General features: G+C 53.7%; 102 protein-coding genes and 1 pseudogene (1 of these 103 cut by a window edge). 72 read left to right on the top strand and 31 right to left on the bottom strand.

Going from position 1 to position 115,343, the window contains the following annotated elements:
- Together SOJ49_RS18310 and SOJ49_RS18305 are read right to left on the bottom strand one after the other, a co-directional pair.
- Nucleotides 1-1,041, bottom strand: partial view of a FecR family protein gene (locus SOJ49_RS18310; protein ID WP_369855923.1) — the 5' portion only. It extends 15 nt beyond the left edge of the window; 1,041 of the gene's 1,056 nt are visible here — the first part of the coding sequence; it begins with the start codon at nucleotides 1,039-1,041; the stop codon falls past the left edge of the window.
- Complete coding sequence (locus SOJ49_RS18305; RefSeq protein WP_369855922.1) at nucleotides 1,041-1,592, bottom strand: RNA polymerase sigma factor; 552 nt, start codon at nucleotides 1,590-1,592, stop codon at nucleotides 1,041-1,043. The genes SOJ49_RS18310 and SOJ49_RS18305 overlap by 1 nt, the downstream gene beginning before the upstream one ends.
- A gap of 776 nt (nucleotides 1,593-2,368) precedes the next feature.
- Between SOJ49_RS18305 and SOJ49_RS18300 the strand changes: the two are divergent.
- The 4 genes and pseudogenes from SOJ49_RS18300 (at nucleotide 2,369) to SOJ49_RS18285 (ending at nucleotide 4,317) form a co-directional block, all read left to right on the top strand.
- Nucleotides 2,369-2,634: pseudogene (locus tag SOJ49_RS18300) on the top strand (helix-turn-helix domain-containing protein).
- The gene (locus SOJ49_RS18295) at nucleotides 2,570-2,899 is read left to right on the top strand and encodes a hypothetical protein (protein WP_369858100.1); all 330 of its coding nucleotides are present in this window, start codon (nucleotides 2,570-2,572) and stop codon (nucleotides 2,897-2,899) included. Before SOJ49_RS18300 ends, SOJ49_RS18295 begins: the two are co-directional and overlap by 65 nt.
- Before the next feature lie 132 nt (nucleotides 2,900-3,031).
- A complete protein-coding gene (locus SOJ49_RS18290; RefSeq protein WP_369855921.1) occupies nucleotides 3,032-4,036 on the top strand; it encodes a YecA family protein in 1,005 nt (334 codons plus the stop codon).
- Nucleotides 4,037-4,173: 137 nt separating this feature from the next.
- Nucleotides 4,174-4,317: a hypothetical protein gene (locus SOJ49_RS18285; RefSeq protein WP_369855920.1), complete on the top strand. Its 144-nt coding sequence runs from the start codon at nucleotides 4,174-4,176 to the stop codon at nucleotides 4,315-4,317.
- A gap of 253 nt (nucleotides 4,318-4,570) precedes the next feature.
- Here the strand turns inward: SOJ49_RS18285 and SOJ49_RS18280 are convergent, their stop codons facing one another.
- The gene (locus SOJ49_RS18280) at nucleotides 4,571-5,011 is read right to left on the bottom strand and encodes a transposase (protein ID WP_369855919.1); all 441 of its coding nucleotides are present in this window, start codon (nucleotides 5,009-5,011) and stop codon (nucleotides 4,571-4,573) included.
- Nucleotides 5,012-5,208: 197 nt separating this feature from the next.
- On the opposite strand from SOJ49_RS18280, the gene SOJ49_RS18275 reads away from it, so the two are divergent.
- Nucleotides 5,209-6,522 carry an ATP-binding protein gene (locus tag SOJ49_RS18275; protein ID WP_369855918.1) on the top strand — a complete coding sequence of 438 codons (1,314 nt, stop codon included), beginning with the start codon at nucleotides 5,209-5,211 and terminating at the stop codon, nucleotides 6,520-6,522.
- A gap of 479 nt (nucleotides 6,523-7,001) precedes the next feature.
- Here SOJ49_RS18275 and SOJ49_RS18270 read toward each other — a convergent pair whose 3' ends face one another.
- Nucleotides 7,002-7,139, bottom strand: a complete 138-nt coding sequence (locus tag SOJ49_RS18270; protein ID WP_369855917.1) for a transposase — start codon at nucleotides 7,137-7,139, stop codon at nucleotides 7,002-7,004.
- Between the two features lie 614 nt (nucleotides 7,140-7,753).
- Nucleotides 7,754-8,629, bottom strand: coding sequence for a YicC/YloC family endoribonuclease (locus SOJ49_RS18265; protein WP_369855916.1), 876 nt, complete (start codon nucleotides 8,627-8,629; stop codon nucleotides 7,754-7,756).
- Nucleotides 8,630-8,740: 111 nt separating this feature from the next.
- Between SOJ49_RS18265 and rph the strand changes: the two genes are divergently transcribed.
- Nucleotides 8,741-9,457, top strand: a complete 717-nt coding sequence (gene rph, locus SOJ49_RS18260; RefSeq protein WP_369855915.1) for a ribonuclease PH — start codon at nucleotides 8,741-8,743, stop codon at nucleotides 9,455-9,457.
- 93 nt (nucleotides 9,458-9,550) lie between these two features.
- Here the strand turns inward: rph and SOJ49_RS18255 are convergent, their stop codons facing one another.
- The gene (locus SOJ49_RS18255; protein WP_369855914.1) at nucleotides 9,551-10,324 is read right to left on the bottom strand and encodes an exodeoxyribonuclease III; all 774 of its coding nucleotides are present in this window, start codon (nucleotides 10,322-10,324) and stop codon (nucleotides 9,551-9,553) included.
- Between the two features lie 235 nt (nucleotides 10,325-10,559).
- Between SOJ49_RS18255 and pyrE the strand changes: the two genes are divergently transcribed.
- On the top strand, nucleotides 10,560-11,207 hold the full coding sequence (pyrE, locus tag SOJ49_RS18250; RefSeq protein ID WP_369855913.1) for an orotate phosphoribosyltransferase: 648 nt from the start codon (nucleotides 10,560-10,562) through the stop codon (nucleotides 11,205-11,207).
- The gene (locus SOJ49_RS18245; protein WP_369855912.1) at nucleotides 11,207-11,917 is read left to right on the top strand and encodes a hypothetical protein; all 711 of its coding nucleotides are present in this window, start codon (nucleotides 11,207-11,209) and stop codon (nucleotides 11,915-11,917) included. Before pyrE ends, SOJ49_RS18245 begins: the two co-directional genes overlap by 1 nt.
- Before the next feature lie 78 nt (nucleotides 11,918-11,995).
- Here SOJ49_RS18245 and slmA read toward each other — a convergent pair whose 3' ends face one another.
- From slmA to coaBC, 4 genes are all read right to left on the bottom strand, one after another.
- Nucleotides 11,996-12,610, bottom strand: coding sequence for a nucleoid occlusion factor SlmA (gene slmA, locus SOJ49_RS18240; RefSeq protein WP_369855911.1), 615 nt, complete (start codon nucleotides 12,608-12,610; stop codon nucleotides 11,996-11,998).
- 11 nt (nucleotides 12,611-12,621) lie between these two features.
- Nucleotides 12,622-13,524, bottom strand: coding sequence for an acetylglutamate kinase (gene argB / locus SOJ49_RS18235; protein ID WP_369855910.1), 903 nt, complete (start codon nucleotides 13,522-13,524; stop codon nucleotides 12,622-12,624).
- Between the two features lie 122 nt (nucleotides 13,525-13,646).
- The gene (gene dut / locus SOJ49_RS18230) at nucleotides 13,647-14,105 is read right to left on the bottom strand and encodes a dUTP diphosphatase (RefSeq protein ID WP_369855909.1); all 459 of its coding nucleotides are present in this window, start codon (nucleotides 14,103-14,105) and stop codon (nucleotides 13,647-13,649) included.
- Nucleotides 14,106-14,152: 47 nt separating this feature from the next.
- Complete coding sequence (gene coaBC / locus SOJ49_RS18225; protein WP_369855908.1) at nucleotides 14,153-15,361, bottom strand: bifunctional phosphopantothenoylcysteine decarboxylase/phosphopantothenate--cysteine ligase CoaBC; 1,209 nt, start codon at nucleotides 15,359-15,361, stop codon at nucleotides 14,153-14,155.
- 144 nt (nucleotides 15,362-15,505) lie between these two features.
- On the opposite strand from coaBC, the gene radC reads away from it, so the two are divergent.
- On the top strand, nucleotides 15,506-16,180 hold the full coding sequence (radC, locus tag SOJ49_RS18220) for a DNA repair protein RadC (RefSeq protein ID WP_369855907.1): 675 nt from the start codon (nucleotides 15,506-15,508) through the stop codon (nucleotides 16,178-16,180).
- Between the two features lie 42 nt (nucleotides 16,181-16,222).
- Here the strand turns inward: radC and SOJ49_RS18215 are convergent, their stop codons facing one another.
- Entirely contained in the window at nucleotides 16,223-17,329 is a 1,107-nt protein-coding gene (locus SOJ49_RS18215) for an alkene reductase (RefSeq protein ID WP_369855906.1), read from the bottom strand.
- A 1-nt stretch (nucleotide 17,330) separates the two neighbouring features.
- The gene (locus SOJ49_RS18210) at nucleotides 17,331-18,635 is read right to left on the bottom strand and encodes an SGNH/GDSL hydrolase family protein (protein WP_369855905.1); all 1,305 of its coding nucleotides are present in this window, start codon (nucleotides 18,633-18,635) and stop codon (nucleotides 17,331-17,333) included.
- Nucleotides 18,636-18,747: 112 nt separating this feature from the next.
- Here SOJ49_RS18210 and SOJ49_RS18205 point away from each other — a divergent pair, with 112 nt between their 5' ends.
- From SOJ49_RS18205 to SOJ49_RS18185, 5 genes are all read left to right on the top strand, one after another.
- Entirely contained in the window at nucleotides 18,748-19,677 is a 930-nt protein-coding gene (locus SOJ49_RS18205) for a LysR family transcriptional regulator (RefSeq protein ID WP_369855904.1), read from the top strand.
- Between the two features lie 169 nt (nucleotides 19,678-19,846).
- Complete coding sequence (gene rpmB, locus SOJ49_RS18200) at nucleotides 19,847-20,083, top strand: 50S ribosomal protein L28 (protein WP_303432752.1); 237 nt, start codon at nucleotides 19,847-19,849, stop codon at nucleotides 20,081-20,083.
- Nucleotides 20,084-20,094: 11 nt separating this feature from the next.
- Nucleotides 20,095-20,253 (top strand): 50S ribosomal protein L33, encoded by a 159-nt coding sequence (gene rpmG, locus SOJ49_RS18195; RefSeq protein WP_369855903.1) that lies wholly within the window; start codon nucleotides 20,095-20,097, stop codon nucleotides 20,251-20,253.
- Nucleotides 20,254-20,374: 121 nt separating this feature from the next.
- Nucleotides 20,375-21,184: a bifunctional DNA-formamidopyrimidine glycosylase/DNA-(apurinic or apyrimidinic site) lyase gene (mutM, locus tag SOJ49_RS18190; protein WP_369855902.1), complete on the top strand. Its 810-nt coding sequence runs from the start codon at nucleotides 20,375-20,377 to the stop codon at nucleotides 21,182-21,184.
- Between the two features lie 162 nt (nucleotides 21,185-21,346).
- Nucleotides 21,347-22,174 carry an outer membrane beta-barrel protein gene (locus SOJ49_RS18185; RefSeq protein WP_369855901.1) on the top strand — a complete coding sequence of 276 codons (828 nt, stop codon included), beginning with the start codon at nucleotides 21,347-21,349 and terminating at the stop codon, nucleotides 22,172-22,174.
- 117 nt (nucleotides 22,175-22,291) lie between these two features.
- Here SOJ49_RS18185 and pgi read toward each other — a convergent pair whose 3' ends face one another.
- Nucleotides 22,292-23,950 carry a glucose-6-phosphate isomerase gene (gene pgi, locus SOJ49_RS18180; protein ID WP_369855900.1) on the bottom strand — a complete coding sequence of 553 codons (1,659 nt, stop codon included), beginning with the start codon at nucleotides 23,948-23,950 and terminating at the stop codon, nucleotides 22,292-22,294.
- A 154-nt stretch (nucleotides 23,951-24,104) separates the two neighbouring features.
- A complete protein-coding gene (locus SOJ49_RS18175; RefSeq protein WP_369855899.1) occupies nucleotides 24,105-24,761 on the bottom strand; it encodes a bifunctional 4-hydroxy-2-oxoglutarate aldolase/2-dehydro-3-deoxy-phosphogluconate aldolase in 657 nt (218 codons plus the stop codon).
- Between the two features lie 441 nt (nucleotides 24,762-25,202).
- Here SOJ49_RS18175 and SOJ49_RS18170 point away from each other — a divergent pair, with 441 nt between their 5' ends.
- The 3 genes from SOJ49_RS18170 to SOJ49_RS18160 all read left to right on the top strand — a co-directional run bounded on the left by SOJ49_RS18170 (nucleotide 25,203) and on the right by SOJ49_RS18160 (nucleotide 27,611).
- Nucleotides 25,203-26,453 (top strand): ABC transporter substrate-binding protein, encoded by a 1,251-nt coding sequence (locus tag SOJ49_RS18170; RefSeq protein ID WP_369855898.1) that lies wholly within the window; start codon nucleotides 25,203-25,205, stop codon nucleotides 26,451-26,453.
- Nucleotides 26,454-26,517: 64 nt separating this feature from the next.
- Entirely contained in the window at nucleotides 26,518-27,150 is a 633-nt protein-coding gene (locus tag SOJ49_RS18165; RefSeq protein ID WP_369855897.1) for a MarC family protein, read from the top strand.
- Between the two features lie 83 nt (nucleotides 27,151-27,233).
- Nucleotides 27,234-27,611 (top strand): DUF3127 domain-containing protein, encoded by a 378-nt coding sequence (locus SOJ49_RS18160; RefSeq protein WP_369855896.1) that lies wholly within the window; start codon nucleotides 27,234-27,236, stop codon nucleotides 27,609-27,611.
- Between the two features lie 251 nt (nucleotides 27,612-27,862).
- Here SOJ49_RS18160 and SOJ49_RS18155 read toward each other — a convergent pair whose 3' ends face one another.
- The gene (locus tag SOJ49_RS18155) at nucleotides 27,863-28,036 is read right to left on the bottom strand and encodes an RSP_7527 family protein (protein WP_369855895.1); all 174 of its coding nucleotides are present in this window, start codon (nucleotides 28,034-28,036) and stop codon (nucleotides 27,863-27,865) included.
- Nucleotides 28,037-29,083: 1,047 nt separating this feature from the next.
- On the opposite strand from SOJ49_RS18155, the gene doeB2 reads away from it, so the two are divergent.
- From doeB2 to SOJ49_RS18135, 4 genes are all read left to right on the top strand, one after another.
- Complete coding sequence (gene doeB2 / locus SOJ49_RS18150; RefSeq protein WP_369855894.1) at nucleotides 29,084-30,265, top strand: N(2)-acetyl-L-2,4-diaminobutanoate deacetylase DoeB2; 1,182 nt, start codon at nucleotides 29,084-29,086, stop codon at nucleotides 30,263-30,265.
- Nucleotides 30,266-30,321: 56 nt separating this feature from the next.
- Entirely contained in the window at nucleotides 30,322-31,560 is a 1,239-nt protein-coding gene (locus SOJ49_RS18145) for an aspartate aminotransferase family protein (RefSeq protein WP_369855893.1), read from the top strand.
- The gene (gene doeA / locus SOJ49_RS18140) at nucleotides 31,557-32,834 is read left to right on the top strand and encodes an ectoine hydrolase (RefSeq protein WP_369855892.1); all 1,278 of its coding nucleotides are present in this window, start codon (nucleotides 31,557-31,559) and stop codon (nucleotides 32,832-32,834) included. The genes SOJ49_RS18145 and doeA overlap by 4 nt, the downstream gene beginning before the upstream one ends.
- Before the next feature lie 96 nt (nucleotides 32,835-32,930).
- On the top strand, nucleotides 32,931-34,304 hold the full coding sequence (locus SOJ49_RS18135; RefSeq protein WP_369855891.1) for an NAD-dependent succinate-semialdehyde dehydrogenase: 1,374 nt from the start codon (nucleotides 32,931-32,933) through the stop codon (nucleotides 34,302-34,304).
- A 227-nt stretch (nucleotides 34,305-34,531) separates the two neighbouring features.
- Here the strand turns inward: SOJ49_RS18135 and SOJ49_RS18130 are convergent, their stop codons facing one another.
- Nucleotides 34,532-35,608, bottom strand: a complete 1,077-nt coding sequence (locus tag SOJ49_RS18130) for an aldo/keto reductase (protein WP_369855890.1) — start codon at nucleotides 35,606-35,608, stop codon at nucleotides 34,532-34,534.
- Nucleotides 35,609-35,859: 251 nt separating this feature from the next.
- Between SOJ49_RS18130 and SOJ49_RS18125 the strand changes: the two genes are divergently transcribed.
- Genes SOJ49_RS18125 through SOJ49_RS18115 form a run of 3 tightly spaced genes read left to right on the top strand, consistent with a single transcriptional unit; the run spans nucleotide 35,860 to nucleotide 37,583 of the window.
- The gene (locus SOJ49_RS18125; protein ID WP_369855889.1) at nucleotides 35,860-36,864 is read left to right on the top strand and encodes an AraC family transcriptional regulator N-terminal domain-containing protein; all 1,005 of its coding nucleotides are present in this window, start codon (nucleotides 35,860-35,862) and stop codon (nucleotides 36,862-36,864) included.
- A 33-nt stretch (nucleotides 36,865-36,897) separates the two neighbouring features.
- The gene (locus tag SOJ49_RS18120; protein WP_369855888.1) at nucleotides 36,898-37,389 is read left to right on the top strand and encodes an NYN domain-containing protein; all 492 of its coding nucleotides are present in this window, start codon (nucleotides 36,898-36,900) and stop codon (nucleotides 37,387-37,389) included.
- A gap of 38 nt (nucleotides 37,390-37,427) precedes the next feature.
- Entirely contained in the window at nucleotides 37,428-37,583 is a 156-nt protein-coding gene (locus tag SOJ49_RS18115) for a hypothetical protein (protein WP_369855887.1), read from the top strand.
- 17 nt (nucleotides 37,584-37,600) lie between these two features.
- Here SOJ49_RS18115 and SOJ49_RS18110 read toward each other — a convergent pair whose 3' ends face one another.
- Genes SOJ49_RS18110 through SOJ49_RS18100 form a run of 3 tightly spaced genes read right to left on the bottom strand, consistent with a single transcriptional unit; the run spans nucleotide 37,601 to nucleotide 40,391 of the window.
- A complete protein-coding gene (locus tag SOJ49_RS18110) occupies nucleotides 37,601-38,401 on the bottom strand; it encodes a PAS domain-containing protein (RefSeq protein ID WP_369855886.1) in 801 nt (266 codons plus the stop codon).
- Nucleotides 38,398-39,150, bottom strand: coding sequence for a response regulator (locus SOJ49_RS18105; protein ID WP_369855885.1), 753 nt, complete (start codon nucleotides 39,148-39,150; stop codon nucleotides 38,398-38,400). Before SOJ49_RS18105 ends, SOJ49_RS18110 begins: the two co-directional genes overlap by 4 nt.
- Nucleotides 39,147-40,391: a sensor histidine kinase gene (locus tag SOJ49_RS18100; RefSeq protein ID WP_369855884.1), complete on the bottom strand. Its 1,245-nt coding sequence runs from the start codon at nucleotides 40,389-40,391 to the stop codon at nucleotides 39,147-39,149. The genes SOJ49_RS18105 and SOJ49_RS18100 overlap by 4 nt, the downstream gene beginning before the upstream one ends.
- 357 nt (nucleotides 40,392-40,748) lie before the next feature.
- Between SOJ49_RS18100 and SOJ49_RS18095 the strand changes: the two genes are divergently transcribed.
- The 8 genes from SOJ49_RS18095 to SOJ49_RS18060 all read left to right on the top strand — a co-directional run bounded on the left by SOJ49_RS18095 (nucleotide 40,749) and on the right by SOJ49_RS18060 (nucleotide 50,420).
- A complete protein-coding gene (locus SOJ49_RS18095; protein ID WP_369855883.1) occupies nucleotides 40,749-43,106 on the top strand; it encodes a DUF1989 domain-containing protein in 2,358 nt (785 codons plus the stop codon).
- A 49-nt stretch (nucleotides 43,107-43,155) separates the two neighbouring features.
- Nucleotides 43,156-43,509 carry a cupin domain-containing protein gene (locus SOJ49_RS18090; protein ID WP_369855882.1) on the top strand — a complete coding sequence of 118 codons (354 nt, stop codon included), beginning with the start codon at nucleotides 43,156-43,158 and terminating at the stop codon, nucleotides 43,507-43,509.
- A 90-nt stretch (nucleotides 43,510-43,599) separates the two neighbouring features.
- Complete coding sequence (locus tag SOJ49_RS18085) at nucleotides 43,600-44,148, top strand: dimethylamine monooxygenase subunit DmmA family protein (protein ID WP_369855881.1); 549 nt, start codon at nucleotides 43,600-43,602, stop codon at nucleotides 44,146-44,148.
- Nucleotides 44,148-45,119, top strand: a complete 972-nt coding sequence (locus tag SOJ49_RS18080) for a 2Fe-2S iron-sulfur cluster-binding protein (RefSeq protein WP_369855880.1) — start codon at nucleotides 44,148-44,150, stop codon at nucleotides 45,117-45,119. The genes SOJ49_RS18085 and SOJ49_RS18080 overlap by 1 nt, the downstream gene beginning before the upstream one ends.
- Before the next feature lie 118 nt (nucleotides 45,120-45,237).
- On the top strand, nucleotides 45,238-46,257 hold the full coding sequence (locus SOJ49_RS18075) for a DUF3445 domain-containing protein (RefSeq protein WP_369855879.1): 1,020 nt from the start codon (nucleotides 45,238-45,240) through the stop codon (nucleotides 46,255-46,257).
- 469 nt (nucleotides 46,258-46,726) lie between these two features.
- Nucleotides 46,727-47,827 carry a malate dehydrogenase gene (locus SOJ49_RS18070; protein ID WP_369855878.1) on the top strand — a complete coding sequence of 367 codons (1,101 nt, stop codon included), beginning with the start codon at nucleotides 46,727-46,729 and terminating at the stop codon, nucleotides 47,825-47,827.
- Between the two features lie 290 nt (nucleotides 47,828-48,117).
- Nucleotides 48,118-49,407 carry an amidase gene (locus SOJ49_RS18065; protein WP_369855877.1) on the top strand — a complete coding sequence of 430 codons (1,290 nt, stop codon included), beginning with the start codon at nucleotides 48,118-48,120 and terminating at the stop codon, nucleotides 49,405-49,407.
- Nucleotides 49,408-49,523: 116 nt separating this feature from the next.
- Entirely contained in the window at nucleotides 49,524-50,420 is an 897-nt protein-coding gene (locus SOJ49_RS18060; RefSeq protein WP_369855876.1) for a LysR substrate-binding domain-containing protein, read from the top strand.
- A 276-nt stretch (nucleotides 50,421-50,696) separates the two neighbouring features.
- Here the strand turns inward: SOJ49_RS18060 and SOJ49_RS18055 are convergent, their stop codons facing one another.
- Nucleotides 50,697-53,435, bottom strand: coding sequence for a LuxR C-terminal-related transcriptional regulator (locus SOJ49_RS18055; protein WP_369855875.1), 2,739 nt, complete (start codon nucleotides 53,433-53,435; stop codon nucleotides 50,697-50,699).
- Nucleotides 53,436-53,582: 147 nt separating this feature from the next.
- Between SOJ49_RS18055 and SOJ49_RS18050 the strand changes: the two genes are divergently transcribed.
- The 17 genes from SOJ49_RS18050 (at nucleotide 53,583) to SOJ49_RS17970 (ending at nucleotide 75,489) form a co-directional block, all read left to right on the top strand.
- Complete coding sequence (locus SOJ49_RS18050) at nucleotides 53,583-55,031, top strand: acyl-CoA dehydrogenase family protein (RefSeq protein ID WP_369855874.1); 1,449 nt, start codon at nucleotides 53,583-53,585, stop codon at nucleotides 55,029-55,031.
- 33 nt (nucleotides 55,032-55,064) lie between these two features.
- The gene (locus tag SOJ49_RS18045) at nucleotides 55,065-56,294 is read left to right on the top strand and encodes a thiolase family protein (RefSeq protein WP_369855873.1); all 1,230 of its coding nucleotides are present in this window, start codon (nucleotides 55,065-55,067) and stop codon (nucleotides 56,292-56,294) included.
- 11 nt (nucleotides 56,295-56,305) lie between these two features.
- The gene (locus SOJ49_RS18040; RefSeq protein WP_369855872.1) at nucleotides 56,306-57,904 is read left to right on the top strand and encodes a class I adenylate-forming enzyme family protein; all 1,599 of its coding nucleotides are present in this window, start codon (nucleotides 56,306-56,308) and stop codon (nucleotides 57,902-57,904) included.
- 54 nt (nucleotides 57,905-57,958) lie between these two features.
- Complete coding sequence (locus tag SOJ49_RS18035) at nucleotides 57,959-59,077, top strand: trans-acting enoyl reductase family protein (protein ID WP_369855871.1); 1,119 nt, start codon at nucleotides 57,959-57,961, stop codon at nucleotides 59,075-59,077.
- 68 nt (nucleotides 59,078-59,145) lie between these two features.
- A complete protein-coding gene (locus tag SOJ49_RS18030) occupies nucleotides 59,146-59,916 on the top strand; it encodes an SDR family NAD(P)-dependent oxidoreductase (RefSeq protein ID WP_369855870.1) in 771 nt (256 codons plus the stop codon).
- A gap of 23 nt (nucleotides 59,917-59,939) precedes the next feature.
- Nucleotides 59,940-60,716 (top strand): SDR family NAD(P)-dependent oxidoreductase, encoded by a 777-nt coding sequence (locus SOJ49_RS18025; RefSeq protein WP_369855869.1) that lies wholly within the window; start codon nucleotides 59,940-59,942, stop codon nucleotides 60,714-60,716.
- A gap of 604 nt (nucleotides 60,717-61,320) precedes the next feature.
- The gene (locus SOJ49_RS18020) at nucleotides 61,321-63,021 is read left to right on the top strand and encodes a DUF1302 domain-containing protein (RefSeq protein WP_369855868.1); all 1,701 of its coding nucleotides are present in this window, start codon (nucleotides 61,321-61,323) and stop codon (nucleotides 63,019-63,021) included.
- 98 nt (nucleotides 63,022-63,119) lie between these two features.
- Nucleotides 63,120-64,391, top strand: coding sequence for a DUF1329 domain-containing protein (locus SOJ49_RS18015; protein ID WP_369855867.1), 1,272 nt, complete (start codon nucleotides 63,120-63,122; stop codon nucleotides 64,389-64,391).
- Nucleotides 64,392-64,469: 78 nt separating this feature from the next.
- Nucleotides 64,470-65,522 (top strand): WD40/YVTN/BNR-like repeat-containing protein, encoded by a 1,053-nt coding sequence (locus tag SOJ49_RS18010; RefSeq protein ID WP_369855866.1) that lies wholly within the window; start codon nucleotides 64,470-64,472, stop codon nucleotides 65,520-65,522.
- 45 nt (nucleotides 65,523-65,567) lie between these two features.
- Complete coding sequence (locus SOJ49_RS18005; protein ID WP_369858086.1) at nucleotides 65,568-67,979, top strand: RND family transporter; 2,412 nt, start codon at nucleotides 65,568-65,570, stop codon at nucleotides 67,977-67,979.
- The gene (locus SOJ49_RS18000; RefSeq protein ID WP_369855865.1) at nucleotides 67,961-68,416 is read left to right on the top strand and encodes a universal stress protein; all 456 of its coding nucleotides are present in this window, start codon (nucleotides 67,961-67,963) and stop codon (nucleotides 68,414-68,416) included. Before SOJ49_RS18005 ends, SOJ49_RS18000 begins: the two co-directional genes overlap by 19 nt.
- Before the next feature lie 205 nt (nucleotides 68,417-68,621).
- On the top strand, nucleotides 68,622-68,951 hold the full coding sequence (locus SOJ49_RS17995) for an EthD family reductase (RefSeq protein ID WP_369855864.1): 330 nt from the start codon (nucleotides 68,622-68,624) through the stop codon (nucleotides 68,949-68,951).
- A complete protein-coding gene (locus SOJ49_RS17990; RefSeq protein ID WP_369855863.1) occupies nucleotides 68,948-69,697 on the top strand; it encodes an electron transfer flavoprotein subunit beta/FixA family protein in 750 nt (249 codons plus the stop codon). Before SOJ49_RS17995 ends, SOJ49_RS17990 begins: the two co-directional genes overlap by 4 nt.
- Nucleotides 69,698-69,707: 10 nt before the next feature.
- Nucleotides 69,708-70,637 carry an electron transfer flavoprotein subunit alpha/FixB family protein gene (locus SOJ49_RS17985; protein WP_369855862.1) on the top strand — a complete coding sequence of 310 codons (930 nt, stop codon included), beginning with the start codon at nucleotides 69,708-69,710 and terminating at the stop codon, nucleotides 70,635-70,637.
- A 27-nt stretch (nucleotides 70,638-70,664) separates the two neighbouring features.
- Nucleotides 70,665-72,311, top strand: a complete 1,647-nt coding sequence (locus tag SOJ49_RS17980; protein WP_369855861.1) for an electron transfer flavoprotein-ubiquinone oxidoreductase — start codon at nucleotides 70,665-70,667, stop codon at nucleotides 72,309-72,311.
- 335 nt (nucleotides 72,312-72,646) lie between these two features.
- Nucleotides 72,647-73,873 (top strand): MFS transporter, encoded by a 1,227-nt coding sequence (locus tag SOJ49_RS17975; RefSeq protein WP_369855860.1) that lies wholly within the window; start codon nucleotides 72,647-72,649, stop codon nucleotides 73,871-73,873.
- 206 nt (nucleotides 73,874-74,079) lie between these two features.
- Complete coding sequence (locus tag SOJ49_RS17970) at nucleotides 74,080-75,489, top strand: aldehyde dehydrogenase family protein (protein ID WP_369855859.1); 1,410 nt, start codon at nucleotides 74,080-74,082, stop codon at nucleotides 75,487-75,489.
- A 572-nt stretch (nucleotides 75,490-76,061) separates the two neighbouring features.
- On the opposite strand, the gene SOJ49_RS17965 is transcribed toward SOJ49_RS17970, so the two are convergent.
- A complete protein-coding gene (locus tag SOJ49_RS17965) occupies nucleotides 76,062-76,652 on the bottom strand; it encodes a helix-turn-helix domain-containing protein (RefSeq protein WP_369855858.1) in 591 nt (196 codons plus the stop codon).
- Between the two features lie 297 nt (nucleotides 76,653-76,949).
- Between SOJ49_RS17965 and glnT the strand changes: the two genes are divergently transcribed.
- The 11 genes from glnT to SOJ49_RS17910 all read left to right on the top strand — a co-directional run bounded on the left by glnT (nucleotide 76,950) and on the right by SOJ49_RS17910 (nucleotide 89,641).
- Nucleotides 76,950-78,299, top strand: coding sequence for a type III glutamate--ammonia ligase (glnT, locus tag SOJ49_RS17960; RefSeq protein WP_369855857.1), 1,350 nt, complete (start codon nucleotides 76,950-76,952; stop codon nucleotides 78,297-78,299).
- 215 nt (nucleotides 78,300-78,514) lie between these two features.
- The gene (locus tag SOJ49_RS17955) at nucleotides 78,515-79,411 is read left to right on the top strand and encodes a glutamine amidotransferase family protein (RefSeq protein ID WP_369855856.1); all 897 of its coding nucleotides are present in this window, start codon (nucleotides 78,515-78,517) and stop codon (nucleotides 79,409-79,411) included.
- Between the two features lie 38 nt (nucleotides 79,412-79,449).
- Nucleotides 79,450-80,133, top strand: coding sequence for a protein glxC (locus tag SOJ49_RS17950; RefSeq protein WP_369855855.1), 684 nt, complete (start codon nucleotides 79,450-79,452; stop codon nucleotides 80,131-80,133).
- Nucleotides 80,134-80,156: 23 nt separating this feature from the next.
- Nucleotides 80,157-81,491 (top strand): FMN-binding glutamate synthase family protein, encoded by a 1,335-nt coding sequence (locus tag SOJ49_RS17945; RefSeq protein WP_369855854.1) that lies wholly within the window; start codon nucleotides 80,157-80,159, stop codon nucleotides 81,489-81,491.
- A 313-nt stretch (nucleotides 81,492-81,804) separates the two neighbouring features.
- A complete protein-coding gene (gene purU / locus SOJ49_RS17940) occupies nucleotides 81,805-82,671 on the top strand; it encodes a formyltetrahydrofolate deformylase (RefSeq protein ID WP_369855853.1) in 867 nt (288 codons plus the stop codon).
- 9 nt (nucleotides 82,672-82,680) lie between these two features.
- Nucleotides 82,681-83,568, top strand: coding sequence for a bifunctional 5,10-methylenetetrahydrofolate dehydrogenase/5,10-methenyltetrahydrofolate cyclohydrolase (locus SOJ49_RS17935; RefSeq protein ID WP_369855852.1), 888 nt, complete (start codon nucleotides 82,681-82,683; stop codon nucleotides 83,566-83,568).
- A 21-nt stretch (nucleotides 83,569-83,589) separates the two neighbouring features.
- Entirely contained in the window at nucleotides 83,590-84,849 is a 1,260-nt protein-coding gene (locus tag SOJ49_RS17930; RefSeq protein ID WP_369855851.1) for an FAD-dependent oxidoreductase, read from the top strand.
- An 88-nt stretch (nucleotides 84,850-84,937) separates the two neighbouring features.
- Nucleotides 84,938-85,228, top strand: a complete 291-nt coding sequence (locus SOJ49_RS17925) for a sarcosine oxidase subunit delta (protein WP_369855850.1) — start codon at nucleotides 84,938-84,940, stop codon at nucleotides 85,226-85,228.
- Nucleotides 85,228-88,281: a 2Fe-2S iron-sulfur cluster-binding protein gene (locus tag SOJ49_RS17920; protein ID WP_369855849.1), complete on the top strand. Its 3,054-nt coding sequence runs from the start codon at nucleotides 85,228-85,230 to the stop codon at nucleotides 88,279-88,281. The genes SOJ49_RS17925 and SOJ49_RS17920 overlap by 1 nt, the downstream gene beginning before the upstream one ends.
- A 193-nt stretch (nucleotides 88,282-88,474) precedes the next feature.
- Nucleotides 88,475-89,200 carry a hypothetical protein gene (locus SOJ49_RS17915; RefSeq protein WP_369855848.1) on the top strand — a complete coding sequence of 242 codons (726 nt, stop codon included), beginning with the start codon at nucleotides 88,475-88,477 and terminating at the stop codon, nucleotides 89,198-89,200.
- A 114-nt stretch (nucleotides 89,201-89,314) separates the two neighbouring features.
- Nucleotides 89,315-89,641: a multidrug efflux SMR transporter gene (locus SOJ49_RS17910; RefSeq protein ID WP_369855847.1), complete on the top strand. Its 327-nt coding sequence runs from the start codon at nucleotides 89,315-89,317 to the stop codon at nucleotides 89,639-89,641.
- Between the two features lie 235 nt (nucleotides 89,642-89,876).
- Here the strand turns inward: SOJ49_RS17910 and SOJ49_RS17905 are convergent, their stop codons facing one another.
- Nucleotides 89,877-90,524 (bottom strand): TetR/AcrR family transcriptional regulator, encoded by a 648-nt coding sequence (locus SOJ49_RS17905; protein ID WP_369855846.1) that lies wholly within the window; start codon nucleotides 90,522-90,524, stop codon nucleotides 89,877-89,879.
- Nucleotides 90,525-90,652: 128 nt separating this feature from the next.
- Nucleotides 90,653-92,047, bottom strand: coding sequence for a uracil-xanthine permease family protein (locus SOJ49_RS17900; protein ID WP_369855845.1), 1,395 nt, complete (start codon nucleotides 92,045-92,047; stop codon nucleotides 90,653-90,655).
- Nucleotides 92,048-92,478: 431 nt separating this feature from the next.
- Between SOJ49_RS17900 and pip the strand changes: the two genes are divergently transcribed.
- Entirely contained in the window at nucleotides 92,479-93,438 is a 960-nt protein-coding gene (gene pip, locus SOJ49_RS17895; RefSeq protein WP_369855844.1) for a prolyl aminopeptidase, read from the top strand.
- Nucleotides 93,439-93,520: 82 nt separating this feature from the next.
- On the opposite strand, the gene SOJ49_RS17890 is transcribed toward pip, so the two are convergent.
- The 7 genes from SOJ49_RS17890 to SOJ49_RS17860 form a co-directional block, all read right to left on the bottom strand.
- Nucleotides 93,521-94,249 carry a hypothetical protein gene (locus tag SOJ49_RS17890; RefSeq protein WP_369855843.1) on the bottom strand — a complete coding sequence of 243 codons (729 nt, stop codon included), beginning with the start codon at nucleotides 94,247-94,249 and terminating at the stop codon, nucleotides 93,521-93,523.
- Nucleotides 94,250-94,641: 392 nt separating this feature from the next.
- Nucleotides 94,642-95,139, bottom strand: a complete 498-nt coding sequence (gene gpt / locus SOJ49_RS17885) for a xanthine phosphoribosyltransferase (protein WP_369855842.1) — start codon at nucleotides 95,137-95,139, stop codon at nucleotides 94,642-94,644.
- Between the two features lie 1,751 nt (nucleotides 95,140-96,890).
- Entirely contained in the window at nucleotides 96,891-97,673 is a 783-nt protein-coding gene (locus SOJ49_RS17880) for a carbon-nitrogen hydrolase family protein (RefSeq protein ID WP_369855841.1), read from the bottom strand.
- A 50-nt stretch (nucleotides 97,674-97,723) separates the two neighbouring features.
- Nucleotides 97,724-98,785: an extracellular solute-binding protein gene (locus SOJ49_RS17875; protein ID WP_369855840.1), complete on the bottom strand. Its 1,062-nt coding sequence runs from the start codon at nucleotides 98,783-98,785 to the stop codon at nucleotides 97,724-97,726.
- Nucleotides 98,786-98,842: 57 nt separating this feature from the next.
- Nucleotides 98,843-99,652 carry an ABC transporter permease gene (locus tag SOJ49_RS17870; protein ID WP_369855839.1) on the bottom strand — a complete coding sequence of 270 codons (810 nt, stop codon included), beginning with the start codon at nucleotides 99,650-99,652 and terminating at the stop codon, nucleotides 98,843-98,845.
- A gap of 24 nt (nucleotides 99,653-99,676) precedes the next feature.
- Nucleotides 99,677-100,573: an ABC transporter permease gene (locus SOJ49_RS17865; protein ID WP_369855838.1), complete on the bottom strand. Its 897-nt coding sequence runs from the start codon at nucleotides 100,571-100,573 to the stop codon at nucleotides 99,677-99,679.
- A gap of 3 nt (nucleotides 100,574-100,576) precedes the next feature.
- Nucleotides 100,577-101,695, bottom strand: coding sequence for an ABC transporter ATP-binding protein (locus tag SOJ49_RS17860; RefSeq protein WP_369855837.1), 1,119 nt, complete (start codon nucleotides 101,693-101,695; stop codon nucleotides 100,577-100,579).
- 232 nt (nucleotides 101,696-101,927) lie between these two features.
- Here SOJ49_RS17860 and SOJ49_RS17855 point away from each other — a divergent pair, with 232 nt between their 5' ends.
- Together SOJ49_RS17855 and SOJ49_RS17850 are read left to right on the top strand one after the other, a co-directional pair.
- Nucleotides 101,928-102,734 (top strand): helix-turn-helix transcriptional regulator, encoded by an 807-nt coding sequence (locus SOJ49_RS17855; protein WP_369855836.1) that lies wholly within the window; start codon nucleotides 101,928-101,930, stop codon nucleotides 102,732-102,734.
- A gap of 305 nt (nucleotides 102,735-103,039) precedes the next feature.
- Nucleotides 103,040-103,459 (top strand): hypothetical protein, encoded by a 420-nt coding sequence (locus tag SOJ49_RS17850; RefSeq protein ID WP_369855835.1) that lies wholly within the window; start codon nucleotides 103,040-103,042, stop codon nucleotides 103,457-103,459.
- A gap of 637 nt (nucleotides 103,460-104,096) precedes the next feature.
- Here SOJ49_RS17850 and SOJ49_RS17845 read toward each other — a convergent pair.
- Nucleotides 104,097-105,020 (bottom strand): LysR substrate-binding domain-containing protein, encoded by a 924-nt coding sequence (locus SOJ49_RS17845; protein WP_369855834.1) that lies wholly within the window; start codon nucleotides 105,018-105,020, stop codon nucleotides 104,097-104,099.
- Between the two features lie 183 nt (nucleotides 105,021-105,203).
- Here SOJ49_RS17845 and speB point away from each other — a divergent pair, with 183 nt between their 5' ends.
- The 9 genes from speB (at nucleotide 105,204) to SOJ49_RS17800 (ending at nucleotide 115,282) form a co-directional block, all read left to right on the top strand.
- The gene (speB, locus tag SOJ49_RS17840) at nucleotides 105,204-106,169 is read left to right on the top strand and encodes an agmatinase (protein ID WP_369855833.1); all 966 of its coding nucleotides are present in this window, start codon (nucleotides 105,204-105,206) and stop codon (nucleotides 106,167-106,169) included.
- Nucleotides 106,170-106,566: 397 nt separating this feature from the next.
- Nucleotides 106,567-107,322 (top strand): SDR family oxidoreductase, encoded by a 756-nt coding sequence (locus SOJ49_RS17835; protein WP_369855832.1) that lies wholly within the window; start codon nucleotides 106,567-106,569, stop codon nucleotides 107,320-107,322.
- 79 nt (nucleotides 107,323-107,401) lie between these two features.
- Complete coding sequence (locus tag SOJ49_RS17830; RefSeq protein ID WP_369855831.1) at nucleotides 107,402-107,824, top strand: 4-oxalocrotonate tautomerase family protein; 423 nt, start codon at nucleotides 107,402-107,404, stop codon at nucleotides 107,822-107,824.
- 279 nt (nucleotides 107,825-108,103) lie between these two features.
- The gene (locus SOJ49_RS17825) at nucleotides 108,104-108,262 is read left to right on the top strand and encodes a hypothetical protein (RefSeq protein ID WP_369855830.1); all 159 of its coding nucleotides are present in this window, start codon (nucleotides 108,104-108,106) and stop codon (nucleotides 108,260-108,262) included.
- A 151-nt stretch (nucleotides 108,263-108,413) separates the two neighbouring features.
- A complete protein-coding gene (locus SOJ49_RS17820; protein ID WP_369855829.1) occupies nucleotides 108,414-108,722 on the top strand; it encodes a 2Fe-2S iron-sulfur cluster-binding protein in 309 nt (102 codons plus the stop codon).
- Nucleotides 108,723-108,812: 90 nt separating this feature from the next.
- On the top strand, nucleotides 108,813-109,757 hold the full coding sequence (locus SOJ49_RS17815; protein ID WP_369855828.1) for a YCF48-related protein: 945 nt from the start codon (nucleotides 108,813-108,815) through the stop codon (nucleotides 109,755-109,757).
- Between the two features lie 36 nt (nucleotides 109,758-109,793).
- On the top strand, nucleotides 109,794-112,211 hold the full coding sequence (locus tag SOJ49_RS17810; protein WP_369855827.1) for an RND family transporter: 2,418 nt from the start codon (nucleotides 109,794-109,796) through the stop codon (nucleotides 112,209-112,211).
- Between the two features lie 122 nt (nucleotides 112,212-112,333).
- Entirely contained in the window at nucleotides 112,334-113,947 is a 1,614-nt protein-coding gene (locus SOJ49_RS17805; protein ID WP_369855826.1) for a DUF1302 family protein, read from the top strand.
- A 21-nt stretch (nucleotides 113,948-113,968) separates the two neighbouring features.
- Nucleotides 113,969-115,282 (top strand): DUF1329 domain-containing protein, encoded by a 1,314-nt coding sequence (locus SOJ49_RS17800; RefSeq protein ID WP_369855825.1) that lies wholly within the window; start codon nucleotides 113,969-113,971, stop codon nucleotides 115,280-115,282.
- The last annotated feature ends 61 nt before the right edge of the window (nucleotides 115,283-115,343 follow it).

The raw sequence follows: 115,343 nt of genomic DNA, 5'->3' as shown, positions 1-115,343 counted from the left end.
CCCTTTATCCGTCTCTTGATTCGCTTTTTGATCTATATCGGGGAGGGTCAGGTAAATGGTCTGGATATCGGTGTTTATAACGGCTCGTGGATGATTTTCAAGACCATATAATGCCTGCAGGATCACCAGATTTTTATTGGTGTCGCGTAAATTGAAACGGCCGTTCACGGTCAGTTCGTTGACGTTGTCGGCGGCTGCCCAGTGTCGGTTGGAATAGCGGTTGAGTTCGATGATCAGTTCCGCCAGTGGCAGGTTTTCGGCGACCAGCAGACCATGTTCCCAGTCACTGGTTGCGTCAGTGTCCAGGTGACTGATGACGCCTAACGCGCGTTGGCTGACCCGAATGCGTTGACCCGCTGTTAACACGGTCTTTTGACCCTGACCGCTCATGGGGCTGATTTCGACCCGACCTTCCAGCACAGTGAGCTCTGTAATCGAGCCGCGCTGGTCGACGTTAAAGACCGTCCCCAGCGCTTTCATGGCTGCCTGCCGGGTTTGGACAATAAATGGTCGTTGCGGATTTTTGGCGACGGAAAACTTGGCTTCGCCCTGGGTCAGGTCGATGTGGCGCTCGGCACGCTCATAGCGAACCAGCAGCTCAGTGTTGCTGCTCATATCCACAATTGATCCATCTTCAAGTGGGTGCTGGCTGGTTTGTAAACGCTCAGTCTGGAGCCTGAGCAGGCGGCTGCCACTGGGTGCGAGGTGCATAACGATGGCTGTTGCCAGCACCAAGCAGGCGGCAATGGTCGCTGGCCAACGGTAGCGGTTGCTTGAGGCATAAGAGCTCTGAGGGCTTGGTTGTTCATCGGCGAATGTGTTGGTGTCGAAGGCCGCCAGCGCGGCACTGAATTCGGGATCGTTCCAGATGCCGGAAATAGCGTCGGCCTTATGCTGGCGGGCTTCACTTTCTGCCAGCCAGTGGTCAAATTCCAGCCGCTGCTGGTCGTTTGCCTGCTCCAGACCGCCGTGTAAAAACCAGTGGCAGATGCGCTCTTCTTCGTGATGTGTCAGCGTGGGAAGTGGTGTTGCCCTGTTCATTATTTGACCTTGTTGCGAATGCTGGATGGACGGTATTCGATACTTTGTTCCATTCGTCCTTCTATGGATTTCATCGCCCGATTGATGCGTTTTTCGATGGTCTTGCCGGAAACCCCCAGTCGCGCGGCTATCTGGCTGTTGGTGAGGCCATGCACCTTGCGCAGTATGATGAGGTTGCGGGTTTCCTCCGGCAGGCTGGCAACGCAGGTCATGAACATTTCTAGCCTCTGCTTGGCAGCAATCACACGTTCGGGTTGTGGGGCTTCGCTGGCAAATGTGTTTTCTGGCAACTCGTGCAGTGACTGTACTTCTTCCTGGTTGCGGTAAAAGTCATTGATGATGTTCATCACGACCCGATAGGTGTAGCCCACCGGATCGGAGGTGCTGTGGCCTTCCTTAAAGCGTCCCAACGAGCGTGCCACGGCCTCCTGAAAAATGTCTTCCGGTTCCTGGTTGGAAGGGACTCTGTTTTTTATGAAACGCAGCAGCCTTGGCTTTTCTTCTTGCAGCAGCCGGGCTGGTAGTACTAGGGCATCCTGATACAGATTCATTGCGACACCTGGGTTCTTGAAGCTTTTGCTGCCTGTCAAACCATCGGGTTCAAGGGTGGGTATGGTGCAGGCCGGGATAGTGATTCTTCCGCAGTTTTATGACGTATGGATGAATATTGCGTTGTTAATGTCAATAAATCATATGTGAATTCGGGCTTTTAAATCAATAGATTGAAATTTTCCTTGCTATGTTACCGTTGGATGAATTATTTATTTATAGTTCGAATGGGTCTGACGTGTTTGTTTTATACTATTTATTGATATTAGATTGATATTGATGTTTTGATGCAGTTTATATAATATTTCTTGTGCTCGGTTGATGAAAATTTTGGTCAGCCGAGTTGCTTGTCGAATGCTCGGATCGATTCTGTTTTTATTACACGATTTTATGACACCTTCGTTATCAGTTGTTATGTGAGTCGTGTGTGGTAAAAGCAACTCTCATCGGGTTTGTCCCGGTATTCCATAGGCAGAACGCTGAAAGTAAGTTCCAATCTTCCTCGTTTTATATCTTTGCCAGTCTCTGACTGGCTTTTTTATTATTCTATATTTTGGATTTGCCCACCAGTTACCTTTGACTTTTGCTGAATCGTAGTGGTAGGTAATGGAAAAACAGTGCCGTTTTTATGCTGCTGTCAGGGTTAAAAAAATAGCAGTTTTGAAAGGCTTATCGAGTGAATTTTCAACACCTTTTCTTTTTATGGATACAATGGTGGCCATTTTTGGTTTTTTTTACCGCTACAATGGATATAACTGTGTCCAGTGAGTCGTTGCTGATGAATTTCACCTTACTTGATGATACCGATGTTAGCCAAGCGTATGCTGCTTATTTGCGTGAGTTACGCCAACGCGCAAAACTGTCACGCACGCGCTTGCGGAGCGTAGCTGCGTACCGGCCGCAACCATTAAGAAGTTTGAGCTGACAGGGAAAATTTCATTTCGTCAATTACTGTTGCTTTGGCAGTCACTCGACTCGCTTGATCGGCTTTATCAGCTCACTCAACCTACCAATAATCGCGCTGCTGTCCCAAGTAGCTTATAGCCCGCCCCCGTTTAACGAACACGCCACCGCCTTTGGTGGTTATGGTAAAGCGCCTCCAATGAAAGTCATGCAGAAGCTCGCCGCGAGTGCTGGCTTTACCAATTGGACCGAAGCTCAGCAAGTCGTTGAAGAGGTGTCTGAAGTACTCAGCCAATTCGCTCATCTCGCACGCCAACAAGGGATCAGTAACGCGACAGTGTCCGCGCTCAATAAGACATTGAATCAGCGCAGACAGGAAAACGCGGCGTTTTTTTCACAAGGATAATGCTTTAAGATGGCCTGCGCGTGCTACATAGCCGGAATGAGGTTGTACTGGTATACACGAAAGGTAGTTGGCTCTTTGCAAAGAGCGATTCAATTTTTGATAAAGGCTCTGAAAGAATAAGAGAACTCAATAATGAAACTCGGTCGTAACGATCCTTGCCACTGTGGCAGTGGTAAAAAATATAAGCGTTGCTGTATGGACAACGTATCCAAGCAGCATGCGCAAGTATTTGATGCTGTCGAAGCTATGCTGGCTATGAACCCGGATTTGACCCCCGATGAACTCGACGTCGCTTTGCAGCACAAAGTGCAGGATCGCAATAATCAACCTCATCCAGATTTTTGTGGTGTGACTCCGACGCAAATGGCCAATTGGCTCTATGCGTCTTTTGATGAATTACAGTGGGTGACAATCAGTACGCCAGACGATCTTTCTGTAAGCCCTGTGATGCGCTATTTAGCACTCATTCTCGATGAATCCATGGAGAATGGTGGTTCATTTAAAGCAACCAGCAAAGGCAACTTACCAGCTAAATTAGTCAAGCAGGCCAGTGAGTTATTACCTGGGTTTGCCGTCTCTCAGTTTCCAATAAATATCAGCATCAGCGAGTTTGCTGGCAGTAATGAAGATAAGTTCAATGCGTTGCACTACACACGAGTTTTGGCCGAAATTAGCGGCATTATTTACCGACGCAGCGGCCGTTATCATGTTAAAAAGTCAGCTCAAAAACAGTATCAGGCCCAAGGTATACAGGCATTCTTCAAACTTATGCTAGAAGCCGCAATCAGAAAATATAACTGGGGATATTTAGACGGTTTTGAGCAAGATGTCGATTTGCGTACCTTTTGGCTGTTTATGTTGTGGCGCATACAAAGCCACAAGAACGTGGGTGAGCTTATTGAAGAGGTGGTGACGGCTTTCCCCGATTTGTTATTGGCATTCTCTTCAGACGATTACGTCTCACCTGAAAGAAATTTGAGTGCGTTAATCGAATCAAGATTTATTGAGCGATTTTTACAGTTTTGGGGATTTATCATCATCGATCCGAGACGTTATTTAAACGATGAATCTGTCGCCAGAATGGTTCAGGTACAGCCTTTGTTAAAACAAACTTTTCAATTCACCATTAACACATAGCAAGGTCACCGTGAGCGAATATCAATACTATAAATTCGAGCGTCTGGATGAGTGTTTAGACAGTAAAGCGCGCCAAGCACCCGCTGTGTCAGCATAGTTGATGAGATGGACGCTCCCCAAATATGAGGAGCGTCCACATGACTGATATTAGTATCATCGCTATCGACCTGGCAAAGTCCGTTTTCCAGATTTGCATCGTCTCCGGGCAGAACAAGGTATTGAAGCAACTGCGCCTCAGTCGTGAGAAATTCAGGTACTGTTACTCAGCTGAACGCCTATGAAACATTATTCAATATTCTGGATCTGCTTGTGGAGTAGTGGCCTAGACCACAATAAAATTAATAAGTTATCGAAAAGAAACCGTTCAAAAATGCCTGTTTGCCCACCAAACTGCCCACCACTAGCCTATGGCTTTTACTGAATCTTAGTGGTGAGCAATGGAAAAACAGTGCCGCTTACACGCTGCCGTTAGGGTTAAAAAGTAGCAGTTTTGAAAAGTTTTATCGAGCAGAGCTTGGCATTTTTTCGCTTATTCTATGCGATAGGTATTAGCTGGCAGAAGATAACTGATTCATGACGCGTCCTCGTCGAGCATGTCCAGCAGATCCAAGGCTTTTTTTGGAGCGTCAGGCAGCCATTCTGAATCTCGATCTGCTTGCGTAGCCGCTCGTTCTCTTTTTTGAGCTGTTCGATACGTTTTTGCTCAGCGGTCTTCTTCGGCGCGGGACCTGGGGCGGATTTTTTCAGACCATCCAGCCCTTGTTCAGCCCGTTCCCGACGCCATTGAGACAGTTGATTGGAATACAATTTTTCACGGCGCAGCAGTTCCCCTAACTCACCATGCTGGCAGGCCTCGGCTTGCTGGATGATGGATAACTTGTATTCGGTACTGAAGGCTCTGCGCACCCGCTTTTCCAGTGCGGGACTGGGTTCAACTTTGGGATTAGCAGTGGTAGCAGGTTTTGGCGTGGTCATTCTCCTGAGCGCCCTGATTTGGATGTTATCTCAAAATCCACTGGCTCAGGCTTAGGTTGACATACAGGGTACTCGACTAGATCGAAACTACACTTTTACGCGCTTAAAAGTGTAAAATTAAACACTTTAATGCGCGTAAAAGTGTAAATTGGGTTATGGTATAGGCAGTTAACAATCTGAATTGCTGGGAAATGACAATGCAGCGCAACTTACTCAACGCCATAATTGCATGGAAAAACCAACCTATGCGCAAGCCATTATTGATCGATGGTGCGAGGCAAACGGGTAAAACGTATCTGCTCCAAGAGTTGTTTGGTAACACCTTTACCAACATCCTTCGTATCGACTTTCTTGAAAATCCCGCCTACAAAGAAGCGTTCGATGGCTCACTGTCACCTGATGAGCTATTAATGAACATTGAGCTTTTGACCAATCAGGCGTTCAACCCAGAAACCGATCTGCTGATATTAGATGAAATTGGCGAATGTGAACGTGCCGTTACTTCGCTTAAGTATTTTGCCGAAAAAGCACCGTCTTATTTTGTCGCAGCCAGCGGCTCGAATATTGGTTTACTCAACACCTTCCCTGTGGGCAAGGTAGAACAATACAATTTACGACCACTGACCTTCCAAGAATTTATTTACGCATCAAACGAGCAAGCACTGATCAAAGCGTTTGATAGTCAAGCAAGCACATCGGCTGTGCACACTAAATTGATGGATAAACTAACAGACTATTTTTTTACCGGTGGTATGCCGGAAGCCATTTCTGCTTGGTATCGGTTTAAAGATTCAAGCATTTTAGAGCGTGTTGAAAAAGTCACTAAAATTCATGCCGATTTAGTTGAAGGTTATCGCCGCGATTTTGGCAAGTACGCTGGCAAGGTCGATGCCACACTGATTGAATCGGTATTTAATAGCATTCCAGCACAGCTATCAATTGTCAGCGATGAGTCCGTTAAACGCTTTAAATTTAAGCATGTGCATGAACGTAAGTCTCGTTATAGCGATTTTGAAACCGCGATCCATTGGCTTAACTGTTGCCGCTTAGCCTTGCCAAACTACCCTATTGAAGGGATGCCGAAACCGCCTCTGGCGGCCTATAAAAAAGAGAATATGGTTAAGCTGTTTATGTTTGATGTGGGCCTGCTCAATCATATGCTAGGTAGTAGTTATAAAGAGATTAAGCAACAAAAATATGAATACAAAGGCTATGTGGCAGAAAACTTTGTGCAACAAGAGCTCACTGCCATTGGTGTTGACCCAAGTTATTCATGGAATGACGCACGCGCCGAAATCGAATTTATTTTGGCAACAGATGAAGGTGATATCATCCCTGTTGAAGTCAAAAGTGGCAAACGTACAAGAGCAAAATCGTTGGCATCCTACGTTGAAAAATGTGCTCCAAGTAAAACCTTTAAGTTAACTGGCACACAAGGCTCATCAGCGTTAGAACAAACCAATATCGTGATGCCTTTGTATTTCACGCAATATTTATCACAGAGATGGTAAAAGCGCTTTGCCTAGAATCCCGAGGTCTACACAAAGTTACTTTAAGAGTAACAATCTGTAGACTTTGAGGGAACATATATAGACGCTTCCCCAATATCAAGGATGACTTGGCCCTGACACCTGCCATATGCCCTTGATTTATTTCCTGTTAACCATCACTTGTTCGTTGCGATGACCGTGGCAGTTCTGACATCCCGTCCATGAATGAATAGCGGCTTCTGTTCGGGATCAGCCGGTAGTTTTCAACCCAGTTGTCCAAAATACTGCGTTTAAGCCGCACATTTATTCCGTTCAATCTCCTGCAGTTTTGCAGGATTGAGTGATACCGCTCCTGCAACGTTGCAGTTTCGGGTATCGCCAGACCAGCGTCTGGGATTTTGTTGCTTAGCGTGCTCGTACACCACTTTCCGGTGAGCCAGAAGTGCATGGTCTTCGTTTCGCTTGGCCCAGCGCAGTGTGTGACGTGCAGCCTGCACCAGTCATTTTCTCAAGTAGGCATCCCCACGCTTGGTAATCCCTGACATCACCGATTTATGACCACTGGCCTTTTGTCTCGGCGTTAACCCCGTCCACGCCGCAAAATCCCGGCTGTTATGAAAGACCTCCGCATTGCCCACCGTACTCTTGATGGCCGTCGCGATATGAGCCCCGATTCCAGGGAGCGCATTTGACGCTGGATCCTATGGGGAGCGTCCATCTCATCATCTATTTAATCCGGCAGCCTCCGCAGGGCGCGGGTTGCCGCCGTCCAGTGCAGTGTTGACGAATATGAAAAGGACGCGTCATTTCGCTGCATTCGCCGCCTTGCCCTGAACAACGGCAACACTCGCGCAGAGCCGTGCAGGATTAAATAGATGGCCATTGACATGCTGTATGAATAACCTGTTTTGCTGTGAGTTTTACCATGTTTACTTCATAGTTGCTGAAATAATGGCGGGTGCAAAAATGGCTGCCCACCACCGATTTGCTTATTGAATCAGCAGCTAACCTGTTGTGGTGGCGAGTTAAATGCGAAAATTGGGTAACTTACTGCCCACCAATTTGCTCACCGCAAAACGCTTATTGAGCCAAAATGAGGGGGCTGCCCACCACTAAACAGGTAGTTGGTAACGGACATCTGCAAACCGATTTGGACGAGGAAAATAAAAAAGCCCTGTATTTACAAGGCTCTTCACCAGGAAATACAGGGCATTTAAGACATTCTTGGACGGGTAACTTTCTACCCAAGAACCTATTCGATGTTTTGGATCTGCTCGCGCATTTGCTCGATTTGTACTTTCATTTCGACAGCCGCTTGTGTGGTGACTGTGGTCAGCGATTTTGAGGACAGGGTATTTGCCTCACGATTCAGCTCTTGCATCATAAAGTCGAGCCGACGGCCAATCGGTTCCGGGCGTTTTATAATGGCTTTGACTTCCTGGATATGAGTACGCAAGCGGTCGAGTTCTTCGGCGACATCGGCTTTTTGTGCCAGTATCACCATTTCCTGTTCCAGCCGCTCCGGATTGGCAGCGTTTTCCCGTTCCCCCAGCATATCGGCAAGGCGATGTTGTAATTGTTGTCGTTGGGCGGCCAGCGCTTCTGGCAGGTGAGCTTCCACCTTGGCCACCAGGCTGCCCATATTATCCAGGCGTTGGAGAATTAAGTCCGCCAGACTCTGACCTTCACGAGCGCGACGGTGGCTGACGGTTTTCAGGCAGTCTTCAAAGGCTTGCAAGGTGGCCTGCTGAACGACCTTGGCGTCGACAGTTTCGTTTTCCATCACTCCGGGCCATTGCAGAATATCGAGCACATTGGCAGCGGCGGCTGTCGGGACACTGGCTGTGGCGGCGGTTATGGCTTGGTTGAGTTGCTTCAGCAGCGGCTGATTCAGATTCAATGCCTGAACTTGCTGGCCGGATTGTAGCCGCAATGCACATTCCACCTTGCCGCGATTGAGATGTTTTTTCATCAGTTCACGCAGTGCCGGTTCCAGTTCGCGGAAGCTGTCGGGCAAGCGGAAATGCGGTTCCAGATAGCGATGGTTTACCGACCGCAGCTCCCAGATAACCTGGCCGGCGGGTGTGTCGGCCTGCTGACGGGCAAAGGCTGTCATGCTGTAAACCATGGTGTTTCTCCGTTCGTTTATCGTGTTGGGCATTGTAGCGGTGGCCAGACACCCCTGCCATGTCGTTATAATGCCGCCCCAATATGTTTGAAGCACAGAAAAGGAAATTGTATGAGACCCAGTGGTCGCGCCCTTGATCAACTCCGCGAAGTTCGCATTACCCGTCACTACACTAAACACGCGGAAGGTTCTGTGTTGGTAGAATTTGGTGACACCAAGGTAATTTGTACCGCCAGTGTGGAGACCAGTGTGCCACCTTTTCTGCGTGGCAAGGGCCAGGGTTGGGTCACGGCAGAATACGGTATGCTGCCACGCTCAACCGGCTCGCGCATGATTCGTGAAGCCGCCAAAGGCAAACAGCAGGGTCGGACGGTGGAAATTTCCCGTCTGATTGGCCGCAGCCTGCGCGCAGCGGTGGATCTGAAAGCGTTGGGTGAAAACACCATTGCCATTGATTGCGATGTGATTCAGGCCGATGGCGGTACTCGCACGGCGGCGATTACCGGCGCTTGTGTCGCGCTGGTGGATGCGATGAGCTGGTTGAAGAAAAACGGCAAGGTGAAGGGAGAGCCGTTGAAGCAGATGATTGCCGCAGTCTCTGTTGGTATTTACAAGGGTGAGCCGGTGCTGGATCTGGATTACCTGGAAGACTCCGACGCCGAAACCGATATGAATGTGATCATGACGGCCAATGGCGGTTTTGTCGAAGTGCAGGGCACCGCCGAGGGTAATACCTTCACCCGTGACGAGCTGAATGCCATGCTGGCGCTGGCGGAGAAAGGCATTAATGAGTTGTCTCAGAAGCAAATCGACGCATTGAACAGCTGATTCGTCGTTTCTCGGTTGAGTACCCAAGCCCGCCGGCGTTTGGCCTGGCGGGCTTTTTTATGGCTGGTGTTTGTGTGGCTGTCGCCTCAGGACTTACTCGTCGTCGAATTCGTACTCAATCATGACGGCGGAGTGATCACCAAATTGCAGGCTGTTTTCTATTTTGGCATCAACAACGTATTGGCGAATGCCGGGGCTGCAAATCTGATAGTCCTTGCGCCAGCCATTCTGGTTGCGGCGTGCGCTTTCGGCATCTGGCCACCAGGTGAACTGGTTTTCGCCAAAGTTGGCTTCGCGGAAGGCATCGACATAGCCTGCCGGGCCAAAGATCTGATCAAACCAGGCGCGTTCTTCCGGCAAAAAGCCTGGTGAGTTCTGGTTGGCTTGCCAGTCGGCCAGGTCAACCGTTTTGTGGGCGGCTTCAAAATTGCCGCAGATAATAAATTCACGGCGCTTGCGGCGATTTTTTTGCAGGTGTTCCAGAAACGATTTCTGGAAGGCCAACTTGTCGTCCAGGTTGTTAAAGGCGTCAACGGCAGGGAACAGGATTGAGCCAACACTGACATGAGGGAAGTCGGCCTGAATGTAGCGGCCTTGCATATCGCACTGGGAAAACGCCAGGCCGGTCATGATGGCCTTGGGAACCTCCCGGGTGAGGATGGCAACACCGGAGTAGTCGTCGGCTTCTGCGTCGAAAAAGTATGCGTTAAAATCTCGCGGGTAGACGACATCGTCAGACAGCTGATATTCCTTGGCGCGCAGATTCTGAATGGCAACGACATCGGCGTCTGCCATTGTCAGCCATGTATACAGGCCTTTATCTACCGCCTGTTGCAGTCCGTCTACCTGTAAAGTGATAACTCGCATACGTGGTTCCCAACTAGTGAAGCGTGTATCATAACCCATCAATCTAAGTGCGGGTAAACTGAGGCCATATTTGGTTGTGAGTTGTCTCACTTATCGTGCTTGTCTGGCACCCGGGAAGGTGGTTTTGAGTCAGCGACCCGCCGCTGGCGTGTCTGCTTCCCGGTCTGCTACTGACCAGTTCCTGCCTTTGTGTTATCCGTTCTGTTTATTATTGGCTCCCTTTTCAGGATACGATATGAAAGCCTATCAACAAGAATTTATCGAATTTGCTATTCGGCAGGGTGTCCTGAAGTTTGGTGAGTTTACGCTAAAGTCCGGTCGAATCAGCCCTTATTTTTTTAATGCCGGATTGTTTAACAGTGGTCTGGCGCTGGCCAGACTGGGCCGTTTTTACGCCGCTGCGCTGGAAGATTCCGGTCTGCAGTACGATGTTGTTTTTGGCCCGGCCTATAAAGGCATCCCCCTGGCTGCGACCATGACGGTGGCGCTGGCCAATGACTATCAAAAAGATGTTCCCTACGTTTTTAACCGCAAGGAAGCCAAGACCCACGGTGAAGGGGGCAATCTGGTGGGTGCTCCATTGGCGGGCCGTGTTGTGATTGTAGACGATGTTATCACGGCAGGGACGGCAATCCGGGAAGTCATGGGGCTGATTGCCGATACGGCCGGGGCGACAGCGGTTGCGGCGCTGATTGCGCTGGATCGTCAGGAGAAAGGCCAGGGTTCGCTGTCGGCGATTCAGGAGGTAGAACGTGATTTTGGTATCCGGGTGGCCAGTATCGTGAATCTGAACCAGGTGCTGGATTATGTCGCGACTCAGGATGCTTTAAAAAACCATGCGTCAGCCATTGAGGCCTATCGGGCGCAGTACGGGGTGTGCTGATGCGAATGTGCTGGAGTGGTAGGCTGGCCAGCGGTCGGTTATTGATCTTTCTGCTGGGGTCGTTACTGGCGACCGAAGCCATGGCTGCAAAGCTGTACCGTTTTCAGGTCGATGGTCGCACGGTGCTGCGGGATCGTATTCCGGCAGAGCTGCTCGGCCAGGGGTATGAGGTGCTGGGCAGCAACGGCATGGTCATTGATGTTGTGCCACCAGCCCCCACGGCGGAAGAGCTGGTGGTGCGGCGCACCAAAGAGGCCGCAGAGCAGCAGCGCCAGGAAAAAATGGCACAGCAAAAAGAAGCGGATATTAATCTTCTGCGTTTGTATGAGCAGCCATCCGATGTTGAACGGGCACGGTTGCGCAAGGCAGAGGAAGTGGGTACTTACATTTCTCTGCAGGAACGTCGCCAGGAGGCGCTGGAGCAAAAGCTGGCGCAGGCGCAGCGTCAGGCAGAGGGTTTTACCAGCCGAGGTGTGGAAGTCCCTGGGGATATTCAGCAGGAGCTGAATGAAGTGTCGGGAGTGCTCGCTGATAGCAAGCGGGATATCCGCGATCGACGCACCGAGTTGGGGCGTATTACCCGAGAGTACGCAGAACAATATGAACGGGTGCGAATATTACAGGTATATCCCCCCGGTACCTTGTATGACGAGGTGGATTTTGAGCGGGTTGACCGTTTCTCCAAAGCCAAGCCTCCTGTCAGTCGATAAACCAACCGGAATCTTGCACCACAGCCTGTCGCGACATCCAACGACAGCTTGTGGCGCAGTCTGAATCGGGCCTGTCCGTTAGTTGGTCGGGATTTGTTTTGTTCTTAACAGCTGGCTTTGCAGCACGAGCCATTGTTCATCCCAGTAGGCGGTTGGCTTCAGTGCAAACTCGGTACGCACAAACTGGCGTATTTTGCCTTCTACCACAGCAGTCAACAAATTGGCCAATGCACTGGCGGTATGTTGCGGCAGTTTGTCTTCGCGTAATTCGGCTTCCCGAATAATCTGTCTGAACTGGGTTTCCAGCCGTTCAAAAAATTGCTGGATGCGCTGGCGCAGGCGTTCCGTTTCACCCGACAGTGCATCTCCAGATAACAGGCGACACATGCCAGGGTTACGTTCGGCGAAGGTGAGTACCAGCATCAATGTATGCTGGCAACGCGCTTCGGCGCTGTCGATATCCTGCAGGATCAGGTTGATGCGGCTGAAGATGGTTTCTTCGATAAAGCTGATCAGCCCTTCAAACATCTTTGCCTTGCTGGGGAAGTGGCGGTACAGCGCCGCTTCTGATACGCCGACTTCCTTTGCCAGGTTGGCCGTGGTAATTCGGGCACCGGGCTGGGTTTCCAGCATATGTACCAGAGCCTGAAGTATCTGGTCTCTGCGGGACAGCTTGTCTTCCGCCTGTGCCATGGGTTCTCCTGTCAGCCTTTGCGGTTGGTAATCAGGGTGCCCACACCTTCATCGGTGAACAGTTCCAGCAGGGTGGAGTGTGCAACTCGACCGTCGATAATGTGGGCGCTGGTGACGCCAGCGTGCACGGCATCGAGGGCACACTGAATTTTGGGTAACATGCCACCGTAGATGGTGCCATCCGCAATCAGGTCGTCTACTTGCTGGGTGGTCAGGCCGGTGAGAATGTTGCCCTGTTTGTCCATCAGTCCGGCGATATTGGTCAGCAGGATCAGCTTTTCGGCTTTCAGCACCTCGGCGACCTTGCCGGCGACCAGGTCGGCGTTGATATTGTAGGAGTGGCCTTCGGAGTCTACGCCGATGGGGGCAATGACGGGGATAAAGTCGCTATCGTTAAGCATATCCAGCACCTTGGTGTTGATGCTGGCAACTTCGCCGACGTGGCCAATGTCGATGATTTCCGGTTTTTCCAGATCGGGTGTTGCCTTGGTGACGTGCAACTTGCGCGCGTGCAGCAGCTGGCCGTCTTTGCCGGTCAGGCCAATGGCGTTACCGCCGTTCTGGTTGATCAGATTGACGATGTCCTTGTTAACCAGACCACCCAGTACCATTTCGACCACGTCCATGGTTTCGCTGGTGGTGACCCGCATGCCGTTAACGAAGTGGCTTTCGATGTTGAGTTTGTTCAGCAACTCACCGATTTGCGGCCCGCCGCCGTGAACCACAATGGGATTGATGCCAATCAGCTTCAGCATCACCATGTCGCGAGCAAAGCTGTTTTTCAGCTCGTCGTCGATCATGGCATTACCGCCATATTTGACGACAATGGTTTTGCCTACAAAGCGTTGCAGGTAGGGCAGGGCCTGGCTCAGAACGTTGACGGTATTGATGGCGTCATCGCGGTTCAGCGGCATGGTGGTGCTCCATCGGGTACAGGGCAAGGCCGTTCGCTCGATTGGCCTTGCGGTATGGTTCAAGTTATTGGTGGCAAGCGCGGCAGTATAGCCTGACGCGGCGACGGCTCGCTACGGGCCGATCAGTGACGGCCAGAGTGGCCAAAACCACCGGTGCCACGTTCGGTTTCGGTAAATTCTGCAACCTGACGGAACTGGGCCTGCACTACCGGCACCAGCACCAGTTGCGCCAGGCGTTCGCCAACATTCAGCGTGAAGGCTTCAGCGCTTCGATTCCAGCACGATACCATGAGCGGCCCCTGGTAGTCGGAGTCGATCAGGCCGACCAGGTTGCCCAGCACGATGCCGTGTTTGTGGCCGAGGCCAGAGCGGGGCAACAGCATGGCGGCGAGGCCAGGATCTTCAATATAAATCGCCATACCGGTAGGGATCAGTACGGTCTGGCCCGGCTCAATGGTGAGGCTGTCTTCTTCAATACAGGCTCGCAGATCCAGCCCTGCCGAGCCGGGAGTGGCGTATTCTGGCAGCGGGATGGTATCTCCCAGGCGTTGGTCGAGAATCTTGAATTGCAGTGTATTCACGGTAACGGGTTCCTGTTTTTTATGAGCGGTGGATGCACCGAGGCGGTTTATAGCGCCGCGAGCTGGATAGCAATGGCGGCGAGTAGTTGCCGTGCCAGCAAGGCTTTGTTCATGACCGTAAATTCGGTCGAGCCGTGTTTGCTGTAGAGCGTGACGGCATTATCGTCGGCACCAAAGCCGATATCCTGGCGCGAGACGTCGTTGGCGATAATCATATCGAGGTTTTTGCGTTCGAGTTTGGCGCGGGCGTAGGCATCGACATCGTTGGTTTCGGCAGCAAAGCCAACGGTAAACGGTCGATTTTTATGTTGGGCAATGGTGGCGACGATGTCGGGGTTCTTGACCAGCGTGAGCTGGATTTCATCTCCCGCCTTTTTGATCTTCTGTTCGGCAATCGTTGCCGGGCGGTAGTCGGCGACAGCGGCACTGGCGATAAACAGGTCGCAGTGCTCCAGTGTTGCTAATGCGGCGGCCAGCATATCGGTGGCAGAAACCACCGATACCAGCGTAACCCTGTCCGGTGCTGGCAGGTGGACGGGGCCGGAAATCAGCGTTACCTCAGCACCGGCTTCCTGTGCTGCCCGAGCCAAGGCATAACCCATTTTGCCGGAGCTGTGATTGCTGATGTAACGCACCGGGTCGAGGGCTTCGCGGGTTGGGCCTGCGGTAATCACCACGCGCTTACCGGCCAATGCACCGGTTGTGAAACGATTGGCCAGCAGGCGGGCAATGGCTTCCGGTTCCAACATGCGGCCGGGGCCAATATCGCCACAGGCCTGGGCGCCGGAGTCGGGGCCAAACAGGGCCAGCTTTTCTCCGAGCAGTTGTGCCAGGGTTGCGAGGTTGTTCTGGGTGGTCGGTGCGGCCCACATTTGCTGATTCATGGCGGGTGCCAGGCAGAGCGGCGCGGCGCTGGCGAGACAAACCGTGGTTAACAGATCGTTGCCCATGCCAGCGGCAAGGCGGGCGATGACGTCGGCAGTGGCTGGCGCAATCAGTATGGTGTCGGCCCAGCGAGCCAGCTCGATATGGCCCATGCCGGCTTCTGCGGTTTCATCCAGCAGGGCATGATGTACCGGATTTCCCGACAAGGCTTGTAGTGTTAACGGCGTGATAAATTCCAGTGCGCCTGACGTCATGATCACGCGAACGTCGGCACCGGCCTTGGTCAGGGTACGCACCAATTCGGCCGATTTGTAAGCAGCAATGCCGCCACTTATACCGAGTAAAATACGTTTATTGGCTAGTTGCAGCATGGCAGGACTCGTCAGTACCGGGGTAAAATGGCGTCAGTATAACGCAGCGGCGGATTGAAGGCGTCTTTCATGGCGCAGGCACTGTCGGCACACACGTACAGCGCAGATATAACGGATGCCCACATCACTGCAAGGAGGCAGCTTATGGCAATCACCGATTGGCCAGCCCAGGAACGTCCCCGAGAAAAATTATTGGCCCAAGGAGCCGAGGCATTGTCTGACGCGGAGTTGCTGGCGATCTTCCTGCGCACCGGCGTCAAGGGCAAGAGTGCGGTGGATCTGGCACGCGAGCTATTGGCAGACTTCGGCGGTCTGCGACCGTTGCTGATGGCCAGTGAAACGCGTTTTTGTCAGCCGTTGGGGTTAGGGTCAGCCAAGTTTGCCCAGTTACAGGCGGTGCTGGAAATGGCCCGGCGTCATTTGGCCGAGCAGTTGCAAAAAGGTGATGCCCTGACCAGCCCGGAACTGACCCGGCGTTATCTGGCATCGCAGATTCGGGATCGCGACCACGAAGTGTTCGTCTGCCTGTTTCTGGATAACCAGAACCGGGTTATCAAGTACAAGGAGCTGTTTCAGGGCACGATTGACGGTGCGGCGGTTTATCCGCGTGAGGTGGCTAAGCAGGCGCTGGCCTGCGGCGCAGCCGCTGTGATCTTTGCCCATAATCACCCCTCCGGAGTGGCGGAGCCAAGCCGGGCGGATCGGCATATTACCGATAAGCTGCAACAAGCACTGGGGTTGATGGATATCCGGGTGCTTGATCATATTGTTGTTGGTGATGGCGAAGAAGTGTCCTTTGCCGAGCGGGGCTGGGTGTAACACTTGCCGCCAGACCCGGAACGTTTTCTGGTTAGCTTCTGGTTAGTTGGCTGTGTATGGCAGGTAGTCGGTATAGCCTGCCGAGTCTCCTCCAAACAAATGGGCGTGGTTTAACGATGACAGAGGGTAGCCAGAGCGTAATCGTTCAGGCAGATCCGGGTTGGCAATAAATGGTCGGCCAAATCCGATCAGGTCGGCCCAGCCGGTCGAGATTGCCTGATTGGCTTTATCCAGATTGTAGTTCCCGGAATAGATCAGGGTGCCATGAAAAATAAGCCGTATGGCCTGTTTGAACGGTATCGGCATGATGGGCGCATCACTCCAGTCGGCCTCGGCAATATGCAGGTAACCCACGTTCAGTTCCTGCAAACGGGAAGCGGCAGCAAGGTAAGTAGCTTCTGGCGTATCGTCAATGGTGCCCTGTTGTGTGGTCAGGGGAGACAGTCTTACGCCTACCTGGGCTGGTGGATATACCTGCGTGGTGGCCGTTACCACTTCGGACAAAAACCTTAACCGGTTTTCCAGTGATCCGCCGTATTTATCCTCGCGGGTGTTCGCCCGGGAGTCCAGAAACTGATTGATCAGATAGCCATTGGCCGCGTGCAGCTCGATACCATCGAAGCCTGCTCTGAGCGCATTTTCGGCGGCCTGACGGAAGTCGTTGATAATGTCCCCGATTTCACCCGGCTCCAGCGCCCTGGGCATGGAGTGCTGGACCATTTCGCCTGAGCCGAGTGCCGGACCTCGTTTTTCCGGGTCAATAAACACCTGCACCCCTTTGGCTTGTAGTGCTGATGATGAAACCGGCGACTGCCCATCAGCTTGCAATGACGTATGTGAGAGCCTGCCAACGTGCCACAGTTGGGCATAGATTCTGCCACCTTGCTGATGAATAGCATGGGTAACGTGTTGCCATGCTGCCACTTGGGCAGGTGTGTATATCCCCGGAGTCCAGGCGTAGCCCTGGCCTTGCTGGCTAATTTGGGTGCCTTCCGAAATAATCAGGCCAGCCGATGCTCTCTGGGCGTAATAGTCTGCCATTAGCCGGGTTGCAAGCCCGCCGCTGGTCGCTCTGGCTCGGGTCATGGGGGGCATGATGATGCGATTGGGCAGGAGCAGGTGTCCCAGCTGATAAGGAGAAAACAACATGTCACTCTCCTGCGCCGGTTTGCGTGAGCGTGGCTGAACTGTGTGGTGAGGCCGAAGGTTTCAGCAATGAAAGACTGATACTCTCTGCCATTGCCTGGTTGCCGCGATCTCCCGGGTGTAAATGATCCCCTGAATCATAAACTGGATTCAGGTGACCAGTGTTGTGTGGATCTTCAAGGATCGCTGCCATATCGATAACACCAGCGAAAATGTCAGACGTTCTAAACCAGTGGTTAAGTGTTAAACGGAGCTGGTCTTTTTCAGGCTGGTAATAATTGTCCAGCGGCGTATCGGGAAGAGCACCCTTGAATGGCGGGAGTGTGGCGACCAATACACGGATGCCCTGACGTTTTGCCAAACGAACGAGTTGACGATACCCCTCGGTCAATTGATCAAGTGACGGCATCTGGCTGTCCGGGGCAAAGGCAGTGCCTGGCCAGGCAATGTCATTGATGCCCATCAGGACGATCAGTGTTTTGACACCGGGTTGTGACAGTACGTCCTGCTCCAGCCTGGCCAGTGCGTTTTCACCCATGCCATCAACCAGTAATCTGGCTCCGGAAATGCCGGCATTGATCACGGCCTGATTTTCCCGGATAAGACGTTGTGCCAGAAAGTCAGTCCAGCGGCTGTTGGTGTCCAGAGAGGCCGTCGCCCCATCGGTTATAGAGTCGCCCAGAACCGCAACGGTACTGGCCTGTTGGTTGGTATTGACCTCAATGCCACTGAGGATGGCTCGGGCTGTACTGCTCAATGCGTCTCCGAGTTGTGACGGTGCTGTCACCGACGCTGTTTGATCACCGGCAACAAGCCAGCTGGTTTGTCTGGCATCCCAGTGGAACGTTTGGACTGGCGTTGGCTCGGGAAGATAAAGCGCGACGGTCACTTGGGAGAGATCGGGAATCGGCAATGCAATCGGATCGCTGATAAGTCGCGCCCCCGGCATGATCCGGGCAACTGTCTGGCCATGAAAGGTCACTGCGGTCGGCTGGACAGTTGTGTTTTTGCTACCCTGCTCCAGTCTCACACTGGCATGACCAATAACCATTGGCGTGTTGCCGTATTCGTTGCCCAACACCAGCCGAAAGCGGTTTCCTCCCAGGCTGATGCGTGCATTCTGAATAATGGATTGATCCTTCAATGTGGCTGGCAGGTTGGTCGGAAAAATAAAAGATTCATCCCAAACGGGTTGTGGGCTGGCTGTCCAGCTGGTTATCCAGTGGTCCGTCTGGGCGGCAGTGCTCACGGGTATGTTGACCAAGGCTGTTAGCAGAGTCGTGGCCCAAAGCGAAAGGTGGCGTTTCATTGTCTGATTTCCTCTGTCATGGATTGAGCGACAGAATCCGTCAAAAAAGTACTTGGAAACAGATATTCAGAATGCCTACCATATATGAAATAGATTCATAGAGTGTGGCTTTATGGCTCGTCAGGAAATCAATCGATCCGCTGAACTCGAAGTGTTTGTTCGGGTGGTTGATGCGGGTAATTTTTCAGCCGCCGCCAGAGCTCTGGATATGACGCCGTCTGCGGTCAGCAAGTTGGTTGCTCGTCTGGAAGTGCGTTTGGGGACACGCCTACTGGTTCGTTCCAGTCGCCAATTGCGTTTGACCACAGAAGGCTGCGTCTTTTATGAACGGGGTGTTCGTATCCTGGCCGATCTGGATGATGCTGAGTGCAGTGCTGCGGCCAGCAGTGTGCCAAAGGGACGCCTGAGAGTGAATGTCAATGTCCCTTATGGGCAGCATCTTTTACTTCCTATGGTGCCTGCTTTTTACACACGTTATCCGCAGGTGCAATTGGACATCGTGCTCGCAGATGAAGTGATGGATTTGTATGAGCACCGAACCGATGTTGCGGTCAGAGCTGGACCAATGCGAGACTCGGGCTTGATTGCTCGTCACCTGGGGAGTACTGCAAAAGTTATTGTCGGTGCTCCCCGGTATTTTGAGGAGCGGGGGCTGGTGCAGACTCCGGGCGAGCTGGCGGGTCACCTATTGCTGGATGTGAATTATCGGCGTGCCGATTCTGGCTGGCGGCTACAGGATGGCACGTCGGAAGAAACGGTGATTTATCCTGGGAATCATCTTCGGGTCAGTAATGGCGAGGCATTACGGCAGTTGGTGCTGGCGGGGGCGGGGCTTGCACGACTCTCCCGCTTTCAGGTTGAAAATGATATTCGCACCGGCCGTTTGTTACCCGTATTGGAGCCATGGAACCCTGGTGACCAAGAGACTTTTTACGCGGTATACGTGGGTCAGGGAGCGTTGATGCCACAGCGGATCCGGGTGTTTCTGGACTTTCTGGCGGAGCACGTTCGGCTGCCGGAAACCCCCTCTGGTTTCGAGTGAATTTCGTACAAAAAACAAACTTCAGCTTGCGTGGCGCTTGTCGTTTTGGTATAAAGCGCAACTCTTTTCAGCCAGGGCCTCTCTGGTGTCGCTTGAAAAAGCGCTCCATGCCCACGGTTGCTAACGAAATTCAGATTGATCGATACAGTTAAGAATCGGGGCTAGATCCATGTCTAAGGTTTGTCAGGTAACAGGAAAAGGTCCTGTTTCCGGGAATAACGTTTCCCACTCAAATACCAAAACCAAGCGCCGTTTTTTACCCAACTTGCAATACCACCGTTTTTGGGTAGAAAGCGAAAGCCGTTTTGTTCGTCTGCGTGTATCAACTAAAGGTATGCGTATTATCGACAAGAAAGGCATCGATCCGGTGCTGGCCGAGCTGCGTGCTCGCGGCGAAAAATTCTAAGGAGACTGATTATGCCACGCGACAAAATCCGTCTGGTGTCCAGTGCCGGTACCGGTCACTTCTACACTACAGACAAGAACAAGCGCACCATGCCTGAGAAAATGGAAATCAAGAAATTTGATCCCGTTATCCGCAAGCATGTGATGTACAAGGAAGCCAAGATCAAGTAATTGATCCTTCCTGTGCAGGCTTGAAAAACCCGGATAGCTCCTGAGCTATAACCGGGTTTTTTCGTATCTGGCGCTCGCCGCCAGGCTCTTCCTGTTATCAACATCCGATACAATCCAAACCATGCCAGAGCTTCCTGAAGTAGAAACGACCCTGCGCGGTATTGAACCGTACCTGCTGAACCAGACTATTCAGGGCGTCGTTGTGCGTCAGCCGCGCTTACGCTGGCCGGTTGCTGAAGAGGTGTCTGCGCTGGCGGGCCAACGGGTGACGGGCCTGAGCCGTCGGGGCAAGTATTTGCTGGTGCAGTTTGCTACCGGTACGGCGGTCTGGCATCTGGGCATGTCGGGGTCTCTACGATTGGTGAAAGAAGAGGAAGATCCTCGTATTCATGACCATATTGACTGGGTGTTAGAGAGTGGCTGGATTTTGCGCTATCACGACCCCAGACGCTTTGGTGCGTTGCTGTGGCAGCCGCCGGGAGAGCAGCTGAGTCAGATTGCCTCGCTGGGGCCAGAGCCGTTATTAGCCGGCTTGTCGGCCGAGTCGTTGTATCAGCGCAGTCGTGGCAAGAAGCAGGCAATCAAGCTGTTTATCATGGATAACCACACCATGGTTGGGGTCGGTAATATCTACGCCAATGAGAGTCTGTTTATGGCCGGTATTCGGCCAACGACAGCAGCTGGCAAAATCAGTAAACCCAGATTTGCCCGCTTGTTGGCTTGTATCCGTCAGGTACTGGCGCAGGCAATTGAGCAGGGAGGCACGACGTTACGTGATTTCGTCAACAGCGATGGTAATCCCGGTTATTTTGCCCAGCAGTTGCAGGTGTATGGGCGTGGCGGCAAGCCGTGTCGGGTCTGCGAGGCGGTATTGTATGAGATTCGGCAAGGCCAGCGAGCGACGGTGTACTGCCCGACCTGTCAAAAGTAGACGTTCGTTGCGAGGTATAGACCGGGCCTGTTGAGTGCCTGTGGCTCTCAGAATATTGAGAATAACCTCTATGTCACAGCTCGGAAGTTGCGTCAGTGACGTGATCGCAGAGTGCTGCTATAGTCCGCGACATTCTCATGTGGAGCTAAACGAGGAACCACGATGCAACTGACGGCCCTGAGAACCTCCTTACGTATCGGACTTGCAGCCTGTGTGCTGACGATGTCGGCTATGGCGCAGGCGGAAGATTTTGAAGAGACACCAAGTGTGGGTGCCATGGTGGCAGACACCTTGCTGGTGCGCCCGCTCTATTTCATCATCTCGCAGGCGGGTGCGGTGCTTTATTCTGTGACGCTGCCGTTTACGCTGATGGGTGGTAATTCGGATGAAGCAGCAGAAGCCATGGTGGTGACCCCGTTGCAGGCGGCTTTTGTTCGCTGTCTGGGCTGTGGCAAAACCAATTACGCTGTGAGCGAAGTCAAAGAAGGTGCTGGCAAGACCATTGATCACTTTGTTGAAGCAACGGTGGGTACGGCAGGTGTTACGAGCGAATCCGAGTCGGTTGGTGTAACGACACTGGGGGTGTTCTTCGGTACCCGTTTTGAGCTGGTTGATCGTAGTCGCTTCGATGTGTTGCTGGGTTATCAAAGCCTGGGTGAAGCCAAGGTAAAAAGCTCAGCCTCGCTGGGTGCTTTTAATGACACGACGTCTTCCATTCAGGTAGCCACCCGCTTTGGTCGCCATATATTCAAACATACGGATCTGATGTTCAAGCTGGGCTTGCATCGCTGGTCGACCGAGCGTGAAACCGCGTCTGGCTCTACCAGTATGGATGGTTTTGGCTTGCTGTATGGCGTGGGTCTGGATGTCCGCCTGGATGATGCTTTTGGTGCCGGGTTGGGTTACACACGCTATGACCTGAGCAGTGATGGCGATGGTTATGATTCAGGTATCAATAGCGTGGATCTGGGTTTGCGGGTGTATTTCTGAGGCTGATAGTCGTCCTCTAATATCTTGCTTTCGTCGCGTCTCTGCAATGATGGCTGCCTGAATCGTTTTCCGGCAGCCCAAATACTTTCCCTCTTTCCGTTTATTCCCTCTTCCCGTTTATTCCATATTTCCGATACTTTTGCGTTGGTCGACAAAGTACTGCATCAGGTTGCGGGTGGAGTCATCGTGATCGTCACGAACGTCGCCGCTTTGCAGTTCGGGCAGGATGTTTTGCGCCAGGGTTTTGCCCAGCTCGACGCCCCATTGGTCGAATGAGCAGATGTCCCAGATCGTGCCAAGGATAAAAATCTTGTGCTCATACAGCGCAATCAGGGCACCCAGAGTGCGTGGACTCAGGTGATCCAGAATCAGACTGTTGGTTGGCCGATTCCCCTGGTGGATCTTGTGCGGGATCAGGCGTTCGATATTGGCGCTCGACATGCCCTTGGCGGTCAGGTCACGACGTACGTCGTCGGCGTTGATGCCACACATCAGGGCTTCGGTCTGGGCGAAGAAGTTGGCCATCAGTTTTTCATGGTGGCCCGCTACTGGGGTGCTGCTTTCTACCGAACCAATAAAGTCAGCGGGTACGATGGTGTTGCCCTGATGCAGGTACTGATAAAAGGCATGCTGGCCGTCGATACCCAGCTGTCCCCAGATAATCGAACCGGTGGTGTAAGGAACGATGTCGCCGTTGCGATCAACGGATTTACCGTTGCTTTCCATTTCGGCCTGTTGCAAGTAAGCAGAGAATTTTTTTAGCGGCCAATCGTACGGTAGGATGGCCTGACTATGACGACCCAGGAAAGTGCTGTTCCACAGGGTGGTCAGTGCCAGCCACATCGGGGCGTTACGCTCCAGTGGCTCGTTACGAAAGTGCAAATCCATATCGTGGGCACCCTGCAACAATTCTTCAAACTGCTTGAAGCCCAGGTATAAGGCAATTGGGAGACCAATGGCAGACCACAGCGAGAAGCGGCCACCGACCCAGTCCGACATTTGGAAAGTATTCTCCAGTTTGATACCGAAGGCTTTTACCGCTACCGCATTGCTGGATACGGCAACAAAGTGCTGGGCGACGGCACGGCTGTCGAACGAGGAAGCCATCAGCCAGTTGCGGGCAGTCTGGGCGTTGGTCATGGTTTCGGAGGTGGTAAAGGTTTTGGACGCGACAACAAACAACACCCGCTCCGGGTTCAGCCCTTTCAGGACGTTGGCGATTTCCATGCCGTCGACGTTGGAAACAAAATGGATATTGATCTGGTCGTCGGCGTAGGGCTTGAGCGCCTGAGTCACCATCCGGGGGCCGAGATCAGAGCCACCAATACCGATATTGACCACATCAGTAATCCGCTTGCCGGAATGTCCTCGCCAGCGGCCCTTGCGTACGGCATTGACAAACACTCGCATACGTTTGAGTTCGTGTTCAATGATGGGCATGACATCTTCGCCATCCACGTAAACCGGTGAATGACCACGGTTACGCAAGGCGGTATGTAATACTGCCCTGTCTTCAGTCACATTGATGTGCTCACCGTTAAACATGGCGTCGCGACGTTTTTCCAGATCACACTGGCGTGCCAGTTCCAGCAGTTGCTGGAAGGTGTCATCGTCAATCGGGTTTTTGGAGATATCCAACAAGATGTTCTGAACCTTAAGCGAATATTTGTCAAACCGCTCCGGGTCATCGAACAGCGACAGTATGGGGGTTTCAAGTGCCGTTTCGATGCGTTGCTGCAAAGCTTGCCAGGCGGGTAATTGGGTAACGGCGGACATGACGTATTCCTTATCTGTCTTACGGTAAGCGGATTGTTATTGTTCGTTGTTACAGCAAGAGGACGGGTGAGACAACGCTTGCTGTGCCCACATCCCGTTGGCCCCTGCTGACGTTTCGTCGTGCATCTGTTTCTCAGCCGCTGGTTGTTCTGGTTCAGCCGCGCAGGGATCTGGCCGCCCTGGCCAGCTCGCGAATGCCATCCCAGTCTTTGGCTTCGAGCAGATCATCCGGGGTTAGCCAGGTGCCGCCGACACACATGACATTGCTGAGGCACAGGTATTCGTTGGCATTGGCCGGGCGAATACCGCCGGTAGGGCAGAAACGCACTTCAGGGAAGGGGCCGGCAATGGATTTCAGGATGGCGGTGCCACCGGCGGCAGCGGCCGGAAAAAACTTGAAGCGACGGTAGCCAAAATCCATCGCGGTCATCATTTCGGATACGGTCTGTATGCCGGGCACCATTGGAATGTTGGCGGCGATAGCGCCAGCCAGCAGCGCTGGTGTAGCGCCAGGGGTAAAGATAAATTCACTGCCGGCGTCGATAGCGGCCTGCAGGTTGGTGACATTGGTAACGGTGCCAGCGCCGACGCGAGCGCCTTTGACTTCCTTGCAGATGGCGCGGATGGCATCCAGTGCAGCATCGCTGCGCAGGGTGATTTCCAGCACTGGCAAGCCCCCGTCGACCAGTGCCTGGGCCAGTGGTACGGCGTCTTCCAGATGTTCGATTTTTAATACCGGAATCACCGGTGCCAAAGCGACCAGATCATCAATTTGCTGGATAAAGGTGTCTGGATAATTGCTTGCTGTCATAACAACTCCTTGCGCGCGGCTTATGGATCAGACTGCCCGGATAATCCGGCTTGTGTATTACAGGGCATGGCAAACGGGGATAAATCGGTACTTATCACCAGTGGCCAAGAACCCGCAGGCTTCGAGCGTGTTGATGCTATTCAGATGCAAGATCCGCTCCTGTCTGGTTGGCGGCGGATAATGAGCTGTCTGGCTAGCAAACGCCTGCTATCGTGTCGAGCCGGAGAGGGCGCTGCACAGATTTGAGACACCATGGTGCCCTCTTTTGTTGATGCCGTGTAGTTATTTAGTTATCCACACAGCCGCCAGATTTTCTTCGTAGCGCTTTGCAAGTTTTCCGTACTGAATCATACTGTCTTGCTGCATGGAACTTGATACCTTGAACTGGCCGACAGGGGTTCCTCGTCTGTCGTGTATCAAAATAAGAAAAGGACTGCTCACATGGCGACGATCAAGCTGTTCGTTAGCGCTATCACCTTGATTCTTCTGTCCACCGCTGTTCTGGCGAGTGATGTGGAGGTGCTCCATTACATGACCTCTACCGGAGAGGCTGCTGCAATTGAGGTTCTGAAAGAGGAGCTGCGAGCCAGCGGCCACTCCTGGAAAGAGGTTGCTGTTGCCGGTGGCGGTGGTGAAACCGCCATGACCGTGCTGAAATTCAGGGCACTTTCTGGCAATCCACCGGCTGCTGCTCAGATCAAGGGGCCGCAGATTCAGGAATGGGGCGAACAGGGCTTACTGACATCGCTGGATAGCATTGCCAGCGCTGGCCACTGGGATGAGCTACTGCCTCCGGTGGTCAGCAATATGATGAAATATCAGGGTGAGTATGTTGCGGTGCCGGTGAATGTCCATCGAGTGAATTGGTTGTGGGCTAATCCCGACGTGTTCCGCAAGGCCGGAGTTGCCATACCGACAACCTGGGATCAGTTTTTTGAAGTGGCCAACGTATTAAAATCCAAGGGTATTCTGCCACTGGCTTATGGTGGCCAGACTTGGCAGGACGCCACTTTCTTTGAAACCGTGGCGCTGGGGGTTGGCGGCGCGGAGTTCTACTCCAGCGCTTTTGTTGATCTGAACCAGAAAACCCTGACCAGCGCGACCATGGTCAAGGTGTTTGAAACCTTCAGGAAAACCCGCGAATACACCGATGCCGATGCACCTGGCCGGGACTGGCACCTTGCCACCCGCATGGTGAGTAATGGTGAAGCTGCGATGCAAATCATGGGTGACTGGGCGAAAGGCGAATTCACCGCCGCTGGTCAGCATGCCGATGTCGATTATGTGTGTCTGGCCGCACCGGATACCAGCGGTGCCTTTATTTTTAATATCGACAGTTTTGCCATGTTCGAGCTACGCGATAGCGATGCCAGAGAAGCCCAGGCGGATTTGGCGCGGCTGGTAATGGAACCGATGTTTCAGCAGGCATTTAATGTCAACAAGGGTTCCATTCCGGCGCGGTTAGGGATGGATCGTGCGGTATTCGACAGCTGCGCGCATGCTTCAATGGATGCTTTTGTTGCCAGCGCGGCGACTGCTCAACTGGTACCGAGTATGGCGCATGGTATGGCAACGAGTTCGCAGGTACAGAGCGCCATTTATGACGTCGTGACGGCTTTTTATAACAGCAAGAACCTGTCCGCCAAAGAGGCGGTCGACAAGCTGGCGCATGCGATTGATGCGGCGCGCTGACCCCCTGCTTGGCATTTGTTATTCCATACCTTGTCGCTAATCTCCATTCTGAAATGAAGGCACGATGAATCCATTACTTGAGCATGCCCTGGCGGTTTTTATGGCCTTTTTTGCCATCATGAACCCAATCGCCAATACCACGGTTTTTTTTGGACTGGCTGGTGAAAAAAGCGCCAGCGAGCAGCGTAAAATCGCTAAAAAAGCACTGACCATTACCTTTGTGATTGTGTTGTTGTTTGCTGTGCTGGGAAAATCAATTTTCCACCTGTTTGGCATCACTTTACCTGCCCTGCGCATAACCGGCGGTGTGCTGGTGTTTATCATCGGCTATCACATGTTGCAGGGGGCAAATTCAAAGCTACACACGGCCGAAGAAGATTCTGATACTGACATTGCGGTCTCACCGATGGCAGTGCCACTGCTTGCCGGGCCAGGCACCATCGCCACCGCCATGAATTATTCGGCAGCGGGTGGGTGGCTGGAAATTGTCCTGACCGTTTTTGCGTTCACCGTACTGTGTTTTATTACTTTTTACTGTTTTGTTTTCAGCGCCAGAATTCTCTCGGTCATCGGTGAAAACGGGCTTGGCATCATTACTCGGCTGATGGGACTGATTCTGGCCGTTATTGGTGTGCAAATGCTGGTTGAAGGCATAAATTCAGCCATTATCATCACCACAGCAGTACAAGCCAGTTGAGATAAGGACGCAGTATTGACTGATCGGAAACCCACGGCGGGATTCGATGTTATGATATTGCCATCAATATTCAGGGGGTAATCATGTCCAAAGCGTTTGAATTGCAGGGAATCGTGCATTCCATTGACGAGACCAAAGCCTACGGTCAGAACGGCTTCACCAAGCGTGAATTTGTGATCAAGCTGACGGGGGAGGGTGAGAAAGCCGAATACCCGAATTATGTTGCGCTGGAACTGATCAAAGACAAATGTGCCTTGATGGACAGCTACAATCTTGGTGATGAAATCCAGGTGAGTTTCAATTTCTCTGGTCGCCTGTGGAATGCACCAGGTAAGCCGGAGAAATGTTTTACCAGTCTGCAGGCCTGGCGTGTTGAGCGGGCGGGCGAGTCAGTGCAGTCTGGAGGTGGCGATCCGTTCGCCCAGAGTATGCCGAACTATGACGATGACGTACCCTTCTGAATATCTTCAGGCCGCTGGACGCTCTCTGGTCGCGGGGGGCCTTCACCTTTTGCCAGTCAGTAATCAAGTGGTTGTTTGGATATGCAGGGAATGCAGGGAGAAGAGTGGTTCAGGGTAGGTCGGAGACAATTGGGTAGCCATGTGGCCCCCATTACGTCTTCGAATAGTGTGAAGCAAAAATCGTTGCCAGACTCAGGCTGGGTGCCGACGACTTATTATTGTGTCGGTGGTGCCTGAAAGACGTCTGGAACTTAGTGGCCGGAAATCATTTTGTGAGATTTGATGTGGAATGCATGTTTGATGCTGGTCATCAGGTCGCTGAAAAAAGCCGCCATATAATCAGAACGCATTTGTTTGGCTTGGGCAATGTGCATATCAATTTCGTCTTTGCTGCAGACGTTGACTGAGAGGTCGTTGTTGTTCATAAGATGAACTCCTTGGTTGGGTTAGCTTGCAGAATCATAGTAGTGATCTTTGTACCGGCAAAAAAGCGAAGCTTTCTAATCAGAATGCTGAAATAAACTAACCATTTGAATGCCGTCTCCAGGTTGTGATCGCTCGGATCATTTCCCCATTTATTCTATAAGCCCCCATAAAAAGCCGGTTTGAAGCATTTTTGCTATATCCATGAGTGTGGATTTGGATCTTTTTTACTTTAAAAAACGTGAGTAATATTTAGGGGACATATATAGACGCTTCCCCAAGATCAAGGATGACTTGGCCCTGACACCTGCCATATGCCCTTGATTTATTTCCTGTTAACCATCACTTGTTCGTTGCGATATGTGTATAGGCAGCGCGGTAATGTCCGCAGGTGGTCGCGGTACATGAGCGGACGATGTCGGTGAGAAAGTCCTGTCTGGCAGCTCAGAGACGGTACGCCATAAAACAGACTGGCCAATTGGTGATTATTTGAACAAATATTCCTCGAATCCCGGCGCATGCTGTCCTGGCTGCTACTTTTAAAAGAACAACCACCGGTTTACGGCATCGGCGGATCTTTCGGGAATCTGCAAATGCCTGGCAAGGCCCTTGTTTTGACACCCCCCGACCTTCTACCCGCCAAGTGCGGGTTTTTTTTGCACCAAAAAAGATCTAAAGGCATTATTTTTGTGCGCTATTACCATTCTATCGATCGTTAGTTTCTTGTCTCTTGTTTGTATAGTTTTTTCTGGTCTTTATAGCTATTTATTTATTCTCTATGGTTGTTAAAACTCGCCGTTCTGGCTAAACCCTCTTTATTTTGTCAACTTTGTTGATAGTGTGATTGTTTTAAATTAACTATTTATATAGCTTTAATATATTTTAAAAATATTTTCACACTCTACCGTGTCACTTTTTTGTGCGCTATAACTCATTGTTTTTAAAGGATTAAAATTTTTAGCGTATGGCAAAGTAGACAATTGAATCAAGCCAACACGTTAATCGGAACGCCCTGTGCTGAAGCCTGTGTATGAACCGGAGGATGTGTGATGGCGAATAACTGGTCTGAAGTAATCACCCAAGCCACGGTGTTGAGGCGGCAGTTGCATCAGCAGCCGGAGTTGAGTTGGGAGGAAGAGCACACGGCCCTGGTTGTGCGTCAACGACTGGATCATCTGGGTATTCGCTGGCGTCCTTGTGCTCGTACCGGTACGGTCGCCTGGCTTGGCGGTGCGCATGCGAGTATTCGTTCCAGTGATACTCTCTCCCCGCATATTGCCCTGCGTGGCGATATGGACGCGTTGCCGATTCAGGAACAAACCGGCGTTGCCTGGCAGTCGCGTCAGGATGGCTGTATGCATGCCTGTGGTCACGATGGCCACAGCGCTACCTTGCTGGCGACGGCGCACTGGCTGAAGCTCAACGAAACAGCGTTGCCAGCGCCGGTGACGCTGGTGTTTCAGCCTGCCGAAGAAGGCGGACATGGTGCCAAGGCCATGATCGACGACGGTGCGCTGGAAGGGGTAGACGCCATCTTCGGTTGGCACAACTGGCCCGCGATTCCGTTTGGTCATCTGGCCTGTCCCAATGGCATTGTGATGTGTGGCAACGGCACCTTCCAGATTCGGGTGAGTGGTCGTGGCGGCCATGCCAGTCAACCGGAGTTGTGTCGGGATCCGGTATTGGCGGCCAGTGCGCTGGTGATGGCGTTGCAGCAGATTGTCAGTCGTCGTCTGGCACCGCAGCAGGCCGCCGTGGTCAGTGTAACCTCGATCGAAGCGGTCAGCGCTCCGACGGTGATCGCCCAGAACGCCGTCATATCCGGCAGCATCCGGGTACCCGACAGTGCTACCCGGTTGCAGGTAAATGCCCTGATTAATGAGATTTGCCAGCACACTGCCGCGGGTTATGGCGTGGTCGCGGAAGTGGAGCATCAGCCCCGTTACGAAGCCACCATCAATCACCCGGAGCAGGCGCGTCAGATGCGTCAGGGGTGGGAACAACTGTTTGGTGCTCAGGCGCTAGAGCATGGCGTGCGCTTGCCCATTATGGCGTCGGAAGACTTCAGCTATTACCTCAATGAGATTCCCGGCGCATTTGCGCTGGTCGGTTCCGATGACGGCTCGGCACCCGCCTGGCCCTGTCACAGTCCCCATTACGATTTTAACGATCGCCTGATTGAACAGGTGACCCGTTTGTATGCCCGGCTGGTGCATGCCCCCCAACCCTGAGCAGACCGATGTTACCCAACCGGTTCCGCCAGTTTTGTTTGATGAAGGAGTAATTGATGAGCATTTTTACGCAACGTGAGTCCGATATTCGTGCCTACTGTCGTGTTTATCCCGTGGTGTTCGATAAAGCCTCCAACGCCCGTCAGATTGATGAGCAGGGCAATGAATATATCGATTTTTTTGCCGGGGCCGGGGTACTGAATTTTGGCCACAATAACGAACGCATGAAAGCGGCGGTGATCGACTACATCCAGCAAGACGGTGTGCTGCACAGTCTGGATATGCACACCACCGCCAAGCGTCGCTATATGGAAGTGTTTGAAAGCGTGATTCTGGAACCACGCGCCATGGAGCACCGGATGCAGTTTATGGGGCCAACCGGCACCAATGCTGTTGAAGCCGCTTTGAAACTGGCGCGGCGGGTTACCGGACGGCGGCAGGTCGTGGCCTTCTCGAAAGGCTTCCATGGCATGACACTGGGTGCGCTGGCTTGTACCGCCAACAGTTACTTCCGGGGTGCGGCAGGCGTTGCGCTCGATAACGTCACGCATCAGCCGTTTGCAGAAATCACGCATCTGGACAAACTGCGTGAACAATACGCCGATGCGTCCAGCGGCGTTGAGCCACCGGCTGCCTTTATTGTCGAAACCATTCAGGCCGAAGGCGGCGTCAATGTCGCCAGCAAAGAATGGTTGCAGGCACTGCAAGCCCTCGCCCATGACCATGGTGCCTTATTGATTGTTGATGAAATCCAGGTGGGCTGTGGCCGCACCGGGTCGTTTTTCAGCTTTGATGATGTTGGCATCGACCCAGACATTATCTGTCTGGCCAAGGGCATTGGTGGTATGGGCACACCGATGGCGATGAACCTGGTCAAACCGGAGCACGACAAACATTGGTCACCGGGTGAGCATACCGGCACCTTCCGGGGCCAGAACCTGTCCTTTGTGGCGGGTGTCGAGGCGCTGAACTACTTCCGCGACAGTGAACTGATGGATCAGGTGGCGAACTACACCGAGGTGATGAACACCGCTCTGGCACCGTTGGCGCGCAAATATTCACAGGTTGCCATTCGTGGCAAGGGCATGATCATTGGCCTCGATGTGGCGGATACCGAACACGCCAAAGCTATCGTGGCCGAGTGCTTTGACAACGGTCTGCTGATCGCCAGTTGCGGCACCGGTGGTCGGGTGCTGAAGCTGATTCCACCGTTAACCATTCCTGAAAGTGACCTCAGGGCCGGACTGGCCATTCTGGTTCGTGCCACCGACAACGCACTGGAGGCAGCCCGATGAGACAGCGTGATGATATGACTTTCCCGCACGAAGAATACGTACGCCGGATGGACGCCCTGCGAGAGCGTATTGCCTACCGCCGGCTCGACGCCGTGGTGATTTCCGACCCGGAAAACATCATGTACCTGACCGATTACCAGACCACCGGCTACAGTTTCTTTCAGGCGCTGGTAGTACCGCTGGAAGCCGAACCATTCATGATCACGCGGGCGATGGAAGAATCCAATGTGATTCATCGCACCTGGGTGGAAGTGACCCGTCCTTACCCGGATACCGGCGATGCCATCCAGATGCTGGTGGATGCGCTGACTGAATTTGGCTTGGCCAACAAACGTATTGGTTACGAACGTAACTCCTACTTTTTCCCGGCCTACCACCAGGACTTTATCCACACCCGGATGCGTAATGCCAAGCTGCTGGACTGCTTTGGCATTGTTGAGCAGGGGAGGATTTGTAAATCCGTACACGAAATCGGGATTATGCAACGGGCCGCTACTGCCACCGAAGCGGGTATGGCCGCAGGTATTGAGGCTTGCATGGCGGGTGCCAGTGAGAACGAAATTGGTGCCGCCATCAGCTCCGGCATGTTCCGCGCTGGTGGCGAAACCCCGGCGGTGATGCCCTATGTCACCTCCGGCCCTCGCTCAATGATTGGTCATGCGACCTGGGAAGGACGGGTGGTGCAGCCGAACGAACATATCTTCCTGGAAGTCGGCGGTTGTTATCGGCGTTACCACACCGCCATGATGCGCACCGTGGTACTTGGCGAGCTGAGTGATTCCATGTACAAAGCGCAGGAAAAGATGAAGCAGGCGTTAGATGCCGTGCACGAGTTTGTGCAGCCGGGCATGACCGTCTCGGATGTGGATAACATGATCCGTAATATCATTTCCGACAACGATGTGGGTGCCCGGCTGGCGACCCGCTCCGGGTACTCGATCGGCATCGCCTTTCCACCGAGCTGGGATGAAGGCTACATTGTCAGCCTCAATCAGGGCGATTCGGCGATTCTGGAAGAGGGCATGACCTTCCATATTATTCCCTGGATGTGGGGCGTCGACGGCGACAAGACCTGCGGCATCTCCGATACCATTTACATCACTGACCAGGGCTGCAAGTCCTTCTTCAGTATGGAGCGGGATTTTGTGGTGAAGCCGGAGCCGAGCAGCAATCTGGTGGATCTGGGTGCCGTTGCCCGCAAGCCAGAATCTGCCCCCGCCGAGCTGGCACTGGCAGACAAGCCCGCAGCCAAAAAGAAAACCGCCGATGCCTGATGCGATAAGCCATCGATAGACTCGATGGCTGACCAGACCCTTGAATTAACCGAGCTGCCCTGTTGGATATCCGCAGCGGCAGCCGCAGGAGATAGTATGCTGACGGTAACAAACCCGACCACCGGGATGGTGCTGGAAACTTACCCCACACTGTCTGTGGATGACATAAATCAGCGCATAACACAGGCCACCAACGCCTATCAAGACTGGGGCAGTGCCCGATTGAGCTTGCGTTGCAAAGTAATGCTGGGGGTTGCGGCCAAGCTGCGTGAACGCAAGCAGGCGCTGGCCGAGATGATGGCACTGGAAATGGGCAAGCCAATCCGGGAAGGATTGGCAGAAGTGGAAAAAGCCGCCTGGTGCACCGAACATTACGCTGAACAGGCAGCGGTGTATCTCGACAGTGAATCGATTGAATCGGACGCTGTGCAAAGCTATGTCACCTATCAACCATTAGGTGCGGTGTTGGGTATTTTGCCCTGGAATGCGCCGCTGTGGCTGGCATTCCGGTTTCTCGCTCCGGCGCTGATGGCCGGTAACACCTGCGTGATGAAACACGATCCGAATGTGCAGGGCTGTGCACAGCTGATTGAGACGGTCTTTGATGACGTATGTGCGGTCAACAAAGTACCAGCCCACATTATGGTCAATCTGACCGTGGCGACGGAACAGATCGAAGCGGCTATTCGGCATCCGGCAATTCAGGCGGTGTCATTTACCGGCTCCAGTGCCGCTGGTGCCAAAGTTGCCAGCATTGCTGCTGCCGAAATCAAACATGCTGTACTGGAGCTGGGTGGCTCAGACCCCTGCATCGTGATGGCCGATGCCGACCTCGACAAGGCTGCAGACATCGTCGTGTTGTCGCGCATGATCAATGCCGGTCAATCCTGTATTGCCGCCAAACGGATACTGGTCGAAGCACCAGTGTACGACGACTTTGTCGACAAGCTGGCCAGCCGGATGGAACAATTGGTGATTGGCGACCCGTTGCTGGACGACACCCAGATAGGCCCGATCGCCCGTCAGGATTTAATGAACAACCTGCATCGCCAGGTCGCCGACACCATTAACGCCGGTGCTCGCTGCCTGTTGGGTGGTGAACCACTACATCGTCCGGGATTTTATTACCCGCCGACCTTGCTGGTAGACGTCGAACCGGGCATGGCCGCCTTTGAAGAAGAAACCTTCGGGCCTGTGATGGCGGTGATGAAAGTCGACGATTTTGAGCACGCTATCACGGTCGCCAACGCCACAGAATACGGCCTTGGTGCCAGCATCTGGACCAATACCCCACGGCAGAAACGTCAGGCCATCCTGCGCCTGCAAGCCGGACAAGTGGCGGTGAACGGCATCGTCAAAACCGATCCACGGCTGCCATCCGGTGGTATCAAAAAATCCGGCTACGGTCGCGAACTGGGGCCGCAAGGAATTCGGGAGTTCACCAACGCCAAACAGGTGTGGATAGGCTAAACGAGGCACCCATGCTGCTGTCTGCATGGGTGTTTTACCCCAGCGAGATAATCAATTAAGTATCATTGATGCGATGATTGGCAAACAATAATCTAACCCGGTGACGCTACTGCCATTGCCTTAAAGCCCTCCCAAGACCACCCGAACGTCCACTCTGGAGTCACGGCTAATAAACTCGGCTAAGACGAAGACGGACGGGTGATTAACCCGCCCTTGCTGCGTTTGGCTCAGCCTTGCATATGCGCCCGATATTCCAGCTGACGTTCCAGCATCCAGCCCGGATATTCGTCTGGCAAGCGGCTGACTTCATCCAACATTGCTCGCTCCTCAAGCGTCAGTTGCACCTGGGTTGCCGCGATATTGTCCTGCAGTTGATCGATGCGTTTGGCACCGATAATCACGCTGGTGACGGCTTGCTGGTGAAGCAGCCAGGCCAGTGCAATCCGCGCTACGCTGGTTTGTTTTTTGGCGGCAATGCCTCGCATCACGTCAATGACCTGACTGCCGCGCTCGCGGTTGACCGGTGGGAAGTCGAACTTGGCGCGACGGTTTTCTTCCGATGCTTCCGGGCCTTCGTATTTACCCGACAGGTAGCCACCGGCCAGAGGACTCCAGACCATCAAGCCGATGTTTTCCGCTTCGAGCATGGGGATGACTTCCCGTTCGAGATCGCGGCCGACAAGGGTGTAATAGGCCTGCAGCGAGATAATCGGGCACAGTCGACGGGCTTCGGCGATGCCGACCGCTTTGATCACTTGCCAGGCAGCCCAGTTCGATAGCCCGATGTAGTTCACCAACCCGTGTTGTACCAGAGTGTTGAGGGCTTCGAGGGTTTCTGCGATTGGCGTTGCCTTGTCGAAACCGTGAATCTGGTAAAGATCAATGTAGTCGAGTTGCAGGCGCTGCAAGCTGGCCTTGCACTGGCTCATAATGTGGCCACGTGATGCCCCCCGAGTATTGGGGCTGGCACCCATGGGGCCGAGCACCTTGGTCGCAATCACGACCTCGCTGCGGTTAACGCCCAGGTTCTTTAATGACTGGCCCAGCAAGCGTTCGCTGGCGCCACCACCGTAGACGTTGGCGGTATCGATAAAATTGATGCCTGCCGCCAGTGCGGTCGTCACCAGTTCATCGACTTGTTGCTGTTGTAGCTGGCCGATCATGCCCCAGATGCCATCACTGCCACCAAAAGTCATGGTGCCAAGGCACAGTTCAGACACAAACAAGCCGGAATTGCCCAGCTGACGCATACGCATCCCGCCTGAATTGGTGGCCGGGGGAGTAATATTGGGTGTGGTTGGCATAACAAGTCACCTTGGTTGGTTTGTGATTGCCTGTGCGACTGTGGCAAAGGCATGGGGTTATGCTATCGCCAGAAGCTGTCAGAACCGCTGGCAGAAACTCGCAGACTCTTGCCTGATCCTGTCAAACTGTTTGCCGGGGCCTTCTTTTTGACGGACGTCAGAGTAAGGTGGTTCCAGGTGATAGTCGGTGCTGGTGAGAGACGGTTAGAGACTGGTGGCCGCTGTAGCAGAACGAACGGGAGAGCATCAATATGAGTACACAATCCGGGGTGATACCATTCAAACGGCCAGAACCGACAGGTGCTGCTGTTGATGACCGACAGGATACGGCGCTCGACCAACTGCGAGTGTTGGCAGAACGGCAGTGGCATACCCATGGCCATAACAATGCCATTGATGGCTTGCGGCTGACCCTCGCCACCGAGCCCAGCGGCACTATTCGGGCGATTTACCCGACCTCATTTTGTGTGGTGCTGCAAGGCAGCAAGATCAGTGAACTGAGCGACTCCCGGTTTCACTATCAGCGTGGCCAATGCCTGTTTGCGTCGGTGAATGTGCCGGTGAACTCCCGTATTGTCGACGCCAGCAGCCAGCAGCCCTACGTGGCGTTCAGTTTGGCCATCGACCCGGCGATGGTGTCGGAATTGCTGCTGCAACACCCGGACATTCAGACTGCTGTAACGCCGGTCACTGCGCTTGCCAGCGCTATGTCTGGTACCACCAGACAACCGGCGTTATCGACGGGTGAGATCCCCGCCGACCTGTACGATCCGCTGATGCGCCTGCTGTACTTGCTGGATCAACCGCAACACCTCGATATTCTTGAACCGCTGATCCGACGGGAAATTTGTTGGCGATTATTACGTTCACCGATGGGCGCTGCGCTGCTGCAAACAGGCCTGGAAGACAGCGATACTGCCCGTATTGGTCGGGTCACGGCCTGGATACGTACCCATTTTCAGCAAGCCTTCAAAGTGGCCGATCTGGCCGCGATGGCCAGCATGAGTGCCGCCTCGTTTCACCGCCATTTCAAGGCGATTACCCAGCTCACGCCGGTACAGTTCCAAAAACAGATACGCTTGCAAGAAGCCCGGCGATTACTGCTTACCGAGCACGAAGTGGCCAGCGTTGGCTATCAGGTCGGTTACGAAAGCCCATCGCAATTCAGCCGTGACTACCGCAAATTATTCGGCGCCCCACCGGGGAAAGACAAGGCAGTAATGCGCTCGGAAATAGCGATTGAGAGCCGGGTGTGATTTGATCGGAGTTTCTTGCTTCGGAATCCCGTTATGACTGCTGCTACCCCTGAAAAGGTCGCCATTTTTGTCGACGTACAAAATGTCTATTACACCACTCGCAGTGCCTTTAAACGCAACTTCGACTACAACCGCTTCTGGGCACAAGCCACAGAAGGGCGTGACCTTGTCAAAGCCGTTGCCTATGCCACCGACCGTGGTGATCAGAAACAGCGGGAATTCCAGAATATCCTGCGGGCGATTGGTTTCGATGTGCGGTTAAAACCTTTTATTCAGCGTGCCGATGGCTCCGCCAAGGGCGACTGGGATGTGGGTATTACCATTGATGCGCTGGAATTTGGTCAGCAGGCAGACGTGGTGGTGCTGGTCTCTGGTGATGGCGATTTTGATTTACTGGCCAATAAACTGAGGGTCGGTGAGGGTAAGCGGGTGGAAGTGTATGGCGTAGCCAAACTGACGGCGGCTGCGTTGATTAACGCTGCCAGCGAGTATTTCCCGATTGATGGGGACTTGTTGTTGGGTTAACCGGTTCGGTTTTAAACGGTACGGAGCGGCGAGTTTCCATGCTGGCCAGCTATACCGGCAGCCTGTGGGTCAATCCGGATGTCAGCCGGGTGCTGATTGAGTCCGAACAACACGCCAGTAGCCTGTTCGCTCGCAAACGGGCAAACCATACAGGCTCATGCTCAGATGATTTCACGGGATGGGAAGGCTGGTAGCGCATTCATCAGGCCGATCAGGCCGATTTCACCTGTGCTCTCCAGTCTACCCGCGCAAAAATAACGCCTTCCACCGCCAGCACATTGCCGTTGCTACTGTAAACGCCGCAGCCTTTCTCTGTGACATGGTGCATCTGGCCATTGGTATGAAACAGCCGATAGTTGAGTTCGAAGCTGCGATGCTGCGCCAGTGCCTCCTGTACTTGTTGCCATACATAGTCGGCGTCGGCCGGGTGTATCAGTTTGCCGTAACTTTTGTGGGTCATTCTGACCAGGTCGTCGGCGCTATAGCCGGTCAGTGCCAGGCAGCCTTCGCTGACGTATTCCATCGTCCAGTCGCGGTCGTTGCGGGAGCGATAAATCATGGCCGGTAGCCGCGACATCAGGGCATTCAGACCACGTTGGGTGGCCTTGTTTTGCTGGTCGGTCTGAACCTGACGGGTGATATCGCAGAGGGTGGCGGAGAGATATTGCTTATCCAGCGTTTGCAGGCGCAGCTCACACCAGACCAGGGGATGCTCATGACTGGCCAATCGCAGTTGGAGTGGCTCAGGGGATTGGCCGTCGGTGACGTTGCCATTGAGTTGCTGAAGCCAGCCGGAGCGATCCTGCGGGTGCAGAAAGTCTGCCAATGGTCGGCCGATACTGGCGTCGAGAGTATGGCCGGTCAGACGATGCCAGGCCTGGTTGGCATAGGTCAGTCGTCCCTGGCGATCAAGCTGTAAGACCGCATCACTCAGGCTGTCGAGCAGGTGTTGCAGGTCAGCCGCTGCTAGCTGGGTTGAAGGCTGCCGGGGCTTGCGGCGTAACCAACTCAAAGACTCAGGCTCACGGCATCGGGGTGCTGGTGTACCCAGGCGGCCAGTTCCAGCCGTGAATGCAAATTCAGTTTGCGCAGCAGGCTTTTGACGTAGACCTTGACCGTACCATCACTGATGCCCAGTTCGCGGGCAATCAGTTTGTTGTTCAAGCCTTGGGCAATCAGAGTCAGGGTCTGGCGTTCGCGAGCGGTCAGGTCGATGCCGCCGGGCAAGCTGGGCTCCGATTCGGCTAGCGGGTGGCTGGCGCTATGATCACTCAGGCCGGGTTGCCGGAACGCCTGGGCCAACAGGGTCACGCTGTGATTGTTGAGGGCCACCTCACCAGACAATACACCATCCAGCTGGGCCAGCATGTCGTCGGGCGCGGTGTCTTTCATCAGGTAGCCATTAGCGCCGCTGCTGAGAGCTTCAAACAGGTCGCTGTCGTGCTCGGAAGCGGTAATCACCACCACTTTGATGTCCAGTTCCTGCTGACGAATCTGGCGCAGCAGATCAAGGCCGCTGATTTCCGGCATATTCAGGTCGAGTAACACCAGATGCGGCTGATGCTGCTCCAGTGTCGCTAACAAATCACCACCATGTTCGAGGTCGGCGGCGACGCTGAAGTGTTCGCTATCGTTCAGCAGCTGCACCACTCCCCGGCGAAACAGCGGGTGATCATCGACCACCACGACGCGGGCCGGTGTTGCTGGTATGGATGGATGGCCGTGTGTGCTGTTGGGCGTTATGTTGGATGACAAGGTCATGGTTTTCCCCCCGGATGAGTGGCTGCCGGGCTGTCGTGCCGGACGGTTGCGGGTGAAGAGACTAACGGCAACTGCAGTCGGACGCGGGTGCCGCTGGGCTGGCGTGGGCCAATGGTCAGTCTGGCGCCAATACGTTGTGCCCGTTCTTGCATGATTTGCAGCCCGAAGCTGCCGCTGTTGGCGGTTGCCTGTATACCTCGGCCGTTATCTTCAATGTCGCAGACCAGCTGATCGTCGGCCTCGCGGCAGAGACGAATACGGGCGTGGCTGGCATGGGCATGACGCACCAGATTACACACCGATTCCCGCACAATGTAGAGCAACTGGGTAGCCTGATGATCGTCGATTGGCAGGTTTTCGCAGCGATTGTCCAGCTCAAACACCAGTGCCGAGCGTTCTTCAAATTCCTCAACCAGCTGATTGAGTCCGCTGCCCAGTTCACTGGCCAGAGTCGACAGGCGTGAGGTGGCAATCAGTTCGCGGGTTTGACGGTAGGCAAACAGGCACTGTTCGGAGAGATCAAGGACATCTGGTAACAGCGGCGCCAATTCTGCGTTGTTATCACAGCGCTTGGCCAGCCGGGCACTGCTCATACGCAGATACCCGAGTACCTGGGCCACCGAATCGTGTAACTCGGCGGCGTGCCATTGGCGCTCTTCCTGCAATGCTTGTTGCAGTCGTTGCTGCTGTTGATACCAGCCGTTGAGGCCACGTCGCAGTACGGCAGTGAATAGTGTCAGGCACTGTTCGAGCTGTTCTTGATCGTGGGCCTTGAGTGGTTGTCCGTTTACCAGTAACCAGCCACAACCCTGACTCAGTGCCAGTGGTTGCATCCAGCTGCCAGCGGGCAGTGGTTGATGGGCCGGATCGTTACCCGTACCCGTACCCGTTTCCGTGAGGCTGGATAGAGCGATACAGCGATAGCCTGCGCCTTTGATGTCGGGCAGCCATAAGGTTTTCAGGACGCCGTCATGCGCGCTGGCACGGGTCGATTTGAACTGTTGTTGTAGCCAGGACTGTACTGGAGCCAACAGCGGTACCAGATCGGTTGCCGGGTGTTGGCAGCTGGCGATATCACAGGCCAGATCCGGCAATAATCGCTGCATGACGACCTGAGCATTATCTGCGACCGCCCGGGATCGGCTGTATCGGTTTGGTGGCGTCGATATTAGCCATTCCAGCAGGCGCTGCAGTCGGCCAGCGACTGGCCGGGTTATGCCATTCGATTGCATTACTGTCATCGAATTTCCCTCCGTTTATGGCCCTGGAAGCGAGGGTGGTCGCCGACCAGTTAAGACCTTTGGGCATGACAGGTAGCAGATGCTGTGCCAGTTCCTCTTTTTTGTTGTTTTTTTGGCCAATTCCCTTGCCTTTGAGAGGAATATTCTCAAGTGAGTATCCCTTCCTGAGTATTGAGGAGAACAATCCCTTGAGTAAATATTTTTAACCGAAGGGAAACAGCCACAAGTCATCTGTTTCCACCATTTGTTAACCAGGCTTTGCGTTTGTCGGTCGGCGAATATGCACCAGAGTGACTCCCGTCTCGGAGAATTGCACTGGGGTGACGCACAGAACAGCGCGAGCCAGCAGGAGTTGTTATGGCGTTTGCTTTGCAACCACAGTCTGAATCCCGGATTCCAGTCCATTGTCGGCGTTACCGGCTATGTGGCCAGGAGGTTTTGCGGTTGCTGTTACGGCCAGGTGATCACTTGACGCTGACGGGCAGTGACGCCCTGCAGGGCGTCGAGATTATCCGCTGCGATGCCGTGCTAGCCCCTGCGCTGGAGCTTGAGAATAATGCCCTGTCGCTGATCCCCGGTGTGGCCAGCGGCACGCTGAATTTGCTGGAACAGAGTGACCGTCGTTCGCGTTTGTCATGCCAGCAGTTACAGCACTGGCAGGTTGCCGGACATCTGACGGAGGCATTGGCGATTCCGGCTGCGGCGATCATGGCGGAGTGCACGCTGATTGCCCGACAAGAGCAGACGCTGGTGATTGTGGCTCCCGCCGAGGCGATGGCCGTGGATAGCCAGATAGCGCCGGGGGAGGTGGACATTGGCCACCGCAGTGCGCGTTTCGCCGATAACCTGCCCGAACCGCTGGCACCGCCTGTACTGGATTTGCATATCCCCCATAGCAGCGCCCGCGCCTATACCGTCAAGGCCGGACAATGGATTCAGGTGATGGATGTCGAGGGCAAGCAGTGCTCCGACTTTATCGCCTTTGACCTGAACGCCGTAGAAGCGTCCAGACGTGGTGATATATCCCCCCAAGAGATAGCCACTCTGGACGCAGCGGCGACCCGCACCATGATGGGCCATAGCCTGCCAACGCCGGGTCTGCATTCGCGTTTTTATGATCAGAATATGGCAGCGATGCTGGAAGTGGTGCAAGACACCGTCGGCCGTCACGACAGTTTTCTGATGGCCTGTACGCCCCGTTTTTATGAAGACGCTGGCTACTTTGGTCATATCAGCTGTACCGCTAATTTCAACAACCAGCTGTGCGACTGGAATATTCCACCTCGCGCTGGCTGGCCAGCGATCAATTTCTTTTTTAACACCGCCATCAGCGACTGTGGGGCAGTGACCGGAGACGAACCCTGGTCGCGTCCGGGTGATTACGTCTTGATGCGTGCCCAGCGCGATCTGTTGTGTCTCAGTTCCGCCTGTCCTGACGATATTGATTCAGCCAACGGCTGGTGCCCGACCGCGATACACGTCCGGGTTTACGATGCCGAGCAGTCTTTTCCACGATCCGTCGCCTGGCGGGATATTCCCGAGGAGCTTCCACGCATGACCCAGCAAACCGGTTTCCATAGCCGTACCTCCGCCCTGACCAGTCACTTCAGTGAGTACAAGGGTTTCTGGCTGGCAGATGAATTTTCAGGCTGGGGTGCCACGGCCGAATACCTTGCCTGTCGCGAGCGGGTAGCGATGATCGACCTGACGCCATTACGCAAGTTTGAAGTGGTTGGCCCGGATGCCGAACGACTGTTACAGCTGGCGCTGACCCGTAATGTCCGTCGCCTGGCCGTCGGCGAAATCACCTATACCGCGCTGTGTCATGTTACCGGTGGCATGATCGACGATGGCACCCTGTTTCGCATGGGGCCGCAGTCTTTCCGCCTGATTACCGGTGATTCCTTTGTCTGCACCTGGCTGAAACAGCTGGCCAGTGAGCATCAGTTTGAAGTGCGGGTACAGGAATCCACTCGCCAAATACACAACGTCGCCGTACAAGGGCCTAACAGCCGTGAGCTGCTTGGCCAGCTGATCTGGACACCCGAGCACCAGCCGGACGTGGCAGAACTGGCCTGGTTCCACTTCACCATCGGTCGTTTGGGTGGCCCCAGCGGACAACCGGTGATGGTATCGCGTACCGGTTATACCGGCGAGCTGGGCTTTGAAGTCTGGACTCACCCGGACGATGCCCCGGCCATCTGGGATGCCATCTGGGATGCTGGACAAGCGTTTGATATTGCCCCGATGGGATTGCTGGCACTGGATATGTTGCGCATTGAAGCCGGGCTTATCTTTGCCGGTTACGAGTTCTGTCCGCAAACCAGCCCCTACGAAGCCGGGATCGGTTTTACCGTACCGATGAAAACCAAGGACGACGACTTTATTGGTCGCGCCGCACTGGCCCGCCAAGCCCCGGAAAGCCGCCAGAAACTGGTCGGACTTATCATCAACAGCACTCAAACCGTCAGCCATGGCGATGAGGTGTTTTTTCCGCTGGCCGGAGGAGGTCGCTTCCCGGTTGGCGTCGTCACCAGCGCGACCTTCTCGCCCTTGCTGAAACAACAGATTGCGCTGTGCCGGGTGGCCCCAGACGCCGCAAGCCCAGGCACGGCACTGGAAGTTGGCCAGCTCGACGGGGTGCAAAAGCGCCTTCCGGCGACCGTCACGACCACACCGTTTTATGACCCGGAACGCACCCGAGTGCGCTCCTGAGCTGCCCATACTTGCAGCACAGAACAACCAATAACCTGAGGATATACCCATGCCAATGACCCATTTTTCGCAAGCCATCAAAGAACCACAACCCAGCATGAATCGTCCAGGCAGCAATGCTTGGCTGGGTGACGTCACGGTTTCCAAAGATGAAGATAAAACCATCGTCGGCGGCTTCTTCCGCATGGAAAAATCCGATGCCCCACTGGTGTACGAATACACCTATCACGAAATGAAAATCATCGTCGAAGGCGAAATGGTTATCACCGATGAAACTGGCTACAGCGTTGAAGCGAAGGTTGGCGACGTGTTCTATTTCGAGAAAGGCAGTGTCATCACCTTTAATTCGCCCAGTTACGGCATTGGTTTCTTCTGTGGCCAGCGCCGCGAAGGTGAAGGCTGATCAAGGACTGACACGATCGCCTTCGCCAGTGACCCCGCAACCGGTTAACGCCGGTTGACGGGAGCATGTGAACGAACCCTGGAGCCAGCGATGACCCTGACTGAATCGATTGAAATTGACGAGCGCATCAAAAGTCGCCCGGAATATCGGCCGCTGACCTTGCTCAGTGGCAAGCAGTGGCAGATTTTTATTGCCCAGAACGAAGACCAGACCGGCCTGAAACAGATGCACGAAGAGTGTGTGGCCATTGCCCGACCGGGGCATATCGTACTCTGGGTAATGGTGGGCGACGATCTGGCCGACAGCCTCAAGTTGCTGGCTGACGCCCCGGTTGCCGCAGCGGTGTACGTTGCGGGTGACGAACCCTTTCTTTGGGATATTCGCAACGCCCTGCTGGGGATGGATTTTGCACCCGACCAGATTCAGTTAATGGCACCTGCCAGTCATCGGCGGCGGCTGTTTTGCACTCATTGTTACACGCTGACCGAGGACGTGACCCATTCACCGCACCGGTGCTCCGGTTGTGGCGAATTGCTACTGGTACGAGATCACTTCTCCCGCTTGCACGGAGCCTATGTCGGCGTGTCCATTAATGCCGAAGATCGTAGCCAGACCTTCCAGCCTGAAGAGGTGCAATAATGACCGTCAGTCACTCCGTTAACACGCTCAAGGTCAAGGTCGCTGCCGTCTCCGCCGTGGCACCGACCATCAAGGAATTTACCCTTGAATCTGTCGGCGCTGCCTTGCCGCCATTTTCACCCGGTTCCCACATCGTCGTGACGATGTCGGGTAGCGATGCCAACGGCAAAGCCAAAAAATGGAAAAATGCCTACTCGTTGTTGAGCGATCCGCGCAACACCGACGCCTACAAAATTGCCGTGCGGTTGCAAGAGGTGTCCCGTGGTGGCTCCGAGTTTATGCACAGTCAGGTACAAGTCGGCGATGTGCTGGAGATTACTCCGCCAGCCAACCTGTTTGCGCCGCTCTGGCGGGCCAAAAAACACCTGCTGATTGCCGGTGGCGTGGGGATTACCCCGTTTATGTCCTACCTGCCGGAGATGCAGCGCCAGGGTGCAGATTTTGAACTGCATTACTGCTTTCGTGGCAAACAGACCGGAGCTTATGCCGAAGAACTGCAACAGACACTGGGTGACGCCTGTGTGCCTTACGACGCCGATGCAGGGACACGCTGTGATCTCGCGGCCTTGTTGAAGCAGCAACCCCGAGGCACCCATGTCTACGTCTGTGGGCCAGAACTGCTGATCGAAGGGGTACGGCAAAACGCCGCCCAAATGGGCTATCCCGCCAGCCTGATTCATTTTGAAGAATTTGCCGCCCCGAAACCGGGTGCGCCGTTCCGCGTTACCCTGAAACACAGTGGCCAGACCATCGACGTGGGTGCCGAAGAAAGCCTGCTCGAAGCGCTCGAAGCCGCCGCAATCGATGTTCCCAATATGTGTCGCGGCGGGGTGTGTGGGCAATGCCAGACCAAAGTGATCGAAGGCGAGGTTGAGCACCGGGACAACTACCTGGGTGCCGCTGAGCGAGCCGATTGCATCATGCCGTGTGTCTCACGGGCGAAAAGCAAAACCCTGATGCTGGAACTCTAAGTGTATCAGCCAAGTACGAGGGCTGTGATAGAGCCACAGGGTGCGTATGGCGCACCCTGGCAAACCAGAACAGGCGCGTTTGTCCAGTAGGGTAAATGCTAACCAAGAGGGATATGTAATGCGTATTGCACCGACCAAAATCGAAACCTTCCGGGACGACTTCAGCTATGCCAACAGTGAGTTCGCCATCCAGCGTTTTCCGTTCCCCTTCCCGGAGGATCAGTACAGCTACTCGGTGAATATCGAGCCGCATACCCTGCCGGGTAAGCCAGGCAGCATTAACGAACACCTGTTTGATATCGACGAGCATTACCTTTCGGAAATGCACGAACGAGGTCTGGTGCTGGCCGAAAACCCGCAGCGTTGCCTTGCCATGCCGCATATGGATCTGGCCTGCTGGGATCTGATTGACCGCGCCATGACCACCCTGTCCGAGGATTACCCGGACTGGTTCAGCCTCAGTAAAGACGGTGATCAATGGCACTGGCACAACCAGCTGTTAAATATTGAAGATACCTTCACTTTTGGTGACAGCAGCACATTACCCCTGCCGCCGCTGGAATATATTGGCCGTCAGGTACAGGGTGATATTGCCTTGCTGGATCAGCGTGATGGCGACCTGTTTATGGACGCCGGTATCATCACCTGCCCGGCCGACTGGTCACTGGCGTTTGATGCCGGTATGAGTTTCAGTGAGTGGCACGGCCCGGTGCCCATGGCGCACGAAATGGGCATTTTTGAACGGGCGCTGAAATACCTGACGGCAATTCAGGTGAATCGTCCGGTTCGTCGCCTCAACTGGACATTAACCATCAATGCCCGTATGGACACTTCCCCTGAGACATACCCCCGTTGGGGTAACGACAGAGCGTCGATAACCCCCGACAATATCGGTGAAAAGGTACATCTTCGGGTCGAACTTCAGGTGATGGATCGTATGCCACGCTCCAATGCGCTGATGTTCAGTATACGTACCTACCTGGCCAGTTTTGATGATCTTTGCGCCAACCCGGAATGGGCACGACGTCTGCATCGTGTAATGAAAGACCTGCCCGCTCCATTGATCGAATACAAGGGTCTCACGCGCTTTCATCCAATGCTGGTGGAGTGGTTGGCGCAGTATGAGTCAACGAATTGAGCGGTAGGGATGTTTTGAAGGCTCATCATGGCCTGATCACAAGATGACCTGAGTCAAGAATCGTGCTGAAAACCCGCTGCCTGCTGGCGGCGTAAAAAACCGAATTATCAGCCTGTGTTTCAAGCCCGCAAGTTTTGCCCGCCGTTTTGGCGGGTTTTTTTTTGTCTCCGATTGAGCGCCTTGCTACCAAGGTACTGTCTTTGGCTTGCCCTGCAGCCACCAAAGAACAGCAGGTATCTGCTTTTATACAGGCTAGATTGAATGTTTTTTCGACCTGTCTGAATGGTGCGGATACCCCGTCAGTTCTGCGTAAGCAAGGCTGAACCATCCAGATTTGCAATAGCAATGGCCCATAATATCCACTGCAGACTGACATAAAGCCGTGATAGCGTTGGACTAAAGTCGTACGAAGTCTGGTTGGTGCTGCGCCAGATAGCGCGACCGATTTTTTCTCAAGGGAGAGTTTTTTATGCGTAGACCAATACGGATTGCCGTAACCGGTGCCGCTGGCAGTATTGCCAGTCATTTATTGTTCAAGATTGCCGCCGGTGAAATGTTCGGCAAGGATCAGCCAGTGATCCTGCAACTGATCGAAATTCCCCAGGCAATGGAAGTCTTGCTGGGCCTGGCGATGGAGCTGGAAGACTGCGCTTTCCCGTTGTTACACACCATTACCCTGCACGACAACGTCGAAGAAGGTTTCAACAACGTTCACTACGCCCTGTTGATTGGTGCTACACCGCGCCGTCCGGGGATGGAACGCAGTGACCTGCTGGAGAAAAATGCTGCCATTTTTGCCAAGCAAGGCAAGGCGCTGAATGACTTCGCCAACCGCGATGTCAAGGCGCTGATTGTCGGCAACCCGGCCAATACCAACGCGCTGGTGGCCGCCCGTAACGCCCCCAAACTGAGCCCGTCACAGTTCACAACCCTGACGCGTCTGGATCAGAACCGCGCTGTTGGCTTGCTGGCCAACCACACCGGGGTGAACCCGAAAGACATCGACGGCGTGATTATCTGGGGTAACCACAGCACCACCCAGTTCCCGGATCTGTATCAGTCAACCCTGTACGGTCGCCCGGCCATGCCGGTGATTCCGATGGATTGGTATACCGAAACCTATATGCCCGCCGTGCAACGACGCGGCGCGGCGATTCTCGACAAGCGTGGCGTTTCCAGTGCGCCGTCTGCGGCCCAGGCCATTGTTGACCATATGCACGACTGGGCACTGGGTACCAAGCCGGGCCAGATCGTCAGCATGGGGATCGCCAGCGATGGCAGTTATGGCATCGCCAAGGGTATCTATTACTCCTTCCCGGTACGTTGTGACTACGGTCGCTACCAGATAGTACAAGGCATCGACCTGAACGAATTCCAGCAAAGCATGCTGGTCGCCACCGAAGCAGAGCTGCTGGAAGAACGAGCCGGGGTTGATCACCTGTTGCCGAAGGACACCGAGGCCACGCATACCAACCTGAGCATTTGCCTCAAGTCCGGTGTGACGCTTTATGCCGACGAAACCGGCCCTGGCGAGAGCTTCAAGTTCTTGCGTATGAACCGGGTAATGTAACGGCTGTCCGCAGGGATTGGGCCGGATACCAACCGTGCATGCCACTGGTGTGCACGAGCGGTTGGTTGTTAACAGGTTGGTTGTTAACGATTGGTGGTTGAACAACGTCTTGCAGGCCAGTGCCCCGCACTCCTGACGGACTCTTTAATCCGATTCGAGACTCCGCCGTCATACCGCTGATCTTTCAGTTATCGATCTGATCAAATACTTGAATATTCAATTGAATAATTTTTATTTGGCGTTGTACCATAGCTCAACCAACCTGATTAAACGCCAGAGGTGGAGCATTGATGAACGAGACCGATTCCCTGAATTCAGCCGGTTTGGCGGCAACATTACGCCGCATAGAAGCAGGGGAATGCAGCGCCATCGACGTGATCAATGCCTGCTTCGATCGTATCGAAACCCGCGAACCCGACGTGGGAGCCTGGCAAGTTCGTTTGTCCCGAACGGGCTACCTGCACAATTATCAAGCGCGACAGGACTTTTATCAGCAGAGCCTGCTCAAGGGGCTGCCAGTCGGCATCAAAGACATCATTGATACCGCCGATATGCCAACCGCCATGGGTTCGCCCATTCATCAGGGCAGGCAACCCATTGAAGACGCCACCTGTGTTGCCCTGATTCGTGCGGCGGGTGGCATCGTACTGGGCAAAACAGTGACGACGGAATTTGCCTACTTTCGGCCCGGAAAAACCCGCAATCCACACGACCTGGCCCGCACCCCCGGTGGCTCATCGAGTGGTTCCGCCGCCGCCGTGGCCGATGCCATGGTACCAGTTGCCCTGGGATCCCAGACCGCTGCCTCAGTGATCCGGCCAGCAGCCTACTGTGGCTCGGTCGGGTATGTTGGCAGTCGGGGAGAGTTCTCGTTGCGTGGCGGCCAGCCGCTGGCACAATCGCTGGATTCATTGGGACTGTTTGCCCGCCAGGTGGAAGATATCCAGTTACTGCGAGCCGTATTGCTACGGCAGTCGGCACTGGCTCCACAGCCTGCACTCAAGCCTCGTCGTATGCTGTTGTGTGCCGGGGAAAACGTGGGGGACACCGCTATCGATATGAATACGGCACTGCAACAGGTTGCTGAGCGTCTGCAACAGGCCGGTGTTGACGTCATCTGGCTCGATGCCGGTACGCGCCTGCAACAGATGGTGACTCATCATGGCCGTATCATGGCGTGGGAAGTATGCCGTAACCTTGTTATCGAATCGCAACAACCGGAGTTGCTCAGCGAGCCATTACAGGCGTTGATGAACGATGGTTTAACAATGCCGCGTGCAGATTACCTGACCTCACTGAGTGCGGCGGACTCCACCCGCGACTGGCTTTGGTCGCAACATGATCAGGTTGATGCCATCCTGGCTCCAGCGGCTCCCGGCGTTGCACCACAAGGTCTGGAAAAAACCGGTGCACCGCATATGAGCCGTCCCTGGCAGGCCATGGGCTTGCCGGTCATTACCCTGCCAGGCGAAGTCGATCGTGATGGATTGCCACTGGGTTTGCAGTTGATCGGGCGAGCCAGGGAAGATGATGCGTTGTTGCGACTGGCGGCCTGGTTTGAACAGCATATTATTCGATAACCAGCAGTACACCGGGTTTCCGGGTTGTGATACCACTCGCTGACGTCCGCCTATCGAGTGATAGCGACAGCGCGTCTCCGACGGTTATGATGGCGGTATTCCGTCGGAGATACCCCATGACCGCAAAACAGCTGCGTGCCTTTCTGGCTGTCGCCCGTACCCTCAGCTTTGCCGAAGCCAGCACCCAGGTGCACCTGTCCCAACCGGCACTCAGTCTGGCGATCAAAAATTTGGAAGATACACTTGGCGGACGCTTGCTCAGCCGTACCACCCGATCGGTGGCATTAACCCCGGAAGGGCAGGCGCTACTCCCCATCGCCCGCCGTCTGATGGCCGATTGGGACAATGCCGAGGAACAACTGCAAAAACGTTTTGCCCTCAAGCTGGGCCAGGTGGCGATTGCGGCAATGCCCTCTTTTGCCGCCAGCCTGTTGCCCCAGGCACTCAAGGTTTATCGTCAGCGTTTCCCTGATGTCCGGGTCGAAGTGCATGACGTGGTGGCCGAACAGGTCGTCAGTATGGTGCGTTCCGGCCGTATCGAAGTGGGCGTCTCGCTCAGTCCGGACGGCGCCTCGGATCTGGGTTTTATGCCCCTGTTCAACGACGAATTTGTCGCCGTACTGCCGCCGAATTCCACCCTCTCGGCTACCATGCCCGCACAGCTGCCCTGGGCACGGCTGCTAATGGAAGACTTTATCGCCCTGCAACGGCCATCAATTGTGCGGCTGATGCTGGAAAATCGTCTGGCGGAACATAATATGGCGTTAAACGTCGCCTACGATGCCCATCAACTGGCGACGGTCGGACGTATGGTGGCCGCCGGACTGGGGGTCAGTGCAGTACCGTCCCTATGCCGTCAGCAAATGGAAGAGATGGGCGCTGTGTGCGTGCCACTGCAAGACCCGACGATCGGTCGGGAAGTCGGCATTCTGGTGAAAAAAGGACACGAACTGTCGGTGGCCGCCCAGGCATTGGTGGATGTACTGGGCGAGTCGCTAGGGCAGAGAGGTTGATTACCGGATTGCCTGGTATATGGGGACTTTGAGTGTGGTGCGACTTTGGTATTTTGAAGGACTGTACGTGGCGGTGGAGCCATGGATGCTACCCAGCATCAGCAAGCCAGCAAAGGGCTGGGTACACTGTTTGCAGAGTCTCATTGTGAGGTCGACTATCACCGCGAAGACGTGTTCAAGCTGCAAAAGTCTGGCTACTGTAGATTGATATATCGCGTGGGAATTTCTTTTCTTTATCTGTGCCCTTGCTCATTCTCTTTATTGAGCGCATTACTTTTACTGAATGGCTCCGAGTTCGCGTGCTTTGGTGGCTGCCTGGGTTCGATTGCTTGTTTCAAGCTTCTGGTTAATCCGTTTGAGATGGGTTTCTACCGTGTTTTCCGAGATAGTCATCAATCTGGCAATTTCCTTGTTGGCGCAGCCTTCACTGACGAGTTTTATCAAGTCGGTTTCTCTCGGTGTTAGAGGATTCGGGAGAATCAACGGAGTTGCTTGGTAAGAGTCATCCAAGGCATTTTTACTGATGGCTGTGGAAAGCTTGTCGATATAAGGCTTCCAAGCCGTGCAGAGACTGGTTTCAAAAGCATTCAGCATATTGTTGATATACCAGGGTTCATCAGCCAGCAATCGTAGCAGACCATGTTGCTCGCAGAATTTGATTGTAATTTTGAAATGATGTAGTGCATGAGCGTGGTCGCCATAACGATAGAAAGCCTGAGCCAGAAGATTTTGCAAATGTGCGCGTCGGTATAGCCGGTTGTTTTGGGATGCCAATTCGATCAGCTCAGGCAATCTGTCGATAGCCACTGCCGGGTTGCCGGTAATAATTTCCATGCGCAGCTCGGCCAGTTCGCACTCTTCAATTTCATTGGCGAACAAGTGAAATCCGTTGTGTACCGACCAAATACTTTTATTACAGCCAAGCTCCAGGTAACGTTTGGCGGATTCTGTATCACCCTTGAGTAAGCTGAACCGACACTTCTCTAGCCAGGCTGACGCTTTGGCTCGGTTGACACCCCGTCGATCTCCGATATTGCCTAGCTCAGACAGCAGAGCATCGACTTGTTGATGTTCTCCGAGTAGATGGGCACAACGGGCAGCTGTCCGATAGGACATGATAATCGTATCGAGGTCGCCTGTATCTTTCAGGGTGGGAATGTGTTTCTGGATCAGTTCACAGGACTGGGTCAGATTGTCGCCCTCATACTGAGAGCGGGATATAAAACTGGCCGCGATACTTTTGGCAGCACCCTGGGCTTCTTTACTACCGAATTCAAAAATCGCTGTGGCAGACTCCAGATTACCGTGCAGAAATTCGATTAAACCTTCGAAACAATAGGAATACACCTTGGGCCAGGCTTGTAGATCCGGGCCTGAGGTTTCGTAAATCTGTTTCGCTGTTTCCAGCGAAATAATTGCACTCTCAAACTCGCTGTTTGATATATGGTGGTAAGCGGAGATGTTGCAGGCAATGCTGCTGAGCAGAGGGTCATCTCCTGGTGTTTTCTTGAAATTTTTGATGTCTTCCGCAGTGCGATCATGACGGTCGCTGAACTCATGTAGCAGGGCCAGCTGTACACACACTTCCTGAGAAACGTCCCCCCCTTCTGCTTCCTCTAGTATCTGGTATCTTGCTAGGGCCGCTTCCGCCTCATGGTATTTATGCAATGAGATCATGGCGTAGGCTTTGGCGCGTTGGATGTTGATCTGGTTTTCTGCCAGCTCGGTCGGGATTCTGTTCACCCAAGTGGCTGCGGTATCCATTTGTGCTACGCCAATCAGACCCATAATGCACTTGTTCATCATGGTCGCGGCCAGTGTCATGTCATCGGATTGCAGAGCATGCTCAACTGCGGGTCGTAAGCGATTGCGGCTGAAATACCAGTTGGCGACCTTGTGGTTCAATGTGGGAATGTTCTCTGGTTGTCGGGCTTTTAGTTCATTGAACAGGAAGTCCCGGAACAAGGCATGGTATTTATAGGAGATAACTCCTGGTTCTAGTGGTTGGCTGATTCTGGAAATAAAAAGGTTGTTCTGTTCAAAATAGGTTAAAAGCTCCTGGCTGTCTGTCTGATCCAGCAAGAAGTTACAAAGATTACTGTTCAACTGTTCGAGGATGCTGGTGGAAATCAGGAAGTTTCTAGCGTTATCAGAGAGTTGGGACAGAACATTTTCAGCCAGATACCTTGCAATGTGATCGCTGCTGCCAGAGAGGTTCTCCAGCCAGTTAGTTGGTTTATCTTGGTCTTTCATGGAAAGCAGTACCAGTCTGATACCTGCGGCCCAGCCCTGTGTTCTGGCTATCACGATTTCTATATCGGATTCTGTGAGTTGAGGCTTTTGCTGTCTGTTGAATAGTGCCAATGCCTCTGGCTGATCAAAGCGCAGGTCTGATTCATCCAGACTGAGTAATTGACCGCTTATTTCCAATGATGACAAGTGTAGGCTTTTGGTATTTCGGCTACCTATTATTATTTTTTTATCAATAGGAAGGTAATTAATCAGCTCCTGGATTATTTCAATAACTTCCGGGTTCTTGATATGTTCAAACTCATCAATAAAGATATAAAAAGGGTTTTTTGTGGTTGTCAGTTTATTAACCAATAAGGATATATGGTTTTTGATGCTGAAATACTGTGTAGGGCTGGAGTTTCCGATGTCTGGTGATGGTAAAATATCAAAAGGAAGAAGCCTTGAGGCCACTTGGTTTAAATAAACTAAAAAACGTCCGAGATCATTATCTCGTTCGTCAAGGGTGAGCCAGCCAGTGGGAATACCTTCCTTTTCGACGGATTGATGCAGCTGTGCAAGCAGAATGGATTTTCCAAAGCCTGCCGGTGCAGTAACGATGGTGATGCGTCTATCTGATTGTTTGATCCGATTGATCAATCGCGATCTGACGATGGCATCCGGGGTTTGCGATGGTGCTCCGAGCTTTCCCATGATGAGACGTGGAACTGCTCCAAACTTGAATAAACCTGGAAAGGATACTGGCTGCTTGTCGGAAATTTTCATGCGTCTATTGCCTTTTCTCGACCGTTCTCCATGTCTTTTCAAGACGCAGATCAGTCTTTGATTATTTTTATTATTGAGAGCTGCTCTTTGGCAGTTTTTGAATACTAGCAGATTGCCTCTTTAATTGAATATCACGGTTTTCCGTGATTGTTCAATGATGATCAGGCGTTTAAAAATGATTACAACGCTGGTCATTGCATCGATTGCGGTTCGGCCCTGTGCCGGGTTCGACGATCTGATCCCGTGGCTATTGATGAAAATAAAATAAAAGCCTTTTGGAATTCTATGATTATGAAATCAGCATCTACTGACTCTGTTGATAGCGGTCGCCCAGATCATCCGCCATTCAATTGGCCTGAAAAACCACATGTTAAGCTCGCTCCAACGGGTGCAGACCGGCAGTTGAGTGAACTAGAAAGCACAATGCAGGACATGGTTCACTCATTCGCTGAAAAAGTGATGCGTCCTATTGGTATCGCCCTCGATAAAATGACGCCAGATGAGGTGATTGCTCCTGGCTCTCCGTACTGGACCTATCTGGAAGAGCTCAAGAAACTGGAAATAACCCCAAAAACTTTCATGGATTTGTCGCCGGAAGAACGTGGCCGTCTGTTCCCGATTGTTATGGAAGAAATGGGGTGGGGAGATGGCGGCCTTTCTATTATCTATGGTGCCTGTTCGTTGCCACCCTTGATGGCATTGGTATTTAACCGGACTTTCCTTATTGAACGTTTTCCCGACACTTTACGTGGTTGTTGGGCTATTACCGAACCGGATCACGGTAGTGATTCTCTGGATATCAGTCGCCAGGCATTTCATGCCCAGGGAAATTATGGACGCCCCAACTGTGTGGCGACCATTCGCGGTGACAAGGTTGTTCTTAATGGTCAGAAAGCGGCTTGGGTATCCAACGCACCAACGGCCGAAGTGTGTGTTTTGTTCTGTTCTGCCGATACTGGCGATGGTGCTGATACCCAGCATGGTGTCTGTATTCTGGTGCCGATGGATGCGCCTGGTGTTACCCGCGGCAAGCCGCTGGACAAGATTGGGCAGCGTGCACTGCCTCAGGGTGAGGTTTATTTCGATAACGTTGAATTGACTACCGATTATCTCGTCGCTGGTCCTGAAGATTATCAGCGGGCGGTGTATCTCATTCACGCCGAAGCAAACAGTCAAATGGCGTGTGTCTGGACGGGTGCTGCCCGTGCTGCTTACGAATTGGCTTTTGAGTATGCGCATCAACGCAAGCAGGGTGGCGTTCCGATTATTCGTCATCAGGCTGTTGCTGCCCGGCTGTTCCATATGTATCGCAAGGTTGAGGCCTCGCGGGCGTTGGCACAGCGTGTCGCTTTGCATAATCACACATCAGAAATTCCCTCCCTCCAGTCTGCCATGGCGGCCAAGGTTACGGCCACTCAGACCGCTTTCGAAGTGGCCAGCGAGGCTTTGCAGGTGTTCGGAGGCAATGGTCTTACCAAAGAGTACCAGATCGAAAAGATCCTCCGTGATGCTCGCGCCTCCATGATTGAAGATGGTTGTAACGACATTCTTGCTCTGAAAGCAGGTTTTAACATGATCGATCCTGATTTGTTCTAAACCTCGTCGATTAAAAACTATTCTGGAGTTCAAATGAAAACGAATGCATTGGTTGCAGGCGTAGGTATGACGACGTTTGGTCGTCATATGGGACGTAACCTGAAATCGCTGGCAGGAGAGGCGATTCTTCAGGCTCTTAAAGATGCCGGGATTTCGCCGGGAGAGCTGGAAGCAGCGTACATGGGTAATGCGGCAGCGGCAGTGATTACTGGCCAAATGTGTGTGCCGGGGGAAATCGTTTTACGCGAAGTTGGCATTGGAGGCATTCCGGTTGTCAATGTCGAAAATGCCTGTGCCACTGGATCTACTGCATTTAACCAGGCTGTTGCCATGGTGACGGCAGGAGCCTACGACGTGGTACTGGCATGTGGTTATGAAAAGCTGGTTCACGAAGACAAGGCGAAAAGCTTTTCGGTTTTTGCCGGTGCGGCGGATGTAGAGCTGCAAGCCGAACTTGAAGCGACCGTCAATGCTCGTATGAAAGCCGCTGGTATGACCGTGACGGAAGGAGGTCAGCGCTCTGTATTTATGGATATTTACGCCATGATGACCGCTGATCATATGCAGAAATACGGTACAACACGTGAGCAGATTGCAGCGGTATCGGCGAAAAACTCATTTCACGGCAGCATGAACCCGCGCGCCCAATTCCGTGATGTCGTCACGGTTGAACAAGTGCTTGCGGCTCGAGAAATTGCTTATCCACTGACCTTGCCTATGTGCTCACCCATTGGTGATGGTGCTGCCGCAGTTGTGGTTGTCAGTGAGCGAAAAGCCCGTGAGCTGGGTTTGAGCAAACCGGTGCGTGTGCTGTCGTCCGCATTTAAAACCGGCTGGGACTTCGCTGAGGGTGAGAGTGAAGCAAGTGTGTTTGAAGCCACAATTGCCCAGGCTTACGAAGAAGCTGGAGTTGGTCCGTCTGATCTGAGCGTGGTGGAACTTCACGACGCCTCTGCACCTTCTGAAATCATTCATACCGAATATTTGGGTTTGTGCCCTAAAGGTGAGGGTGGGCTGCTGGTTGAGTCTGGTGCTACCCGTCTGGGGGGACGTATTCCAGTGAGTACTTCTGGTGGTTTGCTGCGTAAAGGCCACCCGATTGGTGCTACCGGTATTGCCCAGATTGTAGAACTGACCGAGCAGCTACAGGGCCGCTCTGGTGCCCGACAGGTCGAAAGTGCTCGCATCGGTTTGGCTGAAAACGGTGGTGGATTCGTAAAAGACAGTGTTGCGGCACTGATCGTGACGATTCTGGCGGTATAGGGATATTACTTATGAAGAATATGAGCATTATCGCGAATATCGTCGCTGAAGGTGTGGCGCGAGAGCCGGATCTGGATGTTCTGACCTTTGTGGATGGTGAACGCGAAGAGGTTCGTACCTACCAGCAGCTTTGGGATAACAGCCAGCGTATAGCCCTTTCTTTGAAAGAGAGCGGTATTCATACCGGAGATCGTATCGGCCTGCTGATGCAAAATCATCCCGAGTTTGTAGAAACCATGATTGCTGCCGCCATTCTGGGGGCGGTACTGGTGCCGATTGACCCGCGTACCCGTGGTGAAAAACTGACATTCATGCTGAATGACGCCAGTTGTCTGGGGGTGATCTGCGCCGATTACACCTTGCAGGCTTTGCTTGAGTGTGTGGATGCAGTCCCCAGTCTGGTGTTCGCCTATGTGGTTGGTGAGAACTGGCTGGCTGGGAATAGCTCGTCAATCACCCCCGTATCCATGGCAGATGCCCTGGCAACTGCACTTCCTGAAATAGAGCTTGAGGTGATGGCCAAGGATGACGCTGCGCCGATGCAGATCATGTACACCTCTGGAACGACGGGAGACCCTAAAGGTGTGATTGTTCGGCACGGCCGTTTTGGCTTTGTGGCAAATCAGGGTCAAGCGGTTTTTGGGTATACCCAACAGGATCGCCCTTATACCGGTTTGTCCCTGACGCATGGCAATGCCCAGTTTCTGACCCTTGCTCCGTCATTGAAAATGGGATTGCGAGCGGTGATCAGCCGTCGTTTCACCAAGTCCCGCCTGTGGGACATTGTCCGGCACTATGGATGCACCACGTTTTCACTGCTTGGTGGCATGGTGACTGCCATCTACAGCGAACCGCAGCGAGCTAACGATGCTGATAACCCGGTACGTCTGGTTATCAGTGCTGGTATGCCTGCTGTTCTGTGGAGCGATTTTGCCCGGCGCTTTGGTGTTGATATTTTTGAATTCTATGGCGCCATGGAAGGTGGCATGACCATTAATCCGCCAGGTGTCGGCCCGATTGGCAGTTGTGGACGCGCACCGTCGGTGCTGAAAGCGATTGTGGTGGATGAACAGGGCAATGAAGTACCTCCTGGAGTACCCGGTGAAATCTGGTTCCGGCCTGCCGATGGTTCGCCTGCTGTCGTGGATTACTTCAATAATGCGCAAGCTTCGGCTGCCAAAGTTGAAGGCGGCTGGTTGCGCACCGGCGACGTGGTGACGATGGATGCTGATGGCTGGGTGTTCTACCAGCATCGCAAGGGTGGTGGTATTCGTCATAACGGAGACTTTATCAACCCCGGTTTTGTGGAAAAGGTGGTGGCTGAGCATCCAGATGTCAGTGATGTGGCGGCTTACGGTATTCCAGCTGCATCAGGCGCGCCGGGTGAAAGCGATATCGTCATCGCTGTGGTTCCGGGAAAAGCGGATGGTTTTGACCCGCAGTCGGTATTCGCCTGGTGTCGGGGCCGCCTCGAAAACAACATGATTCCCGAATTTATTCATGTAATGGAAGAACTCCCGAAAACTGCCACAGAAAAAGTGCAGCCACGGTTTCTGGTCGAGAAATTCAAGGCAGGTCTGGACCCGATATATCGGGATCGTATTGGCTGATCCTGTTGAGTGCCTTGTGCGTTAAATCCCTCAAAAAATAAAAAAGGAAAAACTATGAACTCTCCGAAAGTCGTTGTTTATGGTGCCAGTGGATACACCGGCAAGCATCTTGCCTGGAAACTGGCCGAGCGCAAAATCCCGTTTATTGCTGCCGGACGCAATAAAGAGCGATTGGAAAAGCAACTCGGTGCTATGGAAGAACTGCAAGGTGCTGAATATGAGGTGGTCGCGGTTGAACACACCAAAGAAGCACTGACCAAACTCTTTACCGGGAAAAAAGTCGTTCATAACCTCGTTGGCCCTTATATGCAATTGGGCAAGCCGGTTGTGGAAGCGGCACTGGCAGCCGGTTGCCACTATCTGGACTGTACCGGTGAGCAAGACTGGATGTTCTTGCTGAAGGCTGAATATTCTCAGCGCTTTGCGGATAAAGGGCTGGCGTTATTGCCTGCTACCTCTGCGATGTGGAACCTGGGACTGATGGTGGCCGAAAAGGTACTGGAAACTGATGGCATCGATTCTCTGGATATTACCTACACACTCTCTGGTGTGCCTTCTGTGTCCTCAACCCTGTCATTCATGCGGATGTGCTGTCAGCCGCAATATCGGCTGCAGAACAACCAGCGGGAAGCCTGGCCGATCGAAGGTGTCAATATGGTGGTGCCGGGAATTCATGAAGTGCTGATGGCCTTGCCATGGAGCGGTGGTGGTGAGTCTGTCTGGCTTGAGGACGACAAACGTGTCATCAACTGCTCAACTCTGGTGACCTTCCGCAATCAGGCTCTGATGAATCTGGTTATCTCGCGCATGAAAGAGTTTACCAGTGACTATCAGCACCGCTCAGCGCAAGAGCAGGAAGAAGCTACCAATCGCTGGGCGATGGAAATAGCGCCGCAAGGTGAGCCTCCACGGGAGGATTTTGATATTCATCGGGGTTTGATTACCTGTCATGGCCGTGGCCGTACCACCATGCGTTCGGTGTCTCTACCGGGAGTTGCATTCGGATATGTGGGTACTGCCTCTATGGGAGCTCAGGTGATTGACACCCTGCTGCGGGGACAGCAGCGCGCGGTAGGGATGGTGCCCGCCGCCTACGTGGTGGGTGTCCGTGAGCTTCATGCCGAGCTTGTGAGTCAAAAGGTTGCTGGCGATATGGTCGACATTATTCGCTGATCCATGCGATTCGGCGGGGCGTGGCTATCGGGCCGGATCGCCCCTTCAGAACAAATTCAGGAGACAGTATGAAAAATCTCTGTAACTCAAGGTACGAAGGGCTGACCGTCCTGGTGACCGGCGGTGGTGCCGGTTTGGGTGAAGCCATTTGTGAGCGTCTCGCTGCCGAAGGTGCTGCTGTCGCCGTGCTGGATTATTCCATTGAAGCGGCGCAACGAGTTGCTAGCAAACTGCGGGAGCAAGGTGCCAAAGCACTGGCTCTGTGCGCAGACGTGACCAGACCTGAACAGCTGAAGCAGGCGATTGCCACCTTGCTTGAAGAGTTTGGCCAGTTGGATATGGCGGTGAATAACGCCGGAATAGGCATTCCGTTTGCCCCTCTGGCAGATCAGGAGGATGAGACTTGGGCACGAGTGATTGATGTCAACCTGACTGGCGTCTTCAATAGCATGAAAGCCGAACTGCCGCATATGCAGGAGCGTGGAGGTGCAATTATTAATATTGCATCGGTTACTGCACTGATGGGTATTGCCGGTGTCAGCCCGTACGTGGCAGCCAAACATGGTGTGCTTGGTCTCACCCGTTCCGCCGCTATCGAGTATGGAAAGTATGGCGTGCGAGTCAACGCGGTTTGCCCAACATTTGTGCGAACTGCACTGACTATGGCTGAATTAACGGATGAAGAGCAATGGCAAGCGCTGGATGATATGCATCCTATGGGGCGTTGCGCCACCCCTGAAGAAGTCGCCGCCATGGTGGCCTTCTTGGGCAGTGCCGAAGCGGCCATAGTCACCGGTTCAGCCAATACAGTTGATGGTGGTTTTACCACCGGTCGGTAAGTTACCAACCAAGGAGTGTATCGATGGATATTCGCAACAGGGTTGTCATTGTCACTGGCGCTACTGGCAGCATAGGTCGGGGTGTGTGTCTGGTACTCGCTGCTCGCGGTATGCAGGTAGTGGTCGCTGACCTTGATCAACAGGTCTGCGATCGATTTGCAGATGAATTGGTAGGGCGGGGGTACAAAGCCATCGCAGTGGCGGTGGATGTGACTAGCCGTAAGGCGACCGTAAAAATGGCGGCTACGGTACTGGAGCAGCTTGGCGCCATTGATGTTCTTGTCAATAATGCCGGCATTATCGGTCTGGCACCTCTGCAGGAATTGGAGGAAGCCGTTTGGGATCGAGTGATTGATGTTAATTTGAAGGGCAGTTTTCTATGTGCCCAAGCCGTCGTAACCACAATGATTGAACAAAAGCGTGGACGAATTATCAATGTGGCTTCCGTCGCCGCTGCTCGGCCTGCACCCTTTCAGTCTGCTTATGCTGCTACAAAAAGTGGCGTATTGGGGTTGACCCGGGTTTGGTGCCAAGAATTGGCTGCCTACGATATTACGGTAAATACGGTTTGTCCCGGGTTTGTGGATTCACTGATGTGGTCTGAACATTTGGGCCCGGCGTATGCTGCTGTATCGGGTGTTGAATCGGCAGCTGTTCTGGATGCCTTGTCACGGGCTAATATACCGCTGGCTCGTCCACAGCAGCCAAAGGACCTGGGGGAGGCTGTAGCCTATATTGCTGGAGCCGACAATGTCACCGGGCATACCTTATATGTCGATGGCGGATTTACTCAAGCGTAGTTGTATCAATAAAATTTGATAGATTAATGCTTTTTGATTCATCAATTTATTCCGGCAGCCTCCGAAGGGCGCGGGTTGCTGCCAGAGTCGAGCGCTGTGCAGGATTAAATAGATGGTTCTTTGGGGATGGCTTTGGTTTTATGTCAGGTGTTTTTGTTGTTTATAACGGGTATCCGGTATTGGTCATTGATGGTTTTTAACTTACATTAACAAAGTTAGCAGAGGGGATGATGTTTTCCTCTTAGTCTTTCATTGTCACCGCCTTTTTATCTGTCTCAGTCGGTGCTAGCAGGCACCTTTTTACGGCTCCTTTAGGGGCCGTTTTTTTCTTTCAATAACCCATTTACCAAAGCCATTAAATTAATCGGCAGACGACGATTTGCATGTAAGAGGAGGCTTGTGTCCGATAAATGATCATAGATTGTCGCTTCAATCGCGGGTAAATCCGCTCCTGCATAAAGAAAAATAATCCGGATTAAGTTATAGGTCACGGGTTTCCGTGATTGTGGACGTGGAGTGTCTGGCTGAGAATAAAAGTTCCCTAATAATAAATAGAAATGAGATGGCGCTTCTAGGGATTGCCATCCGAGTTGAAGGGTTTAATATGACTAAATCTGTTCCAGATCCCCATGGTGTACAAGGTACTCCGCAGCGAAAGTGTGTTCTCTCACTTGCCATTGTGGCTATGCTAGGAGGTGGTGTTCCAGAAGCATTTTCTCAATCGATCAATACGGGCAATCCCGACTTGAAAGTCCGTTGGGATAATACATTTAAATACACGGCAGCATGGCGTCTTAATAAGCCTGATAATTATGTAGCCTCTGGTGAGTCCGGTGAGCAGCCGAATACGGATTATGGAGATCTTGCGCATGACCGAGGTCTGATCAATAATCGCCTTGATCTACTTTCTGAGTTTGACCTCCTTTATAAAAACTACGGATTCCGTATATCGGGTGCTGCTTGGTACGATGATCATTATATGAATGAATATAATGACTATCCGGATGGTAATCCTCCAAATACCCAGGCAACACTGGCAGGTGAAAAAAACAATCGTAATTCGTCTGATGTTCAGGACGTCATGGGGCGCCGGGTCGAAATTCTGGATGCTTTTTTGTACGGCCGTTTTATGACGGGTGAAGAATCCGGTATTACTGTGCGTGTGGGTAAGCATACCCAGCTCTACGGTGAAACCCTGTTCCTGGGTGCCAACGGTATTGCTGCGGCACAGGGGCCGGTCGATCTGATCAAAGCATATTCTTTGCCAAATGCCCAATTCAAAGAAATTGCCATGCCCGTAGGGCAGGTGTCTACCGACTTCCAGCTTTCCCCTGATGTGTCTGTTGGTGCCTACTATCAGTACGAATGGAAGCCGATACGATTGCCGGCAGCGGGAAGCTATTTTGGTGCCGCTGACTTCGTCGGTGATGGCAGTGATCTGTTACTGATTCCTTTTGGATCTGGTGTAGCACCTCGTGTATCCGATCTTGAGGGTGACGACAGCGGCAACTTCGGTGCCCGTATTAAAATCCGCATCAGTGATACCGATTATGGTGTATATGCCGCTCGTTATAGCGAAAAAGCCCCTATTCCAGTAGTCGATGTGGCTACTGAAACTTATCGCTTGATGTATGCGCGAGACATTGACACTTTTGGTGCCAGTATTTCTACCGTGTTTGGTGAAAGCAATGTTGCTGGTGAAATATCCATACGACACAATACACCACTGGCCCCATTGGGAGATCTGATAATTAGCACCATGGCCGATGCCGATAATAAAGATAATACGCCTTATGCACGCGGTAACACTTTTCATATGAATTGGTCTGCCATTTCAGTGTTTACAGAGTCGTCTCTTTGGGATGGTGCCAGCTTTGTTGGTGAAATCGCCTATAATCGGTTGATGAGTGTTACCCATGACCCGGTTAGTGCGACGGGGCTGGCGGCTAAAAACACTACTAGTACACGTGGCCATTCTGCCGTTCGATTTGTATTTCAACCCGAATATTTTCAAGTTCTTCCTGGGGTTGATATGCAGGTTCCAATTGGTGTGGGTTATGGGATTAGTGGTCGTTCAGCAATATTTCAGATGGTTCCTGAGCATGGTGGAGATATTTCCGTTGGTATTAACGCCGATATTCAGAGGATTTGGAAACTCAGCTTCAACTACAAACATTTCTTCGGCGATGACGGCCCGGCTCCGGTATTGGCATCGGAAGATGCGGCAGCATCCAGCTATGCCAGTTATGACCAGTACTACGGCGATCGCGATTTTGTTGCATTGACTGTTCAGCGTTCGTTCTAACGAAATATAAGGATCTGGAAATGAAATTTTTTAATAAGGCTGCGCTGGCATTCGCGGTAGCATCGATATGTTATATCCCGGCAATATCTCAGGCCGGTGTGTCTGCTGAAGAAGCCGCCAAACTCAAGACCTCTTTGACCCCGCTGGGTGCGGAAAAGGCGGGCAACGCGGATGGTAGCATCCCTGCCTGGGATGGCAAAAGTGCTCCTCAGGTTGCCAAACTGAATACCGGCCACTCTGCTGATCCGTATGCCGCCGAAAAACCGTTGTTTTTTATTGACGCGAACAATTCTGGCCAATACGTCGACAAACTCAGCCAGGGCACGATCGAGTTGATGAAAAAATACCCAAGCTTCCGGGTTGATGTTTATCCAACGCATCGTACCGCTGCAGCACCACGCTATGTGTACGAAAACACTTACACTAATGCGACCAGGGCCTCTTTAGGTGAAGACGGTGAAGTGAAGAACGCCTTTGGTGGCGTGCCGTTCCCGATTCCAAAGTCTGGTGAAGAAGTCATCTGGAACCACATTCTGCATCCTCGAATCAGCTCTTCAGAGTTCGGTTTGAAGAACGTCGTTGGATCGTCCAATGGCCGCTGGACTATCGCTACCCGTGCAGAAAACAACAACCAGTCGCCGTATTATTCTCGTAATGGCAGTGCCGAAAAATGGAGTGGTGATTATCTGCTAGCGCGGTTCGTAAACACTGATCCACCGTTCAAGGCTGGTGAAGCACTGGTGATTCGGGATAACGTGAGTTTGGTTAACAGCCGACAGGCGTGGCAGTACCTGGTGGGTCAACGTCGGGTTCGACGTGCCCCAACGGTGGCATATGATACGCCTGACTTCGTGGCATCTGGAGCGAATTACTTCGACGAAGTGATTGGCTTCTATGGATCACCAGATCGCTACAGTTGGAAGCTGCTTGGCAAGAAGGAAATGTATATCCCTTACAACACTAACGGTTTCCAGGCGACGCCGATGGATGATGCGATGGTGCCTTTTCACTTTAATCCAGACAAGGTGCGCTGGGAGCTGCACCGGGTTTGGGTTGTAGAAGCAACGGTTGCAGCTGGCAAGCGTCACGTTCTGCCGAAACGCACATTCTATTTTGACGAAGATACCTGGGCGGTATCTATGATTGATGGATATGACGCCGAAGGTAAATTGTGGCGTTCCTCTTATGTTATGCCAACAGTTGAACCGGATTACCCGATCGTCATTGCGGACACAACATTTGTATATGATCTGCAGGCTAAAACCTTCAGTTGTGTGCAGTGCTTTAACGAAGAATATTTTCGAGTTGTGGATGATAAGCCAAATAGCTTCTTTACCGGGGCTTCAATGGGGGCCAGTGGTCTTCGTTAAAACTTCTTAAAGGTCAGTCCCGGTTTTCGTTCGGAAGGCCGGGTTGACTCATTCACGTTTCGGAAATCAGGTAATTTTATGACCAAATATCTACGGAATATCTCACTGATTCTTGGTTTGGCTTTTATCTCAGTGAATGTTTTTTCAGAAGATATGGTTCGTTTGGATCCTCTGAATATGGAGAGCACGAAATCATCACGTGCCCATCATGTATTAATCACCAGTGTGGTGCGGGCAGCCGATCGCTTGGTGGCGTGCGGCGAGCGTGGTGTCGTTATGCTTTCTGATGATTCAGGCCAAAGCTGGCATCAGGCCGACTTTGTCCCTGTGAGTGTCACGCTCACCAAACTGTATTTTGTTGATGCTGACACCGGTTGGGCGATCGGTCATAGCGGTGTGGTGTTGAAGACTGTGGATGGTGGTAAGCACTGGAAAAAGCAGCTAGACGGTTTTCAGGCTGCGCAGATTGAACTTAAGGCAGCTGAAAAGGATAGTGCTAATGACAGTCGCATGCAGGCAGCCCGCTATCTGGTGCAGGATGGTGCCGACAAGCCATTTCTTGGAATACATTTTACCGATGCGTTGCACGGCATCATCGTTGGTGCCTATGGTATCGCGTTTGCAACCCGTGATGGTGGCATGCATTGGGAAAGTTTGATTGGACGTATCGCAGACCCTGCAGGTCGCCATTTGTATGCTGTTGTCCAACAGGAAAATTTCATATACCTCGCCGGTGAGCAGGGAGCCCTGTTTCGTTCCGATGATAACAGCCAGTCATTCTCTTCACTGAATGTGGGCTGGGATGGATCTCTGTTCGGAATTCTGCCGCTAGGTAACAAGAGCCTGATTGCCTATGGCTTGCGTGGTAAAACATTCGCGAGCACGGATCAAGGAGAATCCTGGAAAGCACTCAATCTGCCAGAAACCTCTATAGTCGCTGGTCATATTTTGTCAGATGGAGCGATTGTGCTGGCAGACGAAACCGGTCAGCTGCATTTGAGTAAGGATGCAACATTCTTCAATTCTGTGGGCTTGCCTGCCAATGGACCGATTTCGGCATTTATTGAATCGGCAGACAAACAGCTAATCTTTTCTGGTGCGAACAATCTTTCGCGCCGGTCACTGAAATAAAAATGGAGTATCGTCGTGCATCATGCCCAATCTGAGCACCCGGTTATTCAGGATCTGACCGAATTTAATCATAATTCGGGATCTCGGGTTGAACGTCTGCTATTTAATCATCGACGTATTGTTATCGGAATATGTTTGATCTTGACATTATTGCTGGCTGCGCAGACAACCAACCTGCGATTGGCTGCTTCGTTTGAAAAAATGATTCCGGCTAGTCATCCATATATTGTCAATTATTTTGCAAATCGATCCGAGCTATCTGGCCTTGGTAATGCTGTCAGAATATCTGTCGAAAATACCGGCGGCTCGATCTATGATCGTGAATATCTGGATGTGTTACGTAAAATAAATGATGAGGTATTCCTGACCGAAGGTGTCGAACGCCCTTATATGAAGTCCCTTTGGACTCCATCTACTCGCTGGGTTGCGGTGACCGAGTATGGTCTGGATGGAGGGCCTGTTATTCCTGACGATTATGATGGTTCCCAAAATTCGCTGGAGCAGGTGCGTATCAACATTGAGCGTTCCGGGGAAATCGGCCAGCTGGTGGCTACCAATCTGAGATCAAGTATTGTTTTTGTGCCGCTGCTGGAGCGTGATGATCTTGGCAATAGACTGGATTATCATACGTTGGCAACCCATCTAGAAGAGCTTCGTAGCAAGTATGAGTCGGAAAAAATCCGTATTCATATCACCGGTTTCGCCAAAGTTGTTGGCGATTTGATTGACGGTCTTGTGCAGGTACTCGGATTTTTTGCACTGGCGATCACCATTTGTATTGGTGTGCTGTTTTGGTACACACGTTGCGTCCGCAGTACTCTGCTAGTGGTGCTTTGTTCTCTGATTGCTGTCGTATGGCTATTGGGCCTGTTGCCAGTACTTGGCTATGAACTCGATCCTTATTCCATTCTGGTACCGTTTATGGTTTTTGCTATCGGCATGAGCCACGGCGCCCAGAAAATGAATGGGATCATGCAAGATATTGGTCGTGGTACTCATCGACTGGTTGCGGCTCGATATACCTTTCGGCGTCTGTTCCTGGCGGGGTTGACCGCTCTCGGGGCCGATGCGGTGGGGTTTGCCGTAATGATGGTGATTGATATCCAGATTATTCAGGATTTGGCCATCACCGCCAGTATTGGTGTGGCAACCCTGATTCTCACTAACTTGGTATTACTACCCATTTTACTGTCATATTCGGGGGTTGATCCGAAAGCGGCCCAGCGTAGCTTGCGTTCTGAGCAGTCTGATTTGCAGGATGCTACGCATAAAAAACACCGCTTCTGGGATTTTCTGGATCTCTTCACCCGCCGTAAATACGCGTCTATTGCCTTGTTGGTAAGTATCGGGCTGGGGTGCTTTGGGCTGGTGGTCAGCCAGCAGTTGAAAATTGGGGATCTGGATGCTGGTGCGCCAGAGTTACGCCCGGATTCACGCTACAACCTGGATAACGCCTTCTTGGCGGCCAACTACTCAACCAGCAGTGATATCTTCGTTGTGATGGTGCGTACTCCCCAATACGAGTGCGCCAATTATGGCACTCTGATCAAAGTAGATGCGCTGGAATGGCAGCTGCAGCAACTGACGGGTGTGGAGTCGACCCGGTCTCTGGCCAGCCAGGCCAAGGCCGCTGCGGTAGGGATGAACGAAGGGAGTCTGCTGTGGTATGAAATTCCACGTTCACAGTCGCTAATCAACTCGATTGTTACCCGTGCTTCTCGAGAACTGTTTAACCAGAACTGTGACCTGCTGACGATCTACGCATATCTGAAAGACCATCGCGCCGATACTCTGGAAGAGGTGGTACAGGTGGTAGAAGCCTTTGCCGCAGCCAACAACACCGCTGATGTAACCTTTATGCAGGCCGCTGGCAGTGCCGGGATTGAAGCTGCAACCAATATTGTGGTGCGTAAGGCAAATTCTGAAATGCTGCTGCTGGTATATGCAGCGGTCACCCTGCTGGCTTACATCACCTTTAGATCCTGGCGGGCGGTTATATGTGCAATTATCCCGCTGGCATTGACGTCTGTGTTATGCGAAGCATTGATGGTTTTTCTGGGTATTGGCGTCAAAGTGGCAACCTTACCTGTTATTGCCTTGGGGGTTGGTATTGGTGTGGATTATGCCTTGTATATCCTTTCGGTTACGCTGGCTAATTTGCGGGCGGGTATGACTCTGTCCGAAGCGTATTATCGTTCGTTACTATTTACTGGGAAAGTGGTTGTATTAACCGGGATTACATTGGGGATTGCCGTTTGTACTTGGGTTCTTTCACCTATAAAATTTCAAGCTGATATGGGTATCCTGCTGGCCTTCATGTTTATCTGGAATATGATTGGTGCTCTGATTCTTATTCCATCTCTCGGTCATTTCCTGTTGCGCTCTGAATATAAAGAGATAGCTGATGAAAATAATATGAATATACGGAGTAAAAATACATGTACCAGCACCTGCTAGTGCCTTTGGATCAGTCGCCCCTGGCTATGAGATTGGCGGAATATTCGATCAAATTTGCCAGTGAGATCGGAGCGACGATGACATTTATTACGGTCTGTCAGGACTTTGAAGGCACTGCTGAAGGGGCTCTGCAAAGAACTCTGTCTCCTGATCGTTTTATAGACATAGCACTCCATGAAGCCAAACAGACTCTCCAGGCGGCATTGGATCTCGCTGCCTTGCATGGTGTCAGAGCGGTTACCCAGCTGCGTATAGGTGATGCGCCGTTTGAGGAAATTATTAACGAAGTCCGCAGCAGCGCTTGTGACCTGGTGGTGATGGCTTCTCATGGCCATCATGGATTGGAGCGATTATTGGTTGGCTCACAAACACAAAAGGTGCTCGATTCTGCATCGGTGCCGGTGCTGGTTATGCCGTTGAGATCAAACGGAGAATAAACGTAATGCCTTCTAACGTAATGCTTTCTAAAGGGCGCATCTAAAAATATAGCAAGCGATGAAAGAACAAGGAAAAAAATCGACGAAAAGCGCAGTTTATGAGTAATAAATGAGAATTTCTAGTCGATTTTAAACGCCTTCATTTCAAGCGCAATAATTTATAGATGTACCCTAAAGCTGTTTTTTTAAAGATGGGATAAACAAGATGATAAAAATAAATGTCATGTACCCGGTCACTGAAGGTGCCGGATTCGACCTGGATTATTATTGCAACAAACATATTCCCATGGTGGCCGGACTGCTGGGATCTGCCTGTAAGGGGATTCATGTAGAAAGTGGTCTTTGTGGGGGGGAGCCGGGTCGTCCGGCACGATTTGAAGTGATGACCGGAATTCTGTTTGAGCGTTTAGCAGACTACGAAAGCAGTTTTGCGGCGGCGGCGGGTGTATTGATGGCCGATATTCCCAACTTTACGACCATTCAGCCCTGGGTCGAAGTGACCGATGTGTGTATTGATCAGAGGGAGAGTGAATGAAAATTCTGGTATGCATAAAGCGGGTTGTGGATCACAACGTTAAAGTTCGGGTCAAGGCTGATAGTAGTGGCGTGGATTTGACCAATGTCAAAATGGCCATTAATCCCTTTTGTGAAATTGCCGTCGAAGAGGCTGTCCGCTTGAAAGAAGCAGGTATCGCCTCTGAAGTTGTGGTTGTCTCTGTTGGGCCTGATGTGGTGCAAGAACAGTTGCGCCTGGCGCTGGCGCTGGGCGCTGATCGTGGCATTCAGGTGAACACCGATGCCGTTGCCGAGCCTCTTAATATTGCCAAGCTGTTGGCTGCTCTGATGAAGAGCGAAGAGCCGGGGCTGGTCATTCTGGGTAAGCAGTCCATTGATGCAGATAACAATCAGACAGGTCAGATGTTGGCGGCTTTGACTGGACGCCCTCAGGGAACTTTTGCGTCCGTTGTTAAGGTGAATGGCAGCAAAGTTCAGGTAACTCGGGAAATAGATGGTGGCCTGCGCACAGTTGAGTTGGCATTGCCCGCCGTTGTAACTACCGATTTACGCCTGAATGAACCGCGTTATGCAAAATTGCCTGATGTTATGAGGGCTAAGAAAAAATCGATGGCGGTGGTGACTCCGGAAGAGTTAGGCGTTGAGCTGAAGCAGCATGCACTGGTCTTGAGCGTGGATTCACCCGAAGCGCGTCAGGCGGGTATCAAGGTGGCCAGTGTGGATGAACTCGTGGATAAACTGAAAAATGAAGCCAAGGTGATTTGAGGGTACGGTAATGACAATTCTTTTAATCGCAGAACACGATAACAAAACCCTTAATACAAGTACTCTGAATGTCGTCACCGCAGCACGTCGTATCGGTAATGGTATCACCATGCTGATAGCAGGTAATGATTGTGCAGCAGTGGCGGAGCAGGCTGCCAGTATTCCATGTATTGATCGGGTTTTACTGGTCAACGACGCCGCTTATGACAAATTATTACCGGAAAAACTATCGGCCTTGATTATCGAATTGGCAGAAGGGCATGAACACATTCTGGCGGCCGCCAGCAGCATGGGTAAAGACGTAATGCCTCGAGTGGCAGCCTTGCTCGATGTTGGCCAAATATCTGAAATTATTGCGGTGGATGCCGAGGATACTTTTCAGCGCCCGATTTATGCGGGTAATGCCATTGCGATGGTGCAGTCTCTTGATCCGATTAAAGTGATCACGGTGCGTACTTCTGCTTTTGATAAGGCAGCATCAACAGGTGGTTGTGCCGTCATTGATAGTATCGACACACACTGTGATGACCAGACTAGCGTCTTCATTGATGAGGTTCTGGTTCAATCTGAACGCCCAGAGCTGGCGGCTGCCAGCGTGATCGTCTCGGGTGGCAGAGGTATGGGGAATGGTCGTAATTTCGAATTACTGGAAGCCGTGGCAGATCGTCTTAATGGAGCGATTGGCGCATCTCGTGCAGCAGTTGATGCCGGTTTTGTCAGTAATGATTTGCAGGTTGGCCAAACTGGGAAAATTGTGGCTCCTGATCTGTATGTTGCGGTGGGGATTTCCGGTGCGATTCAGCACTTGGCAGGTATGAAGGGTTCCAAAGTGATTGTCGCCATCAATAAAGATCCGGATGCGCCGATCTTTCAGGTCGCGGATTATGGTTTGGTAATGGACTTGTTTGATGCATTACCTGAATTGGCACGCAAGCTTTGAGAAAGCGTAGAGGAGTGGGAAATACCGATGCGTGAAGTGATGGAGTTTGACGTTGTCATTGTTGGTGGTGGCCCTTCTGGGTTATCCGCTGCATGTCGCTTGGCTCAGCAGGCTCAGGCAGGAGGAAAGACTCTGACGATTTGCGTCGTTGAAAAGGGGTCTGAAATAGGCGCTCATATTTTGTCTGGAGCGATTCTCGAACCCCGCGCATTGGACGAGTTGTTTCCCGACTGGCAGGCACGGGGAGCACCACTCAATACTCCAGTGACCAAAGATGACGTCTATCTGCTTCACAGCGAGCGTGGCACAGTGAAAGTTCCCAGCCGTATGGTGCCTGTGACCATGCACAATACGGGTAACTACATTATCAGTCTTGGAAATCTGTGTCGTTGGCTGGCGGAGCAGGCAGAACAGCTGGGGGTTGAAATTTATCCGGGTTTTGCAGCCACGGAAGTTTTGTTTAACGACGATGGCAGTGTTAAAGGTATTGCCACTGGCGATATGGGAGTAACGGCCAAGGGTGAGCAGGGGCCAGCCTACACTCCAGGTATTGAACTGAGCGCTCGTTATACCTTGTTTGCTGAAGGCTGTCGGGGGCACTTGGGTAAACAACTGATTGAACGCTTTCAGCTGGATACTGACGCCGATGTTCAACACTACGGCATTGGTCTTAAGGAGCTTTGGGATATTAATCCTGATCTGCATCGGCCTGGGCTGGTGGTTCACGGTACTGGCTGGCCATTGAGTGGTGATACCACTGGGGGTTTTTTTTGTTATCACCTCGAAAACAACCAAGTGGTTGTTGGGTTAATTGTTGACCTGAACTACAGCAACCCTTGGGTCAGTCCATTTGATGAGTTACAGCGTCTCAAGCACCACCCTGCATTGTCGCAATATCTACAGGGAGGGACTCGGGTATCTTACGGTGCTCGGGCGATTACCAAGGGTGGATTCAATTCGTTGCCGAAGATGAATTTTCCTGGCGGTTTACTGATTGGCTGTGACGCAGGCACTCTAAACTTCAGTAAAATTAAGGGCACTCATACCGCGATGAAGTCAGGAATGTTGGCAGCTGAGACGATCTTTACAGCACTGCAAAACGACAGTCAGGGCGGGGAAGATCTGACTGATTTTGCAGATCGATTCAAGAGTAGCTGGCTTTATGACGAATTGTTTCAGTCTCGTAGCTTTGGCTCTGCTATGCATAAGTTTGGCCCCCTGCTGGGTGGTGCTTTTAATCTGCTGGATCAGAACCTGTTCAAGGGAGCTTTGCCGTTTACTCTACATGATCGCAAACCGGACTTTAGTTGCCTCAAACTGGCTGCTCAGAGTCCTGGGATTGCCTATCCTAAGCCGGATAACAAGCTGAGCTTTGATAAACTGTCCTCTGTGTTTGTTTCCAACACAAATCATGCCGAAGACCAGGCGTGTCATTTGGTGATTAAAGACCCATCAATACCGATTGATAGCAACCTGCCCATGTATGCAGAACCTGCGCAGCGTTATTGTCCAGCAGGTGTGTATGAGGTGGTCGATGACGTTGGCGGTCAGCGGTTGCAGATTAATTCCCAAAACTGCTTACATTGCAAAACGTGTGACATTAAAGACCCCGCTCAGAACATTACGTGGGTAGCACCGGAAGGTGGCGGTGGACCAAATTACCCTAATATGTAATTCCTGGTATATCGGAAAAACGGGATCGATCTTTCAAATTTCTTTCTGCTATGGTCGGTTTTATTTATATAACGGATATCAGGGATTTTCTTTCTGTATTTAGAATGCAATATTTTGTTTTAGCGGGAACGATCGGATATGCCTTTGTTTATCGACAGCATTTGTCGGCCAACCCGGAATGCTATCCTGCACTATTCCTTATGAGGTCAAAAACTGATGTGAGAATGTTTTTCATGTCAATGTTTTTCTGAATAAAAAATATAAATATATGGCTGAAAAAAAACCGAATTTCGGGCATCGGCTGGAAGCAAGAATAACAACTGGAGAGAACTGTAATGTTCAATAGACGCTATGAACTGGGGTTGGTAGCCTTGCTGTTCGTCGCTTGGGGAACGGTATTCCTTGATCGTATGACGCTGTCATTTTTGGCGCCCTACATTAAACCGGATCTGGGACTGGATGACGCCCAGATTGGCAAGCTGAACTCGGTGCTGGCATTGGGCTGGGCTGCTTCTACTTTTTTATTCGGTGCCTTATCAGACAAGATTGGCCGCAAGCCGGTATTGATTCCGTCGCTGATTGCCGCCGCCGGTCTGACAGCCGCTTCCGGTATGGTTGAAACCTACGAATCTCTGTTGATTGTCCGAGGTTTGTTGGGGGTTGCCGAAGGCCCGATTCTGGCCACCATGTCGGCTCTGATCAGTGAATCATCATCTGATCGTACTCGCAGCAATAACATCGCCATTGTACTTAGTGCAGGTACTATTATTGGCCTTGCCATCGCCCCGGTACTGGTTACCCAGGTGGCGTCCACTTACGACTGGCACGTGGCATTTTACCTGGCTGGTGCTCCTGTGTTAATTGTTGCTGCTCTGATGGCCTTCTTTGTGGTGGAACCTCGCAAGCAGGGGGCTTACCACCATCATCACGAACCGACCCTGAAAGATTTCCGCAATGTCCTGATGACACGCAATATTTGGATCTGCTCAATTGCCGGTTCCTGCTTCCTGAGCTGGTTGTATCTGTTCAATTCGTTTGGACCTCTGTACATCACGGAAGTACAGCAGCAGGATCCCCGCACTGCCGGTATGGTGATGGGCATGAGTGGAGCAGGTGGTGTGGTAACCGGCTTTATTCTGGTTTGGGCGTCCGGCATTGTCGGTCGCAAGGCAGCGGCTCTGATGATGGCCATTGCCGCGATCTTTACACCGCTGACGCTGATGGTGGTTCCGCTGTACGATACTGTCTGGTTGCTGGCATTGCTCGTATTTATCACTAACTGTAGCCTTGGTATTACGACGCTGGTGATAGTGGTTGCTGCGTCAGAGAGTGTGCCTCGCGCCACAGCTGCGGCCGCCATTGGCATGACCTCCATGTTCGCCGAGATTATTGGCGCGACCATCATGCCTTCGGTGGGTGGTCAAATGGCCAACTCGTTTGGTCTGGAAGCACCACTGTATATGGCCTCTGCCAGTGCTGCGGTGATGGCTGTTGTTATCCTGTTTCTGAAATTCAGCCGGGATAAGGAGTCGCAGCCAGTGGCGAATACCACGATAGCGTGATACTGACTCTGGTTTATTAGCAACTCGTTGAGCAAGTGGATCAGAGCCCTGCAAGGGTTCCCAAATTATTCCAACTCGGTGTTGGCGTTTTTTGGCGTAACCCCGTTATGCCTGCACATCGGCTTTGTCATTTGAAACCATTCGGAAACCGAGAGTGGGCACCGAGTTGTTCGAAGTGCCCTTAAAACAATAAAAAGGAATATATCATGTCCATGTTAAATTCACCTTCCATGTTGATCAATGGCCGACTGGTTCGTCATGAACAGATGATGGATGTTATTAACCCAGCGAATGAACGAGTTATTTGTCAGGTACCGTTTGCCACGAGCACAGATGCCATCCAGGCGATTGCAGCCGCCAAGGCTGCATATCCGCAATGGCGTAATGTCAGTCTGGAAGTGCGTAAGAACGTATTACTGAATATCGCGGATATTATCGAACAGAACAGTCAGGAACTGCGTCAGTTAATTACCTTGGAACAAGGCAAACCATTGGCTGGTTCTGATATGGAGTTGATGATGAGTGCAACGGTGTTGCGTTATTTCGCATCACTGAAACTGGCGCCTGAAGTTATTCGCAACGATGATAGCCAGCGAGTGGAGTTGCACCGCCGCCCTTTGGGGATTGTTGCTGCCATTATTCCCTGGAACTTCCCGGTGCTGATGGCGGTATACAAATTGGCTCCGGCGCTGTTGGCAGGCAATACCTTGGTGATTAAGCCCAGCCCGACGACACCGCTGGCTACTTTGCGTTTGGGTGAGTTGCTCCAGTCTGTTGTGCCGGCTGGCGTGATCAACGTTCTGGCAGACCGTGGCGATATTGGCCCACTGCTTAGTCAGAGTACGGATGTTGCCAAGATCTCTTTCACTGGTTCAACCCAGACTGGGCGTCAGGTTATGGCTTCCTCCGCGCACAATCTCAAGCGTCTGACGTTGGAGTTGGGTGGTAATGATGCGGCCATCGTATTGGATGACGTTAACGTTGAACAGGTCGCCGAGCAAATATTTGATATGGCCTTTATTAACTCCGGACAGGTATGCATGTCTATCAAGCGTATCTATGTACAGGAAGGAGTGTATGACGCGATGTGTGCAGCACTGGCCAAGCGGGTGGCGGACAGTGTGACCGGGGATGGTATGGATCCGGCGACCCAGTTTGGTCCGGTACAGAATCGCAAGCAGTTTGACGATATTCGCAATGTTCTGTCTCTGGTGCCGCAGTATGGGCGCATTCTGGCTGGAGGAAAAATCCGCACACCTGGCTTTTTTATCGAGCCGACATTGGTTTGTGATACTGACGAAACCAGCCCGATTGCTAACGAAGAAATATTTGGCCCGGTGCGTTCGATCATGAAATTCAATACCATCGATGAGGCTGTCAGCCGTGCCAATAATAGCCAGTATGGGCTGGGTGGTTCGGTCTGGTCATCTGACGTCGAAAAAGCTGCCGCCATTGCTGGTCGCCTGGAGTGTGGCATTAGCTGGGTTAATCAACATTTTGCCATGGCTCCAGACGTACCATTTGGTGGTGTCAAACAATCCGGTATGGGGGTTGAGTTTTCTGAACACGGACTGGATGAATACACCAGTATCCAATCTTTAGTGGTTGCCAAATAAAGGTTCATCGCACTTTTAGTGTGGCGATAACGGCAGTAAAATCGGTGGTGTTTGCCTTCGCCAAAAAATAACCGACTACTGCCGCTCTATGGTCGTTAATCCCTAGATTCCCGCATATTGGGTGTAATAGGCTCTGAGCTCTCTCACAAACAGTCAGGTATCGCATGGGAATCAGATTCAGGCACTGCCCACTCAATTTTTCCACTGATCTGGCGGGTGATCGTTTGGCCTTGTTGTCCTGGTATTAGTCGGTGGTAAGGATTTCTATTCGACAAAACGCTAGGGGGCGTTCTCAATTATTTGACCCTGGCCTTTCGGGCTGAGGGCAGTTGACTCCAGAACGATGTTATTCGTTACTTATTGAACTCGCTAAACTGCGTTCCTCATGCCTTGTTCTGAAACCAACGCTCTCAGCAGGTAACGCCCAAGGATTACCCACCATCGTGTGCGGTAATCCGTAAGCGCCCTCAGGATAGTGTCCACTTGTATTTTAGTGGACACTTTGCGGACACGGACGGAGCCGGTTTGTACGGACGCCCTCCGAGGCTGTCCAAAAGCCGGTCCGCTGACCGTTATTCTTCCACGTAGTTAATAATCGACAATAATTGCAACGGCACTTCGACCAGTTTCTCCGGGCCGTGTGGCGTTTCGGCATCAAAGGTCAGGCTGTCGCCCGGGCCCATTTCATACAGGTGGTTGCCGTGGCGGTAAATCAGGCTGCCTTTCAGCATGTAGATAAATTCTTCGCCGGGGTGCGAAAAGGTCGGAAAGACTTCCGACAGATCGTCCATGGTGATCAGGAAGGGTTCAAAATTGCGTTTGCCGCCGCGTTGGTAAGTCAGTAGCTGGTAGGTATGGCCCTTGTCGGTGCCTCTGCGGACGACTTCCAGTCCTGCTCCCGACGGGGTGAAGTGGGCTCCGCCATCCGGGCGGTCGTAGTCGCTGAACAGTTTCGAAATAGGCAGGCCAATGGCGGTACAAAGGCGACTGAGGGTTTCGAGACTGGTGGAGACCTGGGCGTTCTCTATTTTGCTGACCATGCCCTGGCTGATGCCGGAAATTCGCGCCACATCGGTGATTTTTAATCCTTCTTCCAATCTGGCCTTTTTGACCTTCATGGCAATGTACTGGTCCAGATTAAAACGGGTGTCGTTTCCTTCCATATCTGAAAGCTCCACTAATACCTGATTTGCCCTTCTGTAGTGCGATTGTGTGAATGGATGCATTTCAATGGTGCCAAAAAACAGTCATTCAAGCATTGCAGCAGGTGCAAGAGGGTTTCTTTGAGGGAAAATTTATTGACTCACTATAGGTAAATCGGGGCTTTCGGTTCAATATGAAAAAAATATTCCCTCAAGGAAAGTGCTGGCACAGGGGTTGCATTCACTTAAAGAAATTAATTTTCCTAAAGAGAAACAAAGGTTCGGCGAAAAGCTGACCCAGGAATCAGGAGCAAGTGTATGTCGTCCACGACCCCATCCGCCGCCGAAATCGAAGCTTTTATGTCGGAAAATGATATTCGGTATGTGCTGGCGCAGTTTGTTGATATTCACGGTGTGGCCAAGACCAAGTCAGTGCCAGCCAATTGTCTTATGGATGTTGTTGAAAAGGGTGCCGGGTTTGCCGGGTTTGCGGTCTGGGGTATGGGGATGGAGCCACACGGCCCGGATTTCCTCGCCCGTGGTGATCTGGCCAGTCTGACGACGGTGCCTTGGCAGCCAGGTTATGCCCGCATTGCCTGTGACGGTTACGTCAATAATCAGCCACACCCATACGACAGTCGCGTGGTGTTAAAAAACCAGCTCAAGCGCTTGGACGACAAGGGCTGGACATTAAACACCGGTCTTGAACCTGAGTTCTCGCTGTTCAAACGTAACGCCGATGGCACATTGGGGCCGGTTGATGATACCGACAACCTGGACAAGCCTTGCTACGACTACAAGGGACTGTCGCGCTCGCGTGAGTTTCTCGAAACACTGGTCGAAAGCCTGCAACAAGTCGGCATGGACGTGTATCAGATCGACCATGAAGACGCCAACGGCCAGTTCGAAATCAACTACACCTACAGCGATGCCCTGACCTCTGCCGACCGTTTCACCCTGGTGCGTATGGCCGCAGGTGAAATTGCCAACGACCTTGGCATGGTGTGCTCCTTTATGCCCAAGCCCGCGTCGGATCGTACCGGTAACGGTATGCACTTCCATCTGTCGATTTGCGATGAGAGTGGCAAGAACCTGTTTGGCGATGACAGTGACAAGCAGGGTATGGGGTTGTCGAAAATGGCTTACCACTTCACCGCCGGTCTGCTGCTGCATGCCAAGGCGTTGTGTGCCATCGCCGCGCCAACGGTGAACTCCTACAAGCGACTGGTGGTAGGTGGATCAGCCTCTGGCGCGACCTGGGCACCGGCCTATATCTGCTACGGCGACAACAACCGTTCTGCCATGGTGCGCGTACCTTACGGACGACTGGAATTCCGCCTGCCAGACTCAGGTTGTAACCCTTATCTGGTGCACGCGGCACTGATTGCTGCCGGTATGGACGGCATTGAGCGTGAGCTGGAAGCCGGTGATCCGATGAATATCAATCTGTACGCACTGAGCCAGCAAGAACGCGAAGAGCAAGGCATTGAGATTCTGCCGCAAACCCTGGGTGAAGCCATTGCTGAGCTGGAAAAAGACACCGTGCTGACCGACGCCATTGGCAAGGAAGTGATGGGTGAATTTATCAAGCTCAAAAAAGACGAGTGGATTGATTACTGCCGTCATGTGAGTGATTGGGAAGTGAAACGCTACGGCGAATTTTTCTGAGCTGTGCCAAGTAACCTGTAACTGGCTGCCACGCTCCGGCGTGGTCGCCCTGCGGTTTGCATTCCCAGGCGCGAGCATGGGAATGAGAAACAAACATTTAAATACTGAATTCACTGCTTTTGCCCCGGCAAAAGCGGAACGGTTTCGCTCGGTCTGAAGCAGGCATAGCGAAGTGTGTAATGAATATACGACTGTGAAAAAACGAGGATAACGCGATGTGTGGAATCGTAGGTCTGTACCTGAAAAATCCGGCGCTGGAGAGCCAGCTCGGTGCCCTGTTTGAACCGATGCTGATCGCGATGACCGATCGCGGCCCGGACAGCGCCGGGTTTGCCATTTACGGTGATGAAGTTGCCGATGGCACCAAGCTGACCCTGCGTCACGAGCATCTGAATTACGACTGGGAAGCGCTGGCAGAAGCGGCTCGTGCTGAGCTTAATGCCGAGGTCAGCTGGTTTCAGAATGCCACCGTTGCCGTGTTTAAAATGCACACCGATGCCGCCACCGCCACGGCGTATGTCCAGGAAAAAGCACCTGAAGTGCTGATTCTCAGCGCCGGTCACTCGATCGAGATTCTGAAAGAAGTGGGTCTGCCGGAAGTGATTTCCGAAAACTTCAATCTCAAGGGTATGAAGGGCACACACATCATTGGCCACACCCGCATGGCCACCGAGTCTGCCGTGACCATGGCCGGTTCGCACCCGTTCTCGACCGGCGAAGATTTGTGTCTGGTGCACAACGGCTCGCTGTCGAATCACAACCGTCTGCGGCTGGAACTGAAACGCCAGGGCATCCGCTTCGAGACCGAAAACGACTCCGAAGTCGCTGCCGGTTACCTGGCTCGTCGTCTGCAGCTGGGCGATACCCTCAATCAGGCGCTGGAAAATGCGATGAAGGACCTCGACGGTTTCTTTACCTTCACCATTGGCACCCGGAACGGTTTTGCCGTGGTGCGCGACCCCATTGCCTGCAAGCCGGCGGTACTGGCTGAGACCGACGACTACGTCGCCATGGCTTCCGAATACCAGGCGCTGACCACCTTGCCCGGTATCGAGAATGCCAACGTGTGGGAGCCGGAAGCGGCCAAAATCTATGTCTGGGAACGTGCCTGAGCACGCGAGCTGCCAAGGGCTAATACGAGGAACATCACATGAAAACATTTGATCTGGCCACCACCTCGCTGCGCGATATTAATCAGACGCTGCACGATCAGGCGGCGGAATGCACCGAACGCGAATGGAAAATCACTGGCGCCAAGGGCGACCACAATCTGGTCTGTGGTCTCGACCAGGCGCTGAGTGTCGATATTGAAGGTCATGCCGGTTACTACTGTGCCGGTATGAACAAGAAAGCCCACGTCGTGGTACACGGTAATGTCGGGCAGGGCGTGGCTGAAAACATGATGTCCGGCTCCGTCCGCGTCAAGGGCGAAGCCTCACAATCGGCCGGAGCCACCGCTCACGGCGGCATGCTGGTGATCGAAGGTAACGCCGGTGCCCGTTGTGGTATTTCCATGAAAGGGGTGGAAATTGTGGTCAAGGGCAATGTTGGCCATATGAGCTGTTTTATGGGCCAGGCGGGTGCTTTGGTGGTGTGTGGTGATGCCGGTGAAGCGCTGGGTGATTCGCTCTACGAAACCCGGATTTTCGTCAAGGGTACGGTTGCCTCGCTGGGTGCTGACTGCATCGAAAAAGAAATGCGTCAGGAACATCTCGACTACCTGACCGAGCTGCTGAACCGCGCCGGGGTTGATGAAGACCCGGCCAGCTTCAAGCGCTACGGCTCTGCCCGTCAGCTGTATAACTTCAAAGTAGACAACATTTCAGCCTACTAGGCCCGCAGCCAGGAGATAGTGATATGAGCGAAAAAGATCTGAATGTGAACCCTGGCCTGCGTGAGTCCGCGACCTTTGACGCGTTGACTATGCAGGAAATCCGCCGCGCCGCCGAAACCGGTATCTACGATATCCGTGGTTTTGGTGCCAAGCGTAAATTGCCGCACTTCGACGACCTGCTGTTCCTTGGGGCCAGTATGTCCCGCTACCCGCTGGAAGGTTACCGCGAGAAGTGCAACACCCAGGTCACGCTGGGCACCCGTTACGCCAAAAAACCGATCGTCATCGAGACGCCGGTCACGATTGCCGGTATGAGCTTTGGTGCTTTGTCCGCCAATGCCAAAGAAGCGCTGGGACGGGGTGCCTCTGAAGTCGGCACCACGACGACAACCGGTGACGGCGGTATGACACCGGAAGAGCGAGGCCAGTCCACCAAACTGGTGTATCAGTACCTGCCTTCCCGTTACGGCATGAACCCGGACGACCTGCGCAAGGCCGATGCCATCGAAGTGGTACTGGGTCAGGGTGCCAAGCCGGGCGGCGGTGGCATGTTGCTGGGTCAGAAGATTACTGATCGGGTGGCGAAAATGCGCACCTTGCCGATGGGCGTCGATCAACGTTCTGCCTGTCGTCACCCGGACTGGACTGGCCCGGACGATCTCGCCATCAAGATTCTGGAACTGCGTGAGATTACCGACTGGCAGGTGCCGATCTACATTAAAGTGGGTGCGACCCGTACCTACTATGACGTCAAACTGGCGGTTAAAGCCGGTGCCGATGTGATCGTCGTCGACGGTATGCAAGGCGGTACCGCTGCGACTCAGGAAGTGTTTATCGAACACGTGGGTATACCAACCATGGCCGCGATTCCACAAGCCGTACAGGCGTTGCAGGAAATGGGCATGCACCGCAAGGTACAGCTGATCGTCTCGGGTGGTATCCGCAACGGTGCCGACGTCGCCAAGTGCATGGCACTGGGTGCCGACGCGGTAGCGATTGGTACTGCTGCTCTGATTGCGCTGGGTTGTAACCATCCAAAGTGGGATGCCGAGTTCAAGAAAATCGGTTCCGCTGCCGGATATTACGACGATTACCACGAAGGCAAGGATCCGGCGGGTATCTCGACTCAAGACCCGGAACTGAGCAAACGCCTCGACCCAGTTAGCGCTGGCCACCGCCTGGCCAACTACCTGCGGGTACTGACCATGGAAGCCCAGACGCTGGCACGCGCCTGTGGCAAGAGTGATCTGCGTAACCTGGAACCGGAAGATCTGGTCGCCCTGACGGTGGAATCTGCCGCCATGGCCCGAGTGCCGCTGGCAGGTACCAGCTGGATTCCGGGTCAGGGTGGCTATTGACGGCCGTGTCTGGCAGCGGAAATCTGACGTCGGGCGCGACGACCAGACTGGCTCCCACGCTCTTGCGTGGTAGCCGGGTGCCCTTTGTCTTCCCACGCAGGAACAGGGGAACGAGGTGAACCTTGCGGCTAGCCAGCCGGGTTAACCGCACGAGCGAGCTTGTCGTGCCGAGACACCGCCGAACCCTGCATGCCAGCGGGTGAGTGTGAACACAACAACTGAATTGATCAGCGAAGCGACTGACTTCGCAGGCTTTGTGCGGCTTGAAACTCCATATAAGCCAACTGATACAAGCCAACAGGGGAACAGAACCATGCCTCATGACAACGAAAAAATTGAATACGTATTAAAAACCACCTGCCCGGCGGGCAGTGGCATTGTGGCGGCGGTCGCCAGCTTCTTGTCGGAGAAAGGCTGCTACATCAGCGAGCAGTCCCAGTTTGATGACCAGGACAGCGGCAACTTCTTTATGCGTACCCGCTTTCATTTTGAAGCCGGAGACCAGTACGCGGCAGTCACCACAGGTTTCACCGACGTGGCCGAACGTTTCGGGATGAGCTGGAGCCTCAACAACGCCTGCGCGCCGATCAAGACCCTGATCATGGTATCAAAGGCGGATCACTGCCTCAGTGACCTGCTGTATCGCAAGAACAAGGGTGAACTGAACATGGAAATCACTGCTGTGGTCTCCAACCATCAGGATCTGCGGCCCATGGCCGAACGCGAAGGCATCCGCTTTATCCACCTGCCGGTCAATAAAGAGAACAAGCCGCAGCAAGAGCAAGCGCTGATCGACATCGTCAAGGAAACCGGCACCGAGCTGGTGGTACTTGCCCGTTATATGCAGATTTTGTCGAACACCCTGTGTGCCGAGCTGGCGGGCAAGGCGATCAATATTCACCACTCGTTCCTGCCAGGTTTCAAAGGTGCCCGGCCGTATTACCAGGCCTATGACCGTGGCGTGAAGCTGATTGGTGCCACCGCCCACTATGTGACCTCGGATCTGGATGAAGGCCCGATCATCGAGCAATCGGTGCAGCCAGTGGATCACACCATGGGGCCAGAAAAACTCACCGCTGCCGGTCGCGATACCGAAACCGTGGCACTGGCGCGGGCTGTCAAACTGCACACCGAACATCGTGTGTTTGTTGATGGCAACAAAACCGTCGTTTTCAAATAGGTGCACACCATGGCCATTCGAATCGACGGAAAAGTTATCTCAGCCCAAGTGCTGGACGGGGTCGCTAGCGATGCGGCCGCCTTTCTTGATAGCTATGGTATCAAGCCCGGATTGGCAGTGGTGCTGGTGGGTGAAGACCCGGCCAGCCAGGTGTACGTGCGCAACAAGATTGCCCGCGCTACGGAGTCCGGCCTCAACTCCATTGAGCATCGTCTGCCGATGGATACGACCCAGGATACCCTCAACCAGCTGGTGGCCGACCTCAATGCCGACCCAGCGGTGCACGGCATTCTGGTGCAATTACCATTGCCTGCACATCTGGACGAAGAGCAGATTATTGCCGCGATCAGCCCGGAAAAGGACGTTGACGGTTTTCATCCGGTCAATGTCGGCGCGCTCAGCGTCGGCAAGGAATCGTTGGTTCCCTGCACCCCACAAGGGTGCATGATCATGCTGGAACAGGTGTTAGGTGATTTATCCGGTAAACACGCCGTGGTGGTGGGGCGTTCCAATATTGTCGGCAAGCCCATGGCAGCGTTGTTATTGCAGGCTAACTGCAGCGTGACGATCGTTCATTCCCGTACCCCGAATCCGCAGGCACTGGCACAGCAGGGCGATATTCTGGTCGCCGCCGTTGGCCGCCCGGAAATGATCGGCGCGGACTGGATCAAGCCCGGCGCGACGGTGATCGATGTCGGTATCAACGTCATTGAACGCGTTGGCCCCTCTGGTGGTACGCAGCGCAAGCTGGTCGGGGATGTTGATTACGCAGCCGTGGAGCCAGTGGCCTACGCCATTACGCCGGTTCCTGGTGGTGTTGGCCCGATGACCATTGCCTGTCTGATGAAAAACACACTGGTTGCTGCAAGACGCTTGCAGCAGATGTCCGGCGTCTGACGATCAACAAGGAGCAAGGCCATGCCTTTTGCACTTCTGAAATACGGGCTGAAAAACGATTATCCGTTTGAACAAGACGCCGATCTGCCAGCACCGACCGCTCTCAAACGTCGCTACGACGTGGTGATTATCGGTGCTGGCGGGCATGGTGTGGCCACTGCGTACTACTTGGCCAAGTACCACGGCATCACCAATGTCGCGGTACTGGAAAAAGGCTACCTTGGCGGCGGTAATACCGCTCGTAACACCGCCGTGATTCGCTCCAACTACCTCACCTCGGAAGGGGTGAAGTTCTACAGCGAGTCGGTGAAGTTATTTCAGCGACTGTCGAACGAATTTGACTTCAACATCATGTATTCCAAACGTGGTCAGCTGACCCTGGCCCATACGGATGCCGCCATTCGTGGCTTTCGTCAACGCACCGAAGTAAACAAGCACTTCGGTGGCAAAACCGAATTGATCGACCCACAGCAAATCCGTGAGCTGGTGCCGACCTTGAACATGAATCCGGGTCACCAGCCGGTACTGGCGGGTTTGTGGCATATGGATGGCGCGACGGCGCGTCACGATGCCGTGGCCTGGGGATATGCCAAAGGCGCGACCCAGCGTGGTGTGGAATTACATCAGCTGACTGAAGTGACCGGCGTGGTGGTGGAAGACGGCAAAGTGACCGCTGTCAAAGCCAAACAAGGCAGCGCAGAACACACCATTGAATGCGGCTGTGCGGTACAGGCGGTGTCTGGCCACAGCTCGCTGCTGGCGGAAAAAGCCGGTTTCAAGCTGCCGATTGTGTCTTATCCGCTGCAAGCGATGGTGACTCAACCGGTGAAGCCGTTCCTTGACCCTCTGGTGAGTTCCCCTGCGTTCCACTGTTACGTACAACAAACTGGCCGTGGTGAACTGGTGTTTGGTGGCGGCTCCGACCCGTACCCGCTCTATAACACCCGTTCCAGTCTGGAGTTAAAAGAACAATTGCTGGCACACGCAGTCGAGCTGTTCCCCTTTATGGCCAACCTCAAATTGATGCGCCAGTGGACCGGTCTCACCGACATGACCTCCGACTACAGCCCGATTATGGGATTGAGTCCGGTAAAGAACTATTACCTCGATGCCGGTTGGGGAACCTGGGGCTTTAAGTCTACCCCGATTTGCGGTCAGGCCATGGCCGAACTGGTTGCCAGCGGCGGCAAGGTGCCAGAGCTGATCAAACCTTTCGGCGTGGAGCGATTCAGCGAATTCCGTCAGGTGAATGAAATGGGTGCCACTGCGGCATCCCATTGATGGGCAACGTCGGCCACAACACAGTATTAATCGGCGTCAGACGTCTGAGATCAGACGTTCGGCAACCGTTCGCCAAGATAGGTGAGATATGAAAATCATGCCCTGCCCGTTAAACGGGCCACGCAATATCAGCGAATTTGTTTATGGCGGTGACGTTTCTCCACTGCCAAGCGTTGAATCTGCCCCCGACAAAGCCTGGGCAGAACACACCTTTTACGCCTACAACGGCACGGGTGTGGCCCGCGAATGGTGGTACCACACACCATCGGGTTACTGGTTTGTCGCCGAGCGCCATCGTGTAAGCGATGACATTTTACGTACTTATGATCCATCCGAATTACCATCGGATGAGTCAACGCCTGACGGGGAGACTTGCTGATGAATTCCGTTGCATCTACACCATCGACTACCCTCTCTCAGAGACTGGCAGCGCCGATGGGCCTGCTGCTGGATCGCAGCCAGACTGTGCAGTTCCGTTTTGAAGGCCAGAGTGTGACCGGCTACAAGGGCGATACCATTGGCAGTGCCTTGCTGGCTAATAACTATTGGTTGTGGTCGCGGTCGTTCAAATACCACCGTGCCCGAGGCCCGCTGACGATGTCGGCGCACGATGCCAACAGCCTGGTACAGATCCAGGGTGAACCCAATGTGCTGGCAGACAAAATGGTCGCCATCGATGGTCTGGAGGTAACCGGCCAGAACGTCAACGGCACGCTGGCCAAAGACAAGGACGCCATTCTCGGGCATTTTGGCCGCTTTATGCCAGTGGGCTTTTACTATCGGGCGTTCTACAAGCCGAAAGGCATCTGGGACTGGTGGGAAAAACAGATTCGTGAAAAAGCCGGTCTGGGTATCGCCGATCTGGATTTCAAACCGGAATACTACGACAAGGCCTATCGCTTCCATGATCTGGTGGTGGTGGGTTCCGGCCCGGCTGGCCTGACAGCGGCACTGACTGCCGCTGCCGCCGGGGTGGACGTGTTGCTACTGGAAGAACAACCGGTGCTGGGTGGTTCGTTGAGTTATGCCGACTTCAGTGATCTGGACGATCCCGAAGCCCTGCGTCAGCAACTGGTTAACCAGGTAGAACAGCACCCTAATATCACCGTGATGACTGACTCGATCTGCAACGCCTGGTTTGTCGATAACTGGTTACCGGTTCTGCATGGCAAGCGGCTGTACAAGATCCGGGCACAAGAATGCATCATGGCCACCGGCAGTTACGAGCAACACGTGGTGTTCCGTGGTAACGACCTGCCCGGTGTGGTGATGTGCAGCGCTGCCATGCGCATGATGAAACTCTACGCCATCAAACCTGGCCAGAGTGCCGTGGTCTTGACCGGTAACGACGATGGCTACCTGACCGCTCTGGCGCTGGCCGCACAAGGGGTGGAGGTAAAAGCGCTGGTGGATATGCGTGGTGGCGTGGATGACCCCATGGGCACCGAATCCAGCGAGACCAAAAACCTGATCTTCCGCGCCCAGCAGGCCGGTATCGCGCTGCGTTTTGGCCAGACGCTTTACGAAGCTTTTGGCCAGGATCACGTTGAAGCGGTAGAAATCCGGGCGATTCGTGGTCGTGGACGAGTCGCGCCAGAAGGCGACCTGTTGCGCTGTGATCTGGTCTGTATGTCGTCTGGCTATATGCCAGCCTACCAGCTGTTATGCCAGGCTGGTGGCCAGCTCAGTTACGATGAAGCGCGGGCCGAATTTTCACTTCGTCAGCTGCCACAACACCTGCATATTGCCGGTTCGGTGAATGGCAAACACAGCATCAATGCCGTGATCAAGGATGCCGAATACGCTGCGGCAGCGGCGTTAACCCTGCTGGGCCATCCGCCCGCCAGCCAGCCCGAGGTGGTCGAGTGCTCACGCAAGGTCAACTACGACTGGCCGATTTTCCCGCACCCCAAAGGCAAGGACTTTGTGGATTACGACGAAGACCTGCAAAGCAAGGACATCGTTAACGCCACTCGTCTCGGTTACCGCGACATACAGTTGGTAAAACGGTTTTCCACCGTGGGCATGGGGCCATCCCAGGGGCGCCACTCGGCACTGCCAACGGCACGATTGGTGGCTCAGTCGACCGGCCGGACAGTGACCGAAACCGGTGTCACTACTGCCCGTCCGCCGCTGACACCAGAAAAACTGGCCTTCCTGGCCGGACGTGGTTTCGACCCATATCGACATACCGCGATGCACCATCGTCACCTGGCGCTGGGTGCCAAAATGATCCCGGCGGGTATCTGGACGCGGCCAGCGTTTTATCCGCCACAAGGCAGTTTGTTAAGCGGCAGTGACGCCAGCCCGCTGATTCCCGGCAGCCGCGCGCTTCGTAATGCCACGATTGAAGCCGAAGCCCTGCATGTACGCAGTCGCGTCGGCCTGATCGACGTTTCCACCCTCGGTGGCATTGAACTGCGTGGGCCGGATGCCGCCGAGCTGATGAACCGTATTTACACCTTTGGTTTTCTCAAGCAACCGGTGGGCAAAACCCGCTATGCGGTACTTACCAGTGATCAGGGCGTGGTGGTGGACGATGGCGTCGCCTGTCGCTTTGCCGATGACTGCTTCTACGTTACCGCGACCACCACCGGAGTCGATGCGGTCTACCGTTTGATGACCTTCTGGAATACGCAGTGGCGTCTGGATGTGGATATCACCAACGTCACCTCGGCCTTTGCCGCCGTTAACCTGGCCGGGCCAGACAGCCGCAAGGTACTGCAACAGCTGACCGACCTGGATCTGAGCAAGGAAGGCTTCCCGTACCTGGCCTGCCGCGAAGGCAGCATCAACGTGCCTGGCGCAGTGTCAGCAGATGGCCAACAACAGACCATACCAGCGCGCTTGCTGCGAGTTGGCTTTGTCGGCGAGTTGGGTTACGAGATTCACGTACCGGCACGTTATGGCGAGGCCCTGTGGGACATCCTGATGGCCGCAGGTGCCGCCTTCGACATTAAACCCTTTGGGGTTGAAACCCAGCGTCTGTTACGACTGGAAAAAGGCCACATTATTATTAGCCAGGACACCGACGGCATGAGCCATCCTGGTGAGCTGGGGCTGGAATGGGCGGTCAGTAAAAACAAGCCGTACTTCAATGGCTGCCGGGCGGTCGATATCGTGATGAAACGGCTGCAAACCCGCAAGCTGGTGGGCTTCAAATTGCCAGCCAGCCTGATGGCAAGCGGTAAAAAACCGGAAGAAGGGCACCTGGTACTGGCAACGACAGAGCGCATGGCCGATATCACCGGCAACGTCACCTCCTGTGAATATTCACCCACCGTTGGTGCCATTATTGGCATGGCCTTCGCTGCCGTGAACCAGAGTGAACCCGGCACCCAGTTGCCGATTCGGGTAGATGGCGAAATGATCATGGCCGAAGTGGTGGCCCTGCCGTTTTACGATGCCGAGCAAGCCCGTCAAGCTATGTAAATCTGGCACTCCCTAATCCCCTGTCGGCGGCAAGCCACTTCCCGCGAAGACAGGTTTTGCAGGAAGCCAGGTTTTGTACGAGGCCAAATGGGCAGGAGAGGGCTTGCCCCGAAAACGCCAGCGACATATGCGACAGGGTTTGATTCAAACGGATTAATAACATGGGCGTTTGCGCCCAGCAGGAGACAACACAATGTCTGAACTGTACAACACCGCATCGCCCGCTCACGTTGACTGGGCCGATGCTGACATTGCCCGCAGCGGTAACTATCGTCGTCTGGCGGCTATTGCAACCGCCGACACCAGCAGCGTCAAGACCGCTGCCGCTGCCAGCGTGGTCTCCCGGATCGCCAGGAACGATGCTGATATCGCCCGCAAAGCCGGTCTGCTGGAATTGTCGATGCTGCCACGTACCGGCTATCGCGGCGTGAGCACAACCGACTTGCTGGCCCAAAACGGCATGCCGATTCCCGCGCGTCCCAACACCGCAGCCAGCAGCGCCAACGGTGACTGCATACTGCGCCTGAGCCAGAAAGAATACTGGCTGCTGGGCAGCCCGACCGATCTCGGTGCTGCCATCATGGCATTGCCGACCCAGCAGTCGGACACACCGGATCGCTGCTACCCGCTGTTTTGCATGGACTCCCATGCCTGGCTGATGCTGACCGGTGAACACATGGCTGCCGTGATGGCCAAGATCTGTGGTGTCGATATGCGTGAAGCCGTCTTTCCGGAAGGCAGTATTGCCCAGACCTCGATCGCCCGTGTCAATGCCATTATGGTGCGCCAGAGCTACCAGGGTTTACCGGCAATATCGATTCTGTGTGACGTCGCCTCCAGCGACTACCTCTGGACTGCCCTGATGGACGCGGTGCAGGAATTTGGTGGCGGAGCCGTGGGCCTGGATGTATTAGGGTAAAGGATGTATTAGGGGAAATTAACGGTTCCCGAGAGGCCGTTAGATGACGCCCTGATACTCAGGCGGTCAGCGGCCACAAGCAATAATCAAGATTAACAAAGCAGGAGTGACCCCTTGGGTTGGATCTATTTACTGATAGCGGGCGGCCTTGAATGCTTGTGGGCCATCGGACTGAAACAAAGCGATGGATTTTCGAAATTATGGCCATCGGTGATCACCGTTCTGCTGATTATCGCCAGCCTTTCGATGTTATCACTGGCCATGCGCACCATCCCGATGGGTACCGCCTATGCCGTTTGGGCCGGTATCGGCACCGCCTCCATTGCGCTGGTCGGCATCCTGTTTATGCAAGAACCGGGTGGCCTGATGCGACTGGCCTGCATCGGCCTGATTATGGTCGGAGTGGTGGGGTTGAAGCTGGTGGATGGCGGTCACGTGTGAAGACATCCGTGTGGCGTGGGTATTGGAGTCCAGGCTAGTGCTTCGGCCTATCTCGTTCCCATGCTCCGCGTGGTAACGACCGGTATGTATTTAGCCGGTCATCGACAATAACGCCGCCGGCTACCACGCAGGAGCGTGGCAGCCATAATCCCCCGAATACTTGCACAGCCTCAGGAGCGCGGGGGCCAGAAAACATGTCACCCGAAAACATTCAATAGTGACGCTTGCCGCCCGTTCACACCACCCCGCATCCTTTCAGAATAATATGCGTCAGCGTTTCTGCTGCGGCATCAAAATCCGTCTGTGCCAATTCGGGTTTGTTCAACGCCGACGTAATCTGGAAGTTAAAGTCGGCGTAGTGCTGGGTGCTCGACCACAGCAGGAAAATCAGATGCGCCGGGTTGATCGTGGCGTCCATCTTGCCGCGTCGCTGCCACTCCCGAAACACTTCCACCCGTGATTCAAACCACTCCACATAGCCGTCGCTGAAGTAGCCGTCGAGATTGGGGCCGCCACTGATGATTTCGGTGGCGAAAATTCTGGATGCCAATGGGTGCTGGCAGGAAAACTCGATTTTCTTGCGAATGTAGTGAAGCAGGGATTCAGCGGGATTGTCGTCTGCGGTCATCTTGCTGAAAGTGCCGTCCCAGAGGTCGATAATGTCGCTTAATACTGCCAGGTACAGGCCCAATTTGTTTTTGAAATAATAGTGAATATTGGCTTTGGGCAGATCTGCACGTTTGGCAATTTCGCGCATGCTGGCACCCTTGAAGCCGAAGGCGGCAAATTCTTGCTCTGCGGCAGCCAGGATCACTTTCTCGTTACGTTGACGGATATCGCCAGCGGGTTTTTCATGGCTGTGAGAGGTGATGTTTAAAGGCATGAGATCATCTGGTTATGTCGAAAGTGTCGGCATTGTAGCCTGAAATGTAGCCTGAAATGCGGCAGAGCTGAAAAAGCCGCCCGAAGGCGGCCTGAATAATGATGGTTATTAACACTCGTATTGGTGAATCAGGACGTGGCGCTGTCGGCGGTTATGTTCGGGTTTTCTTCCGCTTCATCTTCTGCGGCGACTTTTCCTTCGGGCAGCACCAGGCTCAGAATAATGGCCGCCAGGCCGCCAGTGGTGATGGCGGAACCAAAGATGCTCTGCACCAGCTTGGGCATTTCGGCCAGCAGGTTCGGCACCATGATTACGCCCAGACCCATACCAAACGACACCGCCATAATCAGCATTTTGCGACGATCCAGTGCTTCGGTGGCGAGAATTTTTACCCCGGCTGCTGCCACCGTACCAAACATCACCAGCGTTGCACCGCCGAGTACCGGCTTGGGAATGTTTTGCAGAATGCCGCCAATCACCGGGAACAGCCCCAGCAAGAACAGCATACCGCCAATGTAGAAACCGATATAACGGCTGGCCACGCCGGTCAGTTGAATCACGCCGTTGTTCTGGCTGAAGGTGGTATTGGGCATGCTGTTGAACAGGGCGGCCAGCATGGAGTTGAGACCGTCGGCCAATACGCCACCTTTCACCCGGCTGATGTAGCTATCGCCCTTGATTGGCTGGCGCGACACAATGCAGTTAGCAGTAATGTCGCCGGTGGATTCAATGGCCGTGATCAGATAAATCAGGGCGATCGGTGCAAATGCCGTCCAGTCGAACGAGAAGCCGTATTTAAAAGGCACTGGAATACTGAAGGCAGGCAGGCTTGCCAGGTTGGTGAAACTGATCTTGCCCATAAAGGCGGCGACCACGAAACCAATGGCTAACCCCAGCACAATGGAAGACAGACGAATCCAGCTGTTGGAAGAACGGTTCAGGGCAATAATACTGACCAGCACCAGACCACCGAGCGCCAGGTTGGCCGGACTGCCAAAGTCGGGTGCTTTAAAGCCGCCCGCCAGATCGGTCATACCGACCTTGATCAGGCTGATACCAATGATGGTAATTACAATGCCGGTGACCAGCGGTGTAATCACGGACTTCAGCTTGTGCAAAAACTGGCTGAGGAAAATTTCGACAAAAGCTCCGAGAAAACAGACACCAAAAATCAGCGCCAGTATCTCTTCCGGGCCTCCACCTTTCCCTTTGGCAATAAAACCCGCTGCCAGCACGGAACTCAAAAAGGCAAAACTGGTGCCTTGCACGCAGATCATGCCAGCGCCAATGCCGAACGGACGGCGTGCCTGAATAATGGTTGCCACCCCGGACACCATCAGCGACATGCTGATCAGGTAAGGAATATGTTCACCCAGTCCCAGCACGCCGCCGACAATCAACGTGGGCGTGATAATACCGACAAAACTGGCCAACACGTGCTGGATGGCAGCGAAGCTGGACTCCAGCACGCCGGGTCTGGCATCCAGCGAATACAGCAGGTCATTAGGTTGATGGTCGGACATGGTTATCTCCCTGAGGATGGTAGTCGTCAGTCAGGCAGTCACTGGAAGGAACAGGGCTGCGTGCAAGGCTTGTTGCGGGTAATGGTGGGTCGCCATTGCCGTAGTTGTTGATGTTCTTTTCTGACCATATGGTCAAGTTACTGGGTAATAGCAAAAAACTGGCCAACCGGTCAGAAAGTCCTGGGAAAAGCATTTATTGCCGTAAAAACAACCTGTTATGAACAAAACGCTGGCCTCCCGTTGGTCTGCGAGTCACAAGAGGTGACCGCTCATGCCCCGAGAGGAGACACGTACCGATAACGCGCACAGAAAGTGGGCTTGGGGCCGAGCCAAAGACATTGCCTGCAAACGGGTATTTGGTAGGCTTGCCCATGAGTTGTGCGGCAGTGGTACTCTAACAAACACTATCATTGCCTATTCAGGATCAGATTATGGCCAACGCCACCGAGCTCCGCAGCGACTACCCTGCGATCGAACCTTACGACTCCGGCATGCTCGATGTCGGCGATGGCCATCAGATTTACTGGGAACGGGTCGGCACACCCGGCGCGAAACCGGCGATATTTTTGCACGGTGGGCCGGGTGGGGGCTGTAGTCACAACCATCGTCAGGTGTTTGATCCAGCCAAATACGATGTACTGCTGTTCGACCAGCGCGGCTGCGGACGCTCCACTCCTCACGCCTGTCTGGATGCCAATACTACCTGGCATCTGGTTGCCGACATCGAACGGCTGCGAGCATTGTGTGGTGTGGATAAATGGCTGGTGTTTGGCGGTAGCTGGGGTTCGACACTGGCACTGGCCTATGCCGAAACCCATCCGCAGTACGTCAGCGAGCTGGTATTACGCGGCATCTACACCCTCACCCAGGCGGAACTCGACTGGTATTACCAGTACGGCGTGTCGGAAATGCATCCGGAAAAATTTGAACGCTTTGTTGCTCCGATCCCTGCAGATGAACGCAACAACATGATGCTGGCCTATCACCAGCGCCTGACAGGTAACAACGAGGCTGAAAAAATTGCCTGCGCCAAAGCCTGGAGCCAATGGGAAGGCGGCACCGTTACCCTGCTGCCGGACCCGTCCCTGGTTGATGACTTTGGCGGTGACCAATTCGCGCTGGCTTTCGCTCGCATTGAAAACCACTTTTTTATCAACAAAGGCTGGATGGACGAAGGTCAACTGCTGCGCGACGTCAGCAGGCTGCACGGTATACCTGCTGTTATCGTCCATGGCCGCTTCGATATGCCATGTCCGCTAAAATATGCCTGGCAGCTGGCTAACGCCTGGCCGGATGCCGAATTACATATAGTGGAAGCTGCGGGTCACTCGATGAGTGAGCCGGGCATTCTGGATCAATTGATTCGGGCGACGGACCGATTTGCGGAATAACCAGCGCCAGCCGGGGCGGCTGAGGCTCACCGAAGAGGCGGCGAGCCTCCATGCTCGCCAGCACCGCCCGGTTTTGCTGCTGTTACATATGTACTTTGATCAAGGCGCTGACAGTGTTCTCGTCAAACTCAGTGCCGTACTTGTTGTGCCACGCGCTGTATTCGATACCCAACTTGATCTTGTTGTCGTAACCCAGCATCGGGCCAACGTTGTACGTCAGCTGAGGATTGAAGTTGAAGCTGGCTTTATGGTCTTCCGCGCCAGTGGAATAGTCGATATAACCTCCCAGATCAACCTGCCCCCAGGACGCGCCATAAGTCAGGGTGATCTGATGATCACTTTCGGTGTCGTTGTCATTTTTGCAGTAATAGTAGGTCGCGCTGGCGAAGTTCATACCTGGAATCGCCAGGTCGGCACCAATACCGTACAGATAGTTATCCTGACTGAATCCTGATGAGGTGGAACCGGATTCAAGAGTGAAGGCCAGGTTGATATTTTTAACGATGCTGTCGTCAAAGGTGGTCAGAAAAAACTTGGGTGAAAATTCGCTGTAGCTGGCGCGGAATTGGTCGTCGCCCTGATCTCGGTCCATAAAGAAGAACAGGCCGCCCCAGCTGTAGCCAGATACGTGCTCGACGGTGTAAGTCGTCAGGCCGTAGTCCTTGTCGGTTTGTGGCCAGTCGGCAGAATCGATCTTGAAGTCTCCCCCCATCAATACCGAAATGCTGTTGTCCGCGAAGTAACGCTCGGCGTGTGCTGCAGGAATGGTTGTAGCGGCGACAACGGCCAAGGCTAGAAGTTGTTTTTTCATCACACTCTCTCTTTCAGATTAATAGTTCAGGAATCGTCTGGCTGACTTCAGGGCTTGTTGGGCCTTCTGCTGCAGCATGTTGTCACCGGTCTTATAAGTTGACCGTTTGGACAGTAATTCCTGAAAAAGCAAAATCCTGACCAACTGGGCAGAAATTTTAATTTTTATTATAAAGCCCATGTTTACAGGCTATCGGTGCGACAAATCTGCGCTACCTGCAACGGTGCACACGATGAAATGCCTGCCGATAGTGCGCAGGGCAAATAGACAAGCACCTAAATGTTGCAATCTGAGTCGCTACGAGTGTTGGGGAAGGTTAGAGGGCGCTTCGCATTGCAGTCCGCGCCAGGTTGACAGTGCAACAGCTGGGAGATTAGCCGTTGCCGTTCGTTTTATTTACGTTCCGCCAGCGGCGTCGAAAAGGTGTACTCCATATCCCAAGGAAAACGAATCCAGGTGTCCTGGCTGACTTCAGTAATAAAAGTATCCACCAAAGGCACGCCCGCAGGCTTGGCATAAATGGTCGCGAAATGCGCCTTCGGCAACATCTCACGGACACAGCGGGCGGTTGTGCCGGTATCCACCAGATCATCGATCAACAGCATTCCTTCGCCGTCACCCTCGACACGCTTCAGAATTTGCAACTCGCCTTGCAGCGATTGAGTCGCCGAATCATCTGCACTCTTGTAGCTGGTGACACACACCGTATCGATCAAGCGAATATCCATCTCCCGCGCCAGAATCGCCGCAGGCACCAACCCACCACGGGTAATTACAATCAGCCCTTTCCAGGGGCCTTTATCCAGCAAACGTAACGATAACGTGCGGGCATTACGATGCAGCTCTTCCCAGCTGACAGGGTAATCCATGGAATAGGTTTGATCGGACATGAGCGAGCACCTGTGATTAACATCAAAAACTGACCGGGTGGTCACTTTATTCGGAGGCGTGGGTTGGTTCAAGGGTAAGGGATGGATTGAATAAATCACTCCGGGTTTTGAGGAGGTTCCAACGTTGAGATAATGAACTTATGGAACATCCAACAAGTATTCCTCTGAAGTCCGTCAACTCGCTGTCCGCATGGTTTACGAACACCGTGCTGCCACGCTCGCCAATAGATTGGCGTTGTTATCAGCGCCATTGGCGGACTTCGATTCCGGGGGCGCGAGCTGCCACGCTCGTCAACAGCTTAGCGTTGTTATCAATGCCATTGGCGGGCACAGCGGCCCGGCCCTCCCAGGAGGCGGTCTTGTAAATTAACTCAATGCCGTTGGCGGGCTTCGATTCCGGGGGCGCGAGCTGCCACGCTCGCCAGCAACCTGGCGTTGTTATCAACGCCATTGGCGGGCACAGCGGCCCGGCCCTCCCAGGAGGAAAGATAGCGTTGTTATCAACGCCGTTGGCGGGCACGGCGGCCCGGCCCTCCCAGGAGGAAATATAGCGTTGTTATCAACGCCGTTGGCGGGCACAGCGGCCCAGCCCTCCCAGGAGGAAACATAGCGTTGTTATCAACGCCGTTGGCGGGCACAGCGGCCCGGCCCTCCCAGGAGGCGGTCTTGTACATTAACTCAGCGCCATTGGCGGACTTCGGTTCCGGGGGCGCGAGCTGCCACGCTCGCCAACAGCCTAGTGTTGTTATCAGCGTCATTGGCGGGCACAGCGGCCCGGCCCTCCCAGGAGGCGGTCTTGTACATTAACTCAGCGCCATTGGCGGACTTCGGTTCCGGGGGCGCGAGCTGCCACGCTCGCCAATAGATTGGCGTTGTTATCAGCGCCGTTGGCGGGCACAGCGGCCCAGCCCTCCCAGGAGGAAACATAGCGTTGTTATCAACGCCATTGGCGGACTTCGGTTCCGGGGGCGCGAGCTGCCACGCTCGCCAATAGATTGGCGTTGTTATCAGCGCCGTTGGCGGGCACAGCGGCCCAGCCCTCCCAGGAGGAAACATAGCGTTGTTATCAACGCCATTGGCGGACTTCGGTTCCGGGGGCGCGAGCTGCCACGCTCGCCAATAGATTGGCGTTGTTATCAGCGCCGTTGGCGGGCACAGCGGCCCAGCCCTCCCAGGAGGAAACATAGCGTTGTTATCAACGCCGTTGGCGGGCACAGCGGCCCGGCCCTCCCAGGAGGCGGTCTTGTACATTAACTCAGCGCCATTGGCGGACTTCGGTTCCGGGGGCGCGAGCTGCCACGCTCGCCAACAGCCTAGTGTTGTTATCAGCGTCATTGGCGGGCACAGCGGCCCGGCCCTCCCAGGAGGCGGTCTTGTACATTAACTCAGCGCCGTTGGCGGGCTTCGGTTCCGGGGGCGCGAGCTGCCATGCTCGCCAACAGCCTGGCGTTGTTATCAGCGTCATTAGCGGGCACAGCGGCCCGGCCCTCCCAGGAGGAAAGATAGCGTTGTTATCAATGCCATTGGCGGGCACAGCGGCCCGGCCCTCCCAGGAGGCGGTCTTGTACATTAACTCAGCGCCATTGGCGGACTTCGGTTCCGGGGGCGCGAGCTGCCATGCTCGCCAACAGCCTGGCGTTGTTATCAGCGTCATTAGCGGGCACGGCGGCCCGGCCCTCCCAGGAGGAAAGATAGCGTTGTTATCAATGCCATTGGCGGGCACAGCGGCCGCCCAGTCGCAGTGTTGTAAGTTATTCGTGTTGTTGCCATTCATTCAGGTCTTGCAGTTGGGTTGACCAACGGCGGCCGCTGTCTTGTTGCAGGTACGCGGATACGTCTGCCATCAGCAGGCAGGGGTCGTTTCCGGCACGGGCGATGTCGGTGCCATCGGGGGCGATAAGGGCACTTTGTCCGGTGTAGTGCAGGTCTCCTTCCTGGCCGCAGAGGTTGGCGTATACCACGGTCAGGCCGTTTTCCAGTGCTCTGGCTCGTGCCAGGGTGTTGGGTACCTGATAGTAGGGCGTCATGTTGGCGGTGGGGTTGAACAGCAGTTTGGCGCCTTGTTGGGCAAGGGTGCGGGTGCTTTCCGGAAATTCGATGTCGTAACAGATCGACAGGCCACAGGTGTGTCCGCAGAGTTCAAAGGTCTGGAAGCGGGTGCCTGCGGTAAACAGTTGTTTTTCCTGGTTGCCAAACAGGAATACTTTGCGGTGATGCCCTGCCAGTTGGCCTTGCTTATCGATGACGATGGCGCTGTTGTAGAGTTTGCCTGCGTCGGTTTCGGGTAAACCAATAATGATCGACAGCTGATAGCGGCGGGCCATGTCGGCCAGTTGGTGAAAGCTGTCGCCTTGCAGCGGTTCCGCCAGGGAGCGGAGCTGTGCTCCGAGGTTGTAGCCGGTGGTAAACAGTTCTGGAAATACCACGGCATCGGCACCCAGCAGGCTGGCGCTGTGGCTGATTCGTTGCACTTGCGCCAGGTTGGCTGCCTTGTTGGCTGCGATGGCGCTTCCCTGATAGATGAGGATGTTCAAGACGGTGTCCTTAGTGAGGCAACGCACCAAAGTCCGTTGCCGTATCGAGATTATTTCAGCAGGTTGGTCCAGATCCGGTCGTACAGGCGTACAACGTCCGGGCTGCATGGGGGAACAAAGGTCGCTGGGGCTGCACCGGCGGGTGGGTTGAGTTCCAAGGCCCCTTTCAGCTGGCTGTCGAGATAGGGTTCGGTGCCGGTCACACCGGCGGTATAGCCTGCAAAGTTGGTCAGCGCGGCGGCATTTTCCGGCTGCAGCAGGAAATTCATGAACAGCTTGGCATTGTCCAGGTTGGGGGCACCCTTGAGTACGACCAGGTTATCGGCCCAGGCGGTCAGGCCTTGTTTCGGGTAGGCATATTGCAGGGTCGGTTTTTCCATCCGGGCGCGCAGACCCATGCCATTCCAGATCATGGAGACTGCGGCGTCGCCAGAGACCAGCATTTCGCGAGCGCCATCGGACATGATGCTGAGCCAGTTCTGGCGCGAGGCCAGTAACAGGTCGTTAACGTCGTTCAATTGTTGGCGGTTGCTGTTGCAGGTCTCGTAACCCTTGTAGCGCAGCGCGGCATTGATGACGTCGTTGACGTCGCGGAACATGTTGATTTTGCCTTTGAGCGCCGCTGGCGGATTAAACAGGATGTCGAGTGTGTTGATGTCGCCATCGTATACGGCGGTATCGACCATAAAGGCGGTGGTGCCAAACTGGTAGGGAATGGAGTAGTCGCGACCTGGATCGAAATAGACATCGATCAGATCCGGTTTGATGTAATGGAAATTCTCCAGCTGGTTGGCGTGTATGTTTTCCAGCAATCCTTCCTTGATCATAATGGCGACCATGTAGTCACCCGGTACTGCAAGGTCATATCCAGCCACACCTGACTTGAGTTTGGCCAGCAGGGTTTCGTTACTGTCGTAGGTATCCTGAGTCACGTTGACGTCGTAGCGGGCGGCAAACTTGTCCAGCATGGCTTGCGGCATGTAGTCGGACCAGTTGTAGAGGTGCAGTTCTCCGGCAGCATGGACGCTGCCGGAAAGTGCCAGGCCGGCCGTCAGTACCAGTAGCTGGTGCTTCAGGGTGTGGAACAGGGACGTGCGTTTTGGGGTTTGCATGGCGATCTCCGCTTTCGGAAGTAGGCGTTGGGGCTATCGGGCGTTAGGGTTTGGCAATCAGGACTTGGTGTTGTGGTCTGCCCGGTTCAGTAACCAGGAGCTGCCGACGCAGAGCATCGACAACAGCAGTAGCAGGGTGGATACGGCATTGATTTCCGGGGTAAAGCCAATGCGCACCAGGCTGTAAATGGTCATTGGCAGGGTGGTGGCACCGGGGCCGGCAACCATGTTGGCGACGATGAAATCGTCCATCGAGACAATAAATGCCAGCATCAGGCCCGAGATCACGCCGGGCATCAGCATAGGCAGGGTGACATAGCGGAAGCTGGCCCAGCGGCTGGCGTACAGATCGCGGGCAGCGTCATCGTATTGCTGGCTGATGCTGTTCAGGCGCGCAGAAATGGGCAGGTAGGCAAAGGGAATACAGAACACGGTGTGGGCGATCAGGATGGAACCCAGGCCGAGGGTCATATCTATGGCAATAAAAAACACCAGGCTGGCCACGGCGGTGACTATTTCGGGAATCATCAGCGGCAGATTCAGCACGCCAAACAGTGCCGTCTGCCCGCGAAAGGGGCCGCCCCGTAACAAGGCCATGGCGGCACAGGTTGCAATGGCCGTGGCAATACAGGACGCCGTCAGGGCAATGCTGAGGGAATTGACAGTCGCGCTCTGGATGCTGGGGTTGTTGAATGCCTTGATGTACCAGTCGAATGTAAAACCACCCCAGGTGGTGATGGAGCGTAACGAGTTAAAGGAATAGATACTGATCACCACCAATGGGGCGTACAGCACAAACAGGCAGCCCAGGGTGATGGCTCGGGCGCCCGGATAATGTTGGATATTCATGTTCATCTTTACAGTCATGGTGGCACCTTCAGAAACGACGGTTCAGGAGCGACGGTTGCGCTGGGCAAATATCAGTAACAGGGTCAGGACGATGGTGAGCAAAATCACCGCTGCGGCAGCCCCGAACGGCCAGTTGCGGGAACCCTGAAACTGCAAGGCAATGAGGTTGCCGATCATCAGTTGCTTGCCGCCCCCGAGAACGTCCGGTGCAATAAAGGCCCCGAGTGAGGGTATAAACACCAGTAAACAGCCAGCGATGATGCCGCCCCGAACACCGGGAATCAGGACATGGCGCAGTGCTGCCCAACGGCTGGCATACAGATCATGGGCGGCGTTCAGTAGTGAAAAATCGAAACGCTCGATGGCGGCGTAAACCGGCAGCACCATAAAGGGCAAATAGGAGTAGAACAGCCCGAGCGCCACGGCAAACGGGGTGTAGGCCAGCTGCAGAGGTTCGCTAATCCAGCCCAGTGCCAGTAATAATTCATTTAATGGCCCCTGATCACGGATGATAAACAGCATCGATACCGTGCGAATCAACAGGTTGACCCAGTAGGGAATCGTGATAGCAAACAGCCAGAGTCCACGGCTGGATGGCGGTCGGGTGGCGATAAAATAGGCGGTTGGCAAACCGACCAACAGGCAGCTCAGGGTGGCAATACAGGCTTGTAGCAGCGAGGTGGAAAAAATCTCCAGATAGGCACTGGTAAACACCAGTTCACCACTGAGAAAATCTTCTTCAAACAGGAACTGTTGGTAGGCATCAAGAGAAAACTGCCAGATCACACCGCCATAGGTGCCGGGCTGTAAAAACGAAAAGACCAGTATCATCAGCAGTGGCAGGATCAGAAAAAAACCGATCATCAGCATGGCCGGGGAAAGCAGCAGGCTGCGGCGGAAGCCGGTATGTTGCAGCAGTGGTGAAGGAAAAAAGCGCATGGATCAGGCCACCAACAGGCGCACGGCCTGTTCATCCAGCGAGACCTGTACCCGTTGTCCTGACTGCAGCGGCTGAGTCTGTGACGCCATATTCTGGATCCGGGCCGACAGCTCATGGCCAATGTCCAGCTGGACGACATATTGGGTATCGGTGCCCATATAGATCACCTGGCTGATGGTGCCTGCCAGTCCGTCGCTGTGCGGAGACTCCGCCATTAGCGACAGCCGTTCCGGGCGGATGGAGAGCCATGCAGGCTGACCAGGCGAAAGGGCATCAATGGTGGGGCAGTCGATGTAAAAAGGGCTGGCAGGGGCGCAGGCTGTCGCCTTGTTGGCCGCTAAGAAATGCACACGGGCGACCTGGCGTTGTGTATCCACAGCGTCTGTTTGTACCTGCAGCAGATTGGTTTCACCGATAAAATTGGCGACAAAACGATTGGCTGGTTCTTCGTAAATGGTGCGCGGGCTGCCGACTTGCTGTAATTCTCCGGCCGACATCACCGCAATGCGGTCAGACATGGTCAGAGCCTCTTCCTGATCGTGGGTAACAAAGACGAAGGTGATGCCGGTTTCTTGCTGAATCCGCTTCAGTTCGATGCGCATGGACTGGCGCAACTTGAGATCCAGAGCCGACAGCGGCTCATCCAGTAACAGTACTTTGGGTTTTGGAGCCAGTGCCCGCGCCAGAGCGACGCGTTGCTGCTGGCCACCGGACAACTCGGTGGGCTTGCGCTGGGCAAAACGGCCCAGTTGCACCAGTTCCAGCATCTCGGTGGCGCGCTGTTCGCGGGCCTTTTTCTTGATGCCCTGCATTTTCATGCCGAACTGCACGTTCTCGTGAATGCTCATGTGAGGAAACAGGGCATATTGCTGAAATACGGTGTTGATCGGGCGCCGATTGGCAGGCAGTTGCTCGATTTCCTGATCAAACAGAAAAATCCGCCCGGCGCTGGTTTGTTCAAAGCCACCCAGCAATTTCAGCAGCGTGGTTTTGCCACAGCCGGATGGCCCCAGCAGCGTGAAAAACTCACCTTCCTGAATCTCAAGTGACACGGTTTTGAGTGCCTGGAAGTCACCAAAATGCTTGGCAACCTGTTGGATTGAAATCGCTGCGTTTGGCACCGCCAGATCTCCAGTGGTTAGAACGTTGGCTGAACGGCGGGTAGCGGACAGCGCATAAATACGTTGATTGATACCCCTCGTAATATGGATTAGAGTCTATTTGGCTTGATTGGAGGGGTATATAACCCTGGTGTGGTATGTGTTTTTTGAAATAACCGGATCGGCTGCATCCGTGGCAAGGTCTGTGAAAACCTCCGTGAGTGATAGCAAAACGAAGCAACACGAGTGGCCTATGGACAAGCAGAGCAGTGTAGACAGAGCCTTGGCGCACGCTATCCGGGCGGTGGGGCAGCCAGAATTTGCCGAAGCGTTCAGCCATTGCGTCCGGCAGCTGATGCCGTTCGATAATCTGATTATTCTGGCGTATCACAAGCACCATAATCCGGTGGATTTTTACCGCGAATGTCGCAATCCGGTGGTGTATCTGACGATGGATTCCCATTACCTGAAAGCGGCCTACCTGCTCGATCCTTACTACCAGGCGCATCTCAATGGCTTGCAAGCGGGCGTACACCGGTTATTTGAGCTGGCACCAGACCAGTTTCGGCAAACCAGTTATTTTCGCGAGTACTACCAGAGCACCACGCTGGTGGATGAAATCGCCGTGTTTGCCCGCCTTGGTAGCGATACCACCCTTACTGCTTGCTTTGGTCGTGATGGCAGCAGCAACCAGCTGTATTCGCAGCAGGATTTTGCCGCCATCAAACAATATGAACATGTGCTGACGACCTTGTGCGAACTGCATTGGCAGGGTTATGTCCCCAGTGAATTTTCCACTGAGCGCCAGCTACCGGTGACCGAGCGATTACGAGAAGCACTGAAGCAACAGCATGATATTCGGCTGAGTGGCCGTCAGGCCGAAGTGGCCATGTATATCTTGCAAGGCCACTCGTCGTTATCCATTTCGTTGCATTTGGGTATCAGCCGAGAGACGGTCAAGGTTTTCCGCCGTCAGCTGTACAGCAAATGCAATATCAGCTCGCAGGCGGAATTGTTTGCGCTGATGATGCCGTTGTTTAGTGGACTTAACGGCGCTTGAGAGCGCAAGTACGTTCTGGTGTAAGCGTCAACGCCGTTGGTGGGCTTCGATTTCAGGAGCGCGAGCTGCCACTGGCGGGCACAGCGGCCCGGCCCTCCCAGGAGGAAAGATAGCGTTGTTATCAACGCCGTTGGCGGGCTTCGATTCCGGGAGCGCGAGCTGCCACGCTCGCCAGCAGCCTGGCGTTGTTATCAGCGTCATTGGCGGGCTTCGATTCCGGGAGCGCGAGCTGCCATGCTCGCCAGCAGCCTGGCGTTGTTATCAGCGCCACTTGGCGGGCTTCGATTCCGGGAGCGCGAGTTGCCATGCTCGCCAGCAGCCTGGCGTTGTTATCAGCGTCATTGGCGGGCTTCGACTCCGGGGGCGCGAGCTGCCACGCTCGCCAGCAGCCTGGCGTTGTTGTCAACGCCACTGGCGGGCTTCGATTCCGGGGGCGCGAGCTGCCACGCTCGTCAGCGGCCTGGCGTTGTTATCAGCGCCATTGGCGGGCTTCGACTCCGGGAGCGCGAGCTGCCATGCTCGCCAGCAGCCTGGCGTTGTTATCAGCGTCATTGGCGGGCTTCGACTCCGGGGGCGCGAGCTGCCACGCTCGCCAGCAGCCTGGCGTTGTTGTCAACGCCACTGGCGGGCTTCGATTCCGGGGGCGCGAGCTGCCATGCTTGCAGCAGCTTGGCGTTGTTATCAGCGCCATTGGCGGGCACAGCGGCCCTCCCAATGCAAATTAACTCAGCGCCATTGGCGGGCTTCGATTCCGGGAGCGCGAGTTGCCACGCTCGCAGCAGCTTAGCGTTGTTATCAGCGTCATTGGCGGGCTTCGACTCCGGGGGCGCGAGTTGCCACGCTCGCAGCAGCTTAGCGTTGTTATCAGCGTCATTGGCGGGCTTCGATTCCGGGGGCGAGAGCTGCCACGCTCGCAGCAGCTTGGCGTTGTTATCAGCGTCATTGGCGGGCACAGCGGCCCGGCCCTCCCAGGAGGAAATATAGCGTTGTTATCAACGCCGTTGGCGGGCTTCGATTCCGGGAGCGCGAGCTGCCACGCTCGTCAGCGGCCTGGCGTTGTTATCAACGCCGTTGGCGGACTTCGATTCCGGGAGCGCGAGCTGCCACGCTCGCCAGCAGCCTGGCGTTGTTGTCAACGCCACTGGCGGGCAAGGCGGCCCGGCCCTCTCAGGAGGAAATATAGCGTTGTTCTCAATGCCACTTGGCGGGCACAGCGGCCCGGCCCTCCCAGGAGGAAATATAGCGTTGTTATCAGCGTCATTGGCGGGCACGGCGGCCCTCCCAGGAGGAAAGATAGCGTTGTTATCAGCGCCGTTGGCGGGCACAGCGGCCCTCTCTGGCGGCAGCATGGTGTTTCCCAGTTTACGGCTTGGCGCTGACAACTTGTTCTATCAACCACTGCAGGGCCGGGTCTTGTACGTGTAGCGGGTGTTGTATCAGTGTCATTTCCCAGTTGGGCATATCGTCTGGCCCTTCCACCGTACGCACCGGTAACCAATGACAAAACAGTTCGGCCATGCGACGCGGCAGGGTTAATAAAGCCCGGCGTTCGGCAACCAAACGGGCGGCGGCGAGGTAGTTGATCATTTGTGCCATGCGCTGGCGTTGTCGCTGTTGGCCCGCCAGCCAGCGATCGATGCCATTGGTGCTGGTATCAGTCTGGTCCAGCATCACCACGTGGGGAAAATCCAGGTACTGATCGAGGGTGAGCTGTGCGGGGATGTCGTCGAAACGGGTGCCCACCAGGCAGACCAGTTGTTCGGTCAGCCAGGGCTGCCGCAGCAGATGGGCGGGCACGGTGAGGTTTTCATCCAGGCCGATCACCAGATCCACTGTGCCATTTTCCAGTCGTTCCAGTGAGGCGTGCGGGCCGATCATTTCCAGATCAAAGATGACTCCGGGTGCTTGCTGTTGCAGCGTCGGCATCATGTCTGGCAGTACCACCGCTTCAAAGTAGTCGGTGGCAGCAATGGTGAATACCCGCTGGCTGTGGGCCGGTTCAAATTGTTTGGGTGGGGCCAGGGTCAGTTCCAACTGTTTCAGGATGGCTTTGACGTCTGGCAGCATTGCCAGCGCACGGGGCGTGGGTTGCAGGCCGCTGCCGCAGCGTACCAGCAGGGGATCGTTGAGTTGCTGACGCAGCCGGTTGAGGGCGTGACTGGTGGCCGACTGGCTCAGAAACAGCTGTTCGGAGGCTCGCGAGACGTGGCATTCGCTGATCAGGGCATCAAATACCTGCAGCAGGTTAAGGTCAAAATGTCTTAGTGGCGACGCGGTGTCGGACATTCTCAGGATCTCAATTCATTATGCACGCGGTGCATTATGTCAGGAATACTATTCATTTCTCTAATAATTTGGTGGCGCTTATTCTGCGCGCCATACACTCCAAGCAATATGCTCCATATATAGTACTGAGGCACAGCCGTGATCTCAGTTCCTGACAACCGCGAATGAATGACTGGAACTTCCATGTACCCGACGCCTGCTGCCCAGAATCCGATGGCTATTGCCTCCGCTACTGCCAATGCCGATATGCCTCTCTATAGTGCGTTAGGCATGACCTTTATGCAGTGCCCGTTGATGACGGATATTCACCATTCCCAGGCCGATGTCATTGTGGCAGGCGTGCCATTTGATATGGCAACATCTGGTCGTCCGGGTGCCCGTTTCGGGCCTCAGGGGGTGCGTCAGGCATCGGCCAACCTGATTTGGGAAGGCAGGCGCTGGCCATGGACTTTTGCACTGGATGACGTGTTAAAACTGGAGGATGCCGGGAACCTTGCGTTCCGCCATGGCGAACCACAGACGCTGGTAGACAACCTCGAAGCCTTTGCCTCTGCTTTGGTGCAAGGCGGGAAAAAGACACTGTTTTTTGGTGGCGATCACTTTGTCACCCTGCCGATCTTGCGGGCCCAGGCGCGACAGCACGGACCACTGGCGCTGATTCATTTTGATGCCCACACCGACACCTATGACGGCGGCAGCCAATACGATCATGGCACGCTGTTTCACCATGCGGTGGTTGAAGGGCTGGTGGATACCGAACACTCGATTCAGTTGGGGATTCGTACTGCTTATGAATTGGATGGGCACCCGTTCGAAGTCATTGATGCAGCCGAGTTAAACGACCTTGGCCCAGCCGCGACACTGACACGCATTCGCCAGCGGGTCGCCGGGCGGCCGGTTTATATCAGCTTTGATATCGATGCTCTCGACCCGGCGTTTGCGCCTGGCACCGGCACTCCGGTATCGGCAGGTCTGAGCATGGATTGTGCGTTAAAAATTATCCGGGGCCTGGCCGGAATGGATATTCGTGGTATGGACGTGGTGGAAGTGGCTCCTGCTTATGACCATGCAGAAATCACCTCGCTGGCGGGAGCAACCCTGGCGCTGGAGATGTTGTACGCCGTTGCGGCAGGCAAACATCCCGTATAAATCACTGCCCTTCCGGTCACGGCCCGGCTTTTCTGGCAGTGCCTGCTGCGATGGGGAAGGGTACTTCTTTTCAGGTATGAAGAGCGTTTCCAAAGGGTATTGGAAGGTATTTTACTATCTCCTTAGTCTAGGAATCTGTCGAGCTTAGGGCTGCTCTACTGCGGAAAAGCTGAATCTGGCTCTTTTGTGAGCAAATTCTTGTTAAATAGAACCACTATTCGCCTCAAATCAGTCTTTCCCTCGCGACGAACGCCTAAGTCCGACAGGCTCCTGGGGTACACCTGAGGCACCGCTGAAAACGACGGCGCTCGTGGCGTTTGCAGCGGTGCCTTCTACACGTTATTAACGCTTCTAAAAATAACAAACCTGCGCACGACGCAGGCGTTGGAGAGACATCATGGATAATCGTCAGAAAACCGCTGTGGTCGTGGGGGCAACCGGTGCTTTTGGTCAGGCCATTGTCAAAACACTGCTGGCCGAAGGGTTACAAGTACTGGCGGTTGCCCGCCGTCAGAATTCGCTGGATGCACTGAAAGAACAGTATCCCGGCATCCGTACCGTCGCGGCTGATATCTCTGAGGATTCGTCGATAGAAATCATTCACCATGCGGTGACTGGCCCGGTTCAGCTGGTGGTGCATGGGCCGGGTGTCGGGGTGGCTGGTGGCATTTTGGTGGCACCGACGGCCACCATGGTGGATGCCGTCAATATCAAGGTGGGTGGCTTTATGCGGTTGTGTCGTGCCGTCGATGCGTACCTTGAGCCCCATTCGCGGCTGGTCGCGATTGCCGGTCATTATGGTCTGGAGCCGACGGCTTATGCGGCTTCTGCCGGAGTGGCCAACGCGGCGTTGTTTAACGTGGTACGTCAAATCAGTCTGGCTCTGGGGCCGCGTGGCGTCACGGCTCACACGATTGCGCCGGGGCCGGCTGATACCGAACGCTTGCGGCACGTGGCCACAGCCCGTGCCGAGCAGCGCGGTATTGAAGTGGAGAAGGTGCTGGAAGAAATGCAAGCAGAATCGTCTATCGGGGCTTTTACCACTCCGGAGCAAGTGGCCTGGGCCGTTAAAACGCTGCTGGCCGTCGAGGCGGACTCGATGACGGGTTCGACGTTGATGCTGGATAGTGGCCGTCGCCGTGGCCTGCCATAGCGGGCCTGTGTGTGCTGCTGTTCCTGTTTGTCTTGCTGTAACAGTGTCCTGATTATGTTGTTGATGAGAGGTCATTAAAATGCCGGTTATTATTTTTACATTGCCTGATACCGACGCGGTGCGGGAATCCCGCGAGGTGATTTGCACCGAAGCCTGCCGGGTGTTTGCCGAGATACTGGCTGCGCCGGTTGAGCGTATTCGTGCCTATATCCAGATATTGCCAGCGGCTCAGATTGCGGCGGGTGGTGGCTGGCTGGGTTTGCCTGACGCCACGCTGTTGGCCCCTTTCTACCAGTTTTTTGTGCTGCAAGACCGTGCTACCAGTCAGGTGCAGGAGCTGCATGCTGCTTTTACCGCGATTCTGGTCACCAGCCTGGGGATTGATCGGATGGAAATCCGGGGTATTTGCACCCGTGTCAGTCCGGCAGACTGGGCGATTGGCGGGATTACGGCGGATCGGGCACGGAAGCAGGAGCTGGAAGCGCGGGCCGGGCAGGAGTAGTGAGTAGTCAATCCGATCTGTCGCAGTGATCTGGGTCATCTGTTGGCGGGTCAAGTCAAACAGCGGCGCACCATGCTGGCGTCATATCCGTTACGGTAATAGCGTCTTACCTGATCATATAATGAGGCTGTTTGAGCCGCCTGATGAATTGCTCAGGCGATGAGGGTTATCGCACTGATATACCCGAGTTATGGCCTGATATGTGGTGTCGTTTATGGCATACGTCTTGCTGATATTGCGGGAGTCATTGGCCAACAATAATAAAAAGGTTTTTTCCGTATGTTTGAACTCAAATATGAATATTCGAAAACCCATATTGGCAACTCGTTATTTTTTGTACTGCCAGCCAATATCCGTCCTGCAGATTGGGCGATTGGCGTGATAACGGCTGGTCGGGCATGGCAGCAGGCGCTGGAAACTCGGGCCAGACAGTCGTAAATCCGCTTTGTTGTAGCCCGCTGTATGTTCTAATACCTAATCAGTATTAAGCCGGTCTGCAAATAGTATTAGAGAGTATATTTCTGTCGAGTTATTGTAGCTTTCTAACACCATCAGACTTGCTGAATAAAAATAAAAAGTCGAGGTCGCCATGCATTACTCAATTTCTGTCTCCGGCTGTGACCGCACGGTTATTTGTCGTGATTCGGATTCCTTGCTCACCGGGTTGCTGAGATCCAACTCCCGTGCGGTGCCTGCTGGTTGTCGTGGTGGTGGTTGCGGTATCTGCAAAGTCCGTATTACCTCCGGCGAATACGAAGCGGGGCCGATGGCTCGTTGTCATATCAGTGCCGAAGATCAACAAAAAAATATTGTCCTTGCCTGTCGGGTATATCCCCGCAGTGATATAACCCTGGAGGTTGTTGGCAAGCTGGCGCGTCGATTTAATCAGGCGGCATGATTTGATGTAATTTTTCTGCTCGTAATGATGCTCGCCTGAATAACAGGTGGGACGGGCTTTTATTTTTTAAATGGCGATATGACTATGTTTATGACTGTCAGGGTTTGTTGTGCCTTTTTGCTGGTTGTCGGCCTGTATGGTTGTGAGGCACGTCTGAATATGGAGCGGGTGGCGGAAAACAATCGCCAGCCGGTTCAACGTACCGATCAGTTGATGGCGGTAGCGGCCAATGATGAGGTAGTGGTGGCGGTGGGGAATTTTGGCGTGGTGCTGGTGCGCCCACGGGCCTCTGCGGACAGCTGGCAGCGGCTGGCATTGGGACGAGACGCTAATCTGATTGATATTGAAGTCTGTCCGGATCAGCGCTTTTACGCGCTGTCGAATAATCGCCAGCTCTGGGTCAGTGACGCCAAGGGTGAACACTGGCGTCCTGTACCAATACCGACGCTGGAATCGCTGCTGACGCTGGATTGCGCCCCCGATAATACACTCTGGGTCGGTGGCAGTTTCAGTACCTTGCTCAGCAGCCTGGATGGCGGTGCGTCCTGGGAGGAGCAAAGCCTGGGCGAAGACGCCATCTTCACCCAGATCGATTTTGTCTCCACCTCTGAAGCCTACGCCGTGGCCGAGTTGGGGCTGGTGTACCACACCAGTGATGGCGGTCTCAGCTGGCAGTCTGCCGGGCTGATTGATGATGACTTTTACCCTCAGGGAGCATTATTCGAGACCTCTGGAGAAGGCTGGGTGGCGGGTCTGGGCGGCTCGATTCTGCACACCCGTGACGGCGGCCAGCACTGGGTGGCCGAGCCAACCGGTGTGGCGGCACCGGTTTATGCCCTGCAGCAAGTGGGCAACGAGATGATGGCACTGGGGGAGAGCGGTCTGCTGTTGCGTCGATCCGGTGAGCAGTGGCGCACCGTCAGTGGTGTTGGCCATGGTGCCTATTTTCGCGATGCGGTACTCGTGGGCGAGCAGCTGATTCTGGTGGGAGGCAGCGGTGGTCTGGTTGTCGTGGCCCGTAATCAATTGCGTTAAATCCAATACAATAATAAGCAGAACAGAGACCTTCAAATGAACCAGTATTCCGCAGACGCCCACAAGGCAACGCATTTTCTGCATGTGCTAGAGACGTCGGCTTTTAAGCATCCTCGTACCATTCTGGCGGCTATTTTACTGATTACGCTGTTTTTTGCGGCGCAGATTCCAGCCGTTAAAATGTATTCTGATTTTGCCGACCTGTTGCCGCAGGAACACCCGTATATCGAGCTGCACAACAGCATCAAAGACAGTTTTGGTGGTGCCAATGTGATTGTGGTGGGAGTTGAAGTACTCGACGGTGACGTGTTTTCCAATGAGGCGCTGCAGAAAATTCACCGGGTAACGATGGCGGTGGATAGCCTGACCGGGGTGAACCACAATCTGGTGACTTCCGTTACGCACCGCAACTCCCGCAAGGTGTGGATGACGCCGGAAGGTAATGTCAATTCCCAATCCTATTTCGACCCCCAGGGCGGTGATCTTTCGGCGGCGGCGCTGGCAAAGCTGGAAAAAGACGTGGTCTCGGATCCTCGGGTGTATGGCCCACTGGTCAGTCCGGACAAGAGTATGGCGTTGATCAAGGCGCAGTTAAACGAAGGCAAACTTGATTACGAGGCCACGTTTAATGAAATTCAGGCGATTCGGGCCACCGAAGCGCAACCTGGATACCGCATTCACGTTACCGGCCAGCCGATGCTGGTGGGCTGGGCTTACCAGTATCTGGATCAGATTATCGAGATCTTTCTGTTTACTGCGGTGATCATGATCGGCTTGCTGGTGTTCTACTTTCGCAAATTATACGGCGTGCTGGTGCCATTGGCGGCGGTGCTGGTGTCGACCATCTGGGGCATTGGTATTATCTCGCTGTTTGGCTACAACATTGACCCGCTGGGCATGGTGATTCCGTTTCTGATTTCGGCACGGGCGATGTCGCACGGCATCCAGATCGTTGAGCGCTACTATGCCGAAATCAATGAGCTGGATGAGGCCACCCCGGATGGCAAGGATCATCACCAGTTGGCCGCCCGCACCACCTTTGAAAACCTGTTCCGGCCGGGCAGCCTGGGTGTGGTCTCGGATGCCATTGGCCTGTTGCTGATTGCGGTTGGCTCGATCCCACTGAATACCAAGCTGGCCCATTACGCCTCGTTGTGGGCGTTGAGCATTATCATTACCGTATTGTTGGCGGTGCCGCTGTTGCTGTCGGTATTGCCTCGGCCACGCAACACCCGCATTAAGCACAACCTGTTTCGTCATGTCGGGTTTGTCTGCGCCGATCTGGTCAGCGATACCCAATCTGCACGCCGGGCGTTGTGGCTGGGCGGTTTGCTGTTGTGTGGCGGGTTTTATGCCTCGTCGCTGGTGGTGATTGGTGAATCGGAACCCGGCTCGCCGATTCTTTATCAGGATCACGACTACAACCTGTCTTCCAGCGCGATTAACAATAGTTTTCCCGGTTCGGAAGAGCTTTACATCATTGCCGAAACCGACAGCAAGGGCGGCATCAAACGTCCGGAAGTACTGGCGGCGTTGGCCGATCTGGAACGCCATATGCTGACTGACCCGGACGTGGGCGGGGCCAAGGGCATCCCCGATCTGGTGATGCAGGTCAACCGCTTGTTGCACACCAATGACCCGCGCTGGCTGCAAATTCCCGATGATGAGCAGTACGTCGGCGGGCTGATGTTTACCTACATGATGTCGAACCCGATTCCTGGCGCGCTGAACGAATTTGTTGATACCGACGAACGTATTGCCAACCTGGTGTTTTATTACAAGGATCACCAGGGCGAGACTATTCGTCGTGCCATTTATATGGTGAAGGAATGGATCGCCGCCCATGGCGACGAGGTTGAAGGGCTGAGTATTCGCCTGGCCGGTGGCACTATTGGCGTAACCGCCGCCATGAACGAAGCGGCTTACGAAACCAACCTGTGGGTTTTGCCGCTGGTGTTTATTCTGATCTTTGTGTTTGTCGCCTTGTTTTACAGCTCGATTATATCAGGGGTAATGATGTTTATGGCGATGCTGTTCGCCACCACGCTGACGTATGCCTATATGGGCGTGATGGGGATGGGTATTAATATCAATACTGTACCTATTATTGCCGTCGGTGTCGGGGTGGGTATCGATTATTCGATTTATATGATGGACCGGATTCGTAGTGAAATGGTGCGTTCGCATAATATCAATATTGCGGTTCGACAAGCGGTGAGAACCACCGGTCTGGCGGTGAGTTTCACCGCGATTACGCTGATATCCGGTATCGTTATGTGGGTGTTGTTATCGGACCTCAGGTTTCAGGCCGATGCCGCACTGTTATTGATTGTTATGGTGGTATTAAACGGATTGGCCGCCATGTTACTGGTGCCCAGCTGGATACTGGTATTCAAACCGGCGTTTATCTGTCAATCGTACACTGACGAAGACGGTATTATTCACGCCGATTAACCGTTAATAAAAAATTCACGCGCTTCGCCTGGTCGAGGTCGGGAATCGGCTGCCTGCTGCCTGGATTCTTCATATCCAGAGTGGTTGGCGCTGCGAAAATAACAATAAACCGGAGGTATAACATGCCTGGAATCATGCTGGCCAAACGATCCCTGATAGCCCTTGCTGTTGCAGCCGCTGTCAGTCCATCGTTGGTGGTGGCCAATGAGACGAGCTGGAGCGGGTTTGGAGAGAACGCGACTTACTATCGGGACGAGGTTGGGTTATCCAAGTTCCGCAACACCGTACAAGCTGAATTTATACGGCCTGTCGACACCAGTGGCAGCTGGTACAACGTCACGTTAAATGGCGTATTACGTGCTACCTACGATGGTGTTTACGACCTCAACAGTGATGAATTTGGCAAGGATGCCGAACAAGACTATCTGGGCGAAAACTGGCACCCGGATGGCGGTGCGTCCAGCCTGTTGCTTTCCGCAGGAGTGCCGCTGCCGTGTGAGAACGATGAGCAGCTGTGCGATAACCTGCATGGCTATATGGATGACGATTCGCAAGACGTCCGCACCCCTGACTTTAACGACGAACTGGATTTTATCCGTGAGTTGTATATCGATGCGACCCGCGATGTCGGTGAAGACCAGCTGACCGTCCGGCTGGGTAAACAGCAAGTGATCTGGGGGCGTACTGACCTGTTCCGGGTACTGGATACCACCAACCCGGTGGATTATTCCCGTCACAATATTTACGACGAACTGGAAGACATTCGTATTCCCCAGTGGATGCTGAAAGCCGACCTGCTGATGGGTGCCAACAGCGTTTTTGACGACATGAACTTCCAGCTGATCTGGAACTTCGACAAGTTCCGTCCCAACAACCTGGGCACCTGTGGTCAGGCATACGCCATTCTGGATGCCGGTTGCTTCTTCTCGTCTTACCTGGCGGGCACCATTCCGATCATTCACGACGTCAAGTTGCCGGATCGCAGCCTGGAAAATACCCAGGGTGGGCTGAAGTGGGAAGGGGTCTATGGCGATGCCACCTTCTCGGTGAATGCGCTGCGTTACTTCCAGCAGCTGCCTTCCATTCACTGGCGTGGGCCAGATCCCGGCACCCCGGCCGCCGATGGTGTGTTTGATATTTACTTCCCTCGCGTCAGCCTGCTCGGCGGCTCGCTCGATTATTACGATATGAATACCGATGCCACCTGGCGTGTGGAAGCAGCCTACACCCAGGGTGAAGAGCTGGCGCGTGATCTCGATGGGCACAAGGAAACCGATATTGCCCGTTACGTGATTGGTATGGACAAGAACATCATTATTCCGGCGCTCGGCACCCGCAGCGCGTTCCTGCTGTCGATGCAGGTGTTTGGTCAACACGTACTGGATCACGAAGACGATATGCCGGACGCCGAGAAAAACTGGACCGGCACCTTGCTCTTCAAGGGCTTCTATATGAACAACCGCCTCTGTCCACAGCTGCTGGTTGCTCACGATGTCAAGGCCGAAGCCACCGCGATTGCCCCGAGTATTTCGTATCAGCCAGACAATCACTGGCTGGTCAACCTCGCTCTGAATATCAAGGAAGGCGGCAAACAGAAATTTGAATGGTCCGCCAGCGCTCTGGCCGGTGAACCCGATGTGCCGCAGTGGGAGCCACTGGCCCGCTTTAGCAATGGCCCGATTGGTGTTGCCAACCAGGAAGATGAACTCCAGCTGACCGTTCGTTACGGCTTCTGATAACCATAAAAGGTAACCGACATGTACAAGCAGATTGCATTAATAGCCGTGCTGGCTGGCCCAGCGTTGGCCGTCGAGGCCGCCCCAGTGCCGGAAGCGGTGATTCAGGAATCGTTTTATCCGTATGCGAAAGGGGGCGTCCCGGAGGTTGCCGGTATCAAACCCGGTATGGTGATCAACGCCAGCAACGTCGACTCGGTGGTGTCGTATCTGGATCCGGCCACCTATATGTTTATCAAGAACGGTGATTATGAAATTACCGTCGGCGCAACGACCTCGTTTGATCTCCACAAGTCGTATGTCGATGCCACTCGCCAGTATGCCGGGCAGGCGTCGCTGGGAGAAAAAGTGGGTGAAATCAATGCACCGGGTGCCGGTCGACCGTTCCCGCAGGAGCCATCCCTGGATGATCCCCGAGCCGGTGAAAAGCTGGCCTGGAACTACAAGTACGGCTACAACTGGGGCGATTCTGCCGCCATTATGCCGTTCTACTGGACCATGAAAAACATGTCGTCCGGCAAGGTTGAGCGTACCTTCAAGTTCAATTTCAACTTCCTGAACTTCTCCCGCCGTACTGCCCAGGAACCTTACCCGGAAATCACCCCGAACCCGTCCAGCCTGTTCCGTGGCACCTATGCCCAGGTGCTGGAACCGTTTGACGTCAAGAACACCCAGCTGCTGATTCACAAGTTCCAGGACGATACCAAGAACGATAACGCCTACCTGTATCTGGGTTTCCAGCGCCGGGTGCGTCGCTTGTCGTCTGGTCAAACCACGGATGCCTTCCTCGGTACCGACATCATGATCGAAGACTTTGAAGGTTATGGTGGCCGCATCAGTGACATGAAGTGGACCTACAAGGGCACCCAGTGGATGTTGTCGCCGATGTATAACCACAACGACTTGGCACTGGCCGCTGAGCCAGTGGACGATGAGGGGTATCAGTTTGTCGATTTTGGTGGCAAGGGCGGTTGTTTCCCGAAGATCACCTGGCAGCTGCGCAAGACCTACGTCCTCTGGTCGGAGCCAACCGATCCCAACCATCCGGTTGGTCGTCGCGAGCATTATATCGACGCCCAGACGTACGTGATCCCGCGAAACATCACCTATGACCGCAACGGGGCAATGTGGAAAACCTTCACCATTGGTCAGACGCATCCAGACCACCATCTGGCCATTAACAAGGGATCGGGTGTGTCGATCGATGATTCGTTCTCAATGGTGGATATGCAGGCGGATCACTGCACCACGGGTCAATTCAAGGGCATTGTTAACCCTGAATTGAGTCCGGCGTCCAAGTTTACCGTACAGCAATTGCGCGCTGCCGGTCGTTAGATTCTTGTTGGAGTGCTCGTTTGGCCCGCCCTGTGCGGGCCTTTTTGTTTCACTGGTTTGT

It is taken from the genome of Candidatus Thalassolituus haligoni (genome assembly GCF_041222825.1).
GTDB lineage: Bacteria > Pseudomonadota > Gammaproteobacteria > Pseudomonadales > Oceanobacteraceae > Oceanobacter > Oceanobacter antarcticus.
Note: the sequence above shows the minus strand (reverse complement) of the source record. Positions and strands in the feature narration are given on the sequence as shown.

Excerpts from the sequence above, each read along its gene's own strand:
- SOJ49_RS18045 (WP_369855873.1), top strand. The coding sequence starts at position 55,065 with ATGAAAACGAATGCATTGGTTGCAGGCGTAGGTATGACGACGTTTGGT.
- SOJ49_RS17915 (WP_369855848.1), top strand. The coding sequence starts at position 88,475 with ATGTCTGAACTGTACAACACCGCATCGCCCGCTCACGTTGACTGGGCC.
- SOJ49_RS17800 (WP_369855825.1), top strand. The coding sequence starts at position 113,969 with ATGTACAAGCAGATTGCATTAATAGCCGTGCTGGCTGGCCCAGCGTTG.
- mutM (WP_369855902.1), top strand. The coding sequence starts at position 20,375 with ATGCCAGAGCTTCCTGAAGTAGAAACGACCCTGCGCGGTATTGAACCG.
- doeB2 (WP_369855894.1), top strand. The coding sequence starts at position 29,084 with ATGGCGAATAACTGGTCTGAAGTAATCACCCAAGCCACGGTGTTGAGG.
- SOJ49_RS17965 (WP_369855858.1), bottom strand. The coding sequence starts at position 76,652 with ATGGAAGGAAACGACACCCGTTTTAATCTGGACCAGTACATTGCCATG.
- SOJ49_RS18280 (WP_369855919.1), bottom strand. The coding sequence starts at position 5,011 with ATGACCACGCCAAAACCTGCTACCACTGCTAATCCCAAAGTTGAACCC.
- argB (WP_369855910.1), bottom strand. The coding sequence starts at position 13,524 with ATGCCGCTGAACCGCGATGACGCCATCAATACCGTCAACGTTCTGAGC.
- SOJ49_RS17905 (WP_369855846.1), bottom strand. The coding sequence starts at position 90,524 with ATGCCTTTAAACATCACCTCTCACAGCCATGAAAAACCCGCTGGCGAT.
- slmA (WP_369855911.1), bottom strand. The coding sequence starts at position 12,610 with ATGGCACAGGCGGAAGACAAGCTGTCCCGCAGAGACCAGATACTTCAG.
- SOJ49_RS17920 (WP_369855849.1), top strand. The coding sequence starts at position 85,228 with ATGAATTCCGTTGCATCTACACCATCGACTACCCTCTCTCAGAGACTG.
- SOJ49_RS18120 (WP_369855888.1), top strand. The coding sequence starts at position 36,898 with ATGACTGCTGCTACCCCTGAAAAGGTCGCCATTTTTGTCGACGTACAA.
- doeA (WP_369855892.1), top strand. The coding sequence starts at position 31,557 with ATGAGACAGCGTGATGATATGACTTTCCCGCACGAAGAATACGTACGC.
- SOJ49_RS17820 (WP_369855829.1), top strand. The coding sequence starts at position 108,414 with ATGCATTACTCAATTTCTGTCTCCGGCTGTGACCGCACGGTTATTTGT.
- SOJ49_RS17850 (WP_369855835.1), top strand. The coding sequence starts at position 103,040 with ATGCTCGCCAGCAGCCTGGCGTTGTTATCAGCGTCATTGGCGGGCTTC.
- SOJ49_RS17865 (WP_369855838.1), bottom strand. The coding sequence starts at position 100,573 with ATGCGCTTTTTTCCTTCACCACTGCTGCAACATACCGGCTTCCGCCGC.
- SOJ49_RS18170 (WP_369855898.1), top strand. The coding sequence starts at position 25,203 with ATGGCGACGATCAAGCTGTTCGTTAGCGCTATCACCTTGATTCTTCTG.
- SOJ49_RS17945 (WP_369855854.1), top strand. The coding sequence starts at position 80,157 with ATGAGCGAAAAAGATCTGAATGTGAACCCTGGCCTGCGTGAGTCCGCG.
- SOJ49_RS18155 (WP_369855895.1), bottom strand. The coding sequence starts at position 28,036 with ATGAACAACAACGACCTCTCAGTCAACGTCTGCAGCAAAGACGAAATT.
- SOJ49_RS17890 (WP_369855843.1), bottom strand. The coding sequence starts at position 94,249 with ATGAAAAAACAACTTCTAGCCTTGGCCGTTGTCGCCGCTACAACCATT.
- SOJ49_RS18305 (WP_369855922.1), bottom strand. The coding sequence starts at position 1,592 with ATGAATCTGTATCAGGATGCCCTAGTACTACCAGCCCGGCTGCTGCAA.
- SOJ49_RS17900 (WP_369855845.1), bottom strand. The coding sequence starts at position 92,047 with ATGTCCGACCATCAACCTAATGACCTGCTGTATTCGCTGGATGCCAGA.
- SOJ49_RS17955 (WP_369855856.1), top strand. The coding sequence starts at position 78,515 with ATGTGTGGAATCGTAGGTCTGTACCTGAAAAATCCGGCGCTGGAGAGC.
- pyrE (WP_369855913.1), top strand. The coding sequence starts at position 10,560 with ATGAAAGCCTATCAACAAGAATTTATCGAATTTGCTATTCGGCAGGGT.
- SOJ49_RS18285 (WP_369855920.1), top strand. The coding sequence starts at position 4,174 with ATGACTGATATTAGTATCATCGCTATCGACCTGGCAAAGTCCGTTTTC.
- SOJ49_RS18255 (WP_369855914.1), bottom strand. The coding sequence starts at position 10,324 with ATGCGAGTTATCACTTTACAGGTAGACGGACTGCAACAGGCGGTAGAT.
- coaBC (WP_369855908.1), bottom strand. The coding sequence starts at position 15,361 with ATGCTGCAACTAGCCAATAAACGTATTTTACTCGGTATAAGTGGCGGC.
- SOJ49_RS17825 (WP_369855830.1), top strand. The coding sequence starts at position 108,104 with ATGTTTGAACTCAAATATGAATATTCGAAAACCCATATTGGCAACTCG.
- SOJ49_RS18060 (WP_369855876.1), top strand. The coding sequence starts at position 49,524 with ATGACCGCAAAACAGCTGCGTGCCTTTCTGGCTGTCGCCCGTACCCTC.
- SOJ49_RS18215 (WP_369855906.1), bottom strand. The coding sequence starts at position 17,329 with ATGTTGTTTTCTCCTTATCAGCTGGGACACCTGCTCCTGCCCAATCGC.
- SOJ49_RS18175 (WP_369855899.1), bottom strand. The coding sequence starts at position 24,761 with ATGACAGCAAGCAATTATCCAGACACCTTTATCCAGCAAATTGATGAT.
- SOJ49_RS18100 (WP_369855884.1), bottom strand. The coding sequence starts at position 40,391 with ATGACAGTAATGCAATCGAATGGCATAACCCGGCCAGTCGCTGGCCGA.
- SOJ49_RS18125 (WP_369855889.1), top strand. The coding sequence starts at position 35,860 with ATGAGTACACAATCCGGGGTGATACCATTCAAACGGCCAGAACCGACA.
- SOJ49_RS17830 (WP_369855831.1), top strand. The coding sequence starts at position 107,402 with ATGCCGGTTATTATTTTTACATTGCCTGATACCGACGCGGTGCGGGAA.
- purU (WP_369855853.1), top strand. The coding sequence starts at position 81,805 with ATGCCTCATGACAACGAAAAAATTGAATACGTATTAAAAACCACCTGC.
- SOJ49_RS18095 (WP_369855883.1), top strand. The coding sequence starts at position 40,749 with ATGGCGTTTGCTTTGCAACCACAGTCTGAATCCCGGATTCCAGTCCAT.
- SOJ49_RS18070 (WP_369855878.1), top strand. The coding sequence starts at position 46,727 with ATGCGTAGACCAATACGGATTGCCGTAACCGGTGCCGCTGGCAGTATT.
- SOJ49_RS18020 (WP_369855868.1), top strand. The coding sequence starts at position 61,321 with ATGACTAAATCTGTTCCAGATCCCCATGGTGTACAAGGTACTCCGCAG.
- SOJ49_RS18115 (WP_369855887.1), top strand. The coding sequence starts at position 37,428 with ATGCTGGCCAGCTATACCGGCAGCCTGTGGGTCAATCCGGATGTCAGC.
- SOJ49_RS18275 (WP_369855918.1), top strand. The coding sequence starts at position 5,209 with ATGCAGCGCAACTTACTCAACGCCATAATTGCATGGAAAAACCAACCT.
- SOJ49_RS18065 (WP_369855877.1), top strand. The coding sequence starts at position 48,118 with ATGAACGAGACCGATTCCCTGAATTCAGCCGGTTTGGCGGCAACATTA.
- SOJ49_RS17835 (WP_369855832.1), top strand. The coding sequence starts at position 106,567 with ATGGATAATCGTCAGAAAACCGCTGTGGTCGTGGGGGCAACCGGTGCT.
- rph (WP_369855915.1), top strand. The coding sequence starts at position 8,741 with ATGAGACCCAGTGGTCGCGCCCTTGATCAACTCCGCGAAGTTCGCATT.
- SOJ49_RS18055 (WP_369855875.1), bottom strand. The coding sequence starts at position 53,435 with ATGAAAATTTCCGACAAGCAGCCAGTATCCTTTCCAGGTTTATTCAAG.
- SOJ49_RS17950 (WP_369855855.1), top strand. The coding sequence starts at position 79,450 with ATGAAAACATTTGATCTGGCCACCACCTCGCTGCGCGATATTAATCAG.
- SOJ49_RS17970 (WP_369855859.1), top strand. The coding sequence starts at position 74,080 with ATGTCCATGTTAAATTCACCTTCCATGTTGATCAATGGCCGACTGGTT.
- radC (WP_369855907.1), top strand. The coding sequence starts at position 15,506 with ATGGCAATCACCGATTGGCCAGCCCAGGAACGTCCCCGAGAAAAATTA.
- SOJ49_RS17870 (WP_369855839.1), bottom strand. The coding sequence starts at position 99,652 with ATGACTGTAAAGATGAACATGAATATCCAACATTATCCGGGCGCCCGA.
- rpmB (WP_303432752.1), top strand. The coding sequence starts at position 19,847 with ATGTCTAAGGTTTGTCAGGTAACAGGAAAAGGTCCTGTTTCCGGGAAT.
- SOJ49_RS18130 (WP_369855890.1), bottom strand. The coding sequence starts at position 35,608 with ATGCCAACCACACCCAATATTACTCCCCCGGCCACCAATTCAGGCGGG.
- SOJ49_RS18145 (WP_369855893.1), top strand. The coding sequence starts at position 30,322 with ATGAGCATTTTTACGCAACGTGAGTCCGATATTCGTGCCTACTGTCGT.
- pgi (WP_369855900.1), bottom strand. The coding sequence starts at position 23,950 with ATGTCCGCCGTTACCCAATTACCCGCCTGGCAAGCTTTGCAGCAACGC.
- SOJ49_RS17990 (WP_369855863.1), top strand. The coding sequence starts at position 68,948 with ATGAAAATTCTGGTATGCATAAAGCGGGTTGTGGATCACAACGTTAAA.
- speB (WP_369855833.1), top strand. The coding sequence starts at position 105,204 with ATGTACCCGACGCCTGCTGCCCAGAATCCGATGGCTATTGCCTCCGCT.
- SOJ49_RS17925 (WP_369855850.1), top strand. The coding sequence starts at position 84,938 with ATGAAAATCATGCCCTGCCCGTTAAACGGGCCACGCAATATCAGCGAA.
- SOJ49_RS18085 (WP_369855881.1), top strand. The coding sequence starts at position 43,600 with ATGACCCTGACTGAATCGATTGAAATTGACGAGCGCATCAAAAGTCGC.
- SOJ49_RS17845 (WP_369855834.1), bottom strand. The coding sequence starts at position 105,020 with ATGTCCGACACCGCGTCGCCACTAAGACATTTTGACCTTAACCTGCTG.
- SOJ49_RS18290 (WP_369855921.1), top strand. The coding sequence starts at position 3,032 with ATGAAACTCGGTCGTAACGATCCTTGCCACTGTGGCAGTGGTAAAAAA.
- SOJ49_RS18075 (WP_369855879.1), top strand. The coding sequence starts at position 45,238 with ATGCGTATTGCACCGACCAAAATCGAAACCTTCCGGGACGACTTCAGC.
- SOJ49_RS18165 (WP_369855897.1), top strand. The coding sequence starts at position 26,518 with ATGAATCCATTACTTGAGCATGCCCTGGCGGTTTTTATGGCCTTTTTT.
- SOJ49_RS18135 (WP_369855891.1), top strand. The coding sequence starts at position 32,931 with ATGCTGACGGTAACAAACCCGACCACCGGGATGGTGCTGGAAACTTAC.
- SOJ49_RS17985 (WP_369855862.1), top strand. The coding sequence starts at position 69,708 with ATGACAATTCTTTTAATCGCAGAACACGATAACAAAACCCTTAATACA.
- SOJ49_RS17930 (WP_369855851.1), top strand. The coding sequence starts at position 83,590 with ATGCCTTTTGCACTTCTGAAATACGGGCTGAAAAACGATTATCCGTTT.
- gpt (WP_369855842.1), bottom strand. The coding sequence starts at position 95,139 with ATGTCCGATCAAACCTATTCCATGGATTACCCTGTCAGCTGGGAAGAG.
- SOJ49_RS18025 (WP_369855869.1), top strand. The coding sequence starts at position 59,940 with ATGGATATTCGCAACAGGGTTGTCATTGTCACTGGCGCTACTGGCAGC.
- SOJ49_RS18035 (WP_369855871.1), top strand. The coding sequence starts at position 57,959 with ATGAACTCTCCGAAAGTCGTTGTTTATGGTGCCAGTGGATACACCGGC.
- SOJ49_RS18000 (WP_369855865.1), top strand. The coding sequence starts at position 67,961 with ATGTACCAGCACCTGCTAGTGCCTTTGGATCAGTCGCCCCTGGCTATG.
- SOJ49_RS18030 (WP_369855870.1), top strand. The coding sequence starts at position 59,146 with ATGAAAAATCTCTGTAACTCAAGGTACGAAGGGCTGACCGTCCTGGTG.
- SOJ49_RS17980 (WP_369855861.1), top strand. The coding sequence starts at position 70,665 with ATGCGTGAAGTGATGGAGTTTGACGTTGTCATTGTTGGTGGTGGCCCT.
- glnT (WP_369855857.1), top strand. The coding sequence starts at position 76,950 with ATGTCGTCCACGACCCCATCCGCCGCCGAAATCGAAGCTTTTATGTCG.
- SOJ49_RS18040 (WP_369855872.1), top strand. The coding sequence starts at position 56,306 with ATGAAGAATATGAGCATTATCGCGAATATCGTCGCTGAAGGTGTGGCG.
- SOJ49_RS18080 (WP_369855880.1), top strand. The coding sequence starts at position 44,148 with ATGACCGTCAGTCACTCCGTTAACACGCTCAAGGTCAAGGTCGCTGCC.
- SOJ49_RS18090 (WP_369855882.1), top strand. The coding sequence starts at position 43,156 with ATGCCAATGACCCATTTTTCGCAAGCCATCAAAGAACCACAACCCAGC.
- SOJ49_RS18210 (WP_369855905.1), bottom strand. The coding sequence starts at position 18,635 with ATGAAACGCCACCTTTCGCTTTGGGCCACGACTCTGCTAACAGCCTTG.
- SOJ49_RS18105 (WP_369855885.1), bottom strand. The coding sequence starts at position 39,150 with ATGACCTTGTCATCCAACATAACGCCCAACAGCACACACGGCCATCCA.
- SOJ49_RS17935 (WP_369855852.1), top strand. The coding sequence starts at position 82,681 with ATGGCCATTCGAATCGACGGAAAAGTTATCTCAGCCCAAGTGCTGGAC.
- SOJ49_RS17815 (WP_369855828.1), top strand. The coding sequence starts at position 108,813 with ATGACTGTCAGGGTTTGTTGTGCCTTTTTGCTGGTTGTCGGCCTGTAT.
- SOJ49_RS17995 (WP_369855864.1), top strand. The coding sequence starts at position 68,622 with ATGATAAAAATAAATGTCATGTACCCGGTCACTGAAGGTGCCGGATTC.
- SOJ49_RS17810 (WP_369855827.1), top strand. The coding sequence starts at position 109,794 with ATGAACCAGTATTCCGCAGACGCCCACAAGGCAACGCATTTTCTGCAT.
- SOJ49_RS17975 (WP_369855860.1), top strand. The coding sequence starts at position 72,647 with ATGTTCAATAGACGCTATGAACTGGGGTTGGTAGCCTTGCTGTTCGTC.
- rpmG (WP_369855903.1), top strand. The coding sequence starts at position 20,095 with ATGCCACGCGACAAAATCCGTCTGGTGTCCAGTGCCGGTACCGGTCAC.
- SOJ49_RS18185 (WP_369855901.1), top strand. The coding sequence starts at position 21,347 with ATGCAACTGACGGCCCTGAGAACCTCCTTACGTATCGGACTTGCAGCC.
- SOJ49_RS18010 (WP_369855866.1), top strand. The coding sequence starts at position 64,470 with ATGACCAAATATCTACGGAATATCTCACTGATTCTTGGTTTGGCTTTT.
- SOJ49_RS18160 (WP_369855896.1), top strand. The coding sequence starts at position 27,234 with ATGTCCAAAGCGTTTGAATTGCAGGGAATCGTGCATTCCATTGACGAG.
- SOJ49_RS18245 (WP_369855912.1), top strand. The coding sequence starts at position 11,207 with ATGCGAATGTGCTGGAGTGGTAGGCTGGCCAGCGGTCGGTTATTGATC.
- SOJ49_RS17875 (WP_369855840.1), bottom strand. The coding sequence starts at position 98,785 with ATGCAAACCCCAAAACGCACGTCCCTGTTCCACACCCTGAAGCACCAG.
- SOJ49_RS17805 (WP_369855826.1), top strand. The coding sequence starts at position 112,334 with ATGCCTGGAATCATGCTGGCCAAACGATCCCTGATAGCCCTTGCTGTT.
- pip (WP_369855844.1), top strand. The coding sequence starts at position 92,479 with ATGGCCAACGCCACCGAGCTCCGCAGCGACTACCCTGCGATCGAACCT.
- SOJ49_RS18265 (WP_369855916.1), bottom strand. The coding sequence starts at position 8,629 with ATGGTTTACAGCATGACAGCCTTTGCCCGTCAGCAGGCCGACACACCC.
- SOJ49_RS18205 (WP_369855904.1), top strand. The coding sequence starts at position 18,748 with ATGGCTCGTCAGGAAATCAATCGATCCGCTGAACTCGAAGTGTTTGTT.
- SOJ49_RS17855 (WP_369855836.1), top strand. The coding sequence starts at position 101,928 with ATGGACAAGCAGAGCAGTGTAGACAGAGCCTTGGCGCACGCTATCCGG.